Below are 115343 nucleotides of genomic sequence, written 5' to 3'. Positions count from 1 at the left end.
TTCCGGAAGGGCACCTTCCTGCGCGGCTACATGTACGATTTCATCCAGAGGTTTGCCCCGCATCTGACCCGGGACAAAGTGGATGCCGCCGTTGCGAATCAGGGCAGCCGGACGGAAATCGAGGAACTGTTCAAGGACGTGGAACTGCCCACCTACTGAGGTGGGCCGTCGGGTAGGGCGCGTCGGCCGTCAGCTGCGGGCGATCAGGTTGCCGGCGTGCAGGCCGCATTCCTTCTTGGTGGCTTCCTCCCACCACCAGCGACCCTCCCGCTCGTGTTGCCCGGGCAGGACCGGGCGGGTGCAGGGCTGGCAGCCGATGCTGATGAACCCCCGCTCGTGCAGTGTGTTGTAGGGTGCCTCGGACATCCGGATGTAATCCCAGACTTCCTTGGAACTCCAGTTGGCCAACGGGTTGAATTTCACCAACGTCCTGTCCGGACCGGAGAAGGTGGGGTCTTCCTGCACGACCGGCACGTCATGGCGGGTGCCCGGGCTCTGGTCCTTGCGCTGGCCGGTGATCCAGGCGTCGACGGTGGCCAGCTTGCGCCGCAGCGGGCTGACCTTGCGGATGCCGCAGCACTCGGAATGGCCGTCCTCATAAAAACTGAACAACCCTTTGCGGTTGACCAGGTCCTGAACCTCGGCGGCATCCGGAAACAGAATCTCGATGTGGATGCCGTAGTGCGTGCGGACGGTCTCGATGAATTCGTAGGTTTCCGGGTGCAGGCGGCCCGTATCCAGTGTGAACACCTGCAGGTTGTCGGTGAGCTTGTGGGCCATCTCGATCAGGGCCACGTCCTCGGCACCGCTGAAGGAGAGGGCGATGTTGTCGTATCGCCGGAAGGCTTCCTTGAGTATGGCGCGTGGACTCTGGTCTTCGAGTGACTGGCGCAGTGTATCGATGTCCGTCATGGTCTGTGCTTACCTATCGTGAACCTGCGTGCAGGCTACCACTAAACCCCTCATAGCCTGAAGGAATGACAATCTATATCTTTATGCACCCTCACGAACTCGGGCGCGGCCTCAACGCCCCCGATGCATTCGGGCGGAGTTTTTCTTATCATACGCCCCTGACCCTGGCCGGGCGCCAGCTCGCCGATCATTCGACGTAATCAGGAGACCATTGTGGAACTCGCATGCCTTGACCTTGAAGGAGTACTGATCCCCGAAATCTGGATCGCATTCGCCGAGAAAACCGGTATTGAGGAGCTCAAGGCCACGACCCGGGACATTCCTGATTACGATGTGCTGATGAAACAGCGCCTGCGCTTGCTGGATCAGCATGGCTACGGTCTGCCGCAGATTCAGGAAGTCATCGGTGAGCTGGACCCGCTGCCCGGCGCCCGGGATTTCCTGGACTGGCTGCGCGAACGCTTCCAGGTGGTCATTCTCTCCGATACCTTCTACGAGTTCGCGATGCCGCTGATGAAAAAACTCGGCTATCCGACGCTGCTGTGTCACAAGCTGGAGGTGGCGGAAAACGGCCAGATCACCAACTACCTGTTGCGTCAGCGTGATCCCAAGCGCCAGTCGGTACGGGCGTTCCAGCTGCTCAACTATCGGGTGATTGCCGCCGGCGACTCCTACAACGACACCACCATGCTCGCGCAGGCGGACCGGGGCATCCTGTTCCATGCGCCGCAGAATGTCATCGACGAATTTCCCCAGTTCCCCGCAGTGCACACCTTCGACGACCTCAAGCGAGCATTCCTCGAGGCCAGTGTCATCCACGACGACTGAGCGCCAACGCCGGGCGGGCCGGCTTCAGGTGCCGGCCCGGCCTGCTGTGAACCCCTCCAGAAATCGCATCAGCGGCCCGACCTTGGTCAGGGTTTCCTGATATTCGGCGTCCGGGTCTGAATCCTCGACGATACCGCCACCGCCCCAGCAATGGATCCGTCCCTGACCGTCGCACAGCAGGGTGCGGATGGCGATACTGCTGTCCAGGTGGCCATCGAACCGGTAGTGGAAGACCGAGCCGCAGTAGGGGCCGCGCCAGTGTGGTTCGAGTTCCCGGATGATCTCCATGGCCCGAACCTTGGGCGCACCGGTGATGGAGCCTCCCGGAAACGCATCGAGCAGCGCCTGCAGGGGAGACACGCCGTCCGCCAGCTCCGCCCGGATGTGACTCACCAGATGATGAACGTTGCGGTAGGACTCCAGTGCGAACAGCTGCTCCACGGTGACCGAGCCTGTGCGGGCGTTCAGGCCCAGGTCGTTGCGGAGCAGATCAACGATCATCAGGTTTTCCGCCCGGTCCTTTTCCGAGTCCAGCAGGGCCTGGGCGAGGGCGTGGTCTTCCTGCGGCGATGATCCCCGGGGACGGGTTCCCTTGATCGGGCTGGTCCTGACCGTACGCCCTTCGATCTCGAGAAAACGCTCGGGCGAGACCGAAAGCACCGCCCGTTCCCCAGCCCGGAGGTAGGCGCTGTAGGGGGTGGGGTTGGCTTCCGCCAGTCCCTGATAAGCCAGCCAGGGATCGCCCTGATAGCGGCCGGTGAACTCCTGGGATAGGTTGGCTTGGTAGCAATCACCGGCCCGGATGTAATCCTTGACGGCGCGGACGCTCTGCTTGAACTCGGCGGCGGTCTGGCGGGCGCGGAATGGTGCCGTCATGCGCCAGTGGCGGGTTTCCTCAGGGGCCGGCTGTTCCAGCCAGCACCGGATCTGCCGTCGTAGATCATCCGGGCAGGCTGGGTGCAGCCACAGGTAGTGCTGCCCGGTGCTCTGGTTCCGGCTGGCCATCCACAGGAACAGGCCGGCGTGCAGCGTGGCGACCGGGAGATCGGGGCAGAGGGGGGCCAAGCGGGGCTCCTTGAGGTAGCCATACTCGTAGCCCAGAAACCCCACCAGTCCGCCCATCGGCACGTTGGGGCCGGGGCTGGCCGGCGCCAGGCGGTAGTTGGCCACCAGAGCCTCCATTGCCTGGGCGACGTCCCGGGCTGCCGTAGCCGGGGAATCCTCGCGGGTGCTCGGGTAATGCCCCGTCGCCCGGGCGGAGAAGGCTTGCCAGCGCCCCCGGCCGGGGCCGGTGCCATGGCTTCCTAGGTGCACGAAGTCCGGTTCCAGGCTGGCCCAGGCTCGCAACTGCTGGTAGGTCTCGGGACTGATCGCTTGCAGGGAAGGTTGTTTCAAGTCTGCTCCGTCGAATTTCCGAAAATGCCAACGCGGTCAAATTACGGGCGTTGAGCCGGGAATTGGATCGCTGGTGTAATGGCAGGGCTGCCCCGGGGCAGCCCGCACCCATTCTAACGCCAATCCGGCGCCGGCCGCCCCACCCATCCATAACAACAGAACAAGGGAAACCGCATATGACCCGCTTCAAGACGCTGCTCACCGGCCTGGCTTTGGGCTCCGCCCTTCTGTTTGCCCCCGTGGCCTCAATGGCGGCCCCGGCCGGCTCCCCCCTGGACGATGGCAAGCTCAGCGAGGAGGAGCTGGTCCAGATTTTGGCCTCGGCTCAGCAGCAGCTCATTCATCTATCGGAGGTGGCAACGTCCGAATACGAGGCCGAACTGAAGGACGGCGCGCCGAACATGCCGGCGGCGTGGATGTTGATGAAAGACGGCAAGACGGTCAAGCGTATCAGCCTGGGCGAGGAGGGCGAACGGGTTCCCGCTGCCGCCCAGATCTATATGTATCGGGCGGCCATCAAGGCGATCGCCCGACAGGGGGAGATCAACGCCGCCGCAATCCTGTACACCGGTCGCCTTAGCAAAGAGGACGATACTGAGGTTCTGGTGGTGGAGCATGAGCACCGGCTCGGCGTCTCCGGTAACAAGGTCGTGGCCTACGCCCTGGAGAATGGCGCCCTCAAATGGTCTGAGCCGGTTACCCAGAAAAAGCCCTTCGAATGGTTCTACGACAGCAAGGACGGGGAGGCGGCAGAGTAAGGCCTGGCGCCGGATCTGAGAACCAGTCGTGGTTTGTTTCGTTGTGTAATCGGCTGGTTAAAGACTGTGAATGGAGTCACGGATTCGGACTGTAAAACAATCTTAAATGGCATCGTGGAGTCGCAGGCTTCACATCCAAATCAAAACTCAGATAACAACAAATATGAGTTTCCAAGGAGATATAAAAATGAAAGGCCTGAAGAAAATCGCTCTCGCCGCGGCCGTCGCCGCTGCTCCCTTCGCCGCTCACGCGGACCTCAAAGCCATGGACGACAGCGCGATGGGCAACGTCACCGGTCAGGCCGGTGTCACCATCGAACTGGAAACCCAAGTCAGCATCGGTCAGTTCCGCTACACTGACGAAGGTTCCTTCGTCGTGAACGACATCGTGCTGGGTGGTTCCGGCGTTGCCGGTGGTCCGGGTACCAACCTGTTGGACCAGCTGAAGATCGATATTGACGTACTGGCGGACGGTGACGCAGTCATCCACGTCGGCTCCCTGGATGGGCTGCCCATCGACTGGGGTATGACGGCCAGCTCCATGGCTCTGGAAGGCGCCACGGACTCCACCACCCTGGTATCCAACCTGAGTGGCTGGGGTAACCTGGGCCAGCTGGACATCACTGTTGACACCGCGACCGATACCCTGAACATGGCCGTGGCGTTCAATGTGGTGGATATGGACTTCGACGTTGAATTCCTCGGCGTTGGTATCCAGGACATGGCCATCATGGGCGCGAACTTCTTCGAGTCCGCTGACCCGAGCACGGATCCGACCGCTCTGTTCGCTGTTGCCAACGTCAACGTGTACAAGGGTGCCGGCCTGGGTGCGTCCACCAAGACCGACGTCCTGCGCATTGACGTGGCGGACATCAGCATGGATATGAGCATCGGTGCCATCAACATCGGTGGTGCGTCCATCGGTTCCGTGGCCATGGACAACCTGTCCATCACCAACACCAAGCTGGCTGTCTACGGTCACTAAACCGACCCGGATACCTGGCGTTGGACGCCCCGCTCTGGCGGGGCGTTTTTATTTGTCCGCCCTCGACATCGGGATATAAAGACCGGTGACGCGAAGTCTGGCCGGCTTCAGGAGTCGGGCACGGCAATGGACAGGTCGAAGCCGCCGCCAGGGCGGGGCGTCAGGGTGATGGGGCCCTCGTTAATCGCCTGGGGAATGTGGATTTGATCGATACCGGGCGGGTTGCCGATGGAAAAGTTCAGGTTCTGGCCGTCGAAGCCGATGCCCAGCTGGTCGTTCAGGAAGGTCTGGGTGAAGGGTTCATCCGGGATCTCCGGCTGCTGGCCGAAAATCAGTGGCGGCAGCACGGCCCTGAACTCGGCGGCGGGCTGCGCCCGGGCCAGTTCGTCGGTGGGCAGTAGCAGGGCCCGGCGGACAAACTCCTCTTCCGCATTTTCCAGCGCATCCTCTCGGCCGCTCTCTATGTAGCGCTGCAGGGCTTCCCGGTAGGCTTCTTCCTCCGCTTCGGTCAGCACCGGCTCGCCCGGGGAGATGGTGAGCGAGCGGATGATCCGCTTGCGGTCCTCCACCTGGCTGGGCGTGCGGGGCACGACGATGACCGCCGAGTCCTTGACGTAGGTATCGACCATTTCGTCGGAGGTCAGAGTTTCGACCCCCGCCTGGGCGGTCAGACCGGTGCTCAGCCCGGCAATCGCGCAGGCAAGCAGACAATGGCGGTTCATGGTGTTGGCCTCATGATGGGTCTTGCCACCAGTATTTGGTGTGCCTGGATGTTTTTCAACCCGATCCCGTCAGGATTGTGATCCGCCTCCTCGAATTTCCGGTAAGCTGGAACATCGGGTCACGGTTCGTTGCTATAGTCCGTTCCCGGTAGCGCATTCCAATCGTCTCGTGGGGCAGGATGATCAGTTTTTTCTCCAGGCAGTGGCAGGACTGGGTCCATCGGCGCATTCCCCGTGCCGACACGCGCCGGTTTAACCAGAAGAATATTTTTATACTGCCGACCGGCGCAGGCGTGGTCTTTGGCGTGCTGTTGGTGGTGATGTTGCTGACCGCCATCAACTACCAGAACAGTCTGATCTACCTGACCACCTTTCTTCTGGGCACCGTGTTCGTGGGCGCCATTCATCAAACCCACCAGAACCTGTCCGGACTGGTGCTGACGCTGGTCCAGGCTGGGGAAGGGTTTGTCGGGGAGGGCATTGCCTTCCGCCTGCGCGCCGCCGCCGGCAAGCGGGGGGCCGTGGCGATTCGCCTGTCCTGCCCGGGGGCGGCGGAGGTGTGCTTTCACGTTGTTCCGGGCCAATCCGAGGATGTCACCCTGGCGGTCCGGGGGCAGGCCCGGGGCTACCTGCGGCCGGAGCGAATCCGGGTGGAAACCCGTTTCCCATTCGGATTGCTCAAGGCCTGGTCCTGGATACGCCCGCTATCCTCGGCGGTTTGCTACCCCAGGCCACGGCCGGCGCCCGAGGCCCTGGCCACCGGTGAGGACGGCGATGACCCTCAACTGGTCCGTGACCGTCAGGGAACCGAGCAGGCCGAACTGAGGCCCTGGCGCGAGGGTGATCTCAGCGCCCGGGTGCTCTGGAAGCGGGTCGCCCGGGACGGGCAGATGGTGGTGGCGGACTGGCGGGGTGGCGCCGGTCAGCCGGATCGCCTGGACTTCGACGCCTTCCCTGGCGTAGACCACGAGCGCCGCCTGAGTTATCTGTCCGCGCTGGTACTGGCGCGTGCCAGCCAGGGCGTACCTTTCGGTCTGAACCTCCCCGGCGAGCGCATCGAACCGGACCTTGGGGCGGTCCATGTTCGCCGCTGCCTACGGGCACTGGCGGTCTGGAGGTGCGATGAGCCGGCGTGACGATCGACAGCGGGGCCGCCAGCCGTCGCGCCTTCCCAGCCAGGGACTGCTGTGGCTGATGGCCGCCTTTATCGTACTGTTGCTGCCCCAGTGGGACCGGTTGCCGGCGTGGCTGATCGCCGTCTGTCTGGTGCTGGCGGGCTGGCGCTGGCGGGCTCAGCGGGGACGGGTCCGCCTGCCGGGCCGCTTGCCCCGGATGGGGATCATGGCCTTGCTGATTGCGGTCTACATCGCCTCGGTTTCCGGGCGTTTTACCGTGGATACCGCGGCCTCTTTCTTTGTGCTCGCGGTGGGTCTGAAATGGCTGGAAACCCGAAATCACCGGGATTTCTATGTTCTGTTCTTCATTCTGGCCTATCTGGCGTCGGTGAATTTCCTGTTTCGCCAGGAAATCCTGTGGGCGCTGGTGAATTTCCTGGCCCTGGGGTTGTTACTGGTGGCGTTGCAGGTGGTCAACGCCCCGGATCTGCCGGACGGTCTGGCATCCGGATGGCGGCGGCTCGGTGGCCTGTTCCTGAAAGGGCTGCCGTTCGTGATTCTGGTGTTCGTGTTCTTTCCACGCATGGGCCCCCTATGGACGGTGCCACTGGTGTCCGGTCACGCCCGGTCGGGGCTCAGCGACACCCTGCGCCCCGGCGACATCTCCCACCTGGCACAGAGCAGCGAACGGGTTTTCCGGGTGACGTTCGGGGGGGCGGTACCGGCTTACCGCGACCGATACTGGCGGGGCCTGGTGCTGGACTACCTGGACGGCGAAACCTGGCGGCAGACCGGCGGCGCGCCCGTCGAACCGTTAGCCCGGGTCGCCACCGACGGTGGTGTCGGGCCACTGGCAGCCACCGAGTACGAGGTGTTGCTGGAGCCCACCGACCGCCGCTGGGCGTTTGCTCTGGCCGGTTCCGAGGCCGCCTCGGGCAATCTGTTCGAAGTGGAGGAGGACCTGTTTCGTTTCCCCCGTCCGGCCGATAGCCCGGTTCGCTACCGGCTGCGACTGACGGGTCTGCCGAAGGTGCCTGGCACCCCGCTGGATGCGACGCAACGGCACCGTTATCTGCAGCTGCCGGAGCAGGGCAACCCCCGGGCGAGGGCGCTCGCAGCCAGCCTGGCGGGCCGCCTGGCCGACACCGATGTGGTGGCCGAGCTGCTGACCCGGTTCCGGCAGCAACCCTATTTCTACACTCTGCGGCCTCCCGCCATGCCTGAAAACGGGGTGGATGCCCTGTTGTTTGATCAGCGACGGGGGTTCTGTGCCCACTACGCCGGCGCCACCACCTTCGTACTGCGCGCTGCCGGCATCCCCGCCCGTATTGTCATGGGTTACCAGGGGGGTGAGGCGGGGGTGGATGACGAGTACCTCATTGTCCGTCAGTACGACGCCCATGCCTGGGTGGAGGCCTGGTTGGACGGTCGGGGCTGGGTGCGGGTGGACCCGACGGCGGCGATCGCGCCCGCGCGCATTGAATCGGGCCTGCGCGATGCGGTGGCGGAGGAGGGCTCGTTCCTGGAGTCGAACCCCTTCTCGCCCCAGCGCTACCGGGATATCGCGTTGCTGCAATGGGCCAGCCTGCAGCTGGACCGGATCAATTACCAGTGGCAGCGCTGGGTGGTGGGTTACCAGGGGCAGAGTCAGATGGATCTGATGTCCCGGTTGCCCGGTGGCCTGGGCTTGCGTGAACTGGGCTATCTGACCGCAGGGGGGGTCGGTGTGGGATTGTTGGCCCTGGGGCTGGTGAGCTACGTTCGCTCACCCCGGGAAGCCCGCAGGGACGGCCACCGGCGCCTGCTGGAAGCCTGGCAGGCGCTGTGCCGACGTGCCGGGGTCGAGGTGCGGCCGGGGGATACCCCGGACGACCTGGCAAAGCGACTGGCCCGTACCCGCCCGGAAGCCGGAGATACGGCACGCCGCTTTGCCCGGATGATCAACAGCCATTACTATAACCCGTCGGCTCCGGCATCGAGCAGCGATCTGCGGCGCATGCGCCGGACCTTGTCGATCATCCGGCGCCAGCTACGTGGCCACAGGACAGGAACCGGAAACGCCCCGTGACAGACATCGCCCAGACAATGCCTTGGTTGGAACGCGCCTGGCGTCAGGTGCAGGCGCGCTTGGCGGAGGACCGCCTGCCCCATGCCCTGATCCTCAACGGTGAGCGGGGCGTGGGCAAACGTGCCTGGGCGGAAGCGGTGGCAGGCCTGTTGCTGTGTGAAACACCGGCTGGCCGCCACGAGGGGCGGCCGGTCGCTTGCGGTACCTGCAAACAGTGCGAGTTGGTGATGGCGGGCAGCCATCCGGATCTACGCGTCTATGCCCCGGAAACCTCACGTATGATCAAGGTCGATCAGATCCGGGCCTTGTCCGCCTTTGCCGTGGCATCGCCGCAGGTTGCCCATCACAAGGTGGCCATCATCGACCGGGCGGACCAGCTGAATGTGAACGCGGCCAATGCCCTGCTGAAAACCCTGGAGGAACCGCTGCCCGACGTGACCCTGCTGCTGCTTCAGGAAACCGGGCGGCCGGTGCTGCCGACCATTCGTTCCCGATGTCAGACCCTGATGGTGCCCGTACCCTCCATGGCACAGGCGGAGCAGTGGCTGGCGCGGGCTCTGGATGGCCTCGGTGGCGATACACCCGCCCCTCCGGCGGATCGGGTTCGCCGCGCCCTGGCACTGGCCGACCGCGCGCCGAGACTGGCGCTGGAATATCTGACCGGCGATTTTCTTGAACTGCGTGACACCGCATTTGACGCCTTTCGCCGGTTCATGCGCGGTGAGATGCCCGTGGCCGATGCCGCCCGGGCCTTCAAGGCCCTGGGCCTGGAGGAGGCGCTCGGTCTGTTTGAGGGATGGGCCGCGGATCTGGCCCGGCTGGCGGCGGGGGGTACCGTGGCCGACCCGGACGCGGCCGATATGCTGGAGTTCCTGGCCCGGCACAACCCGCCCTGGCGGGCCCACGAGCTGCTCGATCAGGTACGGGAAGCCCGCGCGGCCGGTGTCTACAACGTCAACCCGGAGCTGGAGGCGTCCCGGTTGCTGCTGGCCTGGCAGGCGCTGATGCCCCGTCGCAGGGCCGGCTGACGCTCCGGTTTGCGTGTCCCGCTCCGGCAGCTGCTATGATTGCGGAATGACAGGTTTTTCGGTATTCCTGTCCGGTCCGTTCCCCAGTAACGCAAGAATAGGTGTCGACTATGGGCCCAGGATTTGGCGCACGCAGTGGTATTCTTACCCTGACCATCAAGGACAAGGCGGTCCTGTACGCAGCGTACATGCCGTACATCAAACAGGGTGGCCTGTTCATCCCGACCCAGAAACAGTACCAGTTGGGCGATGAGGTGTTTCTGCTGCTCAACCTGATGGACGAGCCCGAGAAAATCCCGGTGGCGGGCAAGGTTGTCTGGATCACGCCGAAGGGCGCCCAAGGCAACCGTGCCGCCGGGATAGGCGTCCAGTTCAACGGCGACGACGAAACCGCGCGGACCAAGATCGAATCCTATCTCGCTGGGTCACTGACCTCCGACCGCCCCACGCACACCATGTGAGGTGGCCGGACGATGGATATGCCGGTGACCTCTTCCGCCCGTGTGACATGCCGTGACGCTTCCTGGCCGCTCTCCCAGCTGACGCTGGTGGGCATGTCCTGGTCTTCTCCGGCGGCCGCAGTCCCTTCGCGGCCTCTGGTGCTGCTGCACGGCTGGCTCGACAACTGCCTCTCCTTCACCCGGCTCGCGCCGGAGCTGGCCTCCCTGGGGCCGGTTCATGCCATTGATATGGCCGGGCATGGTCACTCCGGGCACCGCAGCCCCGGACAGTCCTATTGGCTGATGGATTATGTCTCGGATCTGGCAGAGCTGCTGGAGCACCCTCTGTGTCCTGGCGCTGACGACCGGGTGGACCTGGTCGGTCATTCGCTCGGAGGCATCGTCGCCGGGCTGTATGCCGCCGCGTTTCCCGAGAGGGTCCGGCGACTGGTGATGATCGACAGCCTGGGGGCGATCAGCCGGCCGCTCGAAGACACGGTGCCACAACTGCGCCGTGCCATTGGCAAGCGGCTTCGCGGCTCGGGCCGGGCGGTGGTTTACCCCGACATCACAACCGCGGCGAAGGCGAGGGAAGGGGGTGTCAGCCCCCTGAGCCACGAGGCGGCCCTGACGCTGGTGCCACGCAACCTGAAACCCGTCGAGCGGGGCTTTGTCTGGCGCACCGACCCGAGACTTCGGCACCCGTCTCCCCTAATGATGACCGAGGATCAGGTTCGTGCCACGCTGGCGGCAATCACCACGCCGACGCTGCTGGTACAGGCGGCGAATGGGCTCTTGGCCAGCCGGGGCCAACTGGTGGAGCGCGCGGGGTTGATCCGCGACCTGTCGGTGATCGAGGTGCCGGGCGGCCACCATTGCCATCTGGATGGGGACACGGCTCCGGTCGCGCGGGCGGTGAGTCGCTTTCTGGAGCAACCCTGAATCATGATGACCCTGTCTTCGAGGTGGATGCTGTCAGCGCTGCTCCTGCTGCTGGCCGTGCCGGCCCGGGCCGACGCGTTCCCCGATCCGTTTCCGCAGTCGACCCGGGAAGCCTCGGTGGAGATCGAATCTCCGGGCCATCTGGTGCTGTTCAGCCCGGTCCGGGAAATCAATGACGAGATCCGCTCCGAAACCATGGCCCGGTTACCGGTTACCGGCGAGGGTCGGCTATACCAGCTGGCTCGGGACGCGACCCGGCGCGAGGCCCGCGATCATTACCTTCGTGGCTTACAGGAGGAGGGCGCGCGTATCCTGTTCGAGTGTGAGAACGTTCGCTGTGGTCGCAGCGTGATCTGGGCCAACCGGGTGTTCGGGCAGGCCGTGCTCAATGGCCGCGACTCGGAGCAGGACTATTTGGTCGCGGTGTCGGAGGACGGGGATGGCGCCCGCTGGCTGACGCTGGTTTATACCGTGACCCGCGGCAACCTGCGCGAGTATGTATGGGTTGAGCACCTGCGGGTGCAACCCGAGGCTGTGATACCCGGTCTTGCCGAGGCTTCCCGCCGGGTGCTTGGCCCCTGGGTGGTTCCCTGGCAGGGGGAGGTGACCTATCGGTTCGACTGGCACGCCACGGACCGGCGCCGGATCCGCGAGCTGGCGGAACAGCCGGGCGCCCTGGTGGTGCTGGCCGGGTTCTCGGCGTTGGCACCGGATGAATCCTACGAATCGGCACGGGCACGGGCGGAGGCGGCGCTGACCTCGCTCAGCGAGGTTCTGGCCCGAACCGGCGTATCCCGTGACCGGCAACGGCTGATTGTCGTGGGGCCGGGCATTGCTCTGTCCGATCCCGAACGCCAGGGGAATCGAATCGAAATCGTCGTGATCAGGAGGTAAGGCCATGACGGGGGATGAGGAAGGTCCGGACGTTCCGGCCGGGACGGAAGAGACGGAGGTGCCCGAGCACCGGGTGTCCGTGGTGGTGGAGAGTTCCGATCTGTCCGCGGCATCGGTGGCGACCGCGAGCGAGGAATCCCGGGTGCAGCCGGAACACCAACGGACCGTGGCGCTGACACTCGGCAGCGGCGGCGCCAGGGGGTACGCCCACATCGGCGCCATCGAGATTTTGCTGGAGCGGGGCTACCGGATTGTCGCCGTGTCCGGCTGTTCCATGGGGGCGCTGATTGGTGGCTTCCATGCCGCCGGCAAGTTGCAGGACTATAAGGACTGGGTGACTGGCCTGGGCCAGTTCGACGTGTTGAAATTGTTGGATGTAACCTTCAGCTCCGTTGGCGCGATCCGGGGCGAGAAAATTTTTTCCATTGTCCGTGAAATGCTCGGTGACATCCGCATCGAGGACCTGCCCATTGCTTATACCGCCGTCGCCACCGACCTGCTCGCCCACAAGGAAGTCTGGTTCCAGGAAGGGCCTCTGGATCAGGCGATCCGGGCATCGGTGGCGATTCCCGGCGTGGTGACGCCACTGGTGCTCAACGGCCGGGTGCTGGTGGACGGTGCCCTGCTGAACCCCCTGCCGATCATCCCCACCATTTCCGCCCACGCCGATCTGATCGTCGCGGTGAACCTGAGCGGCGAGGATGACCAGCGTCAGCGGATTCCGGATGCCGCGTTCGTGACCGGCCACGAAAGCGGCCGGGAAATCGACGAGTGGGTGGATGTGCTTAGGGAAAAAGCGTCCCGCTGGTTCGATTGGGAATCCCTGAAGTCCCTGACGTCCCGTCGGGCGGATCCGGACACCACGACCGCCGAGCAGAAACTGGAGCGGGAGGTGCGCCGGCGGGAGCTGGACAAACCGGCACCGGAGCCGGATGCCTCTGGTGAGCGCAAGGCCGCGAAGGGTGCCGCCGAGGAGCGGGAGGTCATTGATTGGGACAAGCTCGGGATCGGCAAGTTCGACGTCATGAACCTGTCCATTGAGACGATGCAGAGTGCGCTGATTCAGTACAAAATTGCCGGTTATCCGCCCGACCTGCTGGTCAACATTCCCAAGAATGCCTGTCGCAGTTACGACTATCACAAGGCCCCGGAACTCATTCAGCTGGGGCGGGAACGCATGGCCGCGGCTCTGGATCGCTACGAGCGGCACCGTACCAGCTCCGGGCCCCTGGCGGTCTAGAACCGGCGGAAGCGGCTGCAGTAGGGTGCGGATTCAGCGTATAATCCGCGCGACATTTGCCAAACAACAGGAATCATCCGCAGTGACCAGCCCCATTGATGACCTGACCACCGTAAGGGACTACCTTCGTTATGCCACTTCCCGGTTCGCCGGCTCCGACGTGTATTTCGGGCACGGCACCGACAATGCCTGGGACGAGGCCGTGCACCTGGTGCTGCGCAGCCTCAATCTGCCGTTGGCAAACAACACGGTCTTCCTGGACGCCCGGCTGTTGCGACGGGAACGGGAGATCGTGTTCGAGCGCATCGAGCGGCGGGTGAGGGATCGGGTGCCGTTGGCGTATCTTCTGGGCGAGGCTTGGTTCATGGGGATGCCGTTCAAGGTTGATGAGCGGGTCCTGATTCCCCGTTCCCCCATCGGCGAGTTGCTGGAAAAGGGGCTTCAGCCGTGGCTCGGCGAGACGCCGGTGCATCGGGTGCTGGATCTGTGTACCGGCAGCGGCTGCATTGGCATCGGTGCGGCGACGGTGTTCGAGGGCGCCCTGGTCGATCTGTCCGACATTTCCGAGGATGCTCTGGCCGTGGCGGAAGCGAACATCGACCTGCACGAGGTCCGTGACCGGGTGCGCACGATCCGCTCCGATGTATTCGACGCGATCACCGAACGCTACGATGTGATTCTGAGCAATCCTCCCTATGTCGACGCCCGGGATCTGGCGGCGATGCCGGCGGAGTATCGCCACGAGCCCCAGCTCGGCCTGGCGGCCGGCGACGACGGTCTGGACATTGCCCGCCGTATTCTGGACGGCGCCGCCGATCACTTGACCGAGGAGGGTCTGCTGATCGTTGAGGTCGGGAACAGCTGGGAAGCCCTGGAAGCGGCCTATCCGGACCTGCCGTTCACCTGGCTGGAATTCGAAAACGGCGGCGACGGCGTGTTCCTGCTGCGGGCCCAGGACCTCCGGGACTGGCAAGCCCGCCGTTCCAGCGCCCACTGACCACAACACGGGACAAGATACGCAACCATGTCGGGAAACACCTTCGGAAAACTGTTCACCGTCACCACGTTCGGCGAGAGCCACGGCCCTGCGCTCGGCTGCATCATTGATGGCTGCCCGCCCGGGCTGGCCCTCTCGGAGGCCGACTTGCAGCGGGACCTGGACCGTCGCAAACCGGGCACCTCGCGTCACACCACCCAGCGGCGCGAGCCGGATGAGGTGCGGATCCTGTCCGGGGTGTTCGAGGGCCGGACCACCGGCACGCCCATCGGGTTGCTCATTGAAAACACCGATCAGCGATCCAAGGACTATGGCAGGATCGCCCGCCAGTTCCGTCCCGCCCACGCCGACTATACCTACTGGCACAAGTACGGCATTCGGGATTACCGGGGCGGTGGCCGTTCATCCGCCCGGGAGACCGCGATGCGGGTGGCTGCGGGGGCGGTGGCACGCAAGTTCCTGGCTGAACGGCTGGGGATCCGGATCCGGGGTTATCTGGCCCAGCTTGGCCCGATCCGGGTGGAAACGCTTGACTGGGATCAGGTCGACCGGAATCCGTTCTTCTGTCCGGATCCGGACAAGGTGCCGGAACTGGAGGCCTACATGGATGCCCTGCGCAAGGAGGGGGACTCCATTGGCGCGCGGATCAACGTCGTCGCCGAAGGGGTGCCGCCGGGTCTGGGCGAGCCGATCTTCGACCGGCTGGACGCCGATCTGGCGCATGCGCTGATGAGCATCAACGCGGTCAAGGGCGTGGAAATCGGCGCCGGATTTGCCTGCGTCGAGCAGAAGGGAACCGAACACCGGGATGAAATGACGCCCGAGGGCTTTCTCAGCAACAACGCCGGGGGTGTGCTTGGGGGGATTTCCTCCGGCCAGCCGATCGTGGCCAGCATTGCCCTCAAGCCCACCTCCAGTCTCCGCCTGCCGGGGCGGAGCATTGACGTGGAGGGCAACCCGGTGGAGGTGATCACCACTGGGCGGCACGATCCCTGTGTCGGCATCCGGGCCACCCCGATCGCCGAGGCGATGATGGCGATTGTGTTGATGGATCACTATCTGCGGCACCGTGCGCAGAATGGTGACGTGGCCGTGACCACTCCGGTGCTCGGCCAACGCTGACCGTTCGGAGTCTGAGCGATTTACTGGCGCCTGTCGAACCTCTACTTCTGGTTTTTCGCCCTACTGGGCGGCATGCTGCCGTACTGGTCGCTCTATCTGGAAGCCCGGGGCTTCGGTTATCTGCAGATCGCGACGCTGATGGCGTCGATCCAGCTCACCAAAATCGTTGCCCCCAGTGTCTGGGGCTGGCTGGGCGACCGCTCCGGCCAGCGGGTCCGCCTGGTCCGTGTCGGCGCCATCGGCGGCGCTCTTTGCTTTGCCGGGGTCTTTCTGGAGCCGGGTTTCTCCGGCCTGCTGCTGGCAATGCTGGCCTTCACCTTTTTCTGGAATGCCATCCTGCCGCTGTACGAAGTGATCACCCTACGCACCCTCGGGCCGGAGCGGGACCGCTATGGTAAGGTGCGACTTTGGGGCTCGGTCGGCTTCATCGGTGCGGTGGCGTTGGTGGGGGCCGTGCTTGAGCGTGTGCCGGTGTCGGCTTTGCCCTGGTTGCTGCTCCCGGTGTTTGCCGGCATTGCCCTGTCCACGTTCCTGGTGCCGGCGGAACGGGGCGAGCGGCGGCGGAGCCTTCCGGCAGGGAGCCTTGGCCGAGTTCTGTGGCAGCGGGCGGTGCTGGCCTTCTTCCTGATGAATTTCCTGTTGCAGGTTTCCCATGGCCCCTACTACACGTTTTTCAGTATCCATCTGGAGCGGCACGGATACGGCAAGTTCTCGATCGGACTGCTGTGGTCGCTGGGGGTGCTGGCTGAGATCGCCCTATTCCTGGTCATGCACCGGCTTCAGCGGCACCTCTCGTTACGGCGGATTGCCCTGGGCGCGCTGTTGTTGACGGCGCTGCGCTGGGGCGTGATCGCCGATCTCACCGGCGGCCTGGCGCTGCTGTTGCTGGCGCAGCTGCTGCATGCGGCGTCCTACGGCGCCCTGCACGCCCTGTCGGTGCAATACATACACGGTTATTTCGGGCAGGCTCACCATGGCCAGGGCCAGGCCTTGTACAGCGGCCTGAGCTTTGGTGCGGGGGGAGCCGTGGGCGCCTGGATGTCCGGCCTGTTGGTGGAGTATCTGGGTACCGGCGCGGCCTTCTGGGGGGGTGCGGTGGCGGCGACCCTGGCGCTGCTGGTGGCCTGGTGGGGGATACGGGCGCCCGCTGAATCCCGTTGACCCGGGGGCTAGAGCCCTTCTTCCTGGCGAACGATGTCCAGCAGGGCCCGGGCAGCGGCACTGAGCGATCGTCCCTCCAGCCCGATGGCACCCAGCACTCGGGACACCGGGTGCCCCACCTCCAGTATCCGCAGATTGTCGTCCACCATGCTCACCGGCAGCACGCTCCATCCCAGCCCCACATTGGTCATCATCTTGATGGTTTCCAGATAGTTGGTGGGCATCATCAGGGACAGGTGGAGGTTCGCCTCCAGAAACAGGCGGCTGACCACCCGGTAAGTGGCAGTGTTGGTGTCCGGCAACAGTGCCGGATGCGCCGCCAGGTGTTCCAGTCGTGGCCGGGGTTGCTCGGCCAGGGGATGGTCGGGGCCGCAGACAAAGGCCATCGGGTCCTGCCACTGTGCGTGTATTTGAAAGCCCGGTGCCATGCTGTCGCTTAGGGTGACAAAGCCCAGCTCCGCGTGCCGTTTGAGCATTTGTCCATAGGCTGCGTCGGATTCCAGGAACTGGGGGCTCAGGCTGACGTCTGGGTAGCACTTGCGCAGCTGCCGCAGCCAGCGGGGCAGGTGATGCAGGCCAATGTGGTGACTGGCGATGATGGGCAGCTCGCCGGCGATCTCCGCCGCTTCCGGCGATACCGCCATGCGAGCGTTGTGGATTTCATCAAGGATGCGGCGGGCGTGGGGCAGCAGCCGCTTGCCGGCGTCGGTCAGGCGAATCTCCCGCTGGCGCCGGTCGATCAGGCGCACGCCAAGCTGGTTCTCCAGCGCTGCCAACCGTTTGCTGATGGCCGGCTGGGTCAGGTGAAGCACCTCGGCGGCTTCGGAAAAGGAGCCCTGATCGACAATGGTCAGGAAGGCCTGTATCGCGTTGGCGTCCATGGTGGATCCGGTCACTGGGTGATTTCGTCTTACCCTAATTCATGCCTATTAGGAATTCAATGAATAAAAAACATGAATTGGAGTTATTTATTGGGCCGGAGTATGATGCCTTCATCCAATCAAAACCACCGGCAATGAGTGAGAGAGAACCATGGCGGGCAAGACCTTGTACGACAAGTTGTGGGACGACCACCTGGTCAAGCAGCGGGACGACGGCTCCGCGCTGATCTACATCGATCGGCATCTGCTGCACGAAGTGACGTCACCCCAGGCATTTGAGGGTCTGCGCCTGGCGGGCCGTAAGCCCTGGCGGATCGATGCCAACCTGGCCACCCCGGACCACAACGTGCCCACCACGGAGAGGGACAAGGGGATTGACGGCATTGTCGATCCGGTCTCACGTACTCAAGTGGAAACGCTGGACCGGAACTGCGATGAGTTCGGCATCCTGGAATTCAAGATCAAGGACCAGCGCCAGGGTATCGTGCATGTGATCGGTCCGGAGCAGGGCGCGACCCTGCCGGGCATGAGCATCGTCTGCGGTGACTCCCACACCTCCACCCACGGTGCTTTTGGCTGTCTGGCCCATGGCATTGGTACGTCCGAGGTGGAGCATGTTCTGGCCACCCAGTGCCTGGTGCAAAAGAAGATGAAGAACATGCTGGTGCGGGTCAACGGCCAGCTGGCACCCGGTGTCACCGGCAAAGATGTGGTGCTGGCGATCATTGGCACCATTGGAACCGCCGGCGGTACCGGCTATGCGGTCGAGTTCGGGGGTGAGGCCATCCGGAGCCTGAGTATGGAAGGGCGCATGACCATCTGCAACATGGCCATCGAGGCCGGCGCCCGGGTCGGGATGGTGGCGGTGGACGAGACCACCATCGAGTATGTCCGTGGCCGGCCGTTTGCTCCCAAGGGAGACGCGTGGGATCGGGCGGTGGCCTACTGGCGAACCCTGCACAGTGATCCGGATGCGGTATTCGACAAGGTGGTCGAGATCGACGGCGCGGCCATCAAGCCCCAGGTCAGCTGGGGGACTTCCCCGGAAATGGTTACCTCGGTGGATGGCCGGGTGCCGGATCCGGCTCAGGAAGAGGACCCCATCAAGCGGGAGGGTATCGTCCGGGCGCTCAAGTACATGGGACTGCAGCCCAACCAGAAGATCACCGACATCCGGCTGGACCGGGTATTCATCGGCTCCTGCACCAACAGCCGGATCGAGGATCTGCGTGAGGCGGCACGGGTGGTGAAAGGGCGGAAGGTGGCGCCAACCCTGAAGCAGGCGATGGTGGTGCCCGGGTCTGGCCTGGTCAAGGCGCAGGCGGAGCGGGAAGGTCTGGACAAGATTTTCATTGAGGCGGGGCTGGAGTGGCGGGATCCCGGCTGCTCCATGTGTCTGGCGATGAACGCCGACAAGCTGGGGCAGGGTGAGCACTGCGCCTCGACCTCGAATCGTAATTTCGAGGGTCGTCAGGGGTTTGGCGGGCGCACCCATCTGGTCAGCCCGGCCATGGCGGCTGCGGCGGCCGTGACCGGCCATTTCGTCGATGTCCGTGAACTGTTGAACTGAGCCACAGGAGAAAGACCATGAGAGCATTCACCCAGCACAAGGGCATCGTGGCCCCCATGGACCGTTCCAACGTGGACACGGACATGATCATTCCCAAGCAGTTCCTGAAGTCGATCAAACGCACCGGCTTTGGCCCCAATCTGTTCGATGAACTGCGCTACCTGGACGAAGGCAAACCGGACCAGGACTGTTCTCAACGGCCCCTGAATCCGGACTTCGTACTGAACCAGCCCCGCTATCAGCGCGCGAGTGTGCTGCTGGCCCGGCGCAACTTCGGATGCGGCTCCAGCCGCGAACACGCCCCCTGGGCCCTGGAAGATTTCGGTTTTCGGGTCATCATCGCCCCGAGCTTTGCCGACATCTTCTACAATAACTGCTTTAAGAATGGCCTGTTACCTATTGTTCTTGATGAAGAAATCGTTGACAGGCTGTTCCAGGAAACCTACGACAACGAGGGCTATGAACTGGCGGTCGACCTGGCGGCGCGTACCGTGACCACGCCGTTCGGCGAGTGCTTCCCGTTCGAGGTAGACGATTTCCGTCGACACTGCCTGCTCAACGGCCTGGACGACATCGGTGTGACCCTGGAAGACGCCGACCTCATCCGCGCCTACGAGGAAAAACGCCGGCAAACCGCGCCCTGGCTGTTTGCCGGTGGTCACTGATTGATACCGACTGAACGACTCAAGGAAACCGTAATGTCCAGAAACATTCTGTTGTTGCCGGGAGACGGCATTGGCCCGGAGATTGTCGCCGAGGCGGAGCGTGTGTTGGCCAGGGTCAACGACCGCTTTTCCCTGGGACTGAATTTTGAGCAGGCGCTGGTTGGCGGTGCCGCCCTGGATGCCTGTGACACGCCGCTGCCGGAAGACACTCTGGCGAAGGCCCGGCAGGCGGATGCCATCCTGCTGGGGGCGGTCGGCGGGCCGAAGTGGGATGCACTGCCGATGGCGAAGCGCCCGGAGAAGGGGCTGCTGGGGCTGCGCTCCAGTCTGGAGCTGTTTGCCAACCTGCGTCCGGCCATCCTCTATCCACAGCTGGCTTCGGCGTCGTCCCTGAAGCCGGACGTGGTGTCCGGGTTGGATATCCTGATTGTCCGTGAGCTGACCGGTGGCATCTATTTCGGCCAGCCCCGCGGTGTGCGTCATCTCGAAAACGGCGAACGGCAGGGCTACAACACCTATGCGTATACCGAATCGGAAATCCGCCGCATTGGCCGGGTGGCGTTCGAGGCTGCCCGGCAGCGCAACGGCAAGCTGTGTTCCGTGGACAAGGCCAATGTGCTGGAGGTGACTGTGCTGTGGCGGGAAGTCATGGAGGACCTGACACGGGAATACCCGGACGTGGCGCTTTCCCACATGTACGTGGACAACGCCGCCATGCAGCTGGTTCGGGCACCCAAGCAGTTCGACGTGATTGTGACTGGCAATATGTTTGGTGATATTCTCTCGGACGAAGCCGCGATGCTCACGGGCTCCATCGGCATGTTGCCGTCCGCCTCCCTGAACTCGCAGAAGCAGGGAATGTACGAGCCGTGCCACGGTTCGGCGCCGGACATTGCCGGCCAGGGCATCGCCAACCCGCTGGCCACCATCCTCAGTGCCGCCATGATGCTGCGTTACAGCCTGGGCGAGGAGGAAGCCGCCAATGCGATCGAGGCGGCGGTCAGCCAGGTTCTGGACCAGGGGCTGCGGACAGCGGATATCCTCTCCGAGGGCACCCGCAAGGTATCCACCCGGGAGATGGGCGAGGCCGTTCTCGCGGCGCTGTAAGTCAGGCCCGGTCCAGGCGTTTGAAACCCGACGGTAACAGGATGCGGTTGCCGCGGGATCATCCATCCCGTCCCTGCCAGCGACAACGGCAATGGGCGGGCACAAATGCAACGAGGTTCAAAAGTCGCATGAAGCGAGTTGGACTAGTAGGTTGGCGCGGCATGGTGGGCTCTGTCCTCATGCAGCGCATGCGTGAAGAAAACGATTTTGCCGACATCGAGCCGGTTTTCTTTTCAACGTCCCAGACCGGAAAACCGGCCCCGGACGTCGGCAAGCCCGGGGTGCCTGTACTGCAGGATGCCTTCGACATCGATACCCTGAAAGGCATGGACGTGATCGTGACCTGCCAGGGGGGCGATTACACCACCGACGTGTATGGCAGGCTGCGCGATGCCGGCTGGCAGGGCTACTGGATCGACGCCGCCTCCACCCTGAGAATGGCCGACCATTCCGTAATCGTGCTGGACCCGGTCAACCGCAAGGTCATCGACGCGGCCCTGAGCCGGGGCGTCAAGGATTTCATCGGCGGTAACTGCACCGTCAGCCTGATGATGCTGGCTCTGGGCGGTCTGCTGGAGCAGGACCTGATCGAATGGGTTTCTCCGATGACCTATCAGGCCGCCTCCGGCGCCGGCGCCCAGAACATGCGCGAGCTGCTCAACCAGATGGGGGCGCTGCGAGACAGTGTCCGGGCCGAGCTTGACGATCCGGCGTCCGCGATCCTCGAGATCGACCGCAAGGTCACCGAGACCCTGCGTTCCGGCGACTTCCCGACGGACCACTTCGGTGTTCCCCTGGCCGGCAGCCTGATCCCGTTCATCGACAAGCAGCTCGATAACGGCATGAGCCGGGAAGAGTGGAAGGCGGGCGTGGAAACCAACAAGATCCTCGGCCGCTCCGGTAACCCGATTCCCATTGACGGCATCTGTGTTCGCATTGGCGCGATGCGCTCTCACAGTCAGGCGCTGACCATCAAATTGCGCAAGGACCTGCCGGTGAGCGAGATCGAGGCGATCCTGGCGCAGGCGAACGACTGGGTGAAGGTGGTGCCCAACGAACGGGAGGCGACCATGACCGAGCTGACACCGGCCAAGGTGACCGGTACGCTGAGTATCCCCATCGGTCGCATCCGCAAGCTTGCCATGGGCCCGGAATACATCTCGGCATTCACCGTGGGTGATCAGCTGCTCTGGGGCGCGGCTGAGCCGCTGCGCCGGATGCTCCGCATCCTCCAGGAGTGCTGAACCATGGCCCTTCCGGCCTGGTAATGCCAACTGTGTCCGGTTTTCGCATGCCGGCCAGGGGCGGAGGCTGATTTCAGCCTCCGCCCCTGTTATTTTCAAGGATGCTAGGAAGTTCCGGCCGATAGATAAAAAAATGGTACAAGGTGTGCGGCTGATTGATTGATAAAACGGCTTATATCAACAATACTTCCGGAACCAAATATTAAAATCACGACATAATAAAATCAGATTACCCAGACGAAAGTCATCCAACCTCGTCCGATTCTGTTTTAGGAAAGCAGTAACGCTAACGGAGACTGGAAAGGAAAAAGCATGAAGGTACGCAAGCTTGCGGTTGCCCTCGCTCTTGCGGGTGGGCTCGGTTCCGGCGTCGCACAGGCCCTTGGGCTGGGGGAAATTGAACTTCAGTCCTACCTGAACGAGCCGCTGGACGCGGAAATTGCCCTGACCCAGAGTCGGGGGATCAGTCCCGGGGATGTCTTTGTCAATATCGCACCTCAGTCCGCCTACGAACGTGTCGGGCTGAGCCGCAATCAGTTTCTCAGCAAGCTCCGTTTCGAGGTTGTCACCGGCTCCGATGGCAATCTGGTCGTCAATGTTTCCTCCCGGGAACCGCTGCGCGAGCCGTATTTGAACTTTCTGCTCGAGTTGACCTGGCCGAGCGGCCGTTTGATGCGTGAGTACGCGGTGCTGGTGGATCCGCCTGTCTACGCCGAGCGCTCGGGTCTGGCTGAGTCGGTATCGGCACCATCGGTTGCTGAAACCGCTCCGGCGGTCCGATCCCGGAGCCAGGAATCGGTGCGCCGCCAGGCGGCGGCCGAAGGTAGCCTGTCATCCGGCTATAGCCGTTCCACCATCGGCCCGACCGGGCCTTCCGATACCCTTTGGACCATCGCCTCCCGGGTGCGTCCGAACGACAGTGTATCCATGCAGCAGGTCATGCTGGCGATACAGGACTTGAATCCCGATGCTTTCATGGGCGGCAATATCAACCGCCTGAAACGGGGCGAAGTGCTTCGGGTTCCCTCCCTTGAAGACATCCAGCGGCGCAGTCGGGCCGAAGCTGTGCGCCAGGTGGCCCGGCAGAATGAGGCATTCGAAGCGTCCCGCCGCACCGTTGATGCCACCGCCACCGGTCGCTCCGCTCCGGCACCCACCGCGACGACCGGGGGGGAGGCCGAACTCAAACTGCTGGTCGCGGACAACGAGGGTGGCCGTGATGCCCAGGAAGGCGGCTCCGCCGGCGGGGACAGCCAGCTTCCGGGGGGCGTCGATGCCGGCACTGCGGTGGTGATGGAAGAACTGGAAAGCGCTTGTCGCGAGAACGCGGAGCTGAACAGTCGTCTGGAGGACCTGCAGGATCAGGTGGAGACCTTGCAGCGGCTGCTCGAACTCAAGAACAGCCAGCTCGCCGATCTGCAGCGTATGGCGGGTGATCAGGCCGCGACCGATGCTGCTGGCGAAATGCCGGCGACCCCGGAAACGCCCGACGCCACCACGATGGCCGCCGACGCCGCCATGCCGGCTGAAGGCGATGCCGGGGAAGGTGCGGAACCGGGAGCACCGGCCGAGCCGGCTGCTGATGCCATGGCGGCCGACGTCACCATGGCACCGGAAGAGAGTTCTGCTCCGGAATCTGCCGGCGACGCTGGCACCGACATGGCTACCGGAAACAAGGCCGAGCCGGCGGATGCCGGCGGCAAGACCGAGCCCATGGAGGCAGCGGAACCGCAGGCAGCCAGCGCGCCTTCCAGCGATGCCGGCGAACCGGCGCCGGCAGCCGAGCCAGCGAAGCCGGCGGCGCCTGCGCCGAAACCGGCTGCGGAGAAGGGCTTCCCTGGCAATGTGATCGACCTGATCGTCAGCAACCCCATGTACCAGATCGCCCTGGGGGGCGGCCTGATCGTCTTGCTGTTGCTGCTGTTGCTGCTGGCACGGCGCAACGCCAACCGGGAAAAGGCGTTTTACGAACAGCTCAACAACGAGCCGGCTGATGAGTCAGACACTTTTGACCTGACCCTCGACGAAGAGGCCCCGGAGGCCGCTGAAAACCCGCGTGATGCTCTGGACGAAGCGGACTCCTACGTTGCCTTCGGCCAGCTGGAACAGGCGGCTCAGGTCCTGGAGGAAGCCATTTCCAGGGAACCCAGCCGGACCGATCTGCGCTTGAAACTGCTGGGCATATACGCCGACAGCCAGGACCGTGAGTCGTTCGAGAAGCAGCTGGGCGAAATTGAGGCACTGGACGACGAGGACGCCCTGGAGCAGGCCAATGCGTTGAAGGCGCGTCTGGAAGAAGCCGAATCCATGCCGAGCATCGACGATCTCGAATCCGAACTCCGTTCCGATGCATTCGCCAGCGGGGAGGATCGCGGTTTCGGGGCAGAAACACCGGCCGAGCCGCTGTCGGATGAACTGCTGGCCGATACCTTCGAGGCTGGCAGCGAAGAAGAGCTTGAAAACGAGTTCGGCGAGTTTGCGTCCGACCTGGAAATGGAGGACAGCGACCTTCAGGAAATGGCCGAGGCTGACGCCGACACCCCGAAGGCCGATGACCGGGATGAAATGATTGAGTTCGATCTGCCGTCGCTGGACGCGGAGGAGGATGCCGCCGCGTCCGACGAAGCTCTGATCGACCAGGGGGATCAAGAGGAAGAAAGCCTTGCCGAAGACGATCTCGGCATCGACTTCGAACTTGATGAAACCGGGGAGGACGACGGCTCCGCCGATCTCGAACTGCCGGAGGAAGAGCTTGCCGCGCTTGAATCGTTCGATCTTCCGGAGGATGAATCTGGCGACAAAGAACTGGAACTGCCGGCGGACGACGATCTGACCCTGGATCTCGAAGACATGGAGGCGACGGACGGCGGGGACGATACTGGCAGCCTGGAGTCGGAGCTGGAAGGTCTGGATGAGTCCTTCCTGGACGAACTGGACGCCGAGTTGGACAAAGCCGCCGACGAGGACGAAGCCCTGGCGGACGCAGCCAGCGAGGAGTCGCCCTTGGACGAGCTGGAGCTGGATGTGTCCGACGAGGACCTGGCGCTGATGGAAGAATTTTCCGAGGTGTCCGAGGATGAATCGTCGGAAGTCCCGGCGGCCGAGGATCCGTCTCTGGACGAAGAGCTTGGTCTGGAGGATGCACTGGAAACGTCCGGGGACGAAATTCCGGAAGACGAGGTTCCGGTGGCCTCCGAAGCCATTGATTCGGTGCCGTCGACTCCCGAAGCCGTGCCGGATATCGACGAGGAGGCTCTGGGGGATGAGGACGATTTCAGTTTCCTGGCCGGTACCGACGAAGCCGCCACCAAGCTGGACCTGGCCCGGGCCTATATCGAGATGGGCGACAGCGAAGGCGCCCGCGACATCCTTGAGGAGGTCGCCCTGGAAGGCAATGAGGAACAAAAAGCCGAAGCCCAGGATCTCCTTAAAAATCTGTCCTGATTCGTTATAATCGGACCGTCAGGCAGCGAGCGCCGGCACCCGGAGTTATCGGGCCTGCCGGCGCTTTGTTTTTGTAGCAGGATTTTTGGACCGCCTCCTTGTTCCTAGAAGCCCAAGCACTCACCACAGACAATGCCATTGGCCAGGGCCGGGTTGTCCTTGCCTTCGAATACGATGGCCGCGGGTTCCACGGCTGGCAGATGCAGAAATCCGGTGTTCGTTCCGTGGAAGGCGAGCTGGCCGCCGCAGTCGCGAAGGTAGCGGCGCACCCGGTCGAACTGGTCTGTGCCGGCCGAACCGATGCCGGGGTTCATGCCAGTTACCAGATTGCCCATTTCGAAACTGGCGCCATCCGGAACTTGAGATCCTGGGTCATGGGGATCAACACCGCGCTGCCGGACGACATTTCGGTCCATTGGGCAGGGCAGGGGTTGGATGATTTCCATGCCCGCTTTTCCGCGCTGTACCGCCGCTATCGCTATGTCATCTACAACCACCCGGTACGACCGGGAATTCTCCGGGGCCAAGTGAGCTGGACTTTCCGGCCCCTGGATGCCGAACGCATGCACGCGGCGGCCCAGGCGCTGGTGGGCGAACATGACTTCACCTCGTTTCGCGCCGCTGGCTGCCAGTCGCGAACTCCGGTACGCTTCCTGGAATGCATTTCGGTGAAGCGCCAGGGGGCATTCGTGGTGATCGACGTCCAGGCCAACGCTTTCCTGCATCACATGGTACGCAATATCGCCGGGGCCCTGATGGCGGTGGGCAGTGGCAAGCAGCCGGTGGCCTGGGTAGCGGAGGTCCTGCGCGCGCGGGACCGTCGCCTGGCCGGTGTCACGGCACCACCGGACGGCTTGTACCTGGTTGATGTCGGGTATCCCAAGCAATACGGTATCCCGGCCGCCAACTGTGGCCCCGCGTTTGTCCGTCCCTGGTTCGAGGCGGACGTGAACCGGCCGATCGAACCCACGCACATTCATGTCAAGCAGCCCAGGCACACGGTATGACCACGCGAGTCAAAATCTGCGGACTGACCCGCCCGGAGGATGTTTCCGCCGCCGTAAGCTGCGGCGCCGATGCCCTAGGATTCGTCTTTTACGAGCCCAGCCCACGATCCGTCTCCCCCCGGCAGGCCGCCGAGCTGGTCCGCGCGGTCCCGCCGTTCGTAACCGTGGTGGGCCTGTTCGTGAATCCGGAGCCGGCCTGGGTGCGAACGGTGCTGGATCAGGTTCCCCTTGATGTGTTGCAGTTTCACGGAGATGAGCCGGCTGCCTTCTGCCAGCAGTTCGGGCGGCGCTGGATCAAGGCGATCCGGGTACGGGACGGTGGTCAGATCGAGGCGGCGTTCGAAGCCTATCGCCAGGCTTCCGGGCTGCTGGTGGATGCCTGGGTCCCGGACCGGTATGGCGGCACCGGTCAGTCCTTCAACTGGGCCCTGATCCCGCAACGCCGGCCGTTGCCCCTTGTGTTGGCCGGTGGTCTGTCATCTGATAACGTAGCTCGCGCCGTGTCGGAGGTCAGACCCTGGGCCGTCGATGTCAGCGGTGGTGTGGAATGCCGCAAGGGCATCAAGGATATCCAGAAACTTTCTGATTTCATCAAAGAGGTTCACCGTGTCTGTAAAGCTGACTGAAGAAATGCTGAAAGCGCTCCCGGATGCCCGGGGGCACTTCGGTGCCTTTGGCGGACGGTTCGTGTCCGAAACCCTCATGGATTCCCTGATGACCCTGGAGCGTGAGTATCTGCGCCTGCGGGAGGATCCGGATTTTCAGGCACGTTTTGATCAGGATCTGGCTGATTACGTGGGGCGCCCAAGCCCCCTCTATTTCGCGGAGCGCCTGACTCGGGAAACCGGGGGTGCGCAGATCTGGCTTAAGCGGGAAGACCTGAACCATACCGGCGCGCACAAGGTGAACAACACGATCGGGCAGGCATTGCTGGCCAGCTTCCTTGGTAAGAAGCGGATCATCGCCGAGACCGGTGCCGGCCAGCATGGCGTCGCCACCGCCACCGTGTGTGCCCGTCTGGGCCTTGAATGTCACGTGTTCATGGGTGCCGAGGATGTCCAGCGCCAGTCCCTGAACGTGTACCGGATGAAATTGCTGGGTGCCCAGGTGCATGCTGTGGAGAGCGGTACCCGGACCCTCAAGGACGCCATGAACGACGCCATGCGGGACTGGGTGACCAACGTCGACGACACCTTCTACATCATCGGTACGGTGGCCGGACCTCACCCCTATCCTCTGTTGGTGCGGGATTTTCAGTCGGTGATCGGCCGTGAGATCCGCCGCCAGGCGATGGAAAAGGCCGGCCGGCTGCCGGATGCGCTGGTGGCCTGCGTGGGTGGTGGTTCCAACGCCATTGGCATGTTCTATCCCTTCCTCACCGAAGAGCAGGTCGCTCTCTACGGCGTCGAGGCCGGTGGCCTGGGTCTTGAGAGCGGCCAGCACGCGGCCCCCCTGTGCGCCGGTCGGCCGGGGGTGCTGCATGGCAACCGCACCTACCTGATGGAGGACGAAAACGGCCAGATCATCGGAACCCATTCGGTCAGCGCTGGTCTGGACTACCCCGGGGTCGGGCCCGAGCATGCCTGGCTCAAAGACATTGGCCGCGCCAACTATGTGTCTGTCACCGACGATGAGGCCCTGGAAGGATTCCGGTTGCTGACCCGGGTGGAAGGCATCATGCCGGCACTGGAATCCGCTCACGCGGTGGCCTACGGCGTCAAGCTGGCTGCCCGGATGGACAAAGACCAGATGCTGGTAATCAACGTGTCCGGCCGGGGCGACAAAGACATCCACACCATCGCCCAAATCGATGGCATTGAGATCTGAGTAAGGACGGGGAACACGCATGAGCCGAATCGAAGGGGTACTGAAGGCCCTCAAGGGGCAGGGCCGGAAGGCGCTGATTCCATACATCACTGCCGGCGATCCGCATCCGGATGCCACGGTCGAGCTGATGCATACCCTGGTGAACGCCGGCGCCGACATCATTGAACTGGGGGTGCCATTTTCCGACCCTATGGCGGACGGCCCGGTCATCCAGCTGGCCTGCGAGCGCGCGCTCCGGTACGGCACCTCCCTCCGTCAGGTGCTGGACATGGTCCATACGTTCCGCAGCCAGGATGACAAGACCCCGGTGGTACTGATGGGGTACCTGAACCCGATCGAGGCCATGGGCTATGAGGCGTTCGCGGACGCGGCGGCGGATGCCGGGGTGGACGGGGTACTGACCGTCGACCTGCCCCCGGAGGAGGCGGAGGATGTGGCTCCTCTGTTCGCCAAGCGCGGCCTGGATCCGATTTTCCTGCTGGCGCCCACCACCACGGACGAGCGCATCCGGGCAATCAGCGAGCACTCTTCCGGCTATGTGTACTATGTTTCCATCAAGGGTGTCACCGGCGCGGCGACCATTGATGTTGACGAGGTTGCCAGAAAGGTGGCGCACATCCATGAGCTGACGGCCCTGCCGGTGGGCGTGGGCTTCGGCATTCGGGACGCGGCCACGGCGGCGGCGATCGGCCGGGTATCCGATGGTGTAATTGTTGGCAGTGTACTGGTCGATACAATAGCCCGACACCAAGCAGATAGAGTGGAGCTGAAGCGGGCTCTGACCAATCTGCTCAACCCGATGCGCGAAGCCCTGGACAGTCTTGCTTCCTGAGGGCAGGGGCGGGCCAGGCTTCAAAGGACAGGACAGAATCATGAGTAGCTGGTTGGACAAGATCATGCCGAGCAAGATTCGCTCGGAATCCAGGCAGAGGACCGGTGTTCCCGAAGGGCTCTGGAAAAAATGTCCCAAGTGCGGGGCGTTTCTGTACAAACCGGAGCTTGAGAAGAACCTGGACGTGTGTCCCAAGTGCAATCACCACCTGAGGGTATCCGCCCGGCGCCGCCTGGATATTTTTCTGGACCCGGACGGGCGCGAGGAAATCGCGGCCGAGCTGGAACCCTGGGACCGCCTGAAGTTCAAGGACAGCAAACGCTACAAGGACCGGTTGGCTCAGGCACAGAAAGCAACGGGCGAAAAAGATGCCCTGGTCGCGATCAAAGGGACCACCATGGGCGTGCCGCTGGTGGCGTGTGCTTTCGAGTTCAATTTCCTGGGGGGCTCCATGGGCCAGGTGGTTGGCGAGAAATTCGTACAGGCCGCCAACGTTGCCCTGCGTGACCGTATTCCACTGGTCTGTTTCTCTGCCAGTGGCGGAGCCCGGATGCAGGAAGCCATTCTGTCGCTGATGCAGATGTCTAAAACTGCCGCTGTGCTGGAGCGCCTGAAGCAGGAGGGCATTCCGTACATTTCTGTGATGACCGACCCGGTGTTCGGCGGCGTGTCCGCGAGTCTGGCGATGCTGGGCGACCTGAACATCGCCGAGCCGTACGCCCTGATCGGGTTCGCCGGGCCCCGGGTCATCGAACAGACGGTGCGGGAAAAGCTGCCGGAAGGTTTCCAGCGCAGTGAGTTCCTGCTGGAGCACGGTGCCATCGACATGATTCTGCACCGTCACCATCTGCGTGAGCGCATTGCTCACCTGCTGGCCAAGTTCACGGGGCAGGAAAAGCCGGGTACCGAGGAACCCATCAAGTTTGAAGTGACGGAGAAGCCTGAAGACGATGCCGTCGCACCCTGATTCCGGCCGACCGGCCCCGGTTGCCCCCGGGGTCGGTGCCTCTCTTGAGCAATGGCTCGCCTATCTCGAATCCATCCATCCCATCGGTATTGATCTCGGCCTCGACCGGGTACTTCTGGTACTGCGTCGGCTGTTTCCCCACAAGCCTGCGGGACGAATCATCACCGTTGCCGGCACCAACGGCAAGGGCAGCACCGTTGCCGCGCTGGAAGCTCTGCTGCAGGCCGCCGGGCGCAGGACCGGGGCCTACACCTCGCCGCATCTGCATCGCTATAACGAGCGGATACGCATCGACGGCAACGACATCGACGACGCCACGCTGATCCGTGCCTTCGAGCGGGTGGAGCAGGCACGGGGGGCGGTGTCGCTGACCTATTTCGAGTTCGGTACCTTAGCCGCGTTCGTGACATTCGCCGAGGCAGGCGTGGAAGACTGGATCCTCGAGGTGGGGCTGGGTGGTCGCCTGGACGCAGTCAACGTGCTGGATGCGGATCTGGCGGTGATTGCCTCCGTCGATATCGATCATGCCGATTTCCTGGGGCATGACCGCGAAACCATCGGTTTCGAGAAGGCCGGGATTCTGAGGCCGGGGATTCCGGCGATCTACGCCGACGATGACCCGCCCCGCTCGGTGCTCCAGCAGGCGGCTGCCCAGCGGGTGGCCCTGGCGCTGCTGGGACGTGACTATGAGATCCGTCACGAGGGTGGGGCCGTGTATCTGCAGTATCAGTCGTTGCGTTTGAGCTTGCCGGCTGGGCCCTTGCCGGTGAAGAGCCTGGCGGCCGCCGCCGTGGCGGTACACCGCCTGGAGCCGGAGTTGCCTCCGTCCACCCTGGAGTCCGTGCTGGCGCGCGTGAGGGTTGCCGGTCGCTTTGAACGGTTGGGGGAGGCTCCGCCGGTGTACGTGGACGTGGGGCACAATCCCCATGCCGCAGGCTGGCTGGCGGGGCGTGTTCGGGATCTGCCGGGACCGCCGCGCAAGGTGATCGCCGTGTACGCGGCCCTGGCGGACAAGGACGTGGAAGGGGTGGCCCTGCGGATGGCGCCGGTGGTGTCGGAATGGCATCTGGCGCCGCTTGCGGTTCCCCGTGGGCTGGCATTGGCGGACCTTAGTGCACGCCTGGCGGCCGCCGGTGTGACCGGGCGGGGGCATGACTCCGTGGCCGATGCCCTGGCGGCGGCGAAAGCTGCGGCTGGCGAGGATGGGGTTGTGGTGGTGTTCGGCTCCTTTTTTACGGTGGCCGAAGCCCGGGCTGTGCTGGTGTCCGGCGTGCCTTAAACTTTGTCCATAGCTCCGGGTTTGTCTTTGAGTTCTCGAAGGCAGGGAATTACTATCATCGGTAGCGGCTTGACCGCGACGAATCGAAGGTTGATGGGAGTCGACGCGTGGACGGACTGAAGCAACGAATCATCGGAGCGCTGGTGCTGGTTTCCCTGGCGGTCATCTTTGTACCGATGATTTTTGACGAGCCCCATTCCGAACGGGTTTCCTCGCCCATTCCGATTCCCGAGGAGCCTCCGTTCCCGGAGGTCGACGTGTCGACGGATGCCATGCCCGAGCCGCCCCGGTACGAAACGGGGGGCTCGGAGCAGCCGGTTCCCGACCTGACGGCGGAAGCGCCCGAAACGTCCGCGGCGCCAGCCTACCGTATCCTGGAGAGTGGCGATGAGCCCGCCGCTCAGGTGTCCGCACCCACCGACGAGCCGGCCGCCCCGACTGGCGGGGAACCGTCCATGCCGGTCACTCCGGCGGCCTCCGAACCGGCCGCCGCGGCACCAGCCACGCCGGCGGAAGCGCCGGAAACCGAAGAGTACCGCCGCTCCCTGGCCGGTGCCTGGGTGGTCCAGCTGGGCAGTTTTGGCAACCCCGACAACGCCCGTCGTCTTCGTGATGAGGTGCGCGCCAAGGGCTACGGTTCTCACCTGCAGCAGGTGACCCGGGGCGACACCACGCTGACCCGGGTGTTCAGTGGTCCCTTCGCCACCCGTAATGAAGCGGAAGCCGCAAAAAAGGCGCTGGATGACGCCTTCAAGCTCAATAGCCTGGTTACCGAAGGGGAAAAATGACCGGCGCGGCGCCGGTGGCGGTTTGGTGGCGGCGGGATTCCTGTTAGAATTCGCGCTTTCCTCTCGCCATCGGGTTGTTCATGGACGCGCTTATCTGGGTTGACTGGGTCATCATTGTCCTGATCGCGGTTTCCACGCTGATCAGTCTCAAACGTGGCTTCGTCAGGGAGGCTCTCTCCCTGGTCACCTGGGTCGCCGCTTTCCTGATCGCCAGAACCTTTCACCCCCAGATGCAGGCGCTGCTCGAAAGCTCCGTGGAAACGCCCCTGGTGCGCTTGATTGCGGCCTTTGCCATCCTGTTTTTTGGCACCCTGATCGTCGGCGCGATCATCAACAACATGGTGGGCCACCTGATTCGCGCCACCGGGCTCTCCGCCACCGATCGGGTTCTCGGCATGGGCTTCGGTCTACTCCGCGGATTGGTGGTGGTCGTGGTGATGATCGCCTTCCTGCGTTACACCCCGGTGGCGCAGGACACCTGGTGGCGGGAATCGGTGATGATCGACCACCTGTCGGTGGTGGAAGACTGGTCGCGCCGTACCTTCGGCGACGAGTTCGCCCGTTTTCTCGGGCCCGCGGACGAAGCCTCGAACGCCCCGGGGGGCGAGGAATTCGTGGAACCCGTGTCCGCGTCCCGCTAACATTTTCAGTATCACTATTCGGAGAAGATCCTATCCATGTGTGGCATTGTCGGCATCGTCGGTACATCCAACGTCAATCAGGCGCTCTATGATGCGCTGACCGTTCTCCAGCACCGGGGCCAGGACGCTGCGGGCATTGTGACTTTTCAGGACGATCGCTTCTATCTGCGCAAGGACAATGGTCTGGTACGGGACGTGTTCCACACACGGCACATGCGCCGGCTGGTCGGGAACGTCGGGATCGGGCACGTGCGCTATCCGACCGCAGGTACGTCCAGTTCCGCTGAAGCCCAGCCGTTCTATGTGAACAGCCCCTACGGCATCACCCTGGCCCATAACGGTAACCTCACCAACGCCGACGAGCTGGCCAAGGATCTGTTCCGGACCGATCTGCGCCACATCAACACCAACTCCGATTCCGAGGTTCTGCTCAACGTGTTCGCTCATGAGCTGCAGAAACTCGGCAAGCTGGTGCCTACCAAGGATGAGATCTTCTACGCCGTCAAGGCCGTGCACAAACGCTGTCGGGGTGCCTATGCCGTCATCGCCATGATCACCGGCTATGGCATCGTCGGTTTCCGCGACCCGAACGGCATCCGGCCGGCCTGCTTTGGCGTGCGCGAGACGGAAGATGGTCGCAAGGAATACATGATCGCCTCCGAAAGCGTTGCGCTCAGCGCGCTTGGCTTCAAACTGATCCGGGACATCGCGCCGGGCGAGGCGGTATACATCGAGACCGACGGTTCGCTCTACACCCAGCAATGCGCGGACGATGCTCATCTTTATCCCTGCATCTTCGAGCACGTGTACTTCGCCCGTCCCGATTCCATTCTGGACCAGGTGTCCGTATACAAGGCGCGCCTGCGGATGGGTGAAACCCTGGCCGAAAAGATACTGCGGGAACGGCCGGAGCATGACATCGACGTGGTCATTCCGATTCCCGACACCAGCCGGACATCCGCCATGCAGATGGCACACCGGCTGGGGGTGAAGTTCCGTGAGGGCTTCATCAAGAACCGTTACATCGGCCGGACCTTCATCATGCCGGGCCAGAAGATGCGCAAGAAATCCGTGCGCCAGAAGCTCAATCCCATCGATCTCGAGTTCCGGGGCAAGAACGTCATGCTGGTGGATGACTCGATCGTGCGAGGCACCACCTGCCGGGAAATCGTTCAGATGGCCCGGGATGCCGGCGCCCGGAAGGTGTATTTTGCGTCCGCTGCACCGCCCGTGCGTTACCCGAACGTGTATGGCATCGATATGCCGTCCGCCAACGAATTGATCGCCCACGGGCGTACCGTCGAGGAAATTCGGGCGCTGATCGGCGCCGACTGGCTGGTGTACCAGGATCTGGATGACCTGATCGCCTGTGTCAGCGAGGTGAATGACGACATCGAGGGTTGGGAATGCTCCGTGTTCACCGGCGACTACATTACCGGCGATGTCGACCAGGCGTATCTGGAACGGCTGGAAGAACTTCGCAAGGACGAAAAGCGGAGCCCGGAGGGAGCCACCGCTTCGACGGACAACGGCATCATCGACCTTCACAACGACGAAGACTGACCGGTCGGCAGCCAGGCCCAGGAGACAACCATGACGTATCGCAGAGAAGAAACGGTCTGGATTCCGGAGTCGGACCTGGATGGCATGTCCGTCGACACCCTGGCGGTGAGGGCAGGGCAGATCCGGACCGATCAGCTGGAACACAGCGACGCGATTTTTCCTACCTCCAGTTTTGTCTACGGCAGCGCCGCCCAGGCGGCGGCCCGGTTCGGAGGGGAGGAGCCGGGTAACATCTATTCCCGTTTTACCAATCCCACCGTCCAGGCCTTCGAGCAGCGCATTGCTGCGATGGAGGGCGGCGAACGGGCGGTGGCCACGGCCTCCGGCATGGCGGCTATTCTCAGTACCTGCATGGCCCTGCTGAAAAGCGGCGATCACGTGGTTTGTTCCCGGGGCGTGTTCGGCACCACCAACGTGCTGTTCCAGAAATACCTGGCCAGGTTCGGCGTGGAGACCACGTTCGTGAGCCTGACGGACATGGAGGCATGGCGCGCGGCCGTGCGCCCGGACACGCGCATGCTGTTCCTGGAAACGCCGTCCAACCCCTTGTGCGAAGTGGCCGATCTGGCGCAACTGTCGGCGCTGGCAAAGGCCCAGGGTGCGCTGCTGGTGGTGGATAACTGTTTCTGCACACCGGTTCTGCAACGGCCCTTGGAGCATGGTGCGGATATCGTCATCCATTCAGCCACCAAGTACCTGGACGGTCAGGGCCGCTGCGTCGGCGGCGTGGTGGTTGGCCCGAGAGCGCTGATGGACGAGGTGTACGGGTTCATCCGCTCGGCGGGACCGACCATGAGCCCGTTCAATGCCTGGGTGTTCCTTAAGGGGTTGGAAACCTTACCAATTCGTATGCGCGCCCACTGCGACAATGCGCTAGAGTTGGCGCAGTGGCTGCAGCAGCAAAACCGCGTGGAAACAGTGTATTACGCCGGTCTTGAACGCCATCCCCAGCATGCGCTGGCAAAGCGGCAGCAGAACGGGTTCGGCGGTGTGGTGTCGTTCCGTCTCAGGGGAGGGCGGGAAGAAGCCTGGCGCTTTATTGACGCAACCCGGATGATTTCCATCACCGCCAACCTCGGCGATGTGAAAACCACGATCACGCACCCGGCGACCACCACCCACGGGCGCTTGTCGCCGGAGGACAAGGCACGCGCGGGCATCACCGAAAACCTGATCCGTCTTTCGGTGGGAATCGAGGCGATTGATGACCTGAAAACGGATCTCGGACGAGGCTTCGCCGCCTTGGGCGGTTAACCAACGGAAACGTCAGAGCATTCATGGCCGAAACCGCAAAAGCGAAAAAAGCACCGAAGGAACTCACGGAAAAACAGCAGCGTTTTCGGCGCCTGGTTGCCCAGGGCGCCCGCGAAGGCGCCCTGATTGCCCTGATCGCCTTGGCCATCTACCTGACCATGGCGCTGGCCACCTTCACCCCAAGCGACCCCGGCTGGGCCAGCATTGGTCACGACACCACCGTCCACAACTACGCGGGACGCACCGGGGCTTGGCTGGCCAGCTTGTTGATGGACTTCTTTGGTCAGGTCGCCTATCTCTTCCCAATGATGGTGGCTGGTTACGCCGTCATGCTGATCCGCCGCCGCCACGATCCGCTGGACCTGCACTGGCCGCTGTTTCTGATGCGTTTCGGTGGTTTTCTCCTGATCTTGCTGTCCGCCACCAGCTTGTTGTCCCTGTATTCGGTGTTTGGGCTGGGCGCCTCCTCCGGCGGCGTTCTCGGCACCTCGGTTTCCGAGGCGATGGTCCGCTTCTTCAATCTGCCGGCCACAACCCTGTTGCTGATCGCCATCTTCCTGTTTGCCCTGACGGTGACCACCGGCCTGTCCTGGTTCTGGCTGATGGATCAGGTCGGGGCCCTGACGCTGCGTCTGGTGACCGGGGCGAGGGCGCTGGTGCAGCGCCAGCGCAAACCGGCAGGGAACGCTCAGGAGCCGCCGCCCCGTCCCGCGCCCAAGGCCAAGGAGCCTCCGGTGGTGACGGACCGGGTGGACGAAGCGCCGTCGGCCTCCGGTACCCGCACATCCTGGTGGCGCAAGCTGCCGGGATTGCGGGGCGACAAGGCTGAACGGGCCCCGGTCGCCAGGGAGCGCCGGGAGCCCGCCCTGGAAGGGTTGTCGGCAGCGCCCGTGGCTGAACCCGTGGCACTGGAAAAACTGAGCGCTCGGGACGAGGCTCCGGCCAGGCCCCGGAAGACACCGAACCCGGCCGGCCAACCGGCGGCCGGTTCGGGGCGTTCATTCAAGATTTCGCCGTTCAAGAAGGAGGCACCGCCGGCGGACGGAGCGGATAAAAAGACCCGCCAGGGCTCGCTACTTGAGGACATTGAAAGTCCGATCCCGCCGATTTCCCTGCTGGACCCGCCCGAGGAACACAAGGAAAAGGGGTACTCCGAGGAGTCGCTGGAACACATGTCGCGGCTGCTGGAGGAGAAACTCGCGGATTTCGGGGTTTCGGTGGAAGTGGTCGAGGTCAACCCCGGCCCAGTGATCACCCGTTTTGAAATCAAGCCGGCCCCGGGTGTCAAGGTCAGCAAGATTTCCAATCTGGCCAAGGACCTGGCTCGTTCTCTGGCGGTGCTCAGCGTCCGGGTGGTGGAAGTCATACCGGGCAAGTCGGTGGTGGGTATCGAGATTCCCAATGAACGCCGGGAGATCGTCCGCCTGTCGGAGGTTCTGGGGGCCCGGGTGTTCACCGAAAGTGCCTCGCCGCTGACCCTGGCGTTGGGCAACGACATTGGCGGCAACCCTGTGGTGGCCAACCTGGCCAAGATGCCTCACTTGCTGGTGGCGGGCACCACCGGTTCCGGTAAGTCGGTGGGGGTCAATGCCATGCTGCTGAGCATGTTACTGAAGGCTTCGCCGGATGAGGTTCGTTTCATCATGGTCGATCCGAAGATGCTGGAGCTGAGCATCTACGACGGCATCCCCCACCTGTTGGCACCGGTGGTCACCGACATGAAGGAAGCGGCCAACGCGCTCCGCTGGTGCGTGGCGGAAATGGAGCGGCGTTACCGGCTGATGGCCAATCTCGGCGTCCGTAACATTGCCGGATACAACCGTAAGGTCAAGGAGGCCCGGGAAGCGGGCGAGCCGATCCTGGATCCGTTCTGGCAGCCGGATGACTACCTCGACAACGACGAACAGAACCGCCCTGAACTGGACACCCTGCCGTTCATTGTGGTGGTCATCGACGAATTTGCCGACATGATGATGATCGTCGGCAAGAAGGTGGAGGAGCTCATTGCCCGCATCGCCCAGAAGGCGCGGGCAGCGGGGATCCACCTGATCCTGGCCACCCAGCGGCCGTCGGTGGATGTGATCACCGGCCTGATCAAGGCGAACATCCCGACCCGTATCTCGTTCCAGGTGTCCTCGAAGATCGACTCCCGTACCGTTCTTGACCAAGGGGGCGCGGAGCAGCTGCTGGGGCACGGTGACATGCTCTACCTGCCACCGGGCTCCGGACTGCCGGTTCGGGTGCACGGTGCCTTTGTCGATGATGATGAGGTCCACCGCGTGGTCAGTGCCTGGAAGGCCCGGGGCGAGCCGGAGTATGTCGATGACGTGCTCAACGGGGCCGAGGGTGAGAGTCTGCCGGGAGTACCCAACCTCAATGACGGAGGTGGCGACAGCGAGGGCGATGCCTTGTACGACGAGGCGGTGGCGTTTGTGACCCAGGGCCGCCGGGTGTCGATTTCATCGGTCCAGCGTAAGTTCAAGATCGGTTACAACCGGGCGGCGAATCTGGTGGAGGCGATGGAGGCATCGGGCGTGGTCAGTCCGCCGGGGCACAATGGCACCCGAGAGGTTCTCGCCCCACCGCCGCCGCGAGACTAGGAGCAACCTATGAATACAGTTTTTTGGCGAATGGTATTGGCCGTTCTGGCCCTGGCCTGGATCAGCACTCCGGCCAGCTCGGCGGAAACGGATAGCCGCGAGGCGGCGGAGCAGCTGGCGACGCTGCTCAAGGGCTACGAATCCTATCAGGCACAGTTCATCCAGGTGGTGGTGAACGAGACGGGCAGCCGGGTTCAGGAAACCCGGGGCCAGCTGAAGGCCAAGCGGCCGGGCCTGTTTTACTGGGAAACCCGGGAACCCATGGCCCAGTTCATCGTCAGTGATGGCCATCAGGTGGAGGTGTACGATCCCGATCTGGAACAGGTCACCATCCACACCCTCGACGACCAGGTCCAGGCCACGCCCGCGCTGTTGCTCAGTGGCGAGGTGGACAACCTGGACGAAACCTACCGGGTCAGTGAACGGCGGCTGGGTAACGACACCCGGGAGTTCACCCTGGAGCCCCGCAGCCCGGATTCCCTCTTCGTATCCCTGCGACTGACATTTTTCCAGGGTGAGCTGCAGGAAATGCGCATGAAGGATTCGCTGTCGCAGCTGAGCATTCTCAGTTTTGACCACATTCGTCTCAATGCGCCCCTGGAGAACACCGAGTTTTCTCTCGAGTATCCCAAGGACGTGGACATCATCCGGGACGGTGCCTGATGCAGGACAGCCTGTTCCAGGACTCCGAGGGCTTCCAGCCACTGGCTGCGCGGATGCGGCCAACGTCCCTGGACGAATACGTCGGCCAGGCCCACCTGGTTGGCCCGGGCAAGCCCCTGCGCCGGGCCCTGGAACAGGGGCAGCTGCATTCGATGATCCTGTGGGGACCGCCCGGTGTCGGCAAGACCACTTTCGCTCGTCTGCTGGCGACGGTGGGGCATCTGAGTTTCGAGACGGTGTCGGCGGTGCTCAGTGGTGTCAAGGACATCCGGGCTGCCGTCGACCGGGCTCGCCACCGCAAGCAGTCGGAAGGGCGGGATACCCTGCTGTTTGTCGATGAGGTGCACCGCTTCAACAAAAGCCAGCAGGACGCCTTCCTGCCTCACATCGAGGACGGCACCTTTATTTTTGTCGGAGCCACCACCGAGAACCCCTCCTTCGAACTCAACAGCGCCCTGCTTTCCCGGACCCGTGTGTACGTCCTGAAGCATCTGGAGGAGGGCGACTTACGCCAGTTGCTGACCCGGGCCCTGGTTTCGCCACGGGGGTTCGCCGGCCAGCTGGAGGTTCCGGAACCGGTGCAGGCGATGATTGCCTCAGCGGCCGGTGGCGATGCCCGACGGGCCCTCAATATCCTTGAGGTGGCGGCGGACTTGGCCGAGCCGGGTCCCGACGGCCGGAATCAGGTGACGGAGGCGGTGCTGGAGCAGGTGATGCAAACCAGTCTGCGCCGTTTCGACAAGGGTGGCGACGTGTTCTACGACCAGATTTCGGCGCTGCACAAGTCGGTGCGCGGCTCCGATCCGGACGGCGCCCTGTACTGGTTGTGCCGCATGCTCGATGGCGGATGCGATCCGCTGTACGTGGCCCGCCGCCTGGTGCGCATCGCCAGCGAGGACATCGGCAATGCCGATCCCCGGGCGCTGCGACTCAGCCTGGACGCTTGGGACGCCCAGGAGCGGTTGGGCTCGCCCGAAGGGGAGCTGGCCTTGGCCCAGGCGGTCACCTACCTGGCGCTGGCACCCAAGAGCAACGCCGTGTACAAGGCCTTCAACCAGTGCATGGCCGATATTCGCCAGGACCCGGACTACGAGGTGCCGGTACACCTGCGCAACGCGCCCACCCAGCTGCTCAAGTCCATGGGGCACGGCGAGAGCTATCGCTACGCCCACGACGAGCCTGGGGCCTTCGCTGCGGGGGAATCCTACCTGCCGGAAGCCATCCACGGCCGCCGCTATTACGAGCCGGTGAACCGTGGCCTGGAGATCAAGCTTGCGGAAAAGCGTCAGCGCCTGGATACGCTCAACCAGGAAAGCCCGCGCAAGCGCTATACCTGAGCCCGACGGTAGTCTCCGCCGTTCGTGCGGGTATAATGGCCGGCATCTCCATTCACAATGCAAACCGGAAAAACCAGGACTACCATGCTCGATCCCAAACGCGTCCGTACCCAGACAGAAGACATCGCCCGCCGGCTGGCCGTCAAGAATTTCGAGTTTGATACCGCCACCTTCGAGCAACTGGAGGAGCGCCGCCGCGCGATCCAGGTGCGGACCGAGAGCCTGCAGAGCGAACAGAACAAACGCTCCAAAATGATCGGCAAGGCCAAGGCTGCCGGTGAAGACATCCAGCCGCTTCTGGATGAGGTGGAGAACCTGAAGAAACAGCGGGCGGAGGCCGAGGACGAACTGCGTCGGCTGCAGGAGGAGCTGAATGCGTTCCTGGCGGGTATCCCCAACCTGCCGGACGACGATGTGCCCGAGGGCCGGGACGAGGACGACAATGTCGAGATCCGGCGCTGGGGCGAACCGCGTGCCTTCGACTTCGAGCCGCGTGACCATGTGTCCCTCGGCGAAGGGCTCAAGGGGATGGACTTCGAGACTGCCAGCCGTCTCGCTCACTCCCGGTTCGTGGTCATGCGCGGCGCGGTCGCGCGGCTGCACCGGGCCCTGGCCCAGTTCATGCTCGATCTGCACACCTCCGAGCACGGCTATACGGAAGCCTATGTGCCGTATCTGGTCAACGCCGATACCCTGTACGGCACCGGCCAGCTGCCGAAATTCGAGGAAGATCTGTTCCGAACCGGGGGGGAGCATCCGCTGTACCTGATCCCCACCGCCGAGGTTCCGGCCACCAACCTGGTTGCCAATACCATTCTCGATGCCGATGAACTGCCGCTGAGGCTGGTCTGCCATACTCCCTGCTTCCGCAGCGAGGCGGGCTCCTATGGCCGGGATACCCGAGGCATGATCCGGCAGCACCAGTTTGACAAGGTGGAACTGGTGCACGTGGTGCGCCCGGAAGAGTCCGAGGCGGCCCTGGAAGCCCTGACCGGCCACGCGGAGAAGGTATTGCAGCTGCTGCAACTGCCATACCGCGTGGTAGCCCTGTGCGGTGGCGACATGGGCTTTTCCGCGGCCAAAACCTACGATTTGGAGGTCTGGTTGCCGGGGCAGGGCAAATACCGGGAAATTTCTTCCTGTTCCAACACTCGGGATTTTCAGGCACGAAGAATGCAAGCTCGCTGGCGTAACCCGGAAACCGGCAAGCCCGAGCCCGTTCATACCCTCAACGGCTCGGGCCTGGCGGTGGGCCGTGCTCTGATTGCGGTCATGGAGAATTACCAGCAGGCCGACGGCAGCATCGTGATTCCCGAGGTGCTGCGGCCGTACATGGGAGGCCTTGAGCGAATCCAATGAAACAACACCCGGCGCCTGCCCTTGAACAGGGCATTCCGGCGCGTCCCGCACCGGCCCGGAACCAGGCCAACCCGGTCACCGAAAATCCAAACAGCTCGGCGGGAGAGGTCGCTCTGGTGGGCGCGGGGCCGGGCGACCCGGAGCTGCTCACGATCAAGGCGCTGCGCCTGATTCAGGCGGCGGACGTGGTTCTGTATGACCGCCTGGTATCCCCGGAAATTCTCTCCCTGGTGCCGGACTCCGCGCGTAAGATTCATGTGGGCAAGCAGCGCTCAAACCACACTCTGCCGCAGGACCAGATCAACCAGCAGCTGGTGGATCTGGCCCGGCAGGGACTGAGAGTGGTGCGCCTCAAGGGCGGCGACCCGTTCATTTTTGGTCGGGGAGGGGAAGAGATTGAGACCCTGGCCGCCGCCGGCGTCCGTTTTCAGGTGGTACCTGGAATCACAGCGGCCTCCGGTTGCGCTGCCTATGCCGGCATTCCGTTGACGCACCGGGACTATGCCCAGTCGGTGCGCTTCGTCACCGGCCACCTGAAGGATGACTCCTGCAATCTGCCTTGGCGGGACTTCGTGCAGAACCATCAGACCCTGGTGTTCTACATGGGGCTGGTGGGGCTGCCCATCATTGCCCGGGAGCTGATACGACACGGTATGGAACGGGACATGCCGGTGGCCCTGATTTCCAGGGGGACGACCCCGGAGCAGCACATCGTAACTGGCACCCTGGAGACCATCGTCGACCGGGTGGACCAGGAGCAGGTAAAAGCACCGACGCTGGTGATCATCGGCCCGGTGGTGGCCTTGAGAAACAAGCTGGACTGGGTGGCCGGTCTGCCGAATGGCGGCCTCTAGGGCCGCCCCTTCCGTCAGCCCTGGATCCGCCGGGGCAATACCTTGCGCAGCTTGTCCCGCATTTCCAGAATGGCTTTTTCGGTGGTTGGCCAGTCAATGCAGGCATCGGTTACCGAAACCCCGTACTTCAGATCGGCCAGGTTTTCCGGAATCGGCTGGTTGCCCCAGTGAATGTTGCTCTCGATCATCAGCCCCTGAATCGACGTGTTGCCTTCGAGAATCTGGTGCGTGATGTCCTGCAGGACCAGCGGCTGGATCGCCGGATCCTTGTTGGAGTTGGCGTGGCTGCAGTCCACCATGATGGACTTGCGCAGTCCGGCTTTCTCCAACGCTTGCTCACACAGCGCCACGCTTACCGAATCGTAGTTCGGCTTGCCGCCACCGCCCCGCAGCACCACGTGGCCGTAGTGATTGCCTTTGGTTCGGATGATGGCCACCTGGCCTTCCTGATTGATGCCGAGAAAACTGTGGGGATGGGAGACGGATTTCATCGCGTTGACGGCGACATCGAGACTGCCGTCGGTACCGTTCTTGAATCCGATGGCCATGGACAGGCCACTGCTCATTTCCCGGTGTGTCTGGGACTCCGTGGTCCGGGCACCAATGGCGGACCAGGCGATGGTGTCCTGCAGGTACTGGGGCGAAATCGGGTCCAGTGCCTCGGTGGCGGCCGGCAGCCCCATCTCATTGATGTCCAGCAGCAGGCGCCGGCCAATGTGAAGCCCCTGCTCGATGTCGAAGGTGTCGTTCAGGTGCGGATCGTTGATCAGCCCTTTCCAGCCCACGGTGGTCCGGGGCTTCTCGAAGTATACCCGCATGACCAGCAGGAGGGTGTCGCTGACTTCATCGGCGAGTTTTTTCAGGCGCCCGGCGTAGTCGCGGGCCGCGTCCACGTCATGAATGGAGCAGGGGCCGACCACCAGAAACAGACGATGGTCCTTGCGGTCCATGATGTCGTAAATCGCCTGCCGACTCCGGGCCACGGTCTCCGCTGCTGCGTCTGAGAGCGGCATTTCCTGCTTCAGCGCCTGTGGGGTGATGAGCGTTTCCGTGCTGGCCACATTCAGATCTTCGAGTTTCTTCGCCGACATGTCGTTGTGCTTCCCAGGTTCTTATCGAGTCATCGCAGCGCCGGCGGCGCGTGTCGCGAACCCCGGCGAGTTGGTTATACTGCGTTATTTGAGGGGCCTTTTCAACGCTTCGCGGCGATGGGGAATGCATGGCTGGAGCACCGGAGAATGCGCGTCCCGCGCCGCCTCAGCGTGAGCGGCACGGGGGTATCGAAACCATCTTATCCGGCATTCGGGTACCCGACCTGCCGTACCCAGCGGGCCGGCTTCGCGACTCGGACGTCCGGGATTGGCGGCCGCTGCTGGCCTCCTGCTGGAGCGAACAGCGGGACGAGCGGGTCACCCACGTGCTTCACTCCGTTGACCTGGAATGGTCGGTGCGGCAGGTAAATGCCGCCTATGTCGCCGACCGGATCATGGACGTGTTCCTGAAAACCAGCGGGCTGCACCCGGAATTGGTGCGTCGGGTGGCGCGTTTGCGGTTCTACCTGGCTTGGCGCATGGAACAGGACGGCGACGAGGCCTTCGGCACGGAACTGATCGAGTGGCTAGACGGCCTGCGGGAATGGCGAGGCTGGAGCAATTCCGGTGGCCGTTCTTCCCGGGTGCTGCTGGAACAGCTGGACGGGCTGGTGCTGGCGGTATCGGCCGCGTTCGAGGGAGAGGGTAAGGCCCTGGGATCGTTCTGCCTCGCCTGGCAGGACGATTCAGGTAAGCGCCGGCAGCAGATCGAGCGCCTGTGCGAACGGCTGCTGGAAACGGAACGGGGGGCGGCGAGCCAGCGCCGGGCGGACCGACGGGCCCGGGCTCTGATTGGCCGGGCATTGCAGGGGCGTCGTTTACCCGAGCCTCTGGTCCGCTTCATTCTGGGACCCTGGCAGCGCCTTCTCAAGCAGGCGGCTGTCACCACCGCCGGGGGCGACCAGGATGCCCTGCGCCGGGCCGGCAAACTGCTTGAATGGCTGGTGTGGGTCGGGGATCCGCAGCTGTCGGAGGTCGACCGCAACCGGCTGTACCACGTTGGCGAACAGTTGGGTGACCGGATGCTCGAAGTCTGGCATCAGGTGTTCGACCAGCCCTTGGCGCACGATCAGCTGAACGAAGTGGAAACCATCCTGGTCGCGCGCCTGCGCGGGGATGCGCTGGCCCTGGTGGACGCCTTCGGCCCCCCCGAACCCTTTCACTGGGAACCTGCCTGGCTGGCGCCCGCGCAGCCGGATCCCGCGGCCCTGGCGGCCGCGGAAGGGCGCTGGTTCGTTTCCGGTGAAGGCGCGAGGGAAGAGCGCCGTTTCTTCTTTGCTTACCTGGCGGATTGTGCGGAAATCCTCTGGACCAACGGTGCCGGGGTCAAGCTGGGTGTCGAGCCCTGGCAGACCTTCGAGGACGGGCAGGCTCAGGGCCGTATCCGGCCATTGCCCCCGCTGACACCGTTTCGACAGGTGTTGTCGGACACCACCCAGATCCTGTTGGGGGTGTGCGACAGGCAGCAACGGCAGCGGCAACGGGCAGCGGAACAGGCACGGGCCCGTGCCGAGGCTCTGCGGCGTGAACGGCAGGCCGAGGAGGAGCGTCGACGGCGGGAGGAGGACGCGCGCCAAGCCGAACTGGAACGACAGCGTCGCGAGGCCGAGGCGCAGCGACTGGCGGATGCCCGGGCGGAGCAGGAGCGTCTGGAGCGGGAGCGGCGTCTGGCGGTGGAGCGGCAGGTGGCGGCGATCAAGCTTGGTGGCTGGATTGCGTTGCAGGACGAAGGGATGCCGGAGCCCAGGCGCCTGAAGCTTGCGGTCCGGATCAATGCTTCGCGCAAACTGGTGTTTGTCGACCGGATGGGCCTGAACCGGCGGGAATGCCTGGAAGCGGATCTGGTGCACTGGGTACTGTCCGGTCAGGCACGGGTGCTGGACAGCTCGGCGGAATTTGACGACACCCTGACCCGTGTGGTTGGACGAATTCGGATGGGGCGAAACGGCGATGTCTGATCTCGACTATGGCATGGCTCCGGACGGCGGGGCGAATGGTGATGGGGATCAACGGAGGGAGTACCGGCTGGTCGCCCGGGCACGGGTGTGGCTGGAGCTGGAATCCCCCCCGCCGGAGGATGGAAAGGGGGCGCACCTGGACGACGCGCGCTGGCTGGCTTGCGGCATCCGGGATTTCTCCGCCCACGGTCTGAGCCTCACATCGGCGGAAGCCCTGCCCGAGGGCGCCTTGTTGCCGGCGCGGGTTCAGCTTGGGCGGCAACCGGAACCGTTCCGGCTGATGGTCGAGGTGGTCTGGAGCCGGCCCGGTGCGGGCGGTTTTCTCTCGGGGGTGCGGATTCTGGAATCGGATGGCACGGCTTGTCTGGAGTGGGTGGAAGCCGTAGCGGAGGCAATGTCGGACGGTTTCTAGAGTGGCTCCGGACCGGTCCTGCGGGGTGGCGCCATGGAGCCACCCCGCAGTGTGCGCGATCAGTCCTCGATCTCGCCCATACCGGTGATGTTGAAGCCGGCGTCCACATACATGACCTCGCCGGTGACGCCGCTGGCCAGATCGGAGCAGAGGAAGGCTGCGGCGTTGCCAACTTCCTCGGTGGTCACGTTGCGACGCAGGGGGGCGCGCTTGGCGTTCTCGGCCAGCATCTTGCGGAAGCTGGCAATGCCGGAGGCGGCGAGGGTCTTGATCGGACCGGCGGAAATGGCGTTGACCCGAATGCCTTCCTTGCCGAGACTGGCGGCCATGTAGCGCACGTTGGCTTCCAGGGAGGCCTTGGCCAGACCCATGACGTTGTAGTTCTGCAGTACCCGCTCCGCACCCAGGTAGCTCAGGGTCAGCAGGGCACTGCCTTCGTGCATCATGCTGCGCGCACCCTTGGCCAGGGCTACGAAACTGTAGGAACTGATGTCATGAGCGATGCGGAAGCCGTCCCGGGTGGTTACATCCACGTAGTTGCCGTTCAGCTCGTGCGCGGGCGCGTAGCCCACGGCGTGAATGATGATGTCGATGGTGTCCCAGTGCTTGTTCAGCTCGGTGAAGACGTTGTCGATCTGTTCGTCGCTGGCAACGTCGCAGGGAAAGGTCAGCTTGCTGCCCCATTGCTCCGCGAAGGTCTCCACCCGGGAGCGAAGCTTCTCATTCTGATAGGTGAATGCCAGTTCCGCCCCTTCGCGGGCAAAAACCTCGGCGATTCCGTAAGCGATGGAGTGTTTGCTGGCAACGCCAACGATCAGTGCTTTCTTGCCACTGAGCATTCCCATGGGTTGATTCTCCCTGTATTCGTGATGTTGGAGCATTATCGCCAAGTTACCGGCGGCGAGTAACACTCAATTGGTCGTAGGCGAGGGCCGAGACTCCCCGCCCTGGTAAAAGAACGCGGCGCTGAGCAGGGCTTGGGTATAGGGATGTCGGGGGGCGCGGAAAATGTCCTCCGCGTCACCGTACTCCACCACCTTACCCCGTTGCAGCACCAGCAGTTGATGGCTCAGCGCCCGAACCACCGCCAAGTCATGACTGATGAAGATATAGCTTAGCCCATACCGTTGCTGGATGGCCCGAAGCAGCTCGATGACCTGTTTCTGAACGGTGCGGTCCAGTGCCGAGGTGGGTTCATCAAGAATGATCAGCTCCGGCTGCAGGACCAGCGCCCGGGCAATCGCGATGCGCTGGCGCTGACCGCCGGAAAACTCGTGCGGATACCGGTGTCTGGCCTCCGGGTCGAGACCCACGTCGGCAAGGGCCTGGATAACCCGCTGCTCATGCCCGTCCTTGCCGGCAGGGTCATGGATCTCCAGACCCTCGCCGACGATTTCAGCCACCGACATCCTGGGGCTCAGGCTGCCAAAGGGGTCTTGGAATACGATCTGGATCCGGCGTCGATAGGGACGGAAGCTTCTCTGATCGCAGTGGGACAGCTCCTCCCCCTGCAGCTGGAAATGGCCGTCGCTGGCAATCAGCTTGAGCAGCGCATGGCCGATGGTGGTCTTGCCACTGCCGCTTTCCCCGACAATACCGAGGGTCTGGCCCTTGTCGAGGTCGAAGCTGACGTCCTCGACAGCGGTGAACGCCTGCGTAACCCGCCCGAACAGGTTGCGGCGGATCGGGAACCGGACACTCAGGTTCTGTACCGACAGCAAAGGCTGCTGCTGGGCGGGCCGGCCGGGGGGCCGGCACGGTGGCTCGGCGTCCAGAAGTTTGCGGGTGTAAGGGTGGCTGGGCCGGGTGAACAGATCGTTGGTGGTGGCTTGCTCCACGCGTTGCCCCTGTTCCATCACCACCACCCGGTTGGCGTAGCGGCGGACGATGCTGAGGTCGTGGGTGATCAGCAGAACGGCCATGCCCAGCTTCTGTTGCAGGGAACCGAGCAACTCCAGAACCTGTTTCTGGACGGTCACATCCAGAGCTGTGGTGGGCTCGTCGGCGATCAGCAGTCGCGGTTCGTTGGCCAGAGCCATGGCGATCATAACGCGCTGTTTCTGGCCGCCGGACAGCTGGTGCGGATAGCTGCTCAGGCGTGATTCCGGCTCGTGGATCCCAACCAGTTCCAGTAACTCCAGACAGCGGCGACGAGCCTGGGGGCCGCGCATGCCCTTGTGGACGGCGAGGGTTTCGGTGATCTGCTTTTCCACCGTATGCAGGGGATTGAGCGAGGTCATCGGCTCCTGGAAGATCATGCTGATCTCCCGGCCCCGGATCTGACGCAGCCGTTTTTCGCTCGCTTTAAGCAGGTCCTCGCCCTGAAACAGGATCTGCCCCGAGGGATAGCGGACATGGCGGGCATCCAGCAGGCGCAGGATCGACAGGGCGGATATGGATTTACCGGAACCGCTTTCGCCCACCAGCGCCAGGGTTTCACCTTCGCGGATGTCGAAGGACAGGTTGCGCACCACCGGGGCGGCCTGGTCGAAGGCGATGGACAGGTCGCGGATCTCGAGGAGTTCGCTCATATCAGCCTTTCCTGGGGTCGAATGCGTCCCGGACAGCTTCACCCACGAATACCAGCAGGGTGAGCATGACCGAGAGCGAGACAAAGGCGGAGATACCGAGCCAGGGCGCCTGCAGGTTGGCCTTACCCTGGGCGATCAGTTCCCCCAGCGACGGCGATCCGGCGGGTAATCCGAAACCGAGAAAATCCAGGGAGGTCAGGCCGGTGATGGCGCCGGTCAGGATGAACGGCAGGAAGGTCAGGGTGGCGACCATGGCGTTCGGCAGGATGTGCCGGAACATGATCTTGCGGTTGCCCAGGCCCAGCGCCCGGGCCGCCTTGACGTACTCGAAGTTGCGTGCCCGCAGGAACTCGGCGCGCACCACGTCCACAAGCCCCATCCAGCTGAACAGCAGCATGATGCCCAGCAGCCACCAGAAGTTGGGCTGTATGAGACTGGACAGGATGATCAGCAGGTACAGCACCGGCAAGCCGGACCAGACCTCGATGAAGCGCTGTCCCAGCAGGTCCACCTTGCCGCCGTAATAGCCCTGGATGGCACCCACCAAAACCCCGACCACGCAACTGGCCAGGGTCAGGGTCAGGCCGAACAGCACCGACGTCCGGAATCCGTAGATGACGCGAGCCATCACGTCCCGCCCCTGATCGTCGGTACCCAGCCAATTTTCCGGAGACGGCGGCGCCGGTGAGGGCACCTCCAGATTGTAGTTGATGGTGTCGTAGCTGAACCGGATCGGAGGCCAGACCATCCAGCCATGGGATGTAATTTCGCCGGCGATGAACGGGTCCCGGTAATCCGCTTCGGTGGGCAGGAATCCGCCGAAGGTCTCCTCCGGTACCGATTGGAAAACAGGAAAGTACAGATGATCCTTGTAGGACACCAGCAGCGGTTTGTCGTTGGCGATCAGTTCCGCGCACAGGGACAGTCCGAACAGGACCAGGAAGATCCACAGGGACCAGTAGCCCCGGCGGTTGCGACGGAAGTTGCGCAACCGACGCTGCTGGACGGGGGAAAGCGCCTTCACGATCAGGCACCCTCCCGGCTTTCAAAGTCGATCCGGGGATCGACCAGCATGTAGGTGATGTCGCTGATCAGTTTCAGTACCAATCCCATGAGCGTGAAGATGTAGAGAGTGCCAAAAATCACCGGGTAATCCCGGTTCAGGGCGGCTTCGAATCCCAGCAGGCCGAGCCCGTCCAGGGAAAAGATCACCTCGATCAGCAGCGAACCGGTGAAGAACAGTGAGACCAGAACCCCGGGAAGGCTGGCAATGACGATGAGCATGGCGTTGCGGAAGACGTGCCCGTACAGCACGCGCCGCTCGTCCAGTCCCTTGGCACGGGCCGTGACGACATACTGTTTGCTGATCTCGTCCAGGAACGAGTTCTTGGTCAGCAGGGTCAGAGTGGCGAAACCACCGATGACGTTGGCTGTCACTGGCAGGGCCAGGTGCCAGAAATAGTCGGTGATCTTCTGGTACCAGGGCAGCTCGTCGAAATTCGGTGACGTCAGCCCGCGCAGGGGAAACCAGTCGAAGTAATTGCCGCCGGCGAACAGTACGATCAGCAGTATGGCGAACAGAAAGCCGGGGATGGCGTAACCGACCACGATGGCGGAACTGGTCCAGACATCGAAACGGGAACCGTCGGTGACGGCCTTGCGAATCCCCAGGGGAATGGACACCAGGTAAATGATCAGGGTCGACCAGAGCCCGAGGGAGATGGAAACCGGCATCTTGTCGAGGATCAGCTCGATGACGCTCCGGTCACGGAAGAAGGAGTCGCCGAAATTGAAGGTGGCGTAGTCTGCGAGCATTTTCAGGAAACGTTCATGGGCTGGCTTGTCGAAACCGTACATGACCCGGATTTCCTGCAGCAACTCATCCGGAATCCCCCGCGAAGCGCGACTGCCGCCGCTCCCGGTGGTCACCTCGCTGCCACCGCCGCCTGACGCTCGCGCCAGCGCGCTGTCGCCGTGGCCCTCCATCTGGGCGATCAGTTGTTCCACCGGGCCGCCGGGGGCGGCCTGCACGATCACGAAATTGAGCAGCATGATGCCGACCAGGGTCGGGACAATCAGCGCCAACCGTCTCAGGATGTAGATGCCCATGGAGAGGGAGGTTCCTTTCGCTACTGCCTGGCAGGGCGAAGCCTGTTCAGGGCTTGGCCCACCAGTTGTTCAGGTCGATCCCTTGCTTCGGTGTGACCGACGGCCGTACCAGATGGTTCCAGTAGGCGACCCGGTCTTTCCCCAGGTGCCACTGGGGAATCGCGTAGTATCCATGCAACAGCACACGATCCAGCGCCCGGACCCGGTACACCAGTTCCTGGCGGTCCGGCGCCTGGATCACCAAGTCGACCAGCTGATCGACCACCGGATCCCGGACACCCATGTAATTCCGGGATCCGTGCATGTCCGCAGAGGAGGAATACCAGTAATCCCGCTGTTCGTTGCCCGGGGAGTCGGATTGTCCCAGTGCCTGAACGATCATATCGAAGTCGAAGTTCCGGAGCCGCTGGACATACTGATTGCTGTCCACCGTGCGCACCGTCATGTCGATCCCCAGCCGGGCCAAGTTGTTCTTGAAAGGCAGGACAACCCGTTCGAATGTCTTTTGGAATAGCAGGATCTCGAAGGCCAGGGGCTCGCCGGTGCCGGCCTTGACCATCTTGCCCTCGCGGATCTCATAGCCGGCCGAGCGCAGCAGATCCAGGGCCGTTTTCAGGTTGCGTCTGAGCCCTTCGGGCCCATCGGTGGTCGGCGGTTGATACGGCTCGGTGAACACCGACTCGCTGAGCTGGTCCCGGAACGGTTCCAGAATTTCCAGCTCCCGTCCGGTCGGCAGCCCGGACGACGCCAGTTCGCTGTTCTCGAAGTAACTTTTGGTACGGGAATACTGATCATAAAACAGGTTCTTGTTGGCCCATTCGAAATCGAAGGCATAGGCCAGGGCCTGCCGCACGCGGGGATCGGAGAAGACCGGTCGCCGGGTGTTGTACAGGAATCCCTGCATGCCGGCGGGACGATGATGTCCAATCATCTCCTTGACCACGGAGCCGTTGTCGAACATCGGGCCGGTATAGGCGGTTGCCCAGTTCTTGGCGGAGGATTCCAGCCGGAAGTCGAAATTGCCGGCCTTGAAGGCCTCCAGGGCAACGGTGTCATCGGTGTAGTAGTCGTAGCGGATCCGGTCGAAGTTGAAGCGGCCTTTGCGGACTCCGAGATCCCTGGCCCAGTAATCCTTGACCCGCTCGTAGGTGATCGAGCGCCCCGCCTCGAAATCCGCGATCCGATAGGGGCCGCTGCCCACCGGCGGCGTCAGGCCGCTGTCGCCGAAGTCGTGGTGTCGCCAGTAATGGGCGGGCAGAACCGGTAGCTGGCCGAGGATCAGCGGTAGCTCGCGGTTGGTGGTATCCCGAAAGTTAAAGCGGACGCGCCGGGGCCCTTCGACGACCACCTCGGAAACGTCAGCGTAGTAGTTGCGGTAAAGCGGGTGCCCCTGGGTGGTCAACAGCTCGAAGGTGAATTTCACATCGTCGGCGGTGATGGGTTCCCCATCCTGAAAGCGCGCTTCCGGGCGCAGATTGAACACCACATAGCTGCGGTCCTCCGGCGTTTCCAGAGATTCGGCGATCAGGCCATAGGCGGAAAAGGGCTCGTCGGCGGAGGACTCCATCAGGGTGTCGTACAGGTATGTGCCGATGCCGGCGGCGGAGACGCCCCGAATGGTGAAGGGGTTGAACGAGTCGAAACCGTTGGCGACGACCGCCAGGCGCAGAGTGCCCCCCTTGGGCGCATCCGGGTTGACATAGTCGAAGTGACTGAAACCTTCCGGATACTTCGGTTCGCCGTGCATGGCGATGCCGTGGCGAGGCGCCGGGGCGGCGACCAGGCACTGGGCCGCCAGTAACAACATCAGGAAAGCAAACGGGCGGGTCAGGGAACGGGGCGCACTCGGGTTTCTTGTCATGGTTTGGCGTCAGGGGCTGTTACGAATGTCCACGTAGAGTACCAGACTTTGCCCGGGTTGCAGATAACGGGAGGTGTTCAGCCCGTTCCAGGATGCGATGTCGCTCACGTTGACAGAAAAACGGTTGGCGATGGCATACAACGAGTCGCCCTTGCGCACCCGGTATCCCACTTTCCGGACCATGGATTTGCCTCGCGGGCTGGTGCTGGCCAGCGCCGCGGCGTTGGCGGACTTGGACCAGATCACCAGCTCCTTGCCCGGAATCAGCGGGTCGCTGGGGGCCATGCCGTTCCAGGACGCCAGCTCCCGTACCGACACCCGGTGCTCCCGTGCAATATCCCAGAAGGTATCGCCCCGCCGGACCAGGTAGCGAACTTTGTGGCCGCTGCGCTGACGGGCCTGTTTGCGCTCGAGGCGGTTGCTGGCGCTCAGGGCATAGGCGTCGGCGTCCCGGGTGGCGGATGGAATGAGCAGTCGCTGGCCAACCCGGATCAGGTCGGAGTTCAGTTTGTTGACCTGTTGGATCACCGACGGAGTGGTGTGGAATCGACGGGCGATGGTGATCAGGCTGTCGCCCGAACGCACCTTGTAGTTCTGCCAGGACACCCGCTGTTCCACCGGGAAGTTGGCCAAGGCGGTGCGAAAGGCTTCCGCTTTCTCTCTGGGCACCAGCAACCGGTGCGGACCATCGGGATGGGTCGCCCACCGGTTGTAGGAGGGATTGAGTAGATAGATTTCGTCGATGTCCACCTGGGCGAGCTCCGCGGCCTGGGCAAGGTCCAGCTGAGAGCCGGTGTCCACCACCTCGAAGTAGGGCTCATTCTTCAGTGGCGGAAGTTCGAGGCCATAGGCCTCCGGGTGGTCGAAGATCTTTGCCAGGGCAATCAGCTTGGGGACATAGTGCCGGGTTTCTCTCGGCAGTTCGAGGGACCAGAAATCGGTGGGGCGGTTGGCCTTGAGGTTGCGTCGAATGGCGCTGGACACAGTACCACCACCGCTGTTGTAGGCCGCGAGCGCCAGGGTGTAATCGCTCTCGAACCGCTCGCTCAGGCGCTCAAGGTATTCCAGCGCCGCGTCGGTGGAGGCGATGATGTCGCGACGATCGTCATGCCACCAGCTCTGAGTCAGGCCGAAGTACTTGGCGGTGGAGGGGATGAACTGCCACAGGCCGGACGCACGGCCGTGGGAATAGGCAAACGGGTCGAAGGCACTCTCCACCACCGGCAGCAGGGCGAACTCCGAGGGCAGGTTACGCTTTTCCGTTTCCGAAAGAATGTAGTAAAGATAGCGGCGGCCGCGCTCAACCACGCGCTGGATGTACTTCGGATGGCGGACGTACCAGTCCAGCTGGGCCTGGACCCGGGCATTGTCGATGTCGTGATCCAAGGCAAAGCCGTGTCGAAGCCGGTTCCAGAGGTCCTCTTCCTCAGCCAGGGCGCCGGTGTCTGTCTGTCCCGGGTCGTCGAGCTTTTCCCGGGCGTCCCGGGCCTTGGCACGAAGCTCCGGGGCAATCGCGGTGTCCAGACGTTCATCCGCCGTGGCATCCCGGCCATCACCGGATTCGACGGCCTCCTTCAGGTCGTCGTCGCCCGTGGCCACCGTGACTTGCTCGGAGTCAAGAGGGTTGTCGGAGGCGGCATGGAAACTGGCGCAGCCCCCAGCCAGGGTGCAGGCAATGAACAGGCAGGAAAAACGGTGAACCGACATATCTGGGCGTTCCGGCTTGGTTTCCGGCCAACGTGCTGGAAACAGGCTCCGGCCGGATGAATGAATGAGTGTCTCGAACTGGCTCAGATTCTATGAGAGCGGTTTTCAAGGGGTCAAGAAACCGCTCGTTACGAAGTGGTCCAAGAACGTTAAAAAGCCGTCAGAAGTGATCCTTGGCGTGGCGGATTGCCGCGAACACCTCGTCGTCTGTACCCGCTGGCAGGTTCCGGTCCGCCGCGTAACGGCGAGCGGCTTCGGCCACCGAGGGCTCATCCCAGCGCAGGAAGGGATTCAGCCGCCGCTCCTCGGCCAGTACCGAGGGCACGGTGGGTACGCCCGCGTCCCGCTGGTTCCGGCATTGGCGCTCGAACTCGACCAGGCTGGTGTCGTCGGGCAGGAAGCTCCGGGCGAACGTCAGGTTTGCCAGCGTGTATTCATGGGCGCAATGGACACGGGTGGTGTCTGGCAGGGCCCGAAGCTTGGCCAGGGAGTGGCGCATCTGGGCCGGTGAGCCCTCGAACAGCCGGCCACAGCCGCAGACGAACAAGGTGTCGCCACAAAACAGCAACGGCGGTTCACCCTCAGGTTCAGTGAAATAGGCGATGTGGTCCAGGGTGTGCCCCGGTACCGACAGTACCCGAAACCGGAAACCCTGCCACTGTACGGTGTCACCCTCGCGTACCGTCTCGGTGGTCCCCCGGAACGGGGAATCGGCGGGACCGACCACGCGGCAGTTGGGGTGCTGGTTGCGCAGCGCGCCGATGCCGCCGACGTGATCCGGGTGATGGTGGGTGACCAGGACGGTGTCCAGCACCAGTCCGTGGCGTTCAAGGTACACCTCGACCGGCGCGGCCTGGCCGGGATCGACCACCAGAGCCTTGCCTGCCTGGGGATCGGCGAGGCACCAGATGTAATTGTCGCGAAAGGCTGGAATGGCGGTTGGGGTTGCCATGATGCACCCTACTGTGTTCGCAATGTGTGGCTGTTATCATAATGCAATTGGCCCAGGGGGCCCAACTTGCCGGTAATCACGAGCGGGGGAGCGCAACGTGGAGACATCGGGTACCGTCGACTATCCGGCACGTCACGAGAGTTTCGAGCGCTGGTTCCAGTCCGCGCTCGGGCGGGCCTTGCTGGCGGATCAGAGGGCGTTCTGCGACCATACTCTGGCGTCGTTCTCCGGAGCCCGGCAGCTGCAGGTGGCGGTGAGTCACCGGCTACCGCTGGCCAGCAGTACCGACTACGCTCAGAAAATCATGACGACGCCGCGTTGGTTTCCCCATATTCCCGACGGAGTGGTGGTGTGCGAAGCCGACGAGCTGCCGTTTCCTTCCGACTCCATGGATCTGGTGCTGCTGCATCATGCGGCGGACTTCTCGCCGAACCCACACCAGGTACTGCGGGAGGCGGCCCGGGTACTGCGGGGGGAGGGCTCCATCGTTCTGATCGGTTTCAACCCGGTGAGTCTGTGGGGGGTGAGGCGGCTGCTGTCGCGCCATCCCCACGGCCCTTGGGGCGGCCGCTTCATGTTCCGGCGGCGGATGGAAGACTGGCTGAACTTGCTGGGCTTCAGCGTGGAGTGCTCGGTCACGAGGTTTCACCGGATGCCGCTGCAACGGTGCCCGGACTCCGGCCGGGAGTGGCCGCGCCTCAGGCGCGTCGCCAACCGGTTCCTGCCCTTGGGCGCCTATTACTGTATCCTTGCCAGGAAACGGGTTTATGGGCGAATTCCTCGGCAGTCTGCGTGGCGCACCGGCAAGGTGGTGACCCTGCCGGGCACCGGCACCGTCGGAGCGTCCCGGAGTTGTCGGGGCCAGCCCCGGACGGTGGCCCAGAGCCGAAACATATCGCTGAAACAGGAGTATTGATGTCGGGCAAGGTAACCATGTATACGGATGGCGCCTGCAAGGGCAACCCGGGCCCTGGTGGCTGGGGGGTGGTACTGCGGTATGGCGCCAAGGTGAAAACCCTGCACGGGGGGGAGCGCCAGACCACCAACAACCGAATGGAGCTTCGGGCTGCCATTGAAGGCCTGAAGGCGCTGACGCGCCCCTGCGAGGTGGATCTTCATACCGATTCCCAGTATGTCCGCAAGGGAATCACCGAGTGGCTGGCCAACTGGAAACGCAACGGTTGGAAAACCGCCTCGAAACAGCCCGTCAAGAACGAGGACCTCTGGCGGCAGCTGGACGAGCTCACGGCCCGGCACCGGGTGCGCTGGCACTGGGTCAAAGGGCACGCGGGAGTTCCCGACAACGAGCTGGCGGATGAACTGGCGAATCTGGGTGTAACGGAGTTGATGGAAGCATGAGGCAGATTGTCCTGGATACCGAAACCACCGGTATCGACCCGAACGCGGGTCACCGCATTATCGAGATTGGCTGCGTGGAGGTGATCGAACGGGAGCTGACCGGCCGCAACTACCACGTATACATCAATCCGGAGCGGGAGGTGGAGGCCGAAGCCATTACGGTACACGGCATCACCAACGAGTTCCTGGCCGACAAGCCCACGTTTGCCGAAATCGCCGAAGAGTTCTTCGAGTTCATCAAGGGCGCCGAACTGGTTATCCACAACGCCGCGTTCGACGTTGGCTTCATTGACGCCGAATTTGCGCGTCTGACCCCAGCGCGCAAGGTGGCCGATCACTGTGGCATCGTGGACACACTGGCCATTGCCAGGGCCAAGCATCCGGGGCAGAAGAACAGCCTGGATGCACTCTGCAAGCGCTACGGCGTGGACAACAGCAACCGGGAGCTGCACGGCGCCTTGCTGGACGCCGAAATCCTGGCAGACGTCTACCTGCTGATGACCGGCGGCCAGACAGCGCTGTCCCTGGATGCCGGTAACTCCGAGGGTGGCGCGGTCGGCGGTATTCGCCGGCTACCCGCCGGACGCCCCCGCCTGGCGGTGGTGCGCGCCTCGGAAGAGGAGATGGGCGCGCACCGGGAATTTGTGTCCCTGCTGGAAAAACAATCCGGTAAGAACCTCTGGAGCTTGCTCGAGCACGCGGAATGAGAACTGCATCAGCCTGTACCAAATGTTACATTCCGCCTTTCTTGAGGGACTTGAGTTTTGTGTTATAAGTAATGATAAGTTCGCCGTTTTTTTGCGAACTTTAAGCCGGTGAGCCAGGAAGCCACCGGCTTTAGAACAAAAAGGCCCTGTGTCGGGTGGGTCCGGGTCAGACTTCAGGATTGGCACGCGGTGGTCTCCGCGCATTTAACAGGAAGCGTTTATGGTCCAATCGTCTTTGGCGACGAAATCGCAGTCGTTTGATCTGGTCAAGGGCGAGATCGAGCAAACGATCAGACAAGCGGAGTCCAGCCTTGAGCGCTTTCAGGAAAACCGGGAAAGCGGGGAAGACCTCCAGAACTGCATCGATTTCCTGAATCAGCTTCGTGGCATCTTCGTGCTTGTGGAGCTGCGAGGGGGCACCCTGTTGTGCCAGGAAGCCGTCGCCATGGCGAACGATGTTCCGATCGGCGCCAACGACGACAAGAACATCCTCTTGACCACCCTGAGCAGCGCACTGTTCATCCTGCGCCGTTACGTCGAATACTACCATCAGCAGCGGGAAGACCACCCGGAGCTGTTGCTGCCCATCATCAATGACTTGCGCGAGGCGCGCCGGGAAAAACCCTATCCGGAATCCTGCTTTTTTGAAGTTGATGTCAGGGAGCGGCCGGATTTTTGCACCGGTGTGGCTCTGGTGCCGTTCGAAGGAAACGAAGCCGATTACGAGCTCCACGCCCGACGCATGCGCCTGATGTTCCAGGTCGCCTTGCTTGGGGTCCTCAAGGAACGCAACGATGTCGTCAGCAAGAAACTGATCGCGCGTGCCGCCCGGGGCTTCGCGCGGCTGTGCCAGGGGGCGCCCATGGGCCAAATGTGGTGTCTGCTGGCCATTGTCGCCGAAGCGATGCTGGATCGGGCCATGGTGTTCACCAAGGCCCGCAAGCGCATGCTGATGCGTATCGAGCGTTATGCCCGGGAAATGGTCTACGTGGGCAAGGTGGCGACCAGTAAGGACGCCCCCGATTCGCTCATTCGCGACCTTCTGTACCTGCTGTACCGCAGTGGTTCGGCGAACCCGGAGGTGACCCGGGTGCTGTCCGCCTTCAGCCTGGCCCCGGCGGAATTCCCGGATTCCATGCTCGAAGCCCATGCCCGCCGGCTGTACGGACCGGGAGCGGATGTCCTCAAGTCGCTGTCCGAAGCGCTGCAGGAGGAACTCAACCAGCTCAAGGACAAGCTCGACATCATCGAACGGGGCATTGAGCCCGACTTGTCTGAGCTGGCGTCTATTGCCGGAACACTGGAGCGCCTGGCCAACACCCTGACGATGCTGGATCTGAATCGGCTGGCGGAGCTTGCACGGGGTGAGGCGGTGCGCCTGCGTGACTGGCAGCAGGAAAACCGCCTGCCCGGCGACGAGGAACTCTATCGGCTGGCGGACTCGGTCCTGAACATCGAGGATGCCGTCATGCAGATCGTCACCCGCGGCATCACCTCGGAAACCGACGCCCTGGCCGGTGGCCACACCCCCCGTGAGGAGTCGGTGTATCTGCAGGAAGCCTTGTATGTGGTGGCGGACGAGGCGAAGAGTGCCCTGACCCTGGCCAAGCGCGCGATTACCGCGTTCATCGAGTCGGATTACGACAAGCTGCACCTGGCCAATTTGCCGGCGACCCTGCGCAGCATCTGGGGCGGGTTGCGCATGGTCAACGACCCGGAAGCCGCCGAGGTTGTGGCCCGGATCGCCGCGTCCATTCAGGAACGTCTGCTGGATGCCCGGGAAGCCCCTCCGGCGCAGGTGCTGGAGGCGCTGGCGGATGCCTTGACCTCGCTCGAGTATTACATCGAAAGCATCGGCAAGCGCGAGGAGCGGAATCCGGACCTGCTCAGGCTCGCCGAATCCTCGCTGGACGACGTGGGGCTGTAACCCATGTCGCACGAGCTTGCCACCCTGGTGCTTGCGGCTTTCGGCGGCGTGCTGGTGGTGGGCTCGCTGGTCTTTTTCCTGCGGCCACGCTGGTTATGGCAATGGTTGAAAGGCATGGTGGTGTTTGCCGTCCTTGCCTTGGGCCTCTACAGCTTGGCCATTGCGGTCAGCTTGCTGGAATACGAATCCCTGGAGGGCATGGACACGGTGGCCACCGTGTCCACCTATCGCCAGGGCGATCAGCTGTGGCAGGTGGCCCTGCAGCTTCCGGACGAACCCCCAAGGTATGAAATGGTGCGCGGCGACCAGTGGCAGCTGGATGCCCGGATGATGCGTTTCGCCGGTCCCATCCGTTGGCTGGGGGTGGCGCCGGGGTACCGTCTGGAGCGTCTGAGTGGCCGCTACACCTCGCTGGAGCAGGAACGCACGGCCCCACGCTCGGTCATCGCGTTGCACGGGAATCGATGGCTTGACCTTTGGGCGCTGGATCGCGAATACAATCTGCCTTTCGTGGAGGGGGTCTATGGCAATGCCACCTTCATGCCGATGCGCGACGGTGCCAGCTACGATGTGCGCCTGTCCTCCTCGGGCTTGGTGGCTGTGCCGTTGAACGAGGCCGCCCGGGAGGCGGTGCAGCACTGGAATGACGGGTAGGGGCGGACACAAAAAAACCTGCGGTAACCGCAGGTTTTTTCAGGACCTGGGGGGCGATCAGCCCATGTTGAACAGTTCGCCCAGTTTGGTCGCCAGCATCATGTCGCCTTCGGCGCGCAGCTGGCCGGCCATGAAGGCCTGCATGCCATCGGTCTCGCCGGACACGATGCCTTGCAGGGTCTCGGAGCTCATGATCAGGGTCACGGAAGGGTCGTCGTGAGCACCTTCGTGCAGTTTGCAGGTGCCGTCATTGATGACCAGGTGGTAGGTCTTGTCGTCCTCGATATCGAACTGGAACACCAGATCCAGGCCCTGGGCGGCGTCCGCGTTGAAGTTCTGTTCGAGCTTTTCAAATACCTGAGCTACAGACATTGGTTTACCCTTCTTGATGGTTGTCTTGTCTTGACGACGGCTTGTGATCCCTGGCCGTGTGAGCCTGCACCGGAGCCTGGGCAGCGCCGACCTCGCCATCCGACTTTAGGGTGAGTCTCCACGTCCTGTCAAGCTCGATCGAACGCTTGTTTAAATTTTGCGTTCGGCTTATCACTCCGGTGGCCTTACGTTACACTCATGCCCCTGGATCAACAGCTGGAGAAGCCTCTTGGAGTTCCTGACAGAATATGGCCTGTTTCTGGCCAAGGTTGCCACGTTCGTGGTTGCGGGCATCATCCTTGTCAGTGCGGTCGTATCGGCGGCCCAGAAGGACAAGGGGGACCCCGAGTTCGACGGCGAACTCAGAATTCGCAAACTCAATGACAGCTACCGCAAACTGAAGGACAACATCGAGGCGCGCCTGATGTCCGATCAGGCGCGTAAGGTGTACGAAAAAGCCCGGAAAAAGGAGCGCAAGGCCGAGAAAAAGGCCGCCAAGGGCAAGTCCGGAGAAACTGGGGCGGACGAGGCCGGTCGACCCCGGGTTTTCGTGCTGGATTTTGACGGCGATATCAAGGCCAGCGATACCGACCAGCTTCGGCGGGCGGTGTCCGCGGTGCTTGGCGTCGCCGAGCCCGGTCGGGATGAAGTGGTGGTTCGCCTGGAAAGCGGTGGCGGACTGGTGCACGCCTACGGCCTCGCGGCGGCGCAGCTGGACCGGATCCGCAACAAAGGTGTCCGGCTCACCGCCTGCGTGGACAAGGTGGCGGCCAGTGGTGGCTACATGATGGCCTGCGTCGCGGATCGCATTGTGGCATCGCCTTTCGCGGTGGTCGGTTCCATTGGCGTGGTGGCCCAGTTGCCTAATTTTCATCGCTTCCTGAAAAAGAACGATGTCGATTTCGAGGTGCTTACCGCCGGTGAACACAAGCGAACCCTGACGATCTTCGGGGAAAATACCGACAAGGGGCGCCAGAAATTCCTCGAGGACCTGGAAGAGACCCATGGCCTGTTCAAGGAATACGTGGCGGAGCGGCGGCCACAACTGGATATCGCCAAAGTCTCGAACGGCGACATCTGGTTCGGCAAGCGAGCGCTGGAGGTTCAGCTGGTGGATGAGCTGAAAACCTCCGACGAATATCTGATTGAGGCAAGTGAGCGGGCTGACGTAGTGTCGGTGACATTCCAGCGCAAGCGCACGCTGCCGGAAAAATTGGGACTGGCGGTGGGCGCGGCGTTGGAACATACGGTATGGCGCCTGCTGAGCGTCTTCCGTAACCAGAACATCCAATAACGACACGGGGCCAAGACCATGACCATTGACACGACCGAGTTCAGAGCCTGGCGGGTTGAAGAAACCGACGCGGGATTCGTGGGGCGGGAACGAACGCTCCGGATCGCCGACCTGCCCGATGGCGAGGTGCTGGTCCGGGTGGCTCACTCCTCCCTGAATTACAAGGATGCGCTCTCCGCCTCCGGCAACCGGGGTGTGACCCGGCAGTACCCCCACACGCCTGGCATCGACGCCGCCGGGGAGGTGGTGGCCTCCTCGGTGGATGCGGTGACGGTCGGCCGCCCGGTGATTGTGACCGGTTATGACCTGGGCATGAACACCGACGGTGGTTTTGGTGAGTACATTCGCGTGCCGGCGTCCTGGTGTGTTCCCATGCCGTCCGGTTGGGATAGCCGGACAGCCATGGTGTACGGCACCGCCGGTCTGACCGCGGGATTGTGTGTCCGGAAGTTATTGCGCATGGGCGCGGCGCCGGAACAGGGCAGGGTCGCAGTCACCGGTGCCTCGGGCGCAGTGGGCTCGGTGGCGGTGGAGCTGCTGGCGAAGCTTGGGTTCGAGGTGGTGGCCATCAGCGGCAAGGCAGATCACGCGGACCAGCTCAGACAGCTTGGGGCCACCGAAGTGATGGGCCGGGATGCCCTGGCGGAGGACCGGAAACCTCTGCTTAAACCGGAGTTCGCCAATGCTGTCGATACGGTGGGTGGAGTGCCGCTGGCGGAGCTGCTCAAACGCATTCAGCCTGGCGGTTCGGTTTCCATCTGCGGGCTGGTCGCCGGCCCGCAGCTGCCTACCAGTGTCTTTCCTTTCATTCTCCGGGGAATCAACCTGCTGGGGGTGGATTCGGTAGACATTCCGCTGGCCGAGAAAGCCGAGATTTGGGAAAAACTGGCCGGGCCCTGGGCGTGCCCCGGAATTGAGGCGTCTGCCCGAGACATCGGCCGGTCACAGCTGGATGAATGCCTGAAGGCGTTTCTGGCGGGGGCGTCGGCGGGCAAACGGGTGCTTGACCACGCGCTCGACTAAGCGGAAACCCTCGCTCACCATCAAGCAAGGCGGGGCTTCGTGCCCCGCCTTGATATGGCGGCCCCGGGTATCAGGCTAGGCGCCGGCGGAACAGGGGCAGGTCGGTATCGGTGGCCGCCTGGTAGGCAAGGCTGAAGAAGTTCAGGCAGCGGGCGGCCTTGGAGAAATCCTTGTCCGGGCGCAGCGCATAGGTGTCGAAACCGCAGCGTTTCATGAACTGGAGTTGATCCAGCAACACGTCCCCGATCGCCCGCAGCTCATTCCGATAGCCAAATCGTTCCCGCAGCAGTCGGGCAATGCTGTACCCCCGGCCGTCGCTGAACTTGGGGAAGTTGACGGCAATCAGCGGCAGCTCGTTGACCCTGTCCGCGAGCATTTCCGGTTCTTCGTGGCTGTCGAACCAGACACCGATGTCCTCCCGCCCGGCGTAGTGCTCACGACCGGCAAGCCAGAGCCGGACGGGAATCAGGGCTGGCTGTGTTGGCAATGCCAGAGACTCTCCTTCGGCCGGGTGGGGCACGACGACCCAGTGATCCTCGCGAATGCCGCCATCGGCGGTGACGATTTTAGGCATAGACCCGCTCCTTGAAAGGATCAATTCCAATACGCTGATAGGTGTCGAGGAAGGTTTCCTCCTCGGTGCGCTGCTCCACGTAGACGTCAATGATCTTGGCAATCACCTCGGGAATATCTTCCTGGGCGAAGGACGGCCCGAGGATCTTGCCGATGGAGGCGTTGTGGTGGGAGTTGCCGCCCAGGCTGATCTGGTAGAACTCCTCGCCTTTCTTGTCGACGCCCAGGATACCGATGTTGCCAACGTGGTGGTGACCGCAGGCGTTCATGCAGCCGGAGATATTCAGGTCGATCTTGCCCAGGTCGTACAGGTAGTCCAGGTCGTCGAAACGGCGTTGGATTGCCTCCGCAACGGGAATCGACTTGGCGTTGGCCAATGCGCAGTAGTCGCCGCCGGGGCAGCAGATGACGTCAGTCAGGGTGTTCAGGTTGGGCGTCGCGAACCCGAGCGGCCTGAGCCGCTGCCAGAGCTCCAGCAGACGGTCCTGCCGGACATCCGCCAGCACCAGGTTCTGCTCGTGGGTGGACCGGACTTCCCCGAAGCTGAACTCATCCGCCAGGTCGGCGATGTGCTCAAGCTGGGCGTCACTGACATCACCGGGCGGGATGCCGGTTTTTTTCAGGGTCAGGGTGACAATGGCGTAGCCCGGACGTTTATGGGCATCGACGTTGTGGGCCACCCACTGGTCGAATTCCCGGTTCTCGAAACGCTGCTGGGCCAGCAACTCGGAGGCATCCGGCAGGGTTTCGTAAGCCGGCTCCGTGAAGTAGCTGCGGTAGTGTTCGATCGCCTCGGGCGTGAGCCGGGTGGGGGAGTCCTTGATGTGCTGCCACTCGGTTTCGACTTTCTCGGCAAAGCCTTCCGGGGTCAGGGCCTTGACCAGAATCTTGATCCTGGCCTTGAACTTGTTGTCGCGCCGGCCATAGCGGTTGTATACCCGCAGGATGGCTTCGAGATAGGTGAGCAGGTCGGCTTCCGGAAGGAATTCGCGGATGACCGGCCCGATCATTGGCGTGCGGCCCAGACCACCGCCGACATGGACCCGGAAACCCAGCTCGCCCTGATCATTTCGAACCAGTTGGAGCCCGATGTCATGGACCTGGATGGCAGCGCGATCGGTCCGTTCCGAGGCGTTCATGGCAATCTTGAACTTGCGCGGCAGGAATGCGAATTCCGGGTGGAAGGTGGACCACTGGCGAATGATCTCGCAGTAGGGGCGAGGATCCGCCACTTCGTCCGCCTGCACGCCGGAGAACGGGTCGGTGGTGGTGTTGCGGATGCAGTTGCCACTGGTCTGGTTGGCATGCATCTCCACTTCCGCCAGTTCCGCCAGGATATCTGGGACATCCTCAATGCGCGGCCAGTTCAGCTGGACGTTGGTGCGGGTCGTGAAGTGGGCATAGCCCTTGTCATAGTCCCGGGTGATGCGGGCCAGGCGCCGGAGCTGATCGGATCGCAACATGCCGTAGGGTACGCAAATACGAAGCATGGGCGCCAGGCGCTGCACATAGAGGCCGTTCTGCAGGCGCAGCGGCAGGAACTCCTCTTCGGACAGTTCGCCGGCCAGGGCGCGTTGAGTCTGGTCCCGGAACTGCTCGACGCGCTCCAGGGCCAGTTTGCGGTCGTGTTCGTCGTATACGTACATAGGTGGAAAATCCCGATGTTCTTATATCCGGACGGCAGGATATCACCGGTTTTTTATTTCCAAAATGATTATTTCAAAATATGTTTATCGATTCGGGCGATAAGGGCGAGGGGGTTCTGGACGCCGGGACAATCCGTGCTTAACTGAGTACTGGAGCCTTGCCAATAACAACATCCGAGCCCAAAGGAGTACGTCCATGAAGAAAAGCACCCGTCCCGACAGTCAGGTCGACGCCATTGCCGCGGTGCTGGTGATACTGCTGCTGGTTGCCTTCGCGGTGGTGTGGGTCTCCGGGCAGTAGTCCATTCCGGTCAGTGGCCGGCCAGCACAACCTGAACCACCAGGATCAACCCGACCACGAACGCAGCGGTGAACAGAAGCCCGGCGACGATATAGGGCCAGGGGCTGTGGCTGGCAAAGTCTTCCTGCCGGCGCCGATCGGACTGTACGCCGAAAGCGCCGGCCAGGATGCTCTGTAGGATCTTGAGGACGCCGGGGGACCTGGGCCGGCGGTTGTTGTCGTTCTCGGTTTCCTGGGTCATGGCGTCAGTGCCCTCCGTGCCTGATGGTTACTCCGCCGGGTCGTAGGCCAGGCTGGGCATCAGCCAGCGCTCCGCCTCCGCCCGGGAGAGTCCTTTTCGAACAGCATAGTCCTCCACTTGATCCGCGCCAATTTTGCCGACAGCGAAGTAGCGGGATTCCGGGTGCGAGAAGTACCAACCGGACACCGCTGCGGCCGGATGCATGGCGAAGTGCTCGGTCAGCTGGATACCCGTGCTCTCCGGCGCCTTCAGCAGCTGGAACAGGGTCGCTTTCTCGGTGTGGTCCGGGCATGCTGGATAGCCCGGCGCGGGCCGAATGCCCCGATACCGTTCCTTGATTAGGTCCTCGTTGGCCAGGGCCTCGTCACGGGCATAGCCCCAGAATTCCCGGCGGACCCGCTCGTGCATGCGCTCGGCGAAGGCTTCGGCCAGGCGGTCCGCCAGGGCCTTGACCATGATGGCGTTGTAGTCATCGTGCCGGTCTTTGTACTCCTGGGCCAGTGCCTCGGCGCCGATGCCGGCCGTCACCGCGAACCCCCCCACGTAGTCCGCCTTGCCGGAGCCCTCCGGTGCCACGAAATCGCTTAGGGCCAGCATGGGCTTGCCCGGGGCCTTATCGTCCTGCTGGCGCAGGTGGTGCAGCACGGCGAGTTCGTCTTGCCGGGCGTCGTCGGTATACACCACGATGTCATCGCCGCGGCGGTTGGCCGGCCAGAAGCCGATCACCGCCCGAGCTTTCAGACGCTTCTCGTCCACCAGCTGGCGCAGGATTTTCTGGGCATCGTCGAACAGAGTACGGGCAGCCTCGCCCCGCTTGGGATCGTCAAAAATCGCCGGGTATTTGCCCGCCATGTCCCAGGAAATAAAAAAGGGTGTCCAGTCGATGTAGTCCACCAGTTCCGCCAAGTCATAGTCGTCGAAGACCCGGATGCCGGTGAAGGCCGGACGCGGCGGCTCATACGTCTCGAAATCCAGCTGCGGTGCGCGGGCGCGGGCTTCCTCCAGGGAGACCAGCTTCGTGCGTTCACCCCGGTTCTTGCGGCGCTCGCGGATTGCTTCGTATTCCCGGCGCGCGGCCGCCACGAATTCACCTTTGGCGGTCTTACTGAGCAGTTGTGAGGCCACATTGACGCAGCGGGAGGCGTCGGACACGTACAGTGCGATGTCGTTCTGGTACTGGGGCTCGATCTTGACCGCAGTGTGCGCCTTGGATGTGGTGGCGCCCCCGATCATCAGGGGAATGCGGAAGTCCTGGCGCTGCATTTCCCGGGCGACGTGTACCATTTCGTCAAGGGAGGGCGTAATCAGCCCGCTCAGACCAATGATATCGACCTGTTCCCGACGTGCGGTTTCCAGAATTTTTTCGCAGGGCACCATCACGCCCAGGTCGATCACTTCATAGTTATTGCACTGCAGCACCACGCCGACGATATTCTTGCCGATGTCATGCACGTCGCCTTTGACCGTGGCCATCAGGATCTTGCCCTTGGCCTGTTGGTCCTCGGTTTTTTCCGCCTCAATGTAGGGAATCAGATAGGCGACCGCTTGTTTCATGACCCGGGCGCTCTTGACCACCTGGGGCAGGAACATCTTGCCGTCGCCAAACAGGTCACCGACGACGTTCATGCCGTCCATGAGCGGGCCTTCGATGACTTCGATGGGGTGGCTGGCCCGCTGCCGGCAGGCTTCGGTGTCTTCCACGATGTAGGTGGTGATGCCTTTGACCAGCGCATGCTCCAGCCGTTTTTCCACCGGCCATTCACGCCAGGCCAGGTCTTCCTCCTGGGTCTTGCCCCCCTTGCCCCGGAATTTCTCGGCCACCTCCAGCAGGCGGTCGGTGGCATCCGCGCGCCGGTTCAGGACCACGTCCTCGACCCGCGCCTTCAGCTCCGGTTCGATTTCATCGTAGATTACCAGCTGGCCGGGGTTGACGATCCCCATGTTCATGCCTGCCTTGATGGCGTGGTAGAGGAACACCGAGTGAATGGCCTCACGCACCGCGTCGTTGCCCCGGAAGGAGAAGGAGACATTGCTGACACCGCCGGACACCGAGGCGTGCGGAAGGTTCTGGCGAATCCAGCGGGTGGCTTCGATGAAGTCCACGGCGTAGTTGTTGTGTTCCTCGATACCGGTGGCGATGGCGAAGATGTTCGGGTCGAAGATGATGTCGGCTGGATTGAAGCCGATGCCGGTCAGCAGCTCATAGGAACGCTGACAGATTTCGATTTTGCGCTGATAGGTATCCGCTTGGCCCTGTTCGTCGAACGCCATCACCACCACGGCGGCGCCGTAGCGCATGCAGTCCCGGGCCCGCTTGAGAAACTCCGCCTCGCCTTCCTTGAGGCTGATGGAGTTAACCACCGGCTTGCCCTGAATGCAGCGCAGCCCGGCTTCGATCACCTCCCATTTGGAGGAATCAATCATGATCGGAACGCGGGCGATGTCCGGCTCGGAGGCGATCAGGTTCAGGAAGGTGACCATCACATCCCGGGAGTCGAGCATGCCCTCGTCCATGTTGATGTCGATGATCTGGGCGCCGTTCTCCACCTGATCGCGGGCCACACTCAGCGCTTCCTCGTACTGCTCTTCCTTGATCAGGCGCAGAAAGCGTTTGGATCCGGTGACGTTGGTCCGTTCGCCCACGTTGATGAACAGGGTGCCGGCATCGCCAGTGAACGGCTCCAGGCCCGCGAGTCTCAGCGCCTTGGGCCGCTCGGGGATTTTTCGGGGCGGGTACTTGGCCACGGCCTGGGCAATGGCCTCGATGTGTTCCGGGCGGGAGCCGCAGCAGCCGCCAATGATGTTCAGGAAACCGTCCCGGGCGAAGCCTTCGATGATCTCCGCCATCTCCTCCGGGGTCTGGTCATATTCACCGAATTCGTTGGGCAGGCCGGCGTTGGGGTGAGCGGAGACGTAGGTTTCCGCCTTGTTGGCCAGCTCCTCCACGTACGGCCGCAGGGCGTCTGCGCCCAGTGCACAGTTCAGACCCACGGATAGGGGCTTAGCGTGGGCGATGGAGTTGTAGAAAGCCTCAGTGGTCTGGCCAGAAAGGGTACGGCCGGAGGCGTCAGTGATGGTGCCGGAAATCATGATCGGCAGTTCGACGCCGGAGTCCAGGAAGTATTGCTGGGTGGCGTAGATGGCCGCTTTGGCATTCAGCGTGTCAAAAATGGTTTCGATCAGGATCAGGTCGGCGCCACCTTCCACCAAACCGGACACCGCTTCGTAATAATTGTCCACCAGCGTCTGGAAATCGACGTTCCGGAACCCGGGATTGTTGACATCGGGGGAAATCGAGGCCGTTCGGGAGGTGGGGCCGACGGCTCCGGCCACAAACCGGGGTTTGTCGGGATTTCTCGTCGTGTATTCATCCGCGACCTCCCGGGCCAGACGGGCGGAAACCAGGTTCAGCTCCCGGGCCAGTGCCTCCATGCCGTAGTCCGCCTGGGACAGGCGCGTGGAGTTGAAGGTGTTGGTCTCGATGATGTCCGCGCCCGCATCCAGATACTCCGCGTGAATGTTGCGCAGCAGGGCCGGCTGGGTCAGGCACAGCAGGTCGTTGTTACCTTTGACTTCCCGGTCATAGTCCCGGAATCGCTCGCCACGGAAGTCGGCTTCGTCCAGCTTCTGGTTCTGGATCATGGTGCCCATGGCGCCGTCCAGTATGACGATGCGCTCGTTCAGGATCCTGTGCAGCTGTTCCAGGCGGGTCTTTCGGTCGGTCATAGAGCTTCTTCCGGCGGTCGTATATCGTCGTTTTTCCGTTGATGGCGCGGGATCATAGCAAACTTCAGGGATACGGTCGTAATACGGATCATCAAACCGTGGCCCGGTCCGGTACCAAAATTCCGACTATTTTACTTGGTCTTTTATGTTCCGGCGATCTCTCTTAAAATAGGAACCCAATGTTCCAACGGGTAGGAAAGATGGCACTGGTTACTGTTACCGACTCCGCGAGAGACTACCTCGCGCAACTGATCGAGAAGCAGGATGTCGAAGGCATGGGCGTCAGGATTTTCGTGACCCAGCCCGGCACCCGCAACGCTGAGACCTGCCTGGCGTACTGTCCTCCGAACGAAGTGGTGCCCACCGATGAAACGATGGATCTGGGCAAGTTCATCCTCTATGTCGACCACAACTCCGTGCCGTTCCTGGAAGACGCTTACATTGATTATGCCAAGGATCAGATGGGGGGGCAGCTGACCATCAAGGCGCCCAACGCCAAAGTTCCGAAAATCGACGACGATGCGCCGTTACCGGACCGCGTCAACTATGTGCTGGCATCCGAGATCAATCCCAACCTGGCGGCACACGGGGGCGAGGTGTCCCTGGTGGAGATTGTCGACGGTTCGGTGGCGGTGCTTCGGTTCGGCGGCGGCTGCCAGGGGTGCTCGGCGGTAAGCCTGACCCTCAAGCAGGGCGTAGAGACCACGCTCAAGGAACGGGTGCCCGAGATCACTGCGGTCAAGGATGTGACTGACCACTCCAACACCGAAAACGCCTACTATCAATAATCCCTGTCTCCCCAGCCCGCTCCGGAAGCCGGGGCGGGCTGCCGCAATTGCGTGCTTGCCCTGGCGTCGTGGCCAATGTCCGTGTCTTGCCTATCCGTCATGATGCGTTATCAAACTGAAAACGACGGTCCGTTACACTTCTTCGCCATCCACCACGGCCGGATGATCGTCGGAAGGCAAGCGCAGATTGAATCGGGGTAATGCTTGGTAGACCTAACACTCTTGTCGGTTCCCATCATGGCCGCCGTGACCGGCTGGGCAACCAACTGGCTGGCGATCCAGATGTCCTTTTACCCGGTACGTCCGCTGGGGCTTGGCCGCCTCGAATGGCAGGGGGTGATCCCCCGCAAGGCCGAAAAAATGGCTCACATCTGTGTGGACCGGACCCTGCAGGCGTTCGGTGATCTCAACGCGGTATACGAGGAACTGGAGCCCCGGCGCATCGTTGAGCAGGTGATCTCTCAGATCGGCCCTCGGGTGGATGAATACATCGACGAAATCATGTACCAGACCCATCCGGTGCTTTGGGACAACCTGCCACTGTTTCTCCGGAACCGGGTCTACGATTGGGCCCGGCAGCAGCTGCCATCGCGAATCGAGGCGCTGGTGGATGATTTCCGGGACGACCTGAATGACCTGGTCGACCTGAAGGCACTGCTCAGCCGGGAGCTGCGACGCCATCCGGATCTGATGAATCGCATCTTTCAGCAGGCCGGCTCGGTGGAGTTGAAGTCGGTAATCCACCTTGGCGCTGTCATCGGTGGCTTGCTGGGGGCGGCCCTGGTGCCGCTCTGGAGTCGATTCCCAGAGCCTTGGGTGCTGCCGGTGGGGGGCTTCCTGGTGGGTTTTCTGACCAACTGGCTGGCCATTCACCTGATCTTCAGCCCGGCCATGCCCCGGAGGTTCCTGTTCTGGAACGTTCAGGGCTTGTTCCTGAGGCGTCAGCCGGAAATCAGTGAGGTGTGGGCTAGGTTGGTGGCGGAGGAGCTGATCACCGTCGAGCGCGTGGCCGACGCCATGATCCACGGTGCCCAGGGCGACCGGACCCGTGCCATGATCCAGAAACATCTGCGCCCCCTGCTGGACAGCTCACCGGCGATGCGCCTGATGGCCCAGGTCTCCGTCGGCGTGACCGGCTACACCGAGCTGAAAAAAGCGATGTATCAGACCGCCGTGAATGCGACTGGAGAAGTGTTCGCCGATCCCGCCTTCAATCGGGAGCGGGCCCCGGTCGTGGCGAGGGTGCTGGCGGGCCAGATGAAGGCGCTGGAGCCGGAGGCGTTTCAGGGCATTCTCCGGCCCGCCTTTCAGGAGGAAGAATTCCGGCTGATGGTGGTGGGCGGCGTGTTCGGAGCCCTGGCGGGGCTGCTCCAGTTTGCCTTCCTCGGCCATCTGCCGTTCTGAACCCCTACAGGCAGTTGGTGGGCCGGGGCAGGCCGGCTATCCTGCAGGCCGTCTTGGCGGGCGTGCCAGGGAACAGCTGCATCAGGTAGATACTGTTTCCCTTTGTCTCGCCAAAGCGCTCCTTGACGGCTTTCACGAACAGCCGGTTCGAAGGCGGAGAAACTTCATGCTCTTTGTAGAAATCTCTAAGGAACTTTATGATTTCCCAGTGATTTTCTGTAAGATCAATGTGCGCCTCGGCGGCAAGAGCCTGCGCCACCTCCGGCGTCCACTCCCAGGCATTCTCCAGAAAGCCTTCGTTGTTTCTGGTTGGCAGCGTTGCGTTGTCCATAGTCACCAGCTGATTACGCGCCGGGCTTTGGCGGTCAGTGCCACCATGCCGGCATAGTCCGTGGTTTCGATGCGTTGGCCCGTGCTGACCTCCAGTCCCCGAGCCCGGAGGTCCGGGGCGAGTGCGAGGCAGGGCACATCCGCGGCCAGCGCCTTCAGGCCTGTGGCCAGTACGGCATCCTCGATCAACAGCAGGGTGTCGCCAGGCGCCAGCATCGCCAGGCAGCGTCGGAATCTCGGATGGTCGGGCGCCTTGTTGACGATGTGCAGTGTTTGGATCTCGTGCATGGTGCGTTCCTAACTGGCAAAGGCAATGTGGTCGAAGCCGGCCAGAAGCGCCGCGTCCGCGGTGACCCGGGTGACCCCGTCCAGCAGGCGGTCTTCGCTCAGGCCGTAGGTCTGGCAGGCTCCGTCGTCCGCGAGCAGTGCCTCGACGCCAAAGACCGGCGCTGCCAACAGGTTCCGTTCCGCCGACTTCTGCCGAATGTCTTCCGGGGCTTGGCCCTTGCGTAGCCAATGGACTCCGGCGTCCAGGAACAGCAGGCTGACTTCCTGGTCGAATGCGGCCAGGGAAAAGACCATGTCCAAAGCCTCCCGGCCACCCCAGCTGCCGTAGGGAGGGGTATCAACGATGATCAGGGTACGACTCATGCTCAGCGTGCTCCGTGGAAGTACAGGACCCGGGAATCGCCTCGTTGGGCCTCAACCCACTCGCCCAGTCCGGCAATGATGAACGGCGGGCGGAGGTTGCTGGCGGTCAGTTCGTGGCGTTTCCGCTCGTTTTCGTCGACCAGGCCCCGGCGCAGCGCGGAAGCGATGCAGACAATGCCGGGGATCCCTTCCGACGTCAGAAATTCCGCCCAGACCCTCGGCCAATGGCTTTCGTCGGACGGGGGCGCGGTCAGTGCGGAGGCCAGCTGCACCCCGTCGCCGTACAGGAATACGCGCTTGATTCGATGGCCGCTGGCCCGCGCCGCCCGGGCGAATTCAAGGGCGGTTTGCGGCGCCTGGGAGGCATAGGGCGCGCCGGTGATGACAAGGGTATAGGACTGTGGTGTGACTTCCTGCATGGGGCTCAACCGGGGTTGTCGGGAAAGGTGTTCAGTTTACCTAACGTAAAAGCCCCGGCAAGGCCGGGGCTCAGACAGTTCCTGTTTGCCGTGGAGCTGGTTGCGGTCAGTCTTCGCCGCTGAAGGCGGCCAGCAGTTGCAGCAGGCTCAGGAACAGGTTGTAGATGGAAACGTAAAGGCCGACGGTGGCCAGGATGTAGTTGCGTTCGCCACCCTTGATGATCTGGCTGGTCTCGAACAGGATCATCAGTGACGCGAACACCGTAAAGCCTGCGGAAATGGCCAGCTGCAGCGCGGAGCTTTGCATGAAGATCGCCAGCACCATGGCACCGAGCAGCACGAAGGCGCCGGCGGTCAGGAAGCTGGACATGAAGCTGAAATCCTTGCGGGTAATGATCGCCGTGGCCGAGAGTCCCACGAAGGCAATCGCGGTGAGGGCCAGGGCCTGGGCCACGATCTGGGATGCGCCGGCGGCCACGAACGCGCCGATGATGGGGCCCAGGGTGTACCCCATGAAGCCAGTCAGGGCGAAGGTCGTTACAATGCCCCAGGGGCTGTTCTTCAGTTTGTAGGTGGCGAACAGGAGTGCCACGTAGCCCACGATGGTCACGAGGAAGCCCGGGTGGGTTCCGTTCATGTTCAGGAAGGCGGTTACGGCAGAGAATGCCAGGGTCATGCCGAGCAACATATAGGTGTTGCGCAGCACCTTCATGGCTTCGGCGTCAATGCCGGTGGTTGTCGCGCGCTCGGCCTGGGATACAGAATACGCACCCTGGTTGTGCTGAACGCCGAATCGTCTGTCTTCCATTGTCATCTCCGTTTCAGTAACGACTGGGTCTGTTGGTAACAATCATAATGTCCGATTCTCAACTTTCAATCATTTACGACAGAAAAGCGCCGTCTGGATTCCATTAAAACGAGTTAATGTTTGAGCCCCGTTCATTTTATGCAGGGCGTTGACAGGGCAGGGAATTCCGGTATCATGCACACCGCTGTCGTGATCGCGGCGGCGTTCCAGACGGTGGGCTGGCAGAGTGGTTGAATGCAGCGGTCTTGAAAACCGCCGAAGGTGATGAGCCTTCCCGGGGTTCGAATCCCTGGCCCACCGCCATTTTTCCTTTCTTTGTACGTACGCTTTCCCTGCAGTTGTCAGCTGGACGCTCCTGTCCCGGCCGCTCCCTTGATTTTTTGCTCTTGGCCCCGACCGTAGGGCATCATGGACCTGTTTCTGGAGGAGGTGCCTATGAGCCAGTCGTCGGATGAGAAAGCGCTTGAGCGGGACAACCGAAAGTTCTCGGTGTCCGCGAATCGCGGGCAGGCCCGGGCCAGGATTCGCTATGTGGAAACCGGGGGCGCGGCGGTAGACCTGGGTGAGTGTACCTTCTGTCAGGCCGTACCGTCGCTGGACGACAAAGAAGGAGTCAGAGCTGATCCAGAGGCCGACCGGGATAGTTCGCGTTCTTGATCGCCGTGGCCCGCTGCTGACGCTGGGCCAGCGTTTCCGGACGGTTATCGGGCAGCGTCCAGCCTTTTAGGTTCTCCTCGATCAGCTTCACCAGTGCCTCTATGTGTCCGGGCGTTGCATTCAGCGCCGGGATGTAGCTGAAGCTTTCACCGCCGGCGTCCAGAAAGTAGCCGCGGTTTTCCTCGTTGATCTCTTCAATGGTTTCCAGGCAGTCGGAGGAGAAGCCCGGGCAGAACACGTCCACGGATCTCACCCCCTGGCCCGGCAGCGCCTTCATGGTTTCGTCGGTGTAGGGCTGGAGCCACTCTTCGCGCCCGAAACGGGACTGGAAGGTGGTGATGTAATCCTCGTCGGAGAGCCCCAGGCGGTCTGCCAGCAGGCGGGAAGTCTTGTGGCATTCGCAGTGATAAGGGTCGCCCTGGAGCAGGTACCTGAACGGCACGCCATGGTAGGACAGCACCAGTTTTTCCTTGCGACCATGATTGGCCCAGTGCGCCTCGATGTGGCGGGCCATCGCCTCGATGTAGGGCGGGAAGTCGTGGTAGTGAGCGACGAAGCGCAGGTCCGGTAACCAGCGGCGCCGGGTGAAGTCCGCCGCCAGTGCATCGAAGGTCGAGCCGGCGGTGGATGCCGAGTACTGGGGATACAGCGGCAGCACCAGCAGTTTGCTGACGCCCTGGGCCTGAAGTTCATCCAGAGCGGTGGCGATGGACGGGTTGCCGTAGCGCATGGCAAAGGCGACCACAAGGTTCTGGCCATGACTCTCCCGGAGGGCCTCCCGTATCCCCTCGGCCTGCCTGGCGGTATGGAGCAGCAGGGGCGAACCCTCCGGCTGCCAGACCTTGGCATAGGCCGCTGCGCTCCGGCGTGGGCGTACACGCAGAATGATGCCGTGCAGGATCAGCCACCACAGTGGACGCGGTGCCTCCACGACCCTCGGGTCCCACAGGAATTCCGCCAGGTAACGCCTCAGGGCGGAGGGGGTTGGGGCATCCGGCGTGCCCAGGTTGGTGATCAGTATACCAATGCGTTCCGTCTGACCGTGCTGGAAATTCCGTATGCCTTTGTACTTCATCAAGCCTTTCCTGCGGGTGCACCCCTGGGGGGCTGGTGGTTAACTCGATTTTCGGGCGTGCTGTGCGATCCTCGGCTCCAGGCCGGACAGGTCATAGCCTGCGCCACGGGCCCTCTGGATGATTTCCAGGGCCGGCAGGGTCGGCGCCGAGCTAAGCGCCCAGAGGATGGTGCAGCGCGTGCCCGACCGGCAGAAGGCCAGTACGGGCTTTTCCGCGCCCTGGATCATCGGCGCAAAGCGCTCGACGTCTTCGTCGGTAATGTTACCGGAGGCCACCGGCAGATACACCCAGTCGAGCCCATGGGCCTTGGCGGCCGCTTCGATCTCCGCCATCGAGGGTTGGCCAGGTTCCTCCCGGTCGGGACGATTGGCGACCAGAGTCTTGAAGCCTAGCCGTGCGATCTCGGCAACATCCTCCACTCGGATTTGCGGTGAGACTGAGAGCGAGTCGTCGATCTTGCGGATATCCATGGTGTTCCTCCGGAAACGTCGTGCGCTTAAGGTATCAGAAATCGTCAGGATTTGGCCCGGTTGCGTTCGATGATCTCGAAGATGGCCATGCCGGCCACCATTGAGGCAACGAACACGGCGGCCTTGGCTTCGCCAGCGCCGAGCGCAACCAAACCGGGGCCAGGGCAGAAGCCGGCGATTCCCCAGCCGACTCCGAACACAAGGCTACCAAGGACAAGCCGTTTGTCGATATGGTTGTGGCTGGGGACCTTCATGTTGAAGCCGAGGAATGACAGGGTGCGTCGGCGGGCAACCGTGAAAGCCACGATGCCGACGATGATGGCGCCGCCCATGACGAAGGCGAGGGAGGGGTCCCAGAGGCCAGCGATGTCCAGGAATCCCAGCACCTTTTCCGGGTTGGCCATGCCGGATACGATCAGGCCAAGACCGAACAGCAGACCTGCAAACAGTGAGGCAATGGAATACTTCATGGTGACTAGACTCCAAGCGCGTGACGAAGGATATAGACGGTGATGAAGCCGGCGGCCATGAAGCTCAGTGTGGCAACCAGCGAACGTGGAGACAGCCGGGACAAGCCGCAGACGCCGTGGCCGCTGGTGCAGCCGGACGCATAGCGGGTGCCCAGCCCGACCAGCAGGCCGGCGATGATCAGGGCCGGATAACCGGCCTCGATCCGGATGGCAGGCCATTCGCCTCCCAGCCACCACACCGCGGGTGCGCCGATCAGTCCAACCAAAAAGGCAATCCGCCAGGCGATGTCACCCCGGGAGGGGGAAAGCAGGCCGCCGAGAATACCGCTGATTCCCGCGATCCGGCCGTTCAGCAGCAGAAAGCTGGCGGCCGCCAGCCCAATGAGGATGCCGCCGGCCAAAGCCGACCAAGGAGTGAAGTGACTCCAGGCAATATCGATCATTCAGCAACTCCGAATCTGACGAATGGTTGATTTGGAATAAGCTTATAAATATGGGCGATATTACCATAAAAAAAGCCCGGCGAAGGATGCCGGGCAGAGGCGTGCGAGTAGTATCCATGAAAGACTTCCAGACAAACCGACATCCATCAGATGCCGGTAATGGGAAGTATTGACTATATTTTGAACAGTTCAAGAAACGCCCCCCACGCTTTGAAAACATTTTTTCATATCGGGTGCGTGGTTATACTGCGGCCTTTACTGATGCGGCTTCCCGGCCGACTGCAATCGCCCCCGGGCTGTAATACAATGGCGGTCCCGACGCACACCCTGCGAGGAAACGGCATGTCTGACGAAAAAAACCGCAAACCCGAGAGCGACTCCCAGCTGGCCGACAGGATCAAGGATTCCGCCCGGCAGATCTGGCTGGCCGGGTTGGGCGCCTACACCAAGGCGGAGGAAGACGCCGGGCGCTTCTTTGAGCGCCTGGTGCAGGAAGGAGAGCAGTTGGAGAGCAAAACCCGGGGCGTGGTCGAGAAGCAGATCAAGTCCGTGGAAGACCGCGTGGAGGGCGTACGGGAACGGGCCTCCGGCACCTGGGACAAGCTTGAAACCATGTTTGATCAGCGGGTATCCGGTGCGCTCCGCCGACTGGGTATCCCCCGCCGGGAGGACATCGAGGCGCTGCAACGCCGGATCGATGCTCTGGAAGCGGAACTCCGCCGTCTGCGAGGCGGGGAGGATGAAGAAGAGTAGTCAGCAGCGGTAGTCCTGACTGATCAGTCGGAGCTGCTCGTGCTCTTCCGGCGACAGGTAAGGCTGGATCAACCGCAGCATCTGGTAGACACCCCGCCCAGGATCCACCGACTCCCGTTCATCCAGATGGGATAGGGAGTCAAAACTAACCCAGTAACAGGATGTTAGGGTTAACTGTTCACATAGGGAATCAAGTTCCTCCTCGGCAATGGCCATGGTTCCCTGGGCCTGAAAGCTCAGACAAACCCGCTGGAAAGCGCGTCGCTTCCGGCTCAGCAGGCGCTGGAATCCGGGCTGAAGCTGGGGGTAGCGTGACAGTACGTTGACCAGGTCCTGATAGAGAAACCGGTAGCGGGCCACGGTCTCGAACAGTACATGTGCGAAGAATCCGTACTGGTCCAGGCTGATGACGGCATCGTCCGGTACGGCCAGAAGCTCCGCCATTTCGCTTTCGAAACGTTCATACAGCTCCGTGACGATGTCGCCCTTGCTCTTGAAGTGGTAGTAGAGGTTGCCCGGGCTGATCTCCAGCTCGTCGGAGATCAGCAAAGTGGTGACGTTGGGCTCGCCGATGCTGTTGAACAGCATCAGGCTGGCATCGAGAATGCGGTCACGTGTTTTATTTTTTTTCATGGGGCGCCCGGACGCGCGTCGGATCAGAGGTCGAAGCGGGCCCAGACCGGACAGTGGTCCGATGGCCGCTCCATGGCGCGAATCTCGTAGGATACCCCAGCGTCGACGGCTTTCTCCAGCAGGCCATCGCTCGCGAGGATCAGGTCGATACGCAGTCCCCGTTTGGGTTCCCGCTCAAAACCACGGCTGCGGTAGTCGAACCAGCTGAAGGTCTCGGTTTCGTCCGGGTGCAGATGGCGGAACACATCGGTCAGCCCCCGGCTTTCCACTTGGCTCAGCCACTCCCGTTCTTCCGGCAGAAAACTGCATTTACCGGTCCGCAGCCAGCGCTTGCGGTTGTCCTCACCAATACCGATATCCTTGTCGGTGGGGGAGATGTTCATGTCGCCCATCACCAAGATATGACCACCCTCCGCGCGGATGTCGTCCAGATAGCGCATCAGGTCGGCGTAGAACTTCTGCTTGGCCGGAAACTTGACCGGGTGGTCCCGGCTCTCGCCCTGGGGGAAGTAGCCGTTGATGACGGTCAGTTTCTGACCGTTGACGGTAAAGTGGCCGGTGATCAGCCGGCGCTGGGAGTCCTCGCCGTCCCAGGGGTAGCCCTTGAGCACGCTGTCCGGCTCCTCCCGCGACAGCAGGGCCACGCCGTAATGGGTTTTCTGACCATGGAAATGAACCCGGTAGCCGAGCTGGTGAATTTCCTCGACGGGAAACTGTTCGTCCTGCACCTTGGTTTCCTGAAGGCCGATCACATCCGGTTGCAGGTCCCTGACCACGGCTTCGAGTTGATGCAGTCGGGTGCGAATGCTGTTGACGTTGAAAGACACAAACATCATGACTTCGGAGTCTCCGGGGGAATTTCCCGGGAGTTTAACACAACCGTCCGGCGCTGCCCCCGCCGGTCCCGGGCGGCTATTCAGGGGTCGGGCGTGCGGCACGTCGGTTGGCCGGCTTGGCCATTACCAAGTGGGCTACGCCAATCGCCCGTTCGCTGAAACCCGCCTCGCAATAGGCGAAATAGAAGTGCCAGAGCCGCTGGAAGACCGGGTCATACCCCAGCGTTTCCAGTTCCTGATGGCGCGCCATGAAGCGGCGGCACCAGTCGCGCAGGGTCCGGGCATAGTGATCGCCAAAATCTTCAAGATGGGTCAGCACCAGGTCCGACTCGCGGCCCATCGAGGCCAGGATGGCGCCGAATGAAGGAATGAAACTGCCCGGGAAAATGTAGCGCTGGATGAAATCCACATTCTTCAATGCCCGCGGGTAGCGTTGTTCCGGCATGTTGATTGCCTGGATCAGGGCCCGTCCGCCTGGCTTCAGCAGGTGACTGATCCGGGATAGGTAGCTGTCGAGGAACTGTGGTCCCACCGCCTCAATCATTTCGATGGAGACCAGCTTGTCGTACTGGCCGTCCAGATCCCGGTAGTCCTTGAACAGCAGCGTAATCCGGTCCGCCAGTCCTTCGGCGTGCACCCGGGCCCGGGCCAGTTCCAGCTGTTCCCGGGAAATGGTCGTTGTCGTGACTCGGCAGCCATAATGCTTTGCCGCGTGAATGGCGAACCCGCCCCAGCCGGTGCCGATTTCGATCACCCGATCCTCCGGGCGCAGATCCAGTTTCCGGCAAATGATATCGAGTTTGTGGACGGCCGCTTGTTCCAGAGTCGCATCTTCATGGGGGTAGATGGCAGCGGAGTACATCAGGGTCGGGTCCAGGAACAGCCCGAACAGCTCATTGCCCAGATCGTAGTGGGCGCTGATGTTCTTGCGGGCACCTTCCGGGGTGTTGCGATTCAGCCAGTGCAGGGCTTTGAGCGCCGGTTTGCTGACCCAGGCAAACCGGTCTTCAAAGCGGTTCATGGTGTCGATATTGCGGGAAAAGAAGCGGAGCAGGGCGGTCAGGTCCGGAGAGCTCCAGTCGCCCGCCACATAGGACTCCGCGGCGCCAATGCTGCCGCCGGTCACCAGGTCCCGCCAGGCACTGGGGTTGCGAATCACCAGCTCGGCCTGGGGGTAGCGTTCGTCGCCATCGCCGAACACGAGCTCGCCACCGCCGGCGTCCCGGATCACCAGGCGGCCATGGCCAAGCTGCGACAATTGCAGGCAAACGAGTTTTTTCGCCGTGCGGCTGATCAATGAAAGCCGCTGGCGGCCGCTGCGAGGGTGATCAATCGAGGTATTCAGGTTCTCCATGAGCTGACCCTTCCTGCCGAATCGGGGGTGTCCTGTGCGGTTGGTGACTTTTCCGTGACGTCCCGGCCCCGATCCTCGGCGCCGAGCCGGTATGTACCGTCGCTCCTGTCGAGTGTGTCCGGGTGAGGGTGGAATGGAGCCCCCTTGAGCTTCAGTATCAGGGCGTTCCAGTAAATGCCGGCCATGCCTTTGAGGGTTTCCAGGGGAAACCGCCTCAGGCTCCGGTGCAGAGTTTTACGATCAAGAGGGGTGCGCCGGACCACCAACGTGGCATCAAAGTGCTTGCGGCCGTCCTCCTCCACGTTCATGTGAATGCGCATCTCCCCGCCCCGAAAACCGAATAGCCACCGGTACTGCTGGTTCATGCCGTTGAAGGGAGATACATGGAAACGCTTGCTGAATGCAAACCGCTCGATATGCCAGGCGTGATCCGAACCGGCTACCGCCGGACGGCATTCCAGGCAATAAACGTGGCGCTGCTGCCAGGGCGTATTGGTGATCTGGGCGACAATCACCCGGGGTGTGGCGCCTGCTGCCGGGTTACACCCGCGTTCATAGCACAGGTAGAAGCTGACCGGGTTGAAGATGTAGCCGAGATAGCGCGGGTGGGTGACCAGCTCGACCGGACCGTCCGGAGCCCAGCCGGTGGCGCTTTTTACGCGGTTGAATACCGCTTGGCGCAGGCTGGGTACTTCCGGATCCAGGTAGTCCCGGCGGTACAGTCCCAGCCAGTTGAACCGTTCCTGGGAAAAGAGCGGGCTGATCCTGGTCACGGTTGGCCAGTCGTCAAGGTCCAGGGCGAGCATGCCGATGTTGTAGCGAAATTCGTGCTGGACCGGGAAGTTGCGGCGATGTCTTATCGTGCCTTCAAGCCATTGACTGGCCATGGTCAGAGCTCCACCCCAAAGGTCCGGGTAACCCGCAGCGCACTGCGTACACCATCCTCATGAAAGCCGTTGAACCAGTAGGCGCCGCAAAAGTGGGTACGGTTCCGGTTGCCGATGTCGTCGTAACGCGCTTGCGCACCAACCGCTTCGGGCGTAAACACCGGATGGTGGTAGGTAAACCGTTTGATCACCTTGTCGGGACGGATCTCCTGGCTGCGGTTCAGCGTGACACAAAAGGTCTCGGGGGCGTCGTCAAAATTCTGAAGGATATTCATGTTGTAGGTCACGGAGACGGGCTGGCCGCTGTGTTTGGGGATGGCGTAGTTCCAAGCGGCCCAGGCCCGGCGGTTGGAGGGCAGAACACGGGCGTCGGTATGCAGCACCACGTCATTTTTCTGGTAGCTGATGGCGCCCAGGACCTGTCTTTCGGCGTCGGAGGCGTCGTCCAGCATGGCCAGTGCTTGGTCGCTGTGGCAGCCGAAGATGACTTGGTCAAACCGGTGTGCCTTGCCGTTGGCCACAACGGTCACGCCGTCCGCATCGCGTTTGACGGAGGTGACCGGGCTGTTCAGGTGGGTGCGCTCGCCCAGCCGTTCCATCATCCTGTGTACGTAGGTTGCGGAGCCCCCTGAAATGACACGCCAGGTGGGGCGGTCATCCACCGACAACATGCCGTGGTTATTGAAGAACTGCAGGAAGAAGCGGATGGGGAATCGTTCAAGGACGATCTCGGGCGCCGACCAGATCGCCGCGCCCATGGGCACAATGTAGTAGTTGCGAAAATAGCGGCTGTAGCCGTTGCGGTCGAGGTAGTCTCCCAGCGTCTCGTCGTCCGGTATGATGCCGGCGGACAGGTCTGTGCGGGTTTCCCTGTTGAACCGCAGGATTTCACGGACCATGTTCAGGAAGTTCAGGTTGAACAGGTTCCGGCGCTGGGCGAACAGGGTGTTCAGGCGGGTCCCGTTATATTGCAGGCCGGTGGCGTGGCAATCGACGCTGAAACTCATATCACTGATTTCGGAGGTTACGCCGAGCCGATCCATCAGCCGGATGAAATACGGGTAGGTCCAGTCGTTGAACACAATGAAGCCGGTGTTCACCGGCCAGGTGCGGCCACCCGCCTCAACCGGCTCGGTGTTGGTGTGGCCACCGGCGTAGTCACCCGCCTCGAACAGCTGCACGTCGTGGTTGTCGGCCAGCAGCCAGGCTGCGGTCAAACCCGAGACCCCGGCGCCAATCACGGCAACACGCTGTCGTTGCGGGGTCGTGCGCGGTCTTTCCATCGAGGTGCGGCTCATCCCGCCTTCCCCTTTGCCCAGCGAATCACGCCACCCAGAACCGGCAGGTTCTCATACAACAGCTGGCCGGCATCGAAATAGTCTCGGTGGTACCGGACTTTGCCGTTCCGGATCTCCAGATGGCTGAGGCCATCCACCAGCACCGGCTGGCCGCCGCGGATACGCTTGTGCTCCAGCTCCATCACCCAGGGCAGAGCGCACCGGTGCTGTTGCAGCACGGGCTCCCCAAAACGAAACCGGCAGCGGATGACGTTACCGTAGGCCCCTGCGAGGTACTCGGTCAGTTGCTCAAGTCCCGTAACCCGGCGAAACGGGTCCTCAAACACGATGTCATCGCCGTAAACTTGCCGGAGCCTGTCCAGGTTGTCCTTGCTCAGCTCGTTGAAAAGCTGACGGAAACGCTCCAGCACCCCGGACAGCTGGGATTCCGGCGCTCCGGTTTTGATGGCGGAGGCAGGCGTCGTCATGGGCGGTTTCTCCTCTGTTTGTCCAGCTCCCGGGTTTCTTTCCGGATGTGAGCCGGGATCGGATTGAGGTCCCAGATGATGCCGAGTTTGGCAAGCAACCAGAGGCCATACCAGGTCACGTCGATTTCATACCAGCGAAACCCCTGACGCGCGGACTGGGGCCAACGGTGGTGATTGTTGTGCCAGCCTTCGCCCAGGGTGATCAGGGCCAGCCAGACGTTGTTGCGGCTGTCATCGTCGGTGTCGAAGCGTCGCTGGCCCCAGATATGCGCTAGGGAATTGATCGAGACCGTGGCGTGGAACAGTACGACGGTTGAGATGAAAAATCCCCAAGTCAGCAGTTGCAGTCCATCGGTGTCCAGCCCCGGAGCCCAGCGGGCCAGTGCTTCGCCAAGTAGGTAAATGCCGATAGCGCAGATTGCGGGTACCAGTGAGTCGAAGCGGTTGATCAGCCTCAGTTCCGGAAATTTCAGCCAGTCGCGGACACGCCGTTCATCCATGGCGAAACCCGCGTCGCAGGTGAACCAACCCAGATGAGACCACCAGAACCCGCCTTGGCGGGGGGAATGCAGGTCCTGCTCTCGGTCGGAGTGCTGGTGGTGGTGACGGTGATGCGCCGCCCACCACAGGGGACCACGCTGGGCCGCGCTGGCGCCGAGAATGGCAAACACACACTGTGCCGTACGGCTGGTTTTGAAGGTCTTGTGGGAGAAATACCGGTGATAGAAGCCGGTGATCGCAAACATCCGCACCAGGAAAAAGGCAATGGCGAAAGCCACGGCGAAAGGGCTGACACCGGTATGAAAGGCCAGCAAGCAGGCAAGGTGGAGGGCGATGAAGGGCAGCACCCGTACCCAGTTCAACGTTCGGGACCCCGTGTCCAGGTGATCGCAACCTGCCTCGGAGTCGAACCATCTCAGAATGTTTGTTAACCAACGATTTGCTTGGGTCATATATCCGCATACGTGACGTAACACTCGACACCACATCCTTACGCAACATCGAGGGGATTGGTTCAGAGTGGAGAACACGGTAGCGGCAATGGGGGGCGGCTCGGCCCCCGACCGGAAGTCTCTCGCTATTCGGCCAGATCGGCGGGCGCTGTTTCCGCCACCTCCGGCCGCCGGTAGAAGTGGGTGATGGTGCCATCACGGAATTTACTGAAAAACGCGCTGACCTCGGTAATCTTACGCAGCGACCGGCAACGGGTTACCGGGTCCCGAACCAGCACCTTCAGGCCGTTGAAATTATCTTGGATGTTGGAGAACCGGGCCCGCATGGAACAGGTGACCACCCGGTCCGGGTCCAGATCCAGCTCCCGGGCCAGCCAGGCACAGTGACGGGCGATGTCCTTGGCCGTGAGATCCTCGCGGGTATCGAGATGATCCAGCTTGACCCGGTTGACGATGCAGAACGAATAACTGCCGGGGTTGCGCCGGGCCACCTTGCGAAAGGCCTCCCAGAAGAAGCTGTCGGTGAGCTCGGCGAACAGGCGCATGTCGCTCAGGCAGGTGTCGATCCAGGCAAAGTTCTCCGGGTCCTCCAGCACTTCATTGATGGCTTCCCGCAGCAGCCAGTCGAATCCCAGTGCGGTTTTGTGAGCGTACACCTTGCGGTACATCTGGTAGCGGCTGTAAACGAAATCCTCCAGTGCTCCCAATCCTTTCTGGGTGATCGCCAGGCCCAGCCAGGGTTCCTCGGCGTCCCAACCGAACCGGAAATTGGTGACCAAGTGATCGAGATTGAGCCCGCCGATGGTGACGGAGGAATGGAATCCGTCCCGCAGCATGTAATCGGCGCGATCCGCGTCGATTTCCCCGGACACGATGGACGAGAGCAACCCCATGACCAAGCGGGGAATGTTGTCCCGGGTCAGTGACCCGGACTCTGCCTGCTCGCCGGCGATGAACTGCCAAAAGGTGAGGGCGTGACGGCAGAAGGTGTCGCTGGGGCGAACTTCGGTGGTTTCCATAATGCCGATGACGTCGCGACGATCCAGCCCGGCGGCGTCCAGGTCCACCGAGCTGAGCACCTCATGGGCCACCCGAACAGAATAATGCTCGTGTTCCAGTTCCTCCGGCTCGGTGCGGTAGTACTGACGGTAGTCGGCCCCCCGCCACAGCTCCTGGAAGCGGTCACCGCGGGACATCAGCTCCCGGATCCGGCGGGCCTGGGTGAACTGGTGGGAAAAGCTGGAATGGCCGCTGTCGTGCAGAAGGCAGGCCAGCCGGATGGTTTTAACCAGATAATCGATGGCGTCCAGCTGGCTCAGGCTGAGATCGGCGTGCTCGCTCAGCTGACGCTCACGCAGGTAGGCATCGATCATGGCGCGGAACATCCGCGCCCCCACATGCATCACGCCGACGCTGTGCAGGAAGCGGGAGTGGGTGGCTCCCGGGAACACCAGGCTCAGGATGTCGTTCTGGCAGATGTTGCGCAGGCGCTGGAACAACGGATGGTCGATGACCTGGATCTCGTGCCGGTACAGGGGGATGCCGCCGTGCACCGGGTCCATGATCAGTTTGTCGTAGGCACCCAGTAGGTCGTTTACTGCACGTCGCATGGCGCGGAATCCCCCAAATATTCACGAAACTGGCCTTGTTATATCACAACGCCGTGCCAGAATAGGCTTAACCAACCCATCATGTCGTTTATGGTAGTTTAAGGCAGCCGCCATGACAGCGCGCACCGAGCGCATACTGATTATCGACGCCGACGAGGCCGCCCGGGCCGACCTTTCCCGATATCTGGAAACCCGTGGATTTTACGTGACAGGGTGCTCGAGCCGTGCCGCCGCCCAAGGCGAGGTGAGCGACGACAGCACCGTGCCGGATGTGATTTTCGCCGATCTCCAACCGGACGGCATCCGGGAGCTGGCGGGCCAGCTGGAGGAAAAGGACGCCTTCATTCCCATCGTGGCCTGTTCCGACAGCACGTCCAGCGTCGACGTGGTGAACGCCCTGAGGGCGGGCGCCTCGGACTTCGTCCTGAAGCCCTACACCGACGACAAGGGCGCCCTGGACGACGTGATCGGCAAACTGCTGGACCGGGTCCGGGTCAACCGGCTGAATCAGCTGTACCGGCAGGAGCTGGAGGAAGCCAACCGCGACCTGCGGGACGGCATCGCCGAACTGCGCGCCGACCAGCGGGCCGGGCGCAAGGTTCAGCTTAAGATGCTGCCGGACCGGGAGCAGGTGACCGGCGGCCTGTACGTCGACCACCTGATCAAGCCGTCGCTGTACCTCAGTGGCGACTTTCTCGACTATTTCCGGATTTCCGAGGACAAGCTGCTGGTGTATATCGCCGATGTTTCCGGCCACGGTGCCAGCTCCGCCTTTGTCACGGTGTTGCTCAAGAACCTGACCAACCGGCTTCAGCGCAACCTCCGGCGCGGCTCCAGTGACGACATCCTATACCCCCAGCGATTTCTGGAGCGGATCAACTCGGAGCTGCTGGACACCGGGCTGGGCAAGCATGTCACAGTGTTCGTCGGCATCATCTCGGAAGCCGAGCGCACCCTGCAGTACGCGGTGGGGGCGCATTTCCCGATGCCGATCCTGTCGTTCGAGGGCGGAGAAACCGCGTATCTGGAGGGCAGCGGACTGCCGGTGGGGCTGTTCGAGAAGCCGGATTGGGAAGTGTACGAGGTGTCCCTGACCCGACCATTCCATCTGTTGCTGTTTTCCGATGGCATCCTGGAGGTAATACGCGCAAAATCTCTGGATGAAAAGGAGAAGACGCTACTTGAACTCGTGTCGGGAGGTCGTCACACTATCGCCTCCCTGAACGAGGCGCTGAGTCTGGACGGGATGACTGAACTTCCGGACGATATCGCGATCGTAACGGTTACGGACACGATGAGTCCGTCAGTTAGCACGTCCCCTGATTAGTGGCAGTGTGGAAAATGACCGGTTACAAGATCCTGCAGGCTGAAAAACAGGGCATTTACGTCCTGAAGTTCATTGGTGAAATCCGGCTGAACCTGTGTTCGACGCTGGACAATCTGGTTGAGTCCATCACCCAGGATCCGAACTTCAAGACTGTGGTGATCGACCTGACCGAAACCGAAATCATCGACAGCACCACACTGGGCCTGCTGGCCAAGATCGCCCTGGCGGCGCAGAAACAGAGTCATTTCCTGCCGACACTGATTTCCACCAATCCCGATATCACCCGCATCATCACGTCCATGGGGTTCGACAAGATCTTCATCATTGTCCGAGAACCCGCCTCCCGAATTGAAGAGCTGGAAGAGATTCCGGTCCTGAAGGCCAGCGAGCAGCAGGTCCGGGACAAGGTCCTGGACGCCCATCGGGTCTTGATGGGCATGAACAGCAAGAACCGGGAAGAATTCAAGAACCTTGTCCGTGCCCTGGAGTGCGAAGAGCACGGCTGATCCGCAAGAACAAGACGGAAACACTATGCCTGAGAAGACAATGGTCCCGTCTTCCTCACCGGGCAAGGCGGTGCGTGACATCGCCGTCCTGGGGGGCGGGAGTTTTGGTACCGCCATGGCTAAGGTGCTGGCGGAAAATGGTCACCGCGTGCATTTCTGGATGCGCGATGCCCAGCAGGCCGAGGAAATTCGAAACACCGGCATCAACAGCCGCTACATGCCCGGCGTCGTCCTGGCGGGGGAGATCGAACCCACCACCGACTTTGCCGGTGCCGTCTCCCGCGCCGAAGTGGTGTTCGTCGCCATACCCAGCAAGGCGTTTCGCTCGGTGATCCGCGAACACAGTACCGATTTCCACGACGGCCAGATTGTCGTCAGCCTGACCAAGGGCATCGAGGCCCAGGGCTTCAAGCTGATGAGCGAAATCCTTCAGGAGGAAATCCCCCGCTGCCGTATCGGCGTGCTCAGTGGCCCCAACCTCGCATCGGAAATCGTCAGCCGGGACCTCACCGCCACGGTGATCGCCGCCAAGGACCCAGACGTCCGCCGTACCGTGCAGGACCTGCTCGGCTGCGAATACTTCCGGGTTTACGCCAACGTCGACGTCTACGGCGTTGAGCTCGCCGGTGCCCTGAAAAACATCTACGCCATCGTTGCCGGTTTGGCGTCGGCGCTGGACATGGGGGAAAACGCCAAGGCGATGCTGATCACCCGGGGGTTGGCGGAAATGAGCCGCTTCGCGGTCAGCCTGGGCGCCAACCCGATGACGTTCATGGGATTGGCCGGCGTGGGTGACCTCATCGTAACCTGCACCTCCTCCAAGAGCCGGAATTTCCGGGTCGGCTACGCCGTGGGCAAGGGGCAGAAACTGGACGACGCGGTTCAGGAACTGGGGCAGGTGGCCGAGGGGATCTACACCCTCAAACTGGTCAAGGAAAAGTCCGAGGCCATCGGTATCTACATGCCCCTCGTCCGTGGCCTGTATGAAATCCTCTACGGTTCGGCCTCGATCAAGGCGGTGATTAGCAGTCTGATGATGGCGGTCCAGAACTCGGACGTGGAATTCATCTTGCCGCGCACCATCCAGTAACCCGAGGAGGAAGGGCCGTGCAACTGATCATCATGCGCCACGGCGAAGCCGGCTGGCATACGCTCGATCAGGAACGGTCGCTGACGGACGCCGGGCGCCGGATGGTCGGTACCGTTGGTCACCGCATCGCGGAATCCACTTGGCGCCCCGCGCGGATCTGGAGCAGTCCCTACATCCGGGCGCGCCAGACCGCCGGCATCCTGTCTGAGATTCTGAACTGTCCGGTCGAGGAAAAGACCTTCATCACCCCGGACGACGACCCCGGCGCCTGTCTGGACGAATTGCTGGCGAGCCAGGTTTCACCCCTGTTGCTGGTTTCACACATGCCGTTTGTCGGTGTCCTGTCCACCTTGCTGGTCGACGGTCATCGTCAGGGCATTCCCTTCATGACCGCCCAGGCCGTTCTGCTCGACATGCCGGTGGTGGGCCCCGGCTGCGCGGACTTGAAAGACCAGTTTTTGCCCTGATCTTTCCGGCAGTACACGCAAGGAGCAGGTTACCCGCATGCACAGTTTTCCGATCGAGTACATCGAGCCGGTGTTCCGGCCCCCCAGTGAAGCCAAGTCCCTGATTCTGCCGGTCACCAATGGCTGTTCCTGGAACCGGTGCACCTTCTGCGAGATGTACACCCAACCCCAGAAGAAGTTTCGGGCACGCAGGCCCGAGGACATTCGTCGGGACATCGAGCGGGCGGGCCAGGTTCTGGGGAACGTCCGGCGGGTGTTCCTGGCGGACGGAGACGCCATGGTGCTGCCCACGCGCCGGCTGCTCGAAATCCTGGCCGATCTGCGACGGGCCTTTCCTGACCTGCAGCGGGTATCCAGCTACTGTCTACCCCGCAATCTGGCGAAAAAAACCGTTGATGAGCTGCGTCAGCTAAAAGCGGCGGGGCTGGAGATTCTGTACGTGGGCATGGAGTCCGGCGATGATGACGTGCTGCGGCGGGTCAACAAGGGCGAAACCGCCGAATCCACCCGTTCGGCCTTGCTCAAGATCCGCGACGCCGGGCTCACCAGCTCGGTGATGGTGCTGAACGGGTTGGGTGGCACCGCGCTTTCGCGCCAGCATGCGATCAACAGTGCCCGTCTGTGTAACGACACCCAGCCTGACTATCTCTCCACCCTGGTGGTCACCTTTCCCCTGGGGGAGGAGCGTTTCCGCGCCGGCTTTGGTGCTGATTTCGAGCCCCTGTCCCAGCAGGGACTGTTCGAGGAAATTCGCCTGTTTCTTGAACATCTGGAGCTGGAACGGACCGTCTTTCGAAGTGATCATGCGTCCAACTACCTGGTGCTGAAAGGTGTGCTCGGGCGGGACAAACAGAAGCTTCTGGCGCAGGTCGATCTCGCCATCACCCAGCCGGGTGCCGTGCCCCTGCGACCGGAATGGATGAGAGGTTTGTGACAACGGGAGGACGTGATCGTGAGCATTGAACCGGATGCGTTGGCAAGACAGGTCGAGGCCTCCGGCCAATCCCGGACGCTGCCGCCGCTGGATCAGTGGCAGCCGGAGTTGTCCGGAGACATGGATCTGGTGATCCGTCGCGATGGCTCCTGGGTCTACCAGGGCGACCCCATCACCCGGGATTCGGTGATCCGCCTGTTTTCAACCATCCTGCGTCGGGAGCCCGACGGCGAGTTCTACCTGGTGACACCGGCGGAGAAGTGGCGCATCCGGGTGGAAGATACCCCGTTGCTGGCACATTCCCTGGAGGTCGAGGGCGACGGAGACGACCAGGTGCTCAGGCTCACCACCAACGTCGGCGAAATACTGACCGTTGGCGAGGCACACCCGCTGACGGTGGGGGAGTATCCGGAAACCGGGGAGCCCCGCCCGGTGATCGGGGTCCGCCACGGGGTGGAGGCTCGACTGGTCACCGCCGCGTTTTACGCACTGGCGGAGCGGGTGGTTGAGCGTGAGGTGAACGGGGCGACCGTCTACGGTGTCATGAGTCAGGGCAAATTCTGGCCAGTGGGGCCGGGCAGCTGAAAAAGGCGCCCGGAACCCGGCAACACGGTGGCCAAGCCCGTCCGTGACTTGCTAAACTGTCTACTCAAGCTTGTTGAGCCAGGGTGCTCTGCGAGGCTTGGTGGTCGTTAGTTCCTCTGTGCAGTCCGGCTGTTCACGATCACTTTCGATCGCCGTCATCCATAAATACAGTCATTGCGACACGCAAGGAGAAAAAATGGCCCAACCTCGTGTTGTTACCATTCATTACACCCTCACCAACGACCAGGGCGAGCAGCTCGACTCTTCCCGCGTGGAAGGCCGTGAGCCACTGTCCTACCTCGAAGGTGCGCAGAACATCATCGGTGGGCTCGAAAGCGCGCTGGCCGAAAAGGAAACCGGCGACCAGGTCACGGTCTCCGTGGCGCCGGCCGAAGCATACGGCGAAGTGAACGAAGAGTTGATTCAGCCGGTTCCGCGCTCCGCCTTTGAAGGGGTGGACACCATCGAGCCCGGCATGCAATTCCAGGCGCAGACTCCGGGTGGCCCCCAGATCGTCCGCGTTGTGGAAGTTGGCGAGGACACCGTCACCATCGATGCCAACCATCCTCTGGCTGGCCAGACCCTGCATTTCGACGTGGAAGTGGTTGCTACCCGCGAACCGACCGAAGAAGAGCAGGCGCACGGACACGTGCACTGAAACGCCATTCGGCGTTGCAAAAAACGGCCCCGAGCGGGCCGTTTTTTTGTATCTGGTGGTCGCCGATACCCAACAAAAAAGCGGCCCCGAAGAGCCGCTGTTCTGTCCATATCCCGAACCCTTACATGTTCGGGTAGTTGGGGCCGCCGCCGCCTTCCGGAGTCACCCAGGTGATGTTCTGGGCGGGGTCCTTGATGTCGCAGGTCTTGCAGTGGACGCAGTTCTGAGCGTTGATCTGGAACTTCTTGCCACTGCCGTCCTCGGCATCGACCACCTCGTAGACTCCGGCTGGGCAGTAACGCTGAGCCGGTTCGTCGTATTTCGGCAGGTTCTCCCGAATGGGGAGGTCCGGGTCCGTCAGCTTCAGGTGAACCGGCTGGTCCTCTTCATGGTTGGTGTTGGAGATGAACACCGAGGACAGGCGGTCGAAGGTCAGCTTGTTGTCCGGTTTCGGGTAATTGATCTTCGGGCACTCCGCCGCCGGCTTCAGGGTGGCGTAGTCCGGGGTGGTGTCGTGGAAGGTGATCGGCAGGCTGCCGCGCAGAATGTTCTGCTCGAAGAACGCGATGGCGCCGCCGATCACGTTGCCGAACTTGTGCATGGCCGGACCGAAGTTACGCTCGGCGTAGAGCTCCTTGTACAGCCAGCTGTCCTCGAAGCGCTTCTGGAAGCTGGTGATTTCCTCGCCGGTCTTGCCTTCCTTGAGGGCCTCGAAAACGGCCTCGGCACCCAGCAGGCCGGACTTCATGGCGGTGTGGGAACCCTTGATCTTGGAGCTGTTCAGGGTGCCGGCGTCACAACCCAGCAGCAGGCCCCCGGGGAAGCTCATCTTCGGCAGCGAATTGTAGCCACCCTTGGCGATGGCGCGGGCGCCGTAGGCAACGCGCTGGCCGCCTTCCAGGTACTTACGGATTTCCGGATGCAGCTTGAGACGCTGGAATTCCTCGAACGGGCTCAGGTGCGGGTTGCTGTAGGACAGGTCGGTGATCAGCCCCACGTAAACCTGACCGTTTTCCAGGTGGTACAGGAACGAACCGCCGGTCGAGCCGGATTCGTTCAGCGGCCAGCCCGTGGTATGGATGACCAGGCCGGGCTCATGCTTGGCCGGGTCGATGTCCCACAACTCTTTAATGCCGATGCCATAGTGTTGAGGGTCCTTGCCCTCATCCAGCCGGAACTCCTTGATCAGCCGTTTGCCCAGGTGGCCACGGCAGCCTTCGGTAAAGAGGGTGTACTTGGCGCGCAGCTCCATGCCCGGCATGTAGCTGTCCTTGTGGGAACCGTCACGGGCGACCCCCATGTCGCCGGTGATAATGCCCTTGACCTGGCCGTCCTCAATGATGGTTTCGGCGGCGGCGAAGCCCGGGTACACCTCGACACCCAGCTGTTCCGCCTGTTCAGCGAGCCAGCGGCAGAGGTTGCCGAGACTGATGATGTAGTTGCCGTGGTTGTGCATGTTCTTGGGCACAAAGGCATTGGGGATCTTAATCGCCTTTTCCTGATCCTTGAGCAGGAAAATGTCGTCACGGGTTACCGGAGTATTCAGCGGAGCGCCTTTCTCTTTCCAGTCGGGGAACAGCTCGTTCAGGGCGGTGGGCTCGAACACCGTGCCGGCGAGAATATGGGCACCGATCTCAGAGCCTTTTTCCACCACGCATACGGTCAATTCCTCGCCGGCTTCCTGCGCCAGTTGCATGATGCGGCAGGCTGCCGACAGGCCCGCAGGGCCGCCGCCGACGATCAGAACATCAAATTCCATCGATTCGCGTTCCACGTTGGTCTCCTCAAACAGCTTCTGTTGGAAATAGTTATGTGCCCGCAGGCCAATTCTGGGCCGCCATCATACCGTTAATTGGGCTTGCAGACGACAACCTGTAGCCGACTCGCGCGGCTTATATGAGCAAAAGCATACCGTATTCGGGGAGTCAAACAAACGTTTGTTTGAAATCTGGCGGAAGCTTTGGCATTGTACGCGTACACCGAAATATCGTGTGTTTTGAGTCGATTTTTAGTATCGTCTCACTGCGTGGCCGGGTCAACACCGGCGAACTGGCCGTGACAGCAGTCCTGGCGCGTCGGTTGGGGCTATTGACCCTACTGACCTTTGCCGTCAGTATTAGTGCGCACTTGAATAGAGTAGGTGGCGGGCTCTCCGCGAGGATTGCGAGTCATTCAACCCATCGTAGAAGAACGAGGAATCTATGAAGGTTCTGGTCGCTGTTAAACGAGTTATCGACTACAACGTAAAGGTGCGTGTCAAGCCGGACAACACCGGCGTTGACCTTGCCAACGTCAAGATGGCAATGAACCCCTTCTGCGAAATCGCTGTTGAAGAAGCGGTTCGCCTGAAAGAGAAGGGCGTTGCCAGTGAAATCGTGGTGGTTTCCATCGGTCCCAAGGCGGCACAGGAGCAGATCCGTACCGCGCTGGCACTGGGCGCGGACCGCGGTATCCTGATCGAGACCGATGAAGAGGTGCAGTCTCTCGAAGCGGCCAAGCTTCTGAAGGCGGTGGTCGAGAAGGAAGAGCCGAAACTGGTGATTCTCGGCAAGCAGGCCATCGACTCCGACAACAACCAGACTGGTCAGATGCTGGCGGCCTTGACCGGCATGGGTCAGGGCACCTTCGCCTCCGAGGTCGTGGTAGATGGCGACAACGTTCAGGTTACCCGTGAAGTGGACGGCGGTCTCGTGACCGTAGCCCTGAACCTGCCGGCCGTGGTGACCACCGACCTGCGCCTGAATGAACCTCGCTACGCGTCCCTGCCGAACATCATGAAGGCCAAGAAAAAGCCGCTGGATACCCTGAGCCCGGCCGACCTGGGTGTCGACATTGCTCCGCGCCTGACCACCCTGAAAGTTGAAGCACCGGCGCCGCGTCAGGCGGGTGTCAAGGTGGCGGACGTAGCTGAGCTGGTAGACAAACTGAAGAACGAAGCGAAGGTGATCTAAATGAGCATTCTGGTAATTGCTGAACACGATAACAGCAGCCTGAAACAGGCGACCCTGAATGTGGTAGCGGCGGCCAAGGCCATCGGCGGCGACATCGACGTTCTGGTCGCCGGTGAGAACTGTGGCGCTGTTGCCGAGAGCGCGGCCAAAGCCGAGGGCGTGAACAAGGTTCTGGTTGCCGACAACGCCGTGTACGGTCACTTCCTCGCTGAGAACCTGGCCGAGCTGGTCGCCGAAGTGGGCAAGAACTACAGCCACATCCTCGCTGCCGCCGGCACCACCGGCAAGGATTTCATGCCGCGCGTGGCCGCGATGCTGGATGTTGCCCAGGTTTCCGACATCATCCGCGTCGAATCCGAGGACACCTTCGTTCGTCCGATCTATGCCGGTAACGCCATCGCCACCGTCAAGTCCAGCGACAGCATCAAAGTGATCACCGTTCGTCCGACCGCGTTCGATCCGGTGGCCGCCGAAGGGGGCTCCGCTGCGGTTGAAGCCCTGGACATCGTCAAGGATGCGGGCCTGTCTTCCTTCGTAGGCGAACAGAAGGCTGAATCCGACCGTCCGGACCTGGCGTCTGCCAGCGTGGTGATTTCCGGTGGTCGTGGTATGCAGAACGGCGAAAACTTCAAGATGCTGGAGCGCGTTGCCGACCTGCTCGGTGCCGCTGTTGGCGCATCCCGCGCAGCGGTTGACGCCGGCTTTGTTCCCAACGACATGCAGGTGGGCCAGACTGGTAAGATCGTGGCTCCGCAGCTGTACATCGCCGTGGGCATTTCCGGCGCCATTCAGCACCTGGCCGGTATGTCCGACTCCAAGGTGATCGTGGCCATCAACAAGGACGAAGAAGCCCCGATCTTCCAGGTGGCGGATTACGGCTTGGTTGCGGACCTGTTCGAAGCGGTTCCGCAGTTCGAGGAAGAGTTGAAAAAGGTTCTTTAACCTTTTGACTTTTCTGAAAAAGGCACCCTAGGGTGCCTTTTTTCTTTTCTCGATCACCCGTTTCTCCGCGCGATCCAGAATCAGTGTTTCCGCCAGCACGTGGAGGGCTCGATTGGTGGTCCGGACTGCCTGGTAGAGATCCCGCCGCTTGCGGTCGTGGTTGCGACGGGCCCGGCGGGCGCTCGCTCGTGTGGCGTCGTCCCGGGAAAACAGGTCGATCAGACCGAATGTGGTGCTGGAAATCGCTTGGTGCACCTTTTCCACGGCCTGGGTGCCACTGGCAACGGTGTCTTCCAGAAGCTTGGCCCGGTTCCGCACTTCCAGCAGGTCCATCCGGCTCTTTTGTATCGCCGATCGGGCTGCCCGGCGATGGGCTCGAAGCCGCCTCAGGTCTCGCCACGAGCTTTCCAGTTGTCGCAGGGATAAGGTACTCAGCGTGGCGCCGGCGGCGACCAGCAGCCAGCTTGCCAGGTCGGTCAGCATGGCCGTCATCCTCAGTTACCGGTATTCAATGCGCATGTCGACGTCGATGTCCCGGGACTGTAGCTCCTGCTCAAGTTCCCTCATCACTTCCTGATACACCATTTTAGTGACCATGACCGGCAGCCGGTCCGCCAGAATCCGGGCCGACCGGGATTCCCGCTTGGCCAGCACCAGGGGGTCCCGGATTCTCAGGGTCAGGATCATCTCCGGGGCTTCTTCCAGATTGTCCAGCGATTCCTCCGTCAGCATGTTCTCGATGGTCCGGCGCTGCATACGCACCTGCCACCAGAGATAGGCGCTGACCAGGGCCAGCAGCAGCGTGAAAATGAATAGCAGCGTCTGCAAAGGGGGACCTCCGGCTTTTGTCGTCCTCGACAGGGTAACCAGTGTGCCCCAGTGTCACCAGCAAACGATTGGCCCGGCGGACGGCAACCAGAGGGATCCCGGGGAACTCGCTCCGGTACCCAAAGTTGGTACCATGGCGACAGACAATCGACAAAGAGACGTTGCCATGACTCAGCAAACCAACGCCGCGTACGATCTAGTGGTTTTCGGCGCCACCAGTTTTGTGGGCAGGATCCTGACCCGCTACCTGCTGGATACTTACGGCCTGAACCGGGAGGTATCCTGGGCGATTGCCGGCCGCTCGGAGGCTCGCCTGACCGGGCTCAAGGGAGACCTTGGCCCGGCGGCCCAGGACCTGCCGGTGGTGATCGCCGACGCTTCGGATGATCAGTCACTGGCGGCCCTATGCCAACAGGCCCGGGTCGTGGTATCGACGGTTGGCCCCTACGCCCTGTACGGCGAGCCGCTGGTCCGCGCCTGCGTCGACACCGGCACCGACTACTGTGACCTCACGGGGGAAGTACAGTGGATCCGCCGGATGATTCAGCGCTACGAGGCCCAGGCACAGGCATCCGGCGCCCGGATCGTGCATTGCTGCGGTTTTGACTCAATTCCGTCGGACCTTGGGGTCTGGTTTCTACAGCAGCAGGCGGAACAGACCTTTGGCCGCCCCTGCCAAGACGTGCGGATGCGGGTGAAGGTGGCCAAGGGCGGGCTGTCCGGTGGCACCGTTGCCTCAATGATCAACATCGCCAGGGAAGCCGCCTCAGATTCGGCCTTGCGCAAGGAACTGGCCAATCCCTTTTCCATCTGCCCGCCGGAGCACCGTTCCGAAGCGCGCCAGCCCAGTCTCAAGTCGCCACAGTACGACCCGACTTTTGACGCCTGGCTCGCCCCGTTTGTGATGGGTGCGATCAACACCCGGGTGGTGCATCGCTCCAACGCGTTGATGCAGGCCCGTTACGGCAGGGAATTTACCTACGACGAGGCCATGATGACCGGCCGGGGCCTGGCGGGTCGGGCACGGGCCTACGGCGTGACGGCGGCACTGGCGGCGTTCTTCGCGGCCTCGGCGCTCAGACCCAGCCGCTGGCTGCTGGAAAAATGGGTGCCCCAACCCGGCGAGGGGCCGAGTCCGGAGGCGCAGGAGGCCGGCTTCTACGACCTGCGTTTTGTTGGCCGCACCGAAGATGGCCGCACCCTGATCACCAAGGTGACCGGCGACCGGGACCCGGGATACGGGTCCACCGCCAGGATGCTCGGGGAGGCGGCCATGACCCTGGCCTTCGACATCCCGGCGGATCAGGCTGGAGGGTTCTGGACCCCGGCCTCACTGCTCGACGGCGCTCTGCTGGAGCGGTTGCGCTCCAGAGCCGGACTGAGCTTCGAGGTGCTGGAAACCCGTTAACCCGGTTACAGGTGAATGACCCGATCGGTGCCCGGCAGGGCATCCGGGCCGTGGGCAAGGGCGATGACCGCGCGCCCTTCCAGCCAACGGTCCAGGCGTTTGACGATGCGTTCCCGGGTGTCCGAATCGACACCCGTGAAGGGCTCGTCCAGAATGACCAGCGGCGCGGGACATAACAACACCCGTGCCAGGGCCACGCGTCGTGCCTCGCCGCCGGACAGGCGGCTACCGGTGTTGCCAAGCCAGGTATCCAATTGCTCGGGCTCGCGGGAAAAACGGTCACCCAGGCCCACCAGCTCCAGAACCTGCCAAAGTTGTTCGTCGGTGGCGCCGGGACTGCCAAGCCGCAGGTTGGCCCTGAGGGTGTCGTCGAACAGCACCGTGCGTTGGGTCAGATAGGCGCAGGGATGTGCGGCCAAAGTGCCCCGGGCAGGGGCGAGCAACCCCGCTAAGGTATCCGCCAGGGTGGACTTCCCGCAGCCGGAGGGCCCCACGATTCCCAGCCGCTCACCGTTTTCCAGATCAAGATCCAAATGGGTGATGACGGGTGTCGCGCCCGGATGCCGGACCGATAGGTCCCGGGCCACCAAGGCATGGCCTTGGGGTGGCGAGACCGCTTCGGGGGTGTCTTCCGGGGCAGCGGGTCGGGTATCCTGGGTCAGCCGGGAAGCGGATGCCTGGGTACCGCCGAGCTTGCCAAATGCGTCCGGCAACATGGCGTACACCTCCACCAGGCCAAGAATGGCGATGGGCATCAGCACCAGTACCGGTCCGGAGATCCGGCCCGCCGCCATAACCTCAATCCCCAGCCAGAGCACAAGCACCGCAGACAGGTTGATCAGCAGCTGGGTGCCGGCCTGATGCCAGCCCACCCGGGATTCCACCCGCGCCTGATGCTGATTGATGCGGCCCGCCTCTTCCAGCAAGGCCGTTGCCTGGGGATGGAGCTGGCCGGAGGCCGTCAGCTCGGAAAATCCGTCCAGGTGTTCGATGACACCGGTTCTTAGCTGCTCCAGTTGTTCGCTCTGGGTCGCCGCCATGGCGTGGCAGCGCCGGTGCACGCCAACGGTCGCCAGAACGAAGGCGGCCAGGCAGCACACCGCCACCAGCAGGGCGGCGCGGCCATCGATCAGAATCCAGGCCAGCAATGCCACCAGCAGCGAAACCACCAACGCCAGGGCGGCCGGTGCAATCAGTCGCAGGTACAGAGTATCTAGGGCATCGACATCAGTGGTCAGGCGCGACAGCCACTGTGCGCTGGACATGCGGTAGCGGGCGGTCGGGCCGGTCCGGGCGAGGCGCCGGAACAGAGCGACCCGGATATCCGTGAGCAGTCGCAGAACTGTGTCGTGGTTGTACACCCGCTCAAGGTAGCGGGCCACGGTGCGCGACACCGCGAAGAACCGGATGGCCCCGCCAGGAACATAGAGATTGACCGAGGCCTGAACGCCCGCCGCAAGCAGCAGCCCGACCAAAGCCGTCTCCGTGATGAACCAGCCGGACACCGCCAGCAGGGCGATACCGGAAAGCAGGGTCAGCAGGATCAGGCCAGCACCGGCCAGCAAACGCCTGGGCCGCTGAAAGATCAAGGCCAGCCAGGGCAGCAACTCACGCATCGCGGACCTCCCCATGCTGCACGGTCAGCACCCGGTCCGCCAGCCTGAGCAGCGCCGGGTGGTGGGTGGAGAACACCAGTGTTTTGCCGGCTTCGGAGAGCTTGTGCAGACTTTCCAGAACGAAGATCTCGCTGTCCGCGTCCAGGCCGGCGGTCGGCTCGTCCAGCAGGATCAAGTCGTAGTCGGCGACGAAGATCCGGGCCAGACTCAGGCGCCGGGCCTGACCACCGGAGAGGCCGCGACCGTCTTCGGCAACGGGGCTGTGAATGCCCGCCTCGCGGCTGTCCAGCAGGTCACCGAGCCCAACCCGTCGCAGCGCCGTTTCGATGGCGACGTCGGTGGCCTCCGGTGCGGTCAGGCGAAGGTTGTCGGCCCAGCTGCCATGTACCAGAAACCCCCGTTGCCCCAGCCAGCCGAAGGGGGACTGACCGGCGGGTTGGCCGAACACCCAAACCTGCCCGGCGTCCGGCACCAGGAATCCTGCCAGCAGGTTGAGCAGCGTGGATTTACCACCGCCAGAAGGGCCGGTGAGAGCAAGGGTCTCGCCCCGACGGATGCTCAGCGACAGGCCGGAAAACAGGGGCTCCGGCGCACCTGGATGGGTAAAGGCGACGGCCTGGCATTCAATGCGCTGCGGGTCGCCGGGGGGGCCTGCCGGGGTGGGCGCCGGTAGCGCGGACGACCGGGGCAGGGCCGACAGCCGCGCCAGAATCTCACCGCCAGCCCCCAGGGCCGCGGCCCGGTCATGGTAATGCTGGGACAGCGTTCGCAGCGGCTGGAAGAATTCCGGCGCCAGCAACAGGATCAGCAGACCGCTGAACAGGGTGAGCTCCGGCGCAGGACCGTAGGTGATGTAGCCCAGCAGTCCAAAGCCAATATAAATGGCGATCACGGCGATCGCCACGGAAGCAAAGAACTCCAGAACCGCCGAGGATAGGAACGCCACCCGCAGGGTTTTCATGGTCAGGCTCCGGTAACGGTCGGAGCGGGCGGCGATTTGTCTGGCCGCGGCCTCGGTCTGGCCAAACAGTTGCAGGGTCGTCAGCCCCCGCACCTTGTCCAGGAACTGCCCTGAGAGGCGGCTGACGGTTTCAAAATGCTGCTGGTTCAGTTTTTCCGCACCCATGCCCACCAGCGCCATGAACAGCGGAATCAACGGAGCCGACAGCAGTAGGAACACGCCGGCCAGCCAGTCCAGCCAGAATACCAGCGCCAGAATCATCAGCGGAATGATCGCGGCCAGTCGCATCTGGGGCAGGAAGCGCGCGAAATAGCCGTGAAGCGCTTCAATGTGGTCAATCCACTCCCGGGCCAGGGCGCCTGCGGACTGCTGGCCGAGGGCAATCGGCCCGGCGCTGCGCCAATGCCGGTGAATCCGAGCCCGAGCCGTGCGCCGTACCTGCTCACTGCAACGGGCCGCGAGATGGCTTTGCAACCCCTGGAACAGTGCCCGCAGGACGAGTGTGAGAAGCAATCCCAGCAGGGGCGTGGTCAATTCATTGGCGGGAACCCGGTCGACCACGCTCTGGTGGACGACCCAGGCCAAAAGAACCATCTGAACAATGGTGGCCACCCCGGCCAGGGTCCCGGCGAGCACGGTACCCTGAATCCAGGGGCGGCCTTCGGCAGCGAGCTCCGAGAGCCAGCGACGAACCTCACGCTGTTCCGGAGCCGGCACTTAGTGGTAGCCCTCGCCAGCGCGGACCTTGCCGCGGAATACCCAGTAGGTCCAGGCGGTGTACGTCAGGACAATGGGAATCACGAACAGCAGGCCGAGCAACAGGAACAGATGGGACTCCGGCGCCGCCGCCGCTTCCCAGAGGGTGTAATCCGGCGGGACCACGTAGGGCCAGCGGCTGACCACCAGGCCGAGGTAGGTGGTGATGAACAGTCCCATGGTGGCCACGAATGGCATGCCCTCGAAGCGGTTGCGAACCGCGCGGTAGATCTGGAAAGCACAGATCAGTGTCAGCACCGGCAGTACCCAGATGATGCTCAGATTGGAGAACCAGCGCTCGCGAACCATGTCATCCACGAACGGCGTCCACACGCTGATGATGCCGAAGATCACCAGTACCGCGGCCAGCAGGGGCAAGGTAATGCGATAGGCCCACGCCTGCAGATGCCCCTCGGTCTTCATGATCAGCCAGGTGGACCCCAGCAGGGCGTAGCCCGCCAGCATGCCCAGCCCGGTGAGCACGGTGAACGGTGTCAGCCAGTCCAGCGCGCCGCCGACGTAAACGCCGTTGGCGGTCTCGAAACCCTGAATGTAGGCGCCGACCACCGCGCCCTGGGCGAAGGAGGCCACCGTGGAGCCCCCGGCGAAGGCCCAGTTCCAGAGATAGCGGGAAGTACGGGCCTTAAACCGGAATTCGAACGCCACGCCCCGGAAGATCAGGCCCGCCAGCAGCAGAAACACACCGATGTACAGTGCCGGCAGGAAAATGGTGTACACCAGAGGGAACGCCGCCAGCAGCCCCGCGCCCCCCAGCACCAGCCAGGTTTCATTGCCGTCCCAGACCGGCGCCACCGAGTTCATCATGGTGTCCCGGGCTTCCTCGTTCGGCGCGAATGGAAACAGGATGCCAACACCAAGGTCGAAGCCATCCATCAGCACGTACATGATGATGCCGAAGCCGATAATGAACGCCCAGATCAGGGCCAAGTCAAACATTTCCATGATCAGTGCCCCCCTTGCTTGGCTGAGTCGCCGTGACCGGCCTGGTCGATTTCGAACGGAACATGGGTCGCCGAGAACGGACGCATGGGCCGCTCGGCTTCATGCTCGTCCTCGCCATAAGTGTCTTCCAGACCCACGTACAGCACCCGCATCAGGTAGTACAGGCCGGCGGTGAACACCAGGGCGTAGACCACGATGTAGCCAATCAAGGTAAACAGTGCCATCGCACCGGTGAGGGAGGGCGTCAGCGCCTCCGCCTGATCCATGATGCCGTACACCAGCCAGGGCGCGCGGCCGGTTTCGGTGACGAACCAACCGGTGAGTACCGCAAGGAACGGCGCCACACTCATAAACCTCAGCCCCTGCAGGAACCAGGGCGCCTGCCAGTAGCGGCCGTTCCTGCGCAGCACCAGCCCGGTTAGCGCGAACAGGATCATCAGCACCCCGATACCGACCATGACCCGGAAGCTCCAGAACACGATGGCCACCGGCGGCTGCTCCTCCACCGGAACTTCGGTGATGCCCGGAACCTCACCGTCCCATTCATGGGTCAGAATCAGGCTGGCGAGGTTGGGAATGGGGATTTCCAGGTGATTGGTCTGGTTTTCCTGGTCAGGAATGGCAAACAGCAGCAGCGGCACATTGCGGGAGGTCTCCCAGTTACCTTCCATCGCCGCCACCTTAGTGGGCTGGTGCTCCAGAGTGCTCAGACCGTGGAGGTCGCCGACGAACAGTTGCGCCGGCGCGATGAACAGCAGCAGCCACAGGCACATGGACAGCGCTTTGCGGTTTGCCTCCACCTCGCGGCCGCGCAGCAGGTACCACGCGCTCACACCGGCCACCACGAACCCGCCGGTAAGGAAGGAAGCCAGCGCCATGTGCATGAAACGATAAGGGAAGGAGGGGTTGAAGATAGCTTCGCTCCAGGAGGTGACGTGGAACATGCCATCACGCAGCTCGACACCCGCGGGCGTCTGCATCCAACTGTTGGCCGAAAGGATCCAGAACGAGGAAATGAACGTGCCGGTGGCGACCATGACTGCGGCGAACAGGTGAACCCCTGCCGGCACCTTGTCGCGCCCGAACAGCAGCACACCCAGAAACGCGGCTTCCAGGAAGAAGGCCGTCACCACCTCGTAGCTGAGAATCGGCCCCAGGAAGTTGGCGGAGGCCTGGGCGAAGTTGCTCCAGTTGGTGCCGAACTGGAAGGACATCACGATGCCGGACACCACCCCCATGCCGAACACCACGGCGAACACCTTCGTCCAGAACCCGGAAAGCTTGGTCCACACGGGGTCTCGGGTCTTGAACGAAAGCCCTTCGAGCACCGCGATGTAGGAAGCGAGACCGATGGTAAACACCGGGAAAATGGCGTGAAATGACACGACAAACGCGAATTGGATTCGCGATAGGATGAGAGGATCAAGTTCCATTGGGAACCTCCGGCAAAACCAAACATCACATGAATGGACACCAATGGCACCCATCCGGCTGCTGCCTTAGTCCCGTTTGTTATGTTGTTATAACCGGCAGATGGTTACCATGCTACAAAAAAAGACACTCTAACCGATAGGACAGATTGTCGCATTCAAAAAATTTGATGGTGCTCCGGACACACGTATGAGTTTCTACGAAGACCGAATTTTGCCACACATCATAGACAAGGCCTGCTCCATGGGCCAAGTGATGAAACTGCGTAGCCAAGTGGTACCCCTGGCCCGGGGCACCGTGCTGGAGGTGGGGATGGGCTCGGCCATCAACCTGGAATTCTACGACCCGGGCCGGGTGACCAAAGTGTACGGCCTGGAACCGTCCGAAGGCATGCGGCGCAAGGCTCGGACAAATCTGGCGCGTGCCGCGGTTGAAGTGGAATGGCTGGATCTGCCCGGTGAACGGATTCCCCTCGCCGACAACAGCGTCGACACCGTACTGCTCACCTTCACCCTCTGCACCATCCCGGACGGTCCTGCTGCACTGGCGCAGATGAAACGGGTGCTCCGGCCCGGCGGCGAACTGATTTTTCTGGAGCACGGTGAATCCGAGCATCCCCGGGTCCGCCGCTGGCAGCACCGCCTCACACGGGTGTGGAAACCCCTGGCGGGCGGTTGCCACCTGAACCGCAACATCGCTGAGCTGATTCGCCAGGCCGGCTTCGAGATCGTCGAGCTGCGCAACCTGTACGTCTCCAAGGCCCCGAAAATCGCCGGCTACCTCTACCTGGGCCGAGCCACCAAGCCCGCCTGATGAGCGCCCGAGAATCCGAATTGCGTTGGCCTACAGGGCCTTATACAATTCTGGCCCGCTAAGCCTCCCTCCAAATGCCCGGATGGTGAAATTGGTAGACACAAGAGACTTAAAATCTCTCGGCCGCAAGGCCGTGCCGGTTCGATTCCGGCTCCGGGCACCACTCAGTTCCCTTTCCACCCCTCACTCCCGATAAATCTCATACGGCCCCCAGGCCTGACGTACGGGGACCATTTCCACTCGGTTGATGTTGATGTGATCCGGCAGGTTGGCGATGTGGGCGATCTGGTCGGCCACGTCGTCGGGGGAGAGGGGAACGGTGCCGTCGTAGACGGCGTTCGCGGCGGTTCGGTCGCCCCGGTTACGGACCAGGGAGAACTCGGTTTCGGCGATGCCCGGGGCCAGGTCGGTGACGCGAACGCCGGTGCCGAGGAGGTCACAGCGCAGGTTGTAAGAGAATTGCTTGATGAAGGCCTTGCTGGCGCCATAGACGTGGCTTCCGGGGTAGGGCCACTGGCCGGCGGTGGAGCCGATGTTGATGATGTTGGCGCCGGCGCCGGTTTCGATGAGGGTTGGGAGCAGGGCGTGGGTGACGTTGACCACACCGGTGATGTTGGTGTTGATCATGGTGTGCAGGTCGGACAGTGCCACCTGCTGCATGGCGGCGGGGGCCAGGGCGAGGCCGGCGTTGTTGACCAGGGTATGGACCCGGCGGAACTCGGCGGGCAGCGACTGCACCGCCTGGCGGACGGCTTCGGCGTCCTGCACATCCAGTTTCAGGGGATGAACGGGCACCAGGGCGCCCAGTTCGTCAGCCAGGGCATTCAGGCGTTCCAGGCGGCGCCCGCTGATGATCACGGACCAGCCGTCCCGGGCGAAGCGACGGGCGGTGGCGGCGCCGAAGCCAGAGGTAGCACCGGTAACAAACAGGATCTTGCTCAACGTTCTCTCCTTTCGCTTGTTTGAGGGGATGCGCGCGCCTGGCCGGGTCAGGTGCGCTCCTCCCGAATGAACGGGGTGCCCAGAGCGCCGGGCTGGCTGCGGTTCTCGCGCTTGGCGGCGGCGACCCAGATCATGACGCCCAGAGTGATGGCATAGGGCGCCATGAACACGAAGTACTGGGACAATTTGATGCCGGAGGCGGCCAGCTGGGGAATCAGCGCCTCGATGCAACCGAACAGGAGAGCGCCCGCCAGGGCTTTCCAGGGGGACCAGCGGGCAAAGATGACCAGCGCCACCGCGATCCAGCCCCGTCCGGCGGTCATGTTGGAAATCCACAGCTTGGTGCTGAGCACCGAAATGAAGGCACCGGCCAGGCCGATCAGGGCCGAACCGATGACGATGGCCGCGAGCCGGTAGCCGAGCACCGGAATTCCGGCGGCGTCGGCGGCCTGGGGGTTCTCGCCCACCGCCCGCAGGCGCAGGCCGGGGGTGGTGCGGTTCAGGGCCCAGACGGCGATGAGGAAGATCACCGGCACTAGGTAGACCACCAGGTTCTGCACGAAGAACCGGCCCACGTAGGGCAGTTCAGACAGTGGCCACAGGGCAATGGCCGGCAGGCCCGGAACCGGCTGGTTGGTCCAGCCCATGAGGGTGCCGGTGAGGGTGGTCAGGCCCTGGCAGAAGAACACCAGGACCAAGCCCGAGATCACCTGGTTGATGCGCATCACCAGCACCATCAGGGCGAACAGGAGTGAGACCACACCGGCCGCGAGCATGGCCATGACCAACGCCACTGCGGTCTGCCCGAAGGTGAGATAGGCTCCGATGCCGGCCACGGCACCGACCAGCATCAGACCCTCGGCGCCCAGCGCCAGCACGCCGGATTTTTCGGTGATGATCAGGCCCAGGGCCGCGAGGGCGAAGGGAACGGCGAATTCCGGAGTGTTGCCGATCCAGCTGGTAATCAGAGTCATGGCTATTCTCCCCCCTGAACGCGGCGAATGCGGTGCCGGATGAAGAAATCCGAAGAGGCGACGCAGATGACCAGGACGGCCTGGATCAGCTGCACCATGGCGAACGGGATCTGGTAGAACACCTGCAGGCTGCGGCCGGCCACGAACAGGGTGGCGATCAGCAGAGCCGCGCAGGTGGCCGCGATGGGGTTGTTGCGGGCCAAAAAGGCGATCAGGATGCCGGAGAAGCCGTAGCCGACGTAGAACGAATGGGTCAGCCGCCCCTCCTGGCCGGCGGCCACCATCAGCCCGGCCAGGCCCGCGAGGGCTCCGGAAAAAAGCACCGCCATCAGGATGGTTCGGGCCACGGGCACGCCCACCGAACGGGCAACGTCCGGGCTCTTGTCGACGAACCGCAGGTACAGGCCGGCCCGGGAGATGCTGACGAACCAGAGCACCAGAACGGCAAGGCCGATGGCGATAGGAATCGACAGGCTCAGGCCGCCGGGCAGGTCCGGCAGCAGCTCGAAGCTCTCGTATTTGGGCGAATAGGGGAAGGCATCCTTCGGGTCCTTCCAGGGGCCATACATCAGGTGCAGCAGGAAATTGACGGCGATGTAGTTCAGCATCAGCGTGGAGACGATCTCGTTCACCCTCAGCTTGAGCCGGAGCAGCACCGGAGCCACCGCCCACAGCAGTCCGCAGGCCATGGCCGTGAGGATCATCAGGGGCAGGCGTAGGCTGGGGCTGCCAATGTCCCACAGGGTGATGGCGGTGGCGCCGATGGCGCCGAAAATCATCTGCCCCTCCAGGCCGAGGTTCCAGAATCTGGCCCGGAACGCCAGGCAGCCGGCGAGGCCGACCATGATCAGCGGCGACGCCTGGAACAGCACGGACTTGAGGCTTTGTGCGTCGAACAGCGTGTAGAGCACGAATTCGTTCAGCAGTTCGCCGGCGGGCACCCCCGCCGCCACCAGAATGGCCCCCGAAACGAGCAGCCCGAGCACCAGGGAGGCACCGAGGATCAGGGCCTGCCAGTACCAAGCCATGTGCTGGCGCAGTTCCAGGGTGTATCTGCGGTTGATCAATGGTCGTCGTAAGGCAAGTTCAGACATGGTTCACCATTGCTTGGCCAATCGCCTGGCGGTCTGCCGGCTGTGAAAATTCGGCCACGATCCGGCCGGCGGACATCACGCCGATCCGATCGGCCATGGCCATGACTTCGTCCAGATCCTCGCTGATCAGCAGCACCGCGGCGCCGTTGTCCCGGGCCGCCCGCAGGCGCTCGCGCACGGCTTCCGTGGCTTTCACGTCCAGGCCCCGGCTGGGGCTGTGGGCGAGAACCAGTTGCGGCGGGTGGCTGAACTCCCGGGCAATGACCAGCTTTTGCGCGTTGCCGCCGGAGAGCAGGGCAGCCTTCTGTTTCAGTGACCGGACGCCCTGGACATCGAACTGGCGCACGGCCTCGGCGGCGTCGGCCTCGATGGCTCGGGTGTTCAGGTACCAGAACGGGCCGTAGCGCCCGGAGTGGATATCGCCGAGCGCGAAGTTGTCGGCGATGGAGAGGGGGCCGGCCAGGGCGGCTCCGTAACGGTCGGCGGGGATGGCGGCGATGCCGAGAGCCCGGCGCCGGGCGGCGTCGAAATCCGCCAGGTCACCCTCGCCGACGATCTCCATCCGGCCGCTGACCGCCTCCGGTATTCCCATCAGTGCGTTGGCCAGCTCGCTCTGGCCGTTGCCGCCCACACCGGCGATGCCGTAAATCTCGCCCCGATTCAGGGTGAGGTCCAGGCCGTTAAGGGCCCTGCGGCCACCGGTACTGCGCAGCCCCTGGACCCGCAGGAATGGCTCGCCCGGGACCCGCCCGCCGGGCGAGGCGTCCTGCCCGGCGGGTGATTCACCCACGGTGAGCCGGATCAGCTCGTCTACGGAGACGGCGTCGGGTTTGAGGGTTTTCACGGTGCGACCGGCCCGCATGATGGTGACCTGATCGGCGTACCGGAGCACGTCGTTCATTTTGTGGGTCACCAGGATCACGGCGGCGCCTTCCCGGGCGAACCCCTGCACGGTGGTGAGCAGGCGTTCCGCCTCGTCCTCGGTCAGGACGGCGGTGGGTTCGTCGAGAATTAGGATCTTGGCGCCGGCCAGCAGAACCTTGAGGATCTCCACCCGCTGCTGTTCGGCAATGGACAGCTGGCCGATGCGGGCGTCCGGGTCGATGTCGAAGCCGATCCGCGCCGCCATGGCGCGGATGTCGTCCGTGACCCGGCGCAGGCGCTCCCGGTACAGGCCGCTGGTCTGGATATGCCCCAGGTTCAGGAGAATGTTCTCGGCCACCGTGAAGGGAGTCACCAGCTTGAAGTGCTGGTGTACCATGCCAATGCCGAGTTTCGCGGCCTCCTTCGGCCCTTTGAGCTTGACCGGGTTGTCGTCGATGAACAGCGATCCGCCTTCGGGGCCGTACAGGCCGGCCACGATGTTCATCAGGGACGACTTCCCGGCGCCGTTCTCACCCAGCAGGGCATGGACTTCGCCCCACCTGGCGGTGAAATTGGCGTCGGCCAGAGCCTTGAAACCGTCGAAGGTCTTGCTGACGCCGCTCAGCTGGATCGCGTTCTGCTTGCTCATTGCTGCGTAATGACTCCGTCAACGAACCAGTCCATCTGCCAGAGTTCCGGGTCCGGGATCACCTCGCCTTCGGCGGCGCGGAGGTTACCGTCCTGGTCGTACAGCGGGCCGGCGTAGATTTGCAGTTCACCCTTGAGCAGCTTGTCGCGGGCGGCCATGATCTTCGCCTCTTCCTCTTCCGAGATGTTCGGGCCGCAGCAGGCGATGTCGGTACCGCCCTCCTGCATGGAGAGCAGCGCGCCGTTGGGGTTCGGTACCCAGTTGCCGGCGATGATCTTCTCCAGTTCGGTCTTCAGGAAGCGGTCCCACACCCACACCGAGGAGCACACCGTGGCTTTCGGGGCGAACTCCCGGAAATCCCGGTGGTGGCCGGTGCCATAGACGCCGTTCTCCTGGGCGACCAGCTGCGGCGTGGGGGTGTCCACGTGCTGGCCGATCACGTCCGCGCCCTGGTCGATCAGGGCCTTGGTGGCGGACCGTTCCTTGGTGGGGTCGTTCCAGGCGCCGGTATAGACCACGGTGACGGTGGCGTCCGGGTTGATCTCATGGGCGCCCATGGCGTAGGCGTTGATGGTCCAGTTGACCTGGCCGAACGGGTTGGCGGCAACGAAGCCGAGCTTGCCGGTTTTGGAAGCCGCGGCGGCGGCCATGCCACACAGGTACTGGCTCTCGTAGGTCCGGCCATAGAAGGACAGCAGGTTGGGGCCGTTGGTGGTGCCGGAGCCGTTCAGGAAAGCCACGTTCGGGTATTCCTCGGACAACGCCTTGAAGGTGTCGGAATAGCCGAACGCGGTTCCGATGATGATGTTCGCGCCCCGTTTGATGAAGCGTTCCACCGCCGGCCGGATGGCGGAGGCGGATTCCGGCACGCTCTCGACGTACTGGATCTTGATACCCAGGTCCTTCTCCAGACGCTGACGGGCTTCATCAAAGGCCTGGGTCCAGCCGCCGTCGTTGGTGGGCGAGATGTACAGCATGGCGATCTTGGGCGGCCCTTCCAGGGTCAGTCCCTCGGCGTTCACGGTGCTGATCAGGCCAAAGAAACCGGCCAGTGCGAGGCAGGCACTGAAAATCATCTTTTTCATGGTGAGTTTCCTTCGGTTGGGCGGTTCTACATCATGTGGTTGATTCGAAACACGTTATCTTCCGGGTCCAGGAGCACGGCCTGGTACCAGTTGTAGTAAGTGGTGTAGGGCTCCTTGACGAGGCGGGCGCCGGCTGCAATGGCCTTGGGCACGAAGCGGTCGACCTCTTCCTTGCTGTCCACGTCGATGTTGAGCAGGAACTTGCAGCCCCGGGTGTCCGAATACGCGTCCAGCTTGAGCATTTCGTAAGCGTCCAGGGCGTTGAAGCCGATGCAGGAGCGGCCGGTGTCCAGCCCGCGGAAAATCGGGGAGCGGATTTCCGGGATGTCCCGGAACCCGAACAGGTCCCGGTAAAAGCCGCTCAGCCCCTCGATGTCCCGGGCGAAGACGTTGACGTAGGAAAGCGTGCTCATATCAGGCCACCTCCTGTTTGCTGCCACCGAAGGTGGTCTGTTTCACGAACTTGGATTTGAGGTGGTCGCCGGAACTGACCGGCGGATATTTGGCCTGGCCGTCCGCGCCCAGGCAGCTGGGCAGGCATTCGATCATGGCGTCGTAGTTGGGCTGGTGGAAGAACACGATGGACTGACGGGGCCGGGTGGCCTCGGCGTCCAGGGGCGGGTTGACCACCCGATGCAGGGTGGAAACCCACTGATCGTTGGTCCAGCGCATCATCAGGTCGCCGATGTTGACGACGAAACTGCCGTCCACGTAGGGCACGTCCACCCAGTCGCCGTTCTGATTGCGAACCTGCAGGCCGCCGGGGGAGTCATCGGGTTTGACGATGGTCAGGCTGCCATAGTCGGTATGGGCGCCGGCGCGCATCTGGCCTTCCTCGATGCGGGTGCCCATGTTCGGATAACTCAGCGTGCGGAGCATGCTGATTTCCTTGTCGATCTTGTCGTCGAAAAAGTGCTCGTCCAGATCCAGCGCCAGCGCGAAGATGCGCATCAGGGAGCGGGCCAGATCGCTCATGGCGCCGAAATACTCGCCGTAGGCCTCCCGGAAGCCGTCGATGGTCTCCGGCCAGACATTGGGGGCAAAATGAGGCCCCGCATCCGGCCCCCGGTGGTAGGCATCCTCCGGCACGTCAATGGGGCCGATGGAGAAGGACTCCTTCAGGTCGCCCGGGGCCGCCTCTTCCATGGAGTACGACAGGCTTTCCTCGGCAACGGCGCTGTACCCGCGAACCATGTCCGGGCTGGGCCGGTCCACCTTGCGCTTTTCCGCCATCGGCTGATTGAAGAACTCACGGCTCAGGTTGTAGACCCGCTCGATCAGTTGCCGCGGAATGCCGTGGTTGGTGATGACCAGGAAGCCGATGTCCTTGCACGCCCGGTCGACCTCTTTCGCCACCTTGCGCTTGCCCTCGGCGGTTCCCTCGAAGTAGGGGGCAAGGTCAATGGTGGGTACATGTTGCAGTTTCATGGTGCACGCCCTCGTTTCAGGTCGGTTGTCGCGAGGAAGGGCTGGCGACCGCCAGTGATGGGCTCTTCTCGCTCGCCGACTGGACGTAGCAGCAAACGTGCCAGCTCTTTGATGCCTTTTAAATCAATGGCTTACGTTTTAATTGAAAATTGATCTGGATCAAATGGTCCAAATTAGAGCGCTTGGTTTGATGGCAGGCACAAATTGGGGGCGGGGGGCAGGGCGCGGAAACCGCGCCTCAGGTCCGGGGGCGAATGCCGTCGAGAATCAGGGTTTCCAGGCTGTTCAGGGTTTCCTGGAAAAACGCCGGATCTTCCAGGGTCTTGCCGGCAACGGCTTCCACCTGAACACGGAAATCCGCGTAGTGCTGGGTGGTGGCCCAGAGGGTGAAAATCAGGTGGTAGGGCTCGATCGGCGCGATCTTACCCTGGTCGATCCAGGAGCGGATGACCGCGATCTTGTTTTCCACCAGGTCGTGCAGGGGCTGTTGCAGCTCGGTCAGCATCAGCGGCGCGCCCTGCATCACTTCCATGCAGAACAGACGGGATTCGGCGGGGTGGTCCCGGGAAAACTCCAGTTTCACCCGGAGGTAGTCGCGGATTGCCACCACCGGGTCCTGTTCCTCGGTAAAGGCCCGCAGCGGTTTCAGCCAGAGGTCCAGCAGGTTGCGCAACACGCTGACATACAGCTCTTCCTTGCTGCTGAAGTAATAGAAGAGGTTGGTCTTGGAAACATCGGCCAGGCTGGCGATCTGATCAATGCTGGTGCCGTGCAGGCCGTATTGGGAAAAGGCTGCCAGGGCCGCCTCCAGTATCGCGCCCCGTTTCATCTCGGTATTGCGCATGCGGCGTTTCATGGACGCGGCGGTGGGCACGCGCTGCGGTTTTCTCGGGTTGGCCTTGGCGGATTCCCTGCCTCTTCTTGTAACACTCACGCGTTTCTCCACTGGATAAACCGGAGGCACATTCTAACACCGGATTTCCTCATGAATAGGCCTGAGGCCACCACCGCCGGCGCTGCCCCAAAAATGCCCGTCCTGCACAAACCAAGTGCTCTAAAACAGACCAAATGGTCTGAAAAAATTCCTGAAAATTTCATAACGAATTGAATTATATGCATTTAACCGATGTTGGCCGGCGCTGTGCTTTGGTCGGGGTGACGGTTAGCGCACCGTGACAACCCGGTGCCGCCACGACGCAGAAACTGTTAAGGGGAAACAGATGAACGAGCAGATGAACATCGGAGTCTTCATTCCTATCGGCAACAACGGCTGGTTGATTTCCAAGAACGCGCCCCAGTACATGCCGACGTTCGAACTGAATAAGGAAATCACCCAGAAGGCCGAGAGCTACGGCTTCGACTTCGCCTTGTCGATGATCAAGCTGCGCGGCTTCGGGGGTGAAACCCAGTTCTGGGAGCACAACCTGGAGTCGTTCACGCTGATGGCCGGCCTGGCCGCCGTGACCAGCAAGATCAAGCTGTTCGCCACCGCCGCGACCCTGACGCTGCCGCCGGCCATCGTGGCGCGCATGGCCTCGACCATCGACTCCATCTCCAACGGCCGCTTCGGCGTCAACCTGGTGACCGGCTGGCAAAAGCCGGAATACAGCCAGATGGGGCTCTGGCCGGGCGACGAATTTTTCGGCTCCCGTTACGAGTATCTCGGCGAGTACGCACAGGTGCTGCGGGACCTGTGGGACACTGGCCGCAGCGATTTCAAAGGCAAGTACTTTCAGATGGACGACTGTCGGGTCAGCCCGATTCCCAAGGCCGACATGAAGATCATCTGCGCTGGCCAGAGCGAGGCGGGCATGGCGTTCACCGCCAAGTACGCGGATTACAACTTCTGTTTCGGCAAGGGCGTGAACACGCCCACGGCGTTCGCACCGACCGTGGAGCGGCTGGTCCGGGCCACAGAAAACGCCAACCGGGAGGTCAGCTCGGTGGCGCTGTTTATGATCATTGCCGACAAGACCGATGAGGCCGCCCGGGCACGCTGGGAACACTACAAGGCCGGGGTCGACGAGGAAGCGGTGGCCTGGCTGGGAGAGCAGGGCGCGGCGGACAAAACCTCCAAGTCCGACACCAACATCCGGCAAATGGCCGACCCGACCTCGGCGGTGAACATCAACATGGGCACGCTGGTGGGTTCCTACGAGTCCGTGGCCCGGATGCTGGACGAAGTGGCGACGGTAAAGGGCGTCAGCGGCGTCATGCTGACCTTCGACGACTTCGTCGAGGGCATCGAGAACTTTGGCAAGTACATCCAGCCACGGATGAAGAGCCGGAGCCACGTCACCCAACAACTGGAGCAAGCGGTATGACCATCGCAACGGAAAAATCGGGGTACGCACTGAACACCGGCTCCGACGCCATGCTGGAACTGCCGGGCAAGCCGGAGCCCCTGCATCTGCGGGCCAGTGAAACGGCACTGGTGGTGGTCGATATGCAGAATGCCTACGCCACCATCGGCGGCTACCTGGACCGAGCCGGATTCGACGTGTCCGCCACCGGGCCGGTGATCCGCCAGATCCGTAAGGCCATCGCCACGGCGCGCGCCGCCGGCATGCCCGTCATCTTCTTCCAGAACGGCTGGGATCCGGACTACGTCGAGGCCGGCGGCCCAGGCTCCCCGAACTGGTACAAATCCAACGCCCTGAAGACCATGCGGCGGCAGCCGGAACTCAAGGGCAGCCTGCTGGCCAAGGGTACCTGGGACTACGACTTGGTCGACGAGCTGACGCCGCAGGCCGGCGACATCGTGATTCCCAAACCCCGCTACAGCGGCTTCTTCAACACGCCGTTTGACAGCGTGCTGCGGGCCCGGGGCATCCGCAACCTGGTGTTCACCGGCATTGCCACCAATGTCTGCGTCGAATCGACCCTGCGTGACGGCTTCTTCCTGGAGTATTTCGGGGTGGTGCTGGCCGATGCGACCCACCAGGCCGGGCCGGACTTCGTCCAGCAGGCAGCGCTGTACAACATCGAAACCTTTTTTGGCTGGGTGTCCACCACCGAAGACTTCTGCCGGACGTTCGGCCGCGCAGACGTTCCGGCCGAAACCCACGAACCCCAGGCGACCACCGCCTGACTCACGGAGACTGACCATGCCCAAGACATCCATTATTCCCGAAGGCTCCGGCAAACCGCTGGCCCCCTATGTGCCCGGCTCGATGGCCGATGGCGTGCTCTACGTCGCCGGCACCCTGCCGTTCGACAAGGACAACAATGTGGTCCATGTCGGCGATCCGGAAGCCCAGACCCGCCATGTCCTGGAAACCATCAAGGGGGTGGTGGAAGCCGCCGGTGGCACCATGGACGACGTGACCTTCAACATGATCATGATCACCGACTGGGATCACTACGGCGCGGTCAACAAGGTCTACGCCGAGTACTTCCCCGGCGAGAAACCGGCCCGCTACTGCATCCAGTGCGGCCTGGTAAAACCAGACGCGCTGGTGGAAATCGCCAGCATCGCGCACATAGGCAAATAACCATGAACGGCGCGGCAGCAATCCATTGGCAGTGCCACGGCCCCGCGACGGCGGAAACCGTGGTCCTGAGCGCCGGCCTGGGGGGTTCCGGAAACTACTGGGCCCCACAGATCCCGGCACTGGCCGAGCGCTACCGGGTGTTGGTGTACGACCACTTTGGCACCGGCCGCAGCCGGGGCGAGATTCCGGAGTTCTACACCGTCGCCGACATGGCACGGGAGCTGGAAACCGTGCTGGACGACGCGGACATCCCGGGGCCGGTCCACTTCGTTGGCCACGCCCTGGGCGGACTGATCGGGCTGGAACTGGCCCGGCGGGCACCGGAGCGGATTGGCAGCCTGCTGCTGATCAACGCCTGGGCAGAGCCCAACGCCCACACCCGACGATGCTTTTCGGTCCGGCGGAAGCTGTTGCTGAGCGCCGGGCCGGAAGCCTATCTGGAAGCCCAGCCGCTGTTCCTGTACCCGCCGGTTTGGATCGCCGAACACAGCGAGCATCTGGAACAGGAGCAGACCTATCTGCTGGCGAGCTTTCCGCCCCGGGACAATCTGCTGCGACGGATGGCGGCCCTGCAGGCCTGGCAACCGGCACCGGCGGAGCTGGCCCAGATCCGTGCCCACGCCCTGGTGCTCGCCACCCGCGACGATGCCCTGGTGCCCTGGACCTGTTCCCAGAAACTGGCGGCGCGGCTGCCCAACTCCAGCGTGCGGCTGCTGCCCACCGGCGGCCATGCGGTCAACGTCACCGAACCGGACCGGGTCAACGCCCTGGTACTGGACCACCTGCGCCGGCACCGCTTGCCGGCAACCGACCGGATCACCCAGGAGGCCCTATGAGTCAACCCTTGGCTACCCCCGTCCTCGGCCAGCTGTTCACCGAGGCCCGCACCCACAACGGCTGGCAGGACCGCCCTGTCAGCGATGACACCCTGCGCCAGCTGTACGATCTCGTAAAGATGGGCCCGACCTCCGCCAACTGCGGCCCGGCCCGCTTCGTGTTTGTCCGCACCGCCGAAGGCAAGGCAAAGCTGGAGCCGTGCCTGTCCAGTGGCAACCGGGACAAAACCCTGAGCGCACCGGTCACCGTGATCGTAGCCTACGACGAGACCTTCTACGAGCGCCTGCCGGAACTGTTCCCCCACGGCGACGCCCGTAGCTGGTTCACCAGCAGCCCGGAACTGGCCCATGAAACGGCCTTCCGGAACAGTTCGATGCAAGCGGCCTACCTGATCCTCGCGGCCCGCGCCCTGGGCCTGGATACCGGCCCCATGTCCGGGTTCGACCCGGACAAGGTCAACGAAACCTTCTTTGCCGGCACACCCTGGAAAGTGAATCTCT

General features: G+C 62.7%; 110 protein-coding genes, 2 tRNA genes and 1 pseudogene (2 of these 113 cut by a window edge). 64 read left to right on the top strand and 49 right to left on the bottom strand.

Annotated features, from left to right (window positions below):
• Positions 1-159: the end of an HTH-type transcriptional regulator CysB gene (gene cysB, locus BTO32_RS08105; protein ID WP_076724116.1), read on the top strand. The gene continues 819 nt to the left of window position 1, outside the view; 159 of the gene's 978 nt are visible here — the last part of the coding sequence; its start codon lies off the left edge, out of view; it ends in the stop codon at positions 157-159.
• A 30-nt stretch (positions 160-189) separates the two neighbouring features.
• Here the strand turns inward: cysB and BTO32_RS08100 are convergent, their stop codons facing one another.
• A complete protein-coding gene (locus BTO32_RS08100; protein WP_076724115.1) occupies positions 190-912 on the bottom strand; it encodes a phosphoadenylyl-sulfate reductase in 723 nt (240 codons plus the stop codon).
• Positions 913-1125: 213 nt separating this feature from the next.
• On the opposite strand from BTO32_RS08100, the gene thrH reads away from it, so the two are divergent.
• Positions 1126-1740, top strand: coding sequence for a bifunctional phosphoserine phosphatase/homoserine phosphotransferase ThrH (thrH, locus tag BTO32_RS08095; RefSeq protein ID WP_076724114.1), 615 nt, complete (start codon positions 1126-1128; stop codon positions 1738-1740).
• 24 nt (positions 1741-1764) lie between these two features.
• On the opposite strand, the gene pabB is transcribed toward thrH, so the two are convergent.
• On the bottom strand, positions 1765-3135 hold the full coding sequence (gene pabB, locus BTO32_RS08090) for an aminodeoxychorismate synthase component I (protein ID WP_076724113.1): 1371 nt from the start codon (positions 3133-3135) through the stop codon (positions 1765-1767).
• A 176-nt stretch (positions 3136-3311) separates the two neighbouring features.
• On the opposite strand from pabB, the gene BTO32_RS08085 reads away from it, so the two are divergent.
• Entirely contained in the window at positions 3312-3893 is a 582-nt protein-coding gene (locus tag BTO32_RS08085) for a hypothetical protein (RefSeq protein WP_076724112.1), read from the top strand.
• 187 nt (positions 3894-4080) lie between these two features.
• Positions 4081-4878, top strand: coding sequence for a DUF6160 family protein (locus BTO32_RS08080; RefSeq protein ID WP_076724111.1), 798 nt, complete (start codon positions 4081-4083; stop codon positions 4876-4878).
• A 107-nt stretch (positions 4879-4985) separates the two neighbouring features.
• On the opposite strand, the gene BTO32_RS08075 is transcribed toward BTO32_RS08080, so the two are convergent.
• Positions 4986-5600: a hypothetical protein gene (locus BTO32_RS08075; RefSeq protein ID WP_076724110.1), complete on the bottom strand. Its 615-nt coding sequence runs from the start codon at positions 5598-5600 to the stop codon at positions 4986-4988.
• Between the two features lie 179 nt (positions 5601-5779).
• Here BTO32_RS08075 and BTO32_RS08070 point away from each other — a divergent pair, with 179 nt between their 5' ends.
• The 10 genes from BTO32_RS08070 to BTO32_RS08025 all read left to right on the top strand — a co-directional run bounded on the left by BTO32_RS08070 (position 5780) and on the right by BTO32_RS08025 (position 16607).
• Positions 5780-6736, top strand: coding sequence for a DUF58 domain-containing protein (locus tag BTO32_RS08070; RefSeq protein ID WP_076724109.1), 957 nt, complete (start codon positions 5780-5782; stop codon positions 6734-6736).
• Positions 6723-8783 (top strand): transglutaminase TgpA family protein, encoded by a 2061-nt coding sequence (locus tag BTO32_RS08065; protein WP_076724108.1) that lies wholly within the window; start codon positions 6723-6725, stop codon positions 8781-8783. The genes BTO32_RS08070 and BTO32_RS08065 overlap by 14 nt, the downstream gene beginning before the upstream one ends.
• A complete protein-coding gene (holB, locus tag BTO32_RS08060) occupies positions 8780-9811 on the top strand; it encodes a DNA polymerase III subunit delta' (protein WP_076724107.1) in 1032 nt (343 codons plus the stop codon). The genes BTO32_RS08065 and holB overlap by 4 nt, the downstream gene beginning before the upstream one ends.
• Positions 9812-9921: 110 nt before the next feature.
• Positions 9922-10272 carry a PilZ domain-containing protein gene (locus tag BTO32_RS08055; RefSeq protein WP_076724106.1) on the top strand — a complete coding sequence of 117 codons (351 nt, stop codon included), beginning with the start codon at positions 9922-9924 and terminating at the stop codon, positions 10270-10272.
• 18 nt (positions 10273-10290) lie between these two features.
• Positions 10291-11193 (top strand): alpha/beta fold hydrolase, encoded by a 903-nt coding sequence (locus BTO32_RS08050; RefSeq protein ID WP_245820298.1) that lies wholly within the window; start codon positions 10291-10293, stop codon positions 11191-11193.
• 3 nt (positions 11194-11196) lie between these two features.
• A complete protein-coding gene (locus tag BTO32_RS08045; RefSeq protein ID WP_076724104.1) occupies positions 11197-12087 on the top strand; it encodes a DUF4892 domain-containing protein in 891 nt (296 codons plus the stop codon).
• Between the two features lie 4 nt (positions 12088-12091).
• A complete protein-coding gene (locus BTO32_RS08040) occupies positions 12092-13327 on the top strand; it encodes a patatin-like phospholipase family protein (RefSeq protein WP_076724103.1) in 1236 nt (411 codons plus the stop codon).
• Positions 13328-13409: 82 nt separating this feature from the next.
• Positions 13410-14324, top strand: a complete 915-nt coding sequence (gene prmB / locus BTO32_RS08035; protein ID WP_076724102.1) for a 50S ribosomal protein L3 N(5)-glutamine methyltransferase — start codon at positions 13410-13412, stop codon at positions 14322-14324.
• A gap of 27 nt (positions 14325-14351) precedes the next feature.
• Positions 14352-15446, top strand: coding sequence for a chorismate synthase (gene aroC, locus BTO32_RS08030; protein ID WP_076724101.1), 1095 nt, complete (start codon positions 14352-14354; stop codon positions 15444-15446).
• 18 nt (positions 15447-15464) lie between these two features.
• Positions 15465-16607: an MFS transporter gene (locus BTO32_RS08025; RefSeq protein ID WP_076724100.1), complete on the top strand. Its 1143-nt coding sequence runs from the start codon at positions 15465-15467 to the stop codon at positions 16605-16607.
• 8 nt (positions 16608-16615) lie between these two features.
• Here BTO32_RS08025 and BTO32_RS08020 read toward each other — a convergent pair whose 3' ends face one another.
• Positions 16616-17488 (bottom strand): LysR family transcriptional regulator, encoded by an 873-nt coding sequence (locus tag BTO32_RS08020; RefSeq protein ID WP_076724099.1) that lies wholly within the window; start codon positions 17486-17488, stop codon positions 16616-16618.
• A 151-nt stretch (positions 17489-17639) separates the two neighbouring features.
• Between BTO32_RS08020 and leuC the strand changes: the two genes are divergently transcribed.
• The 20 genes and pseudogenes from leuC to cobA form a co-directional block, all read left to right on the top strand.
• Positions 17640-19058, top strand: coding sequence for a 3-isopropylmalate dehydratase large subunit (leuC, locus tag BTO32_RS08015; protein ID WP_076724098.1), 1419 nt, complete (start codon positions 17640-17642; stop codon positions 19056-19058).
• Positions 19059-19075: 17 nt separating this feature from the next.
• Entirely contained in the window at positions 19076-19723 is a 648-nt protein-coding gene (leuD, locus tag BTO32_RS08010) for a 3-isopropylmalate dehydratase small subunit (RefSeq protein ID WP_076724097.1), read from the top strand.
• A gap of 33 nt (positions 19724-19756) precedes the next feature.
• On the top strand, positions 19757-20830 hold the full coding sequence (gene leuB, locus BTO32_RS08005) for a 3-isopropylmalate dehydrogenase (protein ID WP_076724096.1): 1074 nt from the start codon (positions 19757-19759) through the stop codon (positions 20828-20830).
• Between the two features lie 128 nt (positions 20831-20958).
• Positions 20959-22074, top strand: coding sequence for an aspartate-semialdehyde dehydrogenase (asd, locus tag BTO32_RS08000; RefSeq protein WP_076724095.1), 1116 nt, complete (start codon positions 20959-20961; stop codon positions 22072-22074).
• 312 nt (positions 22075-22386) lie between these two features.
• Positions 22387-25518: a FimV/HubP family polar landmark protein gene (locus BTO32_RS07995; protein WP_076724094.1), complete on the top strand. Its 3132-nt coding sequence runs from the start codon at positions 22387-22389 to the stop codon at positions 25516-25518.
• Positions 25519-25616: 98 nt separating this feature from the next.
• A complete protein-coding gene (gene truA, locus BTO32_RS07990) occupies positions 25617-26525 on the top strand; it encodes a tRNA pseudouridine(38-40) synthase TruA (protein ID WP_076724093.1) in 909 nt (302 codons plus the stop codon).
• Positions 26522-27151 carry a phosphoribosylanthranilate isomerase gene (locus tag BTO32_RS07985; RefSeq protein WP_076724092.1) on the top strand — a complete coding sequence of 210 codons (630 nt, stop codon included), beginning with the start codon at positions 26522-26524 and terminating at the stop codon, positions 27149-27151. The genes truA and BTO32_RS07985 overlap by 4 nt, the downstream gene beginning before the upstream one ends.
• Positions 27144-28352 (top strand): tryptophan synthase subunit beta, encoded by a 1209-nt coding sequence (trpB, locus tag BTO32_RS07980; RefSeq protein WP_245820306.1) that lies wholly within the window; start codon positions 27144-27146, stop codon positions 28350-28352. The genes BTO32_RS07985 and trpB overlap by 8 nt, the downstream gene beginning before the upstream one ends.
• 19 nt (positions 28353-28371) lie before the next feature.
• Positions 28372-29184: a tryptophan synthase subunit alpha gene (gene trpA / locus BTO32_RS07975; RefSeq protein WP_076724090.1), complete on the top strand. Its 813-nt coding sequence runs from the start codon at positions 28372-28374 to the stop codon at positions 29182-29184.
• A 40-nt stretch (positions 29185-29224) separates the two neighbouring features.
• Complete coding sequence (gene accD / locus BTO32_RS07970; RefSeq protein ID WP_076724089.1) at positions 29225-30151, top strand: acetyl-CoA carboxylase, carboxyltransferase subunit beta; 927 nt, start codon at positions 29225-29227, stop codon at positions 30149-30151.
• Positions 30135-31430, top strand: a complete 1296-nt coding sequence (gene folC / locus BTO32_RS07965; RefSeq protein WP_076724088.1) for a bifunctional tetrahydrofolate synthase/dihydrofolate synthase — start codon at positions 30135-30137, stop codon at positions 31428-31430. The genes accD and folC overlap by 17 nt, the downstream gene beginning before the upstream one ends.
• Positions 31431-31537: 107 nt before the next feature.
• Positions 31538-32218 (top strand): SPOR domain-containing protein, encoded by a 681-nt coding sequence (locus tag BTO32_RS07960; protein WP_076724087.1) that lies wholly within the window; start codon positions 31538-31540, stop codon positions 32216-32218.
• 80 nt (positions 32219-32298) lie between these two features.
• Positions 32299-32859 (top strand): CvpA family protein, encoded by a 561-nt coding sequence (locus BTO32_RS07955; RefSeq protein WP_076724086.1) that lies wholly within the window; start codon positions 32299-32301, stop codon positions 32857-32859.
• A gap of 36 nt (positions 32860-32895) precedes the next feature.
• Positions 32896-34422 carry an amidophosphoribosyltransferase gene (gene purF, locus BTO32_RS07950; RefSeq protein ID WP_076724085.1) on the top strand — a complete coding sequence of 509 codons (1527 nt, stop codon included), beginning with the start codon at positions 32896-32898 and terminating at the stop codon, positions 34420-34422.
• Positions 34423-34452: 30 nt separating this feature from the next.
• A complete protein-coding gene (locus BTO32_RS07945) occupies positions 34453-35676 on the top strand; it encodes an O-succinylhomoserine sulfhydrylase (protein ID WP_076724084.1) in 1224 nt (407 codons plus the stop codon).
• 23 nt (positions 35677-35699) lie between these two features.
• The gene (locus tag BTO32_RS07940; protein ID WP_076724083.1) at positions 35700-38276 is read left to right on the top strand and encodes a DNA translocase FtsK; all 2577 of its coding nucleotides are present in this window, start codon (positions 35700-35702) and stop codon (positions 38274-38276) included.
• A gap of 9 nt (positions 38277-38285) precedes the next feature.
• Positions 38286-38939, top strand: a complete 654-nt coding sequence (gene lolA / locus BTO32_RS07935; protein WP_076724082.1) for an outer membrane lipoprotein periplasmic chaperone LolA — start codon at positions 38286-38288, stop codon at positions 38937-38939.
• Positions 38939-40276: a replication-associated recombination protein A gene (locus BTO32_RS07930; protein ID WP_076724081.1), complete on the top strand. Its 1338-nt coding sequence runs from the start codon at positions 38939-38941 to the stop codon at positions 40274-40276. The genes lolA and BTO32_RS07930 overlap by 1 nt, the downstream gene beginning before the upstream one ends.
• An 84-nt stretch (positions 40277-40360) precedes the next feature.
• The gene (gene serS / locus BTO32_RS07925) at positions 40361-41635 is read left to right on the top strand and encodes a serine--tRNA ligase (RefSeq protein WP_076724080.1); all 1275 of its coding nucleotides are present in this window, start codon (positions 40361-40363) and stop codon (positions 41633-41635) included.
• Positions 41636-41649: 14 nt separating this feature from the next.
• Positions 41650-42489 (top strand): annotated as a pseudogene (gene cobA / locus BTO32_RS07920) (uroporphyrinogen-III C-methyltransferase); the annotation flags it as partial.
• Positions 42490-42503: 14 nt separating this feature from the next.
• On the opposite strand, the gene BTO32_RS07915 reads toward cobA, so the two are convergent.
• Positions 42504-43580, bottom strand: coding sequence for a 3-deoxy-7-phosphoheptulonate synthase (locus BTO32_RS07915; protein WP_076724078.1), 1077 nt, complete (start codon positions 43578-43580; stop codon positions 42504-42506).
• A gap of 128 nt (positions 43581-43708) precedes the next feature.
• Between BTO32_RS07915 and BTO32_RS07910 the strand changes: the two genes are divergently transcribed.
• Both BTO32_RS07910 and BTO32_RS07905 read left to right on the top strand, forming a co-directional pair.
• Positions 43709-45538: a DUF1631 family protein gene (locus BTO32_RS07910; RefSeq protein WP_076724077.1), complete on the top strand. Its 1830-nt coding sequence runs from the start codon at positions 43709-43711 to the stop codon at positions 45536-45538.
• Positions 45531-45950 (top strand): PilZ domain-containing protein, encoded by a 420-nt coding sequence (locus tag BTO32_RS07905; protein WP_076724076.1) that lies wholly within the window; start codon positions 45531-45533, stop codon positions 45948-45950. Before BTO32_RS07910 ends, BTO32_RS07905 begins: the two co-directional genes overlap by 8 nt.
• Positions 45951-46009: 59 nt before the next feature.
• Here BTO32_RS07905 and BTO32_RS07900 read toward each other — a convergent pair whose 3' ends face one another.
• From BTO32_RS07900 to gloB, 7 genes are all read right to left on the bottom strand, one after another.
• Entirely contained in the window at positions 46010-46795 is a 786-nt protein-coding gene (locus BTO32_RS07900) for an enoyl-ACP reductase FabI (protein WP_076724075.1), read from the bottom strand.
• Positions 46796-46861: 66 nt separating this feature from the next.
• The gene (locus BTO32_RS07895; RefSeq protein ID WP_076724074.1) at positions 46862-48481 is read right to left on the bottom strand and encodes an ABC transporter ATP-binding protein; all 1620 of its coding nucleotides are present in this window, start codon (positions 48479-48481) and stop codon (positions 46862-46864) included.
• A gap of 1 nt (position 48482) precedes the next feature.
• Positions 48483-49505 (bottom strand): ABC transporter permease, encoded by a 1023-nt coding sequence (locus BTO32_RS07890; protein WP_175618648.1) that lies wholly within the window; start codon positions 49503-49505, stop codon positions 48483-48485.
• 2 nt (positions 49506-49507) lie between these two features.
• A complete protein-coding gene (locus tag BTO32_RS07885) occupies positions 49508-50590 on the bottom strand; it encodes a microcin C ABC transporter permease YejB (protein WP_076724072.1) in 1083 nt (360 codons plus the stop codon).
• 46 nt (positions 50591-50636) lie between these two features.
• Positions 50637-52451, bottom strand: a complete 1815-nt coding sequence (locus tag BTO32_RS07880) for an extracellular solute-binding protein (protein ID WP_084206806.1) — start codon at positions 52449-52451, stop codon at positions 50637-50639.
• A gap of 9 nt (positions 52452-52460) precedes the next feature.
• The gene (locus BTO32_RS07875) at positions 52461-54158 is read right to left on the bottom strand and encodes a LysM peptidoglycan-binding domain-containing protein (protein ID WP_076724070.1); all 1698 of its coding nucleotides are present in this window, start codon (positions 54156-54158) and stop codon (positions 52461-52463) included.
• Positions 54159-54318: 160 nt separating this feature from the next.
• A complete protein-coding gene (gloB, locus tag BTO32_RS07870; RefSeq protein WP_076724069.1) occupies positions 54319-55110 on the bottom strand; it encodes a hydroxyacylglutathione hydrolase in 792 nt (263 codons plus the stop codon).
• Positions 55111-55207: 97 nt separating this feature from the next.
• Between gloB and BTO32_RS07865 the strand changes: the two genes are divergently transcribed.
• The 5 genes from BTO32_RS07865 (at position 55208) to BTO32_RS07845 (ending at position 59757) form a co-directional block, all read left to right on the top strand.
• Entirely contained in the window at positions 55208-56026 is an 819-nt protein-coding gene (locus BTO32_RS07865; protein ID WP_076724068.1) for a class I SAM-dependent methyltransferase, read from the top strand.
• Positions 56026-56469, top strand: a complete 444-nt coding sequence (gene rnhA / locus BTO32_RS07860; RefSeq protein WP_076724067.1) for a ribonuclease HI — start codon at positions 56026-56028, stop codon at positions 56467-56469. Before BTO32_RS07865 ends, rnhA begins: the two co-directional genes overlap by 1 nt.
• Positions 56466-57176, top strand: a complete 711-nt coding sequence (dnaQ, locus tag BTO32_RS07855) for a DNA polymerase III subunit epsilon (protein ID WP_076724066.1) — start codon at positions 56466-56468, stop codon at positions 57174-57176. Before rnhA ends, dnaQ begins: the two co-directional genes overlap by 4 nt.
• A gap of 220 nt (positions 57177-57396) precedes the next feature.
• Complete coding sequence (locus tag BTO32_RS07850) at positions 57397-59103, top strand: FimL-related protein (protein ID WP_076724065.1); 1707 nt, start codon at positions 57397-57399, stop codon at positions 59101-59103.
• 3 nt (positions 59104-59106) lie between these two features.
• Positions 59107-59757 (top strand): multidrug transporter, encoded by a 651-nt coding sequence (locus BTO32_RS07845; protein WP_076724064.1) that lies wholly within the window; start codon positions 59107-59109, stop codon positions 59755-59757.
• Between the two features lie 57 nt (positions 59758-59814).
• Here BTO32_RS07845 and BTO32_RS07840 read toward each other — a convergent pair whose 3' ends face one another.
• Entirely contained in the window at positions 59815-60129 is a 315-nt protein-coding gene (locus BTO32_RS07840; RefSeq protein WP_076724063.1) for an SCP2 sterol-binding domain-containing protein, read from the bottom strand.
• Between the two features lie 229 nt (positions 60130-60358).
• Between BTO32_RS07840 and sohB the strand changes: the two genes are divergently transcribed.
• The gene (sohB, locus tag BTO32_RS07835) at positions 60359-61423 is read left to right on the top strand and encodes a protease SohB (RefSeq protein ID WP_076724062.1); all 1065 of its coding nucleotides are present in this window, start codon (positions 60359-60361) and stop codon (positions 61421-61423) included.
• Between the two features lie 18 nt (positions 61424-61441).
• The gene (locus BTO32_RS07830) at positions 61442-62446 is read left to right on the top strand and encodes a YhdH/YhfP family quinone oxidoreductase (protein WP_076724061.1); all 1005 of its coding nucleotides are present in this window, start codon (positions 61442-61444) and stop codon (positions 62444-62446) included.
• A 70-nt stretch (positions 62447-62516) separates the two neighbouring features.
• Here BTO32_RS07830 and BTO32_RS07825 read toward each other — a convergent pair whose 3' ends face one another.
• The 4 genes from BTO32_RS07825 to metH form a co-directional block, all read right to left on the bottom strand.
• Entirely contained in the window at positions 62517-63020 is a 504-nt protein-coding gene (locus tag BTO32_RS07825) for a DUF934 domain-containing protein (RefSeq protein ID WP_076724060.1), read from the bottom strand.
• A complete protein-coding gene (locus tag BTO32_RS07820) occupies positions 63013-64665 on the bottom strand; it encodes a nitrite/sulfite reductase (RefSeq protein ID WP_076724059.1) in 1653 nt (550 codons plus the stop codon). The genes BTO32_RS07825 and BTO32_RS07820 overlap by 8 nt, the downstream gene beginning before the upstream one ends.
• 311 nt (positions 64666-64976) lie before the next feature.
• Complete coding sequence (locus BTO32_RS07815) at positions 64977-65207, bottom strand: DUF2970 domain-containing protein (RefSeq protein ID WP_076724058.1); 231 nt, start codon at positions 65205-65207, stop codon at positions 64977-64979.
• Positions 65208-65234: 27 nt separating this feature from the next.
• On the bottom strand, positions 65235-68933 hold the full coding sequence (gene metH, locus BTO32_RS07810) for a methionine synthase (RefSeq protein WP_076724057.1): 3699 nt from the start codon (positions 68931-68933) through the stop codon (positions 65235-65237).
• Positions 68934-69133: 200 nt separating this feature from the next.
• On the opposite strand from metH, the gene nfuA reads away from it, so the two are divergent.
• Both nfuA and BTO32_RS07800 read left to right on the top strand, forming a co-directional pair.
• Positions 69134-69721 carry a Fe-S biogenesis protein NfuA gene (nfuA, locus tag BTO32_RS07805; protein ID WP_076724056.1) on the top strand — a complete coding sequence of 196 codons (588 nt, stop codon included), beginning with the start codon at positions 69134-69136 and terminating at the stop codon, positions 69719-69721.
• Positions 69722-69958: 237 nt separating this feature from the next.
• Positions 69959-71125 (top strand): DUF445 domain-containing protein, encoded by a 1167-nt coding sequence (locus tag BTO32_RS07800; RefSeq protein ID WP_076724055.1) that lies wholly within the window; start codon positions 69959-69961, stop codon positions 71123-71125.
• Between the two features lie 4 nt (positions 71126-71129).
• Here BTO32_RS07800 and BTO32_RS07795 read toward each other — a convergent pair whose 3' ends face one another.
• From BTO32_RS07795 to BTO32_RS07775, 5 genes are all read right to left on the bottom strand, one after another.
• On the bottom strand, positions 71130-71456 hold the full coding sequence (locus BTO32_RS07795; protein WP_076724054.1) for a TusE/DsrC/DsvC family sulfur relay protein: 327 nt from the start codon (positions 71454-71456) through the stop codon (positions 71130-71132).
• A 2-nt stretch (positions 71457-71458) separates the two neighbouring features.
• Entirely contained in the window at positions 71459-71743 is a 285-nt protein-coding gene (tusB, locus tag BTO32_RS07790) for a sulfurtransferase complex subunit TusB (protein WP_076724053.1), read from the bottom strand.
• A 9-nt stretch (positions 71744-71752) separates the two neighbouring features.
• Positions 71753-72106: a DsrE family protein gene (locus BTO32_RS07785; RefSeq protein ID WP_076724052.1), complete on the bottom strand. Its 354-nt coding sequence runs from the start codon at positions 72104-72106 to the stop codon at positions 71753-71755.
• Between the two features lie 2 nt (positions 72107-72108).
• On the bottom strand, positions 72109-72525 hold the full coding sequence (gene tusD / locus BTO32_RS07780) for a sulfurtransferase complex subunit TusD (RefSeq protein WP_076724051.1): 417 nt from the start codon (positions 72523-72525) through the stop codon (positions 72109-72111).
• Positions 72526-72631: 106 nt separating this feature from the next.
• Positions 72632-73333: a Bax inhibitor-1/YccA family protein gene (locus BTO32_RS07775; protein ID WP_076724050.1), complete on the bottom strand. Its 702-nt coding sequence runs from the start codon at positions 73331-73333 to the stop codon at positions 72632-72634.
• Between the two features lie 212 nt (positions 73334-73545).
• On the opposite strand from BTO32_RS07775, the gene BTO32_RS07770 reads away from it, so the two are divergent.
• Positions 73546-73636, top strand: a tRNA-Ser gene (locus BTO32_RS07770).
• Positions 73637-73946: 310 nt separating this feature from the next.
• Here BTO32_RS07770 and hemH read toward each other — a convergent pair.
• Genes hemH through BTO32_RS07745 form a run of 4 tightly spaced genes read right to left on the bottom strand, consistent with a single transcriptional unit; the run spans position 73947 to position 76449 of the window.
• Positions 73947-75065, bottom strand: coding sequence for a ferrochelatase (gene hemH / locus BTO32_RS07760; protein WP_076724049.1), 1119 nt, complete (start codon positions 75063-75065; stop codon positions 73947-73949).
• A 39-nt stretch (positions 75066-75104) separates the two neighbouring features.
• A complete protein-coding gene (locus BTO32_RS07755) occupies positions 75105-75536 on the bottom strand; it encodes a protein tyrosine phosphatase family protein (RefSeq protein WP_076724048.1) in 432 nt (143 codons plus the stop codon).
• Positions 75537-75580: 44 nt separating this feature from the next.
• Positions 75581-76006, bottom strand: a complete 426-nt coding sequence (locus tag BTO32_RS07750; protein ID WP_076724047.1) for a YeeE/YedE family protein — start codon at positions 76004-76006, stop codon at positions 75581-75583.
• Between the two features lie 5 nt (positions 76007-76011).
• Positions 76012-76449: a YeeE/YedE family protein gene (locus BTO32_RS07745; RefSeq protein ID WP_076724046.1), complete on the bottom strand. Its 438-nt coding sequence runs from the start codon at positions 76447-76449 to the stop codon at positions 76012-76014.
• Positions 76450-76791: 342 nt separating this feature from the next.
• Here BTO32_RS07745 and BTO32_RS07740 point away from each other — a divergent pair, with 342 nt between their 5' ends.
• The gene (locus BTO32_RS07740) at positions 76792-77202 is read left to right on the top strand and encodes a phasin family protein (RefSeq protein WP_076724045.1); all 411 of its coding nucleotides are present in this window, start codon (positions 76792-76794) and stop codon (positions 77200-77202) included.
• On the opposite strand, the gene BTO32_RS07735 is transcribed toward BTO32_RS07740, so the two are convergent.
• The 8 genes from BTO32_RS07735 to BTO32_RS07700 all read right to left on the bottom strand — a co-directional run bounded on the left by BTO32_RS07735 (position 77203) and on the right by BTO32_RS07700 (position 85240).
• Complete coding sequence (locus BTO32_RS07735; protein WP_076724044.1) at positions 77203-77835, bottom strand: TetR/AcrR family transcriptional regulator; 633 nt, start codon at positions 77833-77835, stop codon at positions 77203-77205.
• A 23-nt stretch (positions 77836-77858) separates the two neighbouring features.
• Entirely contained in the window at positions 77859-78671 is an 813-nt protein-coding gene (xthA, locus tag BTO32_RS07730; protein ID WP_076724043.1) for an exodeoxyribonuclease III, read from the bottom strand.
• 76 nt (positions 78672-78747) lie between these two features.
• Complete coding sequence (locus BTO32_RS07725; protein WP_076724042.1) at positions 78748-80025, bottom strand: SAM-dependent methyltransferase; 1278 nt, start codon at positions 80023-80025, stop codon at positions 78748-78750.
• Positions 80013-80912, bottom strand: a complete 900-nt coding sequence (locus tag BTO32_RS07720) for a DUF1365 domain-containing protein (RefSeq protein WP_076724041.1) — start codon at positions 80910-80912, stop codon at positions 80013-80015. Before BTO32_RS07720 ends, BTO32_RS07725 begins: the two co-directional genes overlap by 13 nt.
• A 2-nt stretch (positions 80913-80914) precedes the next feature.
• Entirely contained in the window at positions 80915-82195 is a 1281-nt protein-coding gene (locus BTO32_RS07715) for an NAD(P)/FAD-dependent oxidoreductase (RefSeq protein ID WP_076724162.1), read from the bottom strand.
• An 11-nt stretch (positions 82196-82206) separates the two neighbouring features.
• Entirely contained in the window at positions 82207-82677 is a 471-nt protein-coding gene (locus BTO32_RS07710; protein ID WP_076724040.1) for a nuclear transport factor 2 family protein, read from the bottom strand.
• A complete protein-coding gene (locus tag BTO32_RS07705) occupies positions 82674-83630 on the bottom strand; it encodes an acyl-CoA desaturase (protein ID WP_076724039.1) in 957 nt (318 codons plus the stop codon). Before BTO32_RS07705 ends, BTO32_RS07710 begins: the two co-directional genes overlap by 4 nt.
• Positions 83631-83755: 125 nt before the next feature.
• Positions 83756-85240: an HD domain-containing protein gene (locus tag BTO32_RS07700; RefSeq protein WP_076724038.1), complete on the bottom strand. Its 1485-nt coding sequence runs from the start codon at positions 85238-85240 to the stop codon at positions 83756-83758.
• A gap of 112 nt (positions 85241-85352) precedes the next feature.
• Here BTO32_RS07700 and BTO32_RS07695 point away from each other — a divergent pair, with 112 nt between their 5' ends.
• The 7 genes from BTO32_RS07695 (at position 85353) to BTO32_RS07665 (ending at position 90807) form a co-directional block, all read left to right on the top strand.
• Positions 85353-86567, top strand: coding sequence for a PP2C family protein-serine/threonine phosphatase (locus BTO32_RS07695; RefSeq protein WP_076724037.1), 1215 nt, complete (start codon positions 85353-85355; stop codon positions 86565-86567).
• 14 nt (positions 86568-86581) lie between these two features.
• On the top strand, positions 86582-87073 hold the full coding sequence (locus tag BTO32_RS07690) for an STAS domain-containing protein (RefSeq protein ID WP_076724036.1): 492 nt from the start codon (positions 86582-86584) through the stop codon (positions 87071-87073).
• Positions 87074-87098: 25 nt separating this feature from the next.
• Positions 87099-88163 (top strand): NAD(P)H-dependent glycerol-3-phosphate dehydrogenase, encoded by a 1065-nt coding sequence (locus tag BTO32_RS07685; RefSeq protein WP_076724035.1) that lies wholly within the window; start codon positions 87099-87101, stop codon positions 88161-88163.
• 17 nt (positions 88164-88180) lie between these two features.
• Entirely contained in the window at positions 88181-88630 is a 450-nt protein-coding gene (locus tag BTO32_RS07680) for a SixA phosphatase family protein (RefSeq protein WP_076724034.1), read from the top strand.
• 37 nt (positions 88631-88667) lie between these two features.
• Positions 88668-89564, top strand: a complete 897-nt coding sequence (locus BTO32_RS07675; protein ID WP_076724033.1) for a radical SAM protein — start codon at positions 88668-88670, stop codon at positions 89562-89564.
• Positions 89565-89582: 18 nt separating this feature from the next.
• The gene (locus tag BTO32_RS07670) at positions 89583-90149 is read left to right on the top strand and encodes a DUF1285 domain-containing protein (protein WP_076724161.1); all 567 of its coding nucleotides are present in this window, start codon (positions 89583-89585) and stop codon (positions 90147-90149) included.
• A gap of 196 nt (positions 90150-90345) precedes the next feature.
• The gene (locus BTO32_RS07665; protein ID WP_076724032.1) at positions 90346-90807 is read left to right on the top strand and encodes an FKBP-type peptidyl-prolyl cis-trans isomerase; all 462 of its coding nucleotides are present in this window, start codon (positions 90346-90348) and stop codon (positions 90805-90807) included.
• Between the two features lie 121 nt (positions 90808-90928).
• On the opposite strand, the gene BTO32_RS07660 is transcribed toward BTO32_RS07665, so the two are convergent.
• Entirely contained in the window at positions 90929-92581 is a 1653-nt protein-coding gene (locus tag BTO32_RS07660) for an electron transfer flavoprotein-ubiquinone oxidoreductase (RefSeq protein ID WP_076724031.1), read from the bottom strand.
• Between the two features lie 427 nt (positions 92582-93008).
• On the opposite strand from BTO32_RS07660, the gene BTO32_RS07655 reads away from it, so the two are divergent.
• A complete protein-coding gene (locus BTO32_RS07655; protein ID WP_076724030.1) occupies positions 93009-93758 on the top strand; it encodes an electron transfer flavoprotein subunit beta/FixA family protein in 750 nt (249 codons plus the stop codon).
• A complete protein-coding gene (locus tag BTO32_RS07650; protein ID WP_076724029.1) occupies positions 93759-94700 on the top strand; it encodes an electron transfer flavoprotein subunit alpha/FixB family protein in 942 nt (313 codons plus the stop codon).
• A 27-nt stretch (positions 94701-94727) separates the two neighbouring features.
• On the opposite strand, the gene BTO32_RS07645 is transcribed toward BTO32_RS07650, so the two are convergent.
• On the bottom strand, positions 94728-95183 hold the full coding sequence (locus tag BTO32_RS07645; RefSeq protein ID WP_076724028.1) for a hypothetical protein: 456 nt from the start codon (positions 95181-95183) through the stop codon (positions 94728-94730).
• A 15-nt stretch (positions 95184-95198) separates the two neighbouring features.
• Positions 95199-95528, bottom strand: coding sequence for a hypothetical protein (locus tag BTO32_RS07640; protein WP_076724027.1), 330 nt, complete (start codon positions 95526-95528; stop codon positions 95199-95201).
• A 166-nt stretch (positions 95529-95694) separates the two neighbouring features.
• On the opposite strand from BTO32_RS07640, the gene BTO32_RS07635 reads away from it, so the two are divergent.
• On the top strand, positions 95695-96936 hold the full coding sequence (locus BTO32_RS07635; RefSeq protein ID WP_076724026.1) for a saccharopine dehydrogenase family protein: 1242 nt from the start codon (positions 95695-95697) through the stop codon (positions 96934-96936).
• 5 nt (positions 96937-96941) lie between these two features.
• Here BTO32_RS07635 and cydC read toward each other — a convergent pair whose 3' ends face one another.
• The 4 genes from cydC to BTO32_RS07615 are packed head-to-tail and all read right to left on the bottom strand — an operon-like array spanning position 96942 to position 102665.
• Positions 96942-98552, bottom strand: a complete 1611-nt coding sequence (cydC, locus tag BTO32_RS07630) for a thiol reductant ABC exporter subunit CydC (protein WP_076724025.1) — start codon at positions 98550-98552, stop codon at positions 96942-96944.
• Complete coding sequence (cydD, locus tag BTO32_RS07625; RefSeq protein WP_076724024.1) at positions 98545-100230, bottom strand: thiol reductant ABC exporter subunit CydD; 1686 nt, start codon at positions 100228-100230, stop codon at positions 98545-98547. The genes cydC and cydD overlap by 8 nt, the downstream gene beginning before the upstream one ends.
• Positions 100231-101232, bottom strand: coding sequence for a cytochrome d ubiquinol oxidase subunit II (cydB, locus tag BTO32_RS07620; RefSeq protein WP_076724023.1), 1002 nt, complete (start codon positions 101230-101232; stop codon positions 100231-100233). It abuts the gene before it with no gap.
• A 2-nt stretch (positions 101233-101234) separates the two neighbouring features.
• Complete coding sequence (locus tag BTO32_RS07615) at positions 101235-102665, bottom strand: cytochrome ubiquinol oxidase subunit I (protein ID WP_076724022.1); 1431 nt, start codon at positions 102663-102665, stop codon at positions 101235-101237.
• Positions 102666-102852: 187 nt separating this feature from the next.
• On the opposite strand from BTO32_RS07615, the gene BTO32_RS07610 reads away from it, so the two are divergent.
• Positions 102853-103476 carry a class I SAM-dependent methyltransferase gene (locus tag BTO32_RS07610; protein ID WP_076724021.1) on the top strand — a complete coding sequence of 208 codons (624 nt, stop codon included), beginning with the start codon at positions 102853-102855 and terminating at the stop codon, positions 103474-103476.
• 76 nt (positions 103477-103552) lie between these two features.
• Positions 103553-103639, top strand: a tRNA-Leu gene (locus BTO32_RS07605).
• Positions 103640-103659: 20 nt separating this feature from the next.
• On the opposite strand, the gene BTO32_RS07600 is transcribed toward BTO32_RS07605, so the two are convergent.
• The 8 genes from BTO32_RS07600 to rutR all read right to left on the bottom strand — a co-directional run bounded on the left by BTO32_RS07600 (position 103660) and on the right by rutR (position 111368).
• Positions 103660-104418: an SDR family NAD(P)-dependent oxidoreductase gene (locus BTO32_RS07600; protein WP_076724020.1), complete on the bottom strand. Its 759-nt coding sequence runs from the start codon at positions 104416-104418 to the stop codon at positions 103660-103662.
• A gap of 47 nt (positions 104419-104465) precedes the next feature.
• Positions 104466-105392 carry an ABC transporter permease gene (locus BTO32_RS07595; protein WP_076724019.1) on the bottom strand — a complete coding sequence of 309 codons (927 nt, stop codon included), beginning with the start codon at positions 105390-105392 and terminating at the stop codon, positions 104466-104468.
• A gap of 2 nt (positions 105393-105394) precedes the next feature.
• Entirely contained in the window at positions 105395-106486 is a 1092-nt protein-coding gene (locus BTO32_RS07590) for an ABC transporter permease (RefSeq protein WP_076724018.1), read from the bottom strand.
• A complete protein-coding gene (locus BTO32_RS07585) occupies positions 106479-107999 on the bottom strand; it encodes an ABC transporter ATP-binding protein (RefSeq protein WP_076724017.1) in 1521 nt (506 codons plus the stop codon). Before BTO32_RS07585 ends, BTO32_RS07590 begins: the two co-directional genes overlap by 8 nt.
• Positions 107996-109075: a BMP family ABC transporter substrate-binding protein gene (locus BTO32_RS07580; protein WP_076724160.1), complete on the bottom strand. Its 1080-nt coding sequence runs from the start codon at positions 109073-109075 to the stop codon at positions 107996-107998. The genes BTO32_RS07585 and BTO32_RS07580 overlap by 4 nt, the downstream gene beginning before the upstream one ends.
• Positions 109076-109110: 35 nt before the next feature.
• Positions 109111-109497, bottom strand: coding sequence for a VOC family protein (locus tag BTO32_RS07575; RefSeq protein ID WP_076724016.1), 387 nt, complete (start codon positions 109495-109497; stop codon positions 109111-109113).
• A 1-nt stretch (position 109498) separates the two neighbouring features.
• Positions 109499-110512 (bottom strand): isopenicillin N synthase family dioxygenase, encoded by a 1014-nt coding sequence (locus BTO32_RS07570; protein ID WP_076724015.1) that lies wholly within the window; start codon positions 110510-110512, stop codon positions 109499-109501.
• A gap of 238 nt (positions 110513-110750) precedes the next feature.
• Positions 110751-111368 carry an HTH-type transcriptional regulator RutR gene (gene rutR, locus BTO32_RS07565; protein ID WP_084206812.1) on the bottom strand — a complete coding sequence of 206 codons (618 nt, stop codon included), beginning with the start codon at positions 111366-111368 and terminating at the stop codon, positions 110751-110753.
• Between the two features lie 376 nt (positions 111369-111744).
• On the opposite strand from rutR, the gene rutA reads away from it, so the two are divergent.
• The 5 genes in view from rutA to BTO32_RS07540 are tightly spaced (at most 20 nt apart) and all read left to right on the top strand, a layout consistent with a single transcriptional unit that may run on beyond the window.
• Positions 111745-112836 (top strand): pyrimidine utilization protein A, encoded by a 1092-nt coding sequence (gene rutA / locus BTO32_RS07560; protein WP_076724159.1) that lies wholly within the window; start codon positions 111745-111747, stop codon positions 112834-112836.
• Positions 112833-113603 (top strand): pyrimidine utilization protein B, encoded by a 771-nt coding sequence (gene rutB / locus BTO32_RS07555; RefSeq protein ID WP_076724013.1) that lies wholly within the window; start codon positions 112833-112835, stop codon positions 113601-113603. The genes rutA and rutB overlap by 4 nt, the downstream gene beginning before the upstream one ends.
• A 16-nt stretch (positions 113604-113619) precedes the next feature.
• Complete coding sequence (rutC, locus tag BTO32_RS07550) at positions 113620-114006, top strand: pyrimidine utilization protein C (protein WP_076724012.1); 387 nt, start codon at positions 113620-113622, stop codon at positions 114004-114006.
• A gap of 20 nt (positions 114007-114026) precedes the next feature.
• Positions 114027-114842 (top strand): pyrimidine utilization protein D, encoded by an 816-nt coding sequence (gene rutD, locus BTO32_RS07545; protein WP_245820305.1) that lies wholly within the window; start codon positions 114027-114029, stop codon positions 114840-114842.
• Positions 114839-115343, top strand: the 5' portion of a protein-coding gene (locus BTO32_RS07540; protein WP_076724010.1) for a malonic semialdehyde reductase. Its footprint extends 86 nt past the window's final position; the window shows 505 of its 591 coding nt (coding positions 1-505); its start codon is at positions 114839-114841; its stop codon lies off the right edge, out of view. The genes rutD and BTO32_RS07540 overlap by 4 nt, the downstream gene beginning before the upstream one ends.

The sequence above is a fragment of the Marinobacter lutaoensis genome (genome assembly GCF_001981305.1).
Taxonomy (GTDB): Bacteria; Pseudomonadota; Gammaproteobacteria; order Pseudomonadales; family Oleiphilaceae; genus Marinobacter; species Marinobacter lutaoensis.
Note: the sequence above shows the minus strand (reverse complement) of the source record. Positions and strands in the feature narration are given on the sequence as shown.

Coding starts and splice junctions, on each gene's coding strand:
- BTO32_RS07785 (WP_076724052.1), bottom strand. CDS start 72,106: ATGAGTCGTACCCTGATCATCGTTGATACCCCTCCCTACGGCAGCTGG.
- rutC (WP_076724012.1), top strand. CDS start 113,620: ATGCCCAAGACATCCATTATTCCCGAAGGCTCCGGCAAACCGCTGGCC.
- BTO32_RS08050 (WP_245820298.1), top strand. CDS start 10,291: ATGCCGGTGACCTCTTCCGCCCGTGTGACATGCCGTGACGCTTCCTGG.
- rutB (WP_076724013.1), top strand. CDS start 112,833: ATGACCATCGCAACGGAAAAATCGGGGTACGCACTGAACACCGGCTCC.
- cydB (WP_076724023.1), bottom strand. CDS start 101,232: ATGGAAATGTTTGACTTGGCCCTGATCTGGGCGTTCATTATCGGCTTC.
- leuB (WP_076724096.1), top strand. CDS start 19,757: ATGTCCAGAAACATTCTGTTGTTGCCGGGAGACGGCATTGGCCCGGAG.
- dnaQ (WP_076724066.1), top strand. CDS start 56,466: ATGAGGCAGATTGTCCTGGATACCGAAACCACCGGTATCGACCCGAAC.
- leuC (WP_076724098.1), top strand. CDS start 17,640: ATGGCGGGCAAGACCTTGTACGACAAGTTGTGGGACGACCACCTGGTC.
- BTO32_RS07840 (WP_076724063.1), bottom strand. CDS start 60,129: ATGTCTGTAGCTCAGGTATTTGAAAAGCTCGAACAGAACTTCAACGCG.
- rutR (WP_084206812.1), bottom strand. CDS start 111,368: ATGAAACGCCGCATGCGCAATACCGAGATGAAACGGGGCGCGATACTG.
- BTO32_RS07710 (WP_076724040.1), bottom strand. CDS start 82,677: ATGACGACGCCTGCCTCCGCCATCAAAACCGGAGCGCCGGAATCCCAG.
- BTO32_RS07665 (WP_076724032.1), top strand. CDS start 90,346: ATGGCCCAACCTCGTGTTGTTACCATTCATTACACCCTCACCAACGAC.
- BTO32_RS08045 (WP_076724104.1), top strand. CDS start 11,197: ATGATGACCCTGTCTTCGAGGTGGATGCTGTCAGCGCTGCTCCTGCTG.
- BTO32_RS07650 (WP_076724029.1), top strand. CDS start 93,759: ATGAGCATTCTGGTAATTGCTGAACACGATAACAGCAGCCTGAAACAG.
- BTO32_RS07745 (WP_076724046.1), bottom strand. CDS start 76,449: ATGATCGATATTGCCTGGAGTCACTTCACTCCTTGGTCGGCTTTGGCC.
- BTO32_RS07610 (WP_076724021.1), top strand. CDS start 102,853: ATGAGTTTCTACGAAGACCGAATTTTGCCACACATCATAGACAAGGCC.
- BTO32_RS08070 (WP_076724109.1), top strand. CDS start 5,780: ATGATCAGTTTTTTCTCCAGGCAGTGGCAGGACTGGGTCCATCGGCGC.
- xthA (WP_076724043.1), bottom strand. CDS start 78,671: ATGATGTTTGTGTCTTTCAACGTCAACAGCATTCGCACCCGACTGCAT.
- BTO32_RS07800 (WP_076724055.1), top strand. CDS start 69,959: ATGGCCGCCGTGACCGGCTGGGCAACCAACTGGCTGGCGATCCAGATG.
- BTO32_RS07795 (WP_076724054.1), bottom strand. CDS start 71,456: ATGGACAACGCAACGCTGCCAACCAGAAACAACGAAGGCTTTCTGGAG.
- trpA (WP_076724090.1), top strand. CDS start 28,372: ATGAGCCGAATCGAAGGGGTACTGAAGGCCCTCAAGGGGCAGGGCCGG.
- BTO32_RS07820 (WP_076724059.1), bottom strand. CDS start 64,665: ATGTACGTATACGACGAACACGACCGCAAACTGGCCCTGGAGCGCGTC.
- accD (WP_076724089.1), top strand. CDS start 29,225: ATGAGTAGCTGGTTGGACAAGATCATGCCGAGCAAGATTCGCTCGGAA.
- BTO32_RS07930 (WP_076724081.1), top strand. CDS start 38,939: ATGCAGGACAGCCTGTTCCAGGACTCCGAGGGCTTCCAGCCACTGGCT.
- BTO32_RS07700 (WP_076724038.1), bottom strand. CDS start 85,240: ATGCGACGTGCAGTAAACGACCTACTGGGTGCCTACGACAAACTGATC.
- asd (WP_076724095.1), top strand. CDS start 20,959: ATGAAGCGAGTTGGACTAGTAGGTTGGCGCGGCATGGTGGGCTCTGTC.
- BTO32_RS07940 (WP_076724083.1), top strand. CDS start 35,700: ATGGCCGAAACCGCAAAAGCGAAAAAAGCACCGAAGGAACTCACGGAA.
- tusB (WP_076724053.1), bottom strand. CDS start 71,743: ATGCACGAGATCCAAACACTGCACATCGTCAACAAGGCGCCCGACCAT.
- BTO32_RS07900 (WP_076724075.1), bottom strand. CDS start 46,795: ATGGGAATGCTCAGTGGCAAGAAAGCACTGATCGTTGGCGTTGCCAGC.
- BTO32_RS07645 (WP_076724028.1), bottom strand. CDS start 95,183: ATGCTGACCGACCTGGCAAGCTGGCTGCTGGTCGCCGCCGGCGCCACG.
- BTO32_RS07825 (WP_076724060.1), bottom strand. CDS start 63,020: ATGCCTAAAATCGTCACCGCCGATGGCGGCATTCGCGAGGATCACTGG.
- BTO32_RS07695 (WP_076724037.1), top strand. CDS start 85,353: ATGACAGCGCGCACCGAGCGCATACTGATTATCGACGCCGACGAGGCC.
- BTO32_RS07985 (WP_076724092.1), top strand. CDS start 26,522: ATGACCACGCGAGTCAAAATCTGCGGACTGACCCGCCCGGAGGATGTT.
- BTO32_RS07635 (WP_076724026.1), top strand. CDS start 95,695: ATGACTCAGCAAACCAACGCCGCGTACGATCTAGTGGTTTTCGGCGCC.
- BTO32_RS07955 (WP_076724086.1), top strand. CDS start 32,299: ATGGACGCGCTTATCTGGGTTGACTGGGTCATCATTGTCCTGATCGCG.
- BTO32_RS07705 (WP_076724039.1), bottom strand. CDS start 83,630: ATGACCCAAGCAAATCGTTGGTTAACAAACATTCTGAGATGGTTCGAC.
- BTO32_RS07740 (WP_076724045.1), top strand. CDS start 76,792: ATGTCTGACGAAAAAAACCGCAAACCCGAGAGCGACTCCCAGCTGGCC.
- BTO32_RS07875 (WP_076724070.1), bottom strand. CDS start 54,158: ATGTCGGTTCACCGTTTTTCCTGCCTGTTCATTGCCTGCACCCTGGCT.
- leuD (WP_076724097.1), top strand. CDS start 19,076: ATGAGAGCATTCACCCAGCACAAGGGCATCGTGGCCCCCATGGACCGT.
- BTO32_RS07615 (WP_076724022.1), bottom strand. CDS start 102,665: ATGGAACTTGATCCTCTCATCCTATCGCGAATCCAATTCGCGTTTGTC.
- BTO32_RS07585 (WP_076724017.1), bottom strand. CDS start 107,999: ATGAGCAAGCAGAACGCGATCCAGCTGAGCGGCGTCAGCAAGACCTTC.
- gloB (WP_076724069.1), bottom strand. CDS start 55,110: ATGGCAACCCCAACCGCCATTCCAGCCTTTCGCGACAATTACATCTGG.
- BTO32_RS07815 (WP_076724058.1), bottom strand. CDS start 65,207: ATGACCCAGGAAACCGAGAACGACAACAACCGCCGGCCCAGGTCCCCC.
- rutA (WP_076724159.1), top strand. CDS start 111,745: ATGAACATCGGAGTCTTCATTCCTATCGGCAACAACGGCTGGTTGATT.
- lolA (WP_076724082.1), top strand. CDS start 38,286: ATGAATACAGTTTTTTGGCGAATGGTATTGGCCGTTCTGGCCCTGGCC.
- BTO32_RS07715 (WP_076724162.1), bottom strand. CDS start 82,195: ATGGAAAGACCGCGCACGACCCCGCAACGACAGCGTGTTGCCGTGATT.
- BTO32_RS07910 (WP_076724077.1), top strand. CDS start 43,709: ATGGCTGGAGCACCGGAGAATGCGCGTCCCGCGCCGCCTCAGCGTGAG.
- BTO32_RS07595 (WP_076724019.1), bottom strand. CDS start 105,392: ATGACTCTGATTACCAGCTGGATCGGCAACACTCCGGAATTCGCCGTT.
- metH (WP_076724057.1), bottom strand. CDS start 68,933: ATGACCGACCGAAAGACCCGCCTGGAACAGCTGCACAGGATCCTGAAC.
- BTO32_RS07690 (WP_076724036.1), top strand. CDS start 86,582: ATGACCGGTTACAAGATCCTGCAGGCTGAAAAACAGGGCATTTACGTC.
- BTO32_RS07775 (WP_076724050.1), bottom strand. CDS start 73,333: ATGGAAGACAGACGATTCGGCGTTCAGCACAACCAGGGTGCGTATTCT.
- BTO32_RS08040 (WP_076724103.1), top strand. CDS start 12,092: ATGACGGGGGATGAGGAAGGTCCGGACGTTCCGGCCGGGACGGAAGAG.
- BTO32_RS07725 (WP_076724042.1), bottom strand. CDS start 80,025: ATGGAGAACCTGAATACCTCGATTGATCACCCTCGCAGCGGCCGCCAG.
- BTO32_RS07655 (WP_076724030.1), top strand. CDS start 93,009: ATGAAGGTTCTGGTCGCTGTTAAACGAGTTATCGACTACAACGTAAAG.
- nfuA (WP_076724056.1), top strand. CDS start 69,134: ATGGCACTGGTTACTGTTACCGACTCCGCGAGAGACTACCTCGCGCAA.
- BTO32_RS08080 (WP_076724111.1), top strand. CDS start 4,081: ATGAAAGGCCTGAAGAAAATCGCTCTCGCCGCGGCCGTCGCCGCTGCT.
- BTO32_RS07995 (WP_076724094.1), top strand. CDS start 22,387: ATGAAGGTACGCAAGCTTGCGGTTGCCCTCGCTCTTGCGGGTGGGCTC.
- BTO32_RS07880 (WP_084206806.1), bottom strand. CDS start 52,451: ATGACAAGAAACCCGAGTGCGCCCCGTTCCCTGACCCGCCCGTTTGCT.
- BTO32_RS08085 (WP_076724112.1), top strand. CDS start 3,312: ATGACCCGCTTCAAGACGCTGCTCACCGGCCTGGCTTTGGGCTCCGCC.
- BTO32_RS08075 (WP_076724110.1), bottom strand. CDS start 5,600: ATGAACCGCCATTGTCTGCTTGCCTGCGCGATTGCCGGGCTGAGCACC.
- BTO32_RS07735 (WP_076724044.1), bottom strand. CDS start 77,835: ATGAAAAAAAATAAAACACGTGACCGCATTCTCGATGCCAGCCTGATG.
- BTO32_RS07830 (WP_076724061.1), top strand. CDS start 61,442: ATGACCATTGACACGACCGAGTTCAGAGCCTGGCGGGTTGAAGAAACC.
- BTO32_RS07720 (WP_076724041.1), bottom strand. CDS start 80,912: ATGGCCAGTCAATGGCTTGAAGGCACGATAAGACATCGCCGCAACTTC.
- rnhA (WP_076724067.1), top strand. CDS start 56,026: ATGTCGGGCAAGGTAACCATGTATACGGATGGCGCCTGCAAGGGCAAC.
- BTO32_RS07675 (WP_076724033.1), top strand. CDS start 88,668: ATGCACAGTTTTCCGATCGAGTACATCGAGCCGGTGTTCCGGCCCCCC.
- BTO32_RS08020 (WP_076724099.1), bottom strand. CDS start 17,488: ATGGACGCCAACGCGATACAGGCCTTCCTGACCATTGTCGATCAGGGC.
- BTO32_RS07570 (WP_076724015.1), bottom strand. CDS start 110,512: ATGAAACTGCAACATGTACCCACCATTGACCTTGCCCCCTACTTCGAG.
- BTO32_RS08065 (WP_076724108.1), top strand. CDS start 6,723: ATGAGCCGGCGTGACGATCGACAGCGGGGCCGCCAGCCGTCGCGCCTT.
- BTO32_RS07850 (WP_076724065.1), top strand. CDS start 57,397: ATGGTCCAATCGTCTTTGGCGACGAAATCGCAGTCGTTTGATCTGGTC.
- BTO32_RS07895 (WP_076724074.1), bottom strand. CDS start 48,481: ATGAGCGAACTCCTCGAGATCCGCGACCTGTCCATCGCCTTCGACCAG.
- BTO32_RS08100 (WP_076724115.1), bottom strand. CDS start 912: ATGACGGACATCGATACACTGCGCCAGTCACTCGAAGACCAGAGTCCA.
- BTO32_RS07750 (WP_076724047.1), bottom strand. CDS start 76,006: ATGAAGTATTCCATTGCCTCACTGTTTGCAGGTCTGCTGTTCGGTCTT.
- BTO32_RS07845 (WP_076724064.1), top strand. CDS start 59,107: ATGTCGCACGAGCTTGCCACCCTGGTGCTTGCGGCTTTCGGCGGCGTG.
- serS (WP_076724080.1), top strand. CDS start 40,361: ATGCTCGATCCCAAACGCGTCCGTACCCAGACAGAAGACATCGCCCGC.
- BTO32_RS07755 (WP_076724048.1), bottom strand. CDS start 75,536: ATGGATATCCGCAAGATCGACGACTCGCTCTCAGTCTCACCGCAAATC.
- BTO32_RS07575 (WP_076724016.1), bottom strand. CDS start 109,497: ATGAGCACGCTTTCCTACGTCAACGTCTTCGCCCGGGACATCGAGGGG.
- BTO32_RS07685 (WP_076724035.1), top strand. CDS start 87,099: ATGCCTGAGAAGACAATGGTCCCGTCTTCCTCACCGGGCAAGGCGGTG.
- purF (WP_076724085.1), top strand. CDS start 32,896: ATGTGTGGCATTGTCGGCATCGTCGGTACATCCAACGTCAATCAGGCG.
- folC (WP_076724088.1), top strand. CDS start 30,135: ATGCCGTCGCACCCTGATTCCGGCCGACCGGCCCCGGTTGCCCCCGGG.
- BTO32_RS07885 (WP_076724072.1), bottom strand. CDS start 50,590: ATGGGCATCTACATCCTGAGACGGTTGGCGCTGATTGTCCCGACCCTG.
- BTO32_RS07915 (WP_076724078.1), bottom strand. CDS start 43,580: ATGTCGGCGAAGAAACTCGAAGATCTGAATGTGGCCAGCACGGAAACG.
- BTO32_RS07580 (WP_076724160.1), bottom strand. CDS start 109,075: ATGATTTTCAGTGCCTGCCTCGCACTGGCCGGTTTCTTTGGCCTGATC.
- BTO32_RS07905 (WP_076724076.1), top strand. CDS start 45,531: ATGTCTGATCTCGACTATGGCATGGCTCCGGACGGCGGGGCGAATGGT.
- BTO32_RS07945 (WP_076724084.1), top strand. CDS start 34,453: ATGACGTATCGCAGAGAAGAAACGGTCTGGATTCCGGAGTCGGACCTG.
- BTO32_RS08055 (WP_076724106.1), top strand. CDS start 9,922: ATGGGCCCAGGATTTGGCGCACGCAGTGGTATTCTTACCCTGACCATC.
- hemH (WP_076724049.1), bottom strand. CDS start 75,065: ATGAAGTACAAAGGCATACGGAATTTCCAGCACGGTCAGACGGAACGC.
- aroC (WP_076724101.1), top strand. CDS start 14,352: ATGTCGGGAAACACCTTCGGAAAACTGTTCACCGTCACCACGTTCGGC.
- tusD (WP_076724051.1), bottom strand. CDS start 72,525: ATGCAGGAAGTCACACCACAGTCCTATACCCTTGTCATCACCGGCGCG.
- cydC (WP_076724025.1), bottom strand. CDS start 98,552: ATGCGTGAGTTGCTGCCCTGGCTGGCCTTGATCTTTCAGCGGCCCAGG.
- BTO32_RS07590 (WP_076724018.1), bottom strand. CDS start 106,486: ATGTCTGAACTTGCCTTACGACGACCATTGATCAACCGCAGATACACC.